This is a genomic window from Pseudomonas oryzagri, from assembly GCF_020831405.1.
In the GTDB taxonomy this organism is placed as follows: domain Bacteria; phylum Pseudomonadota; class Gammaproteobacteria; order Pseudomonadales; family Pseudomonadaceae; genus Geopseudomonas; species Geopseudomonas oryzagri.
Genome location: NZ_JAJHPU010000003.1, coordinates 53,550 through 166,544, shown reverse-complemented (window position 1 = coordinate 166,544; position 112,995 = coordinate 53,550). Strand labels below are relative to the sequence as shown.

The 112,995-nt window shown below is 66.9% G+C and carries 101 protein-coding genes, 1 tRNA gene and 1 pseudogene (1 of these 103 cut by a window edge); 38 read left to right on the top strand and 65 right to left on the bottom strand.

All coding sequences use genetic code 11. The features are described 5' to 3' along the window. Positions 1-78, bottom strand: the 5' end (the start) of a protein-coding gene (locus LMJ29_RS01570; RefSeq protein WP_229603309.1) for a DUF5064 family protein. Its footprint begins 288 nt before the window's first position; 78 of the gene's 366 nt are visible here — the first part of the coding sequence; it begins with the start codon at positions 76-78; its stop codon lies beyond the left edge, outside the window. A 72-nt stretch (positions 79-150) separates the two neighbouring features. Next, positions 151-477, bottom strand: a complete 327-nt coding sequence (locus LMJ29_RS01565) for a DUF2288 domain-containing protein (RefSeq protein ID WP_229603306.1) — start codon at positions 475-477, stop codon at positions 151-153. 220 nt (positions 478-697) lie between these two features. On the opposite strand from LMJ29_RS01565, the gene LMJ29_RS01560 reads away from it, so the two are divergent. From LMJ29_RS01560 to LMJ29_RS01540, 5 genes are all read left to right on the top strand, one after another. Further along, positions 698-1,819, top strand: a complete 1,122-nt coding sequence (locus tag LMJ29_RS01560; RefSeq protein WP_229603303.1) for a branched-chain amino acid ABC transporter substrate-binding protein — start codon at positions 698-700, stop codon at positions 1,817-1,819. A gap of 220 nt (positions 1,820-2,039) precedes the next feature. After that, the gene (livH, locus tag LMJ29_RS01555) at positions 2,040-2,963 is read left to right on the top strand and encodes a high-affinity branched-chain amino acid ABC transporter permease LivH (protein ID WP_229603300.1); all 924 of its coding nucleotides are present in this window, start codon (positions 2,040-2,042) and stop codon (positions 2,961-2,963) included. Further along, a complete protein-coding gene (locus LMJ29_RS01550) occupies positions 2,960-4,231 on the top strand; it encodes a high-affinity branched-chain amino acid ABC transporter permease LivM (protein ID WP_264758721.1) in 1,272 nt (423 codons plus the stop codon). Before livH ends, LMJ29_RS01550 begins: the two co-directional genes overlap by 4 nt. Further along, on the top strand, positions 4,228-4,995 hold the full coding sequence (livG, locus tag LMJ29_RS01545; RefSeq protein ID WP_229603298.1) for a high-affinity branched-chain amino acid ABC transporter ATP-binding protein LivG: 768 nt from the start codon (positions 4,228-4,230) through the stop codon (positions 4,993-4,995). Before LMJ29_RS01550 ends, livG begins: the two co-directional genes overlap by 4 nt. Positions 4,996-4,998: 3 nt before the next feature. Beyond that, complete coding sequence (locus tag LMJ29_RS01540) at positions 4,999-5,700, top strand: ATP-binding cassette domain-containing protein (protein ID WP_229603295.1); 702 nt, start codon at positions 4,999-5,001, stop codon at positions 5,698-5,700. A gap of 179 nt (positions 5,701-5,879) precedes the next feature. On the opposite strand, the gene rpsA is transcribed toward LMJ29_RS01540, so the two are convergent. From rpsA to mtnA, 8 genes are all read right to left on the bottom strand, one after another. Then, the gene (rpsA, locus tag LMJ29_RS01535) at positions 5,880-7,556 is read right to left on the bottom strand and encodes a 30S ribosomal protein S1 (RefSeq protein ID WP_229603293.1); all 1,677 of its coding nucleotides are present in this window, start codon (positions 7,554-7,556) and stop codon (positions 5,880-5,882) included. 118 nt (positions 7,557-7,674) lie between these two features. Beyond that, positions 7,675-8,367: a (d)CMP kinase gene (cmk, locus tag LMJ29_RS01530; RefSeq protein WP_229603291.1), complete on the bottom strand. Its 693-nt coding sequence runs from the start codon at positions 8,365-8,367 to the stop codon at positions 7,675-7,677. Further along, positions 8,364-10,595: a bifunctional prephenate dehydrogenase/3-phosphoshikimate 1-carboxyvinyltransferase gene (locus LMJ29_RS01525; RefSeq protein ID WP_229603289.1), complete on the bottom strand. Its 2,232-nt coding sequence runs from the start codon at positions 10,593-10,595 to the stop codon at positions 8,364-8,366. The genes cmk and LMJ29_RS01525 overlap by 4 nt, the downstream gene beginning before the upstream one ends. Next, the gene (gene hisC / locus LMJ29_RS01520) at positions 10,588-11,700 is read right to left on the bottom strand and encodes a histidinol-phosphate transaminase (protein WP_229603287.1); all 1,113 of its coding nucleotides are present in this window, start codon (positions 11,698-11,700) and stop codon (positions 10,588-10,590) included. Before hisC ends, LMJ29_RS01525 begins: the two co-directional genes overlap by 8 nt. A gap of 66 nt (positions 11,701-11,766) precedes the next feature. After that, positions 11,767-12,876: a prephenate dehydratase gene (gene pheA / locus LMJ29_RS01515; protein WP_229603286.1), complete on the bottom strand. Its 1,110-nt coding sequence runs from the start codon at positions 12,874-12,876 to the stop codon at positions 11,767-11,769. Then, the gene (gene serC / locus LMJ29_RS01510; protein WP_229603284.1) at positions 12,876-13,961 is read right to left on the bottom strand and encodes a 3-phosphoserine/phosphohydroxythreonine transaminase; all 1,086 of its coding nucleotides are present in this window, start codon (positions 13,959-13,961) and stop codon (positions 12,876-12,878) included. The genes pheA and serC overlap by 1 nt, the downstream gene beginning before the upstream one ends. 80 nt (positions 13,962-14,041) lie before the next feature. After that, entirely contained in the window at positions 14,042-16,777 is a 2,736-nt protein-coding gene (gene gyrA, locus LMJ29_RS01505) for a DNA gyrase subunit A (RefSeq protein WP_229603282.1), read from the bottom strand. 168 nt (positions 16,778-16,945) lie between these two features. Next, entirely contained in the window at positions 16,946-18,022 is a 1,077-nt protein-coding gene (gene mtnA / locus LMJ29_RS01500; RefSeq protein ID WP_229603281.1) for an S-methyl-5-thioribose-1-phosphate isomerase, read from the bottom strand. A 133-nt stretch (positions 18,023-18,155) separates the two neighbouring features. On the opposite strand from mtnA, the gene LMJ29_RS01495 reads away from it, so the two are divergent. From LMJ29_RS01495 to LMJ29_RS01470, 6 genes are all read left to right on the top strand, one after another. Then, complete coding sequence (locus LMJ29_RS01495; RefSeq protein ID WP_229603279.1) at positions 18,156-19,481, top strand: TRZ/ATZ family hydrolase; 1,326 nt, start codon at positions 18,156-18,158, stop codon at positions 19,479-19,481. 219 nt (positions 19,482-19,700) lie between these two features. Continuing rightward, a complete protein-coding gene (ubiG, locus tag LMJ29_RS01490) occupies positions 19,701-20,399 on the top strand; it encodes a bifunctional 2-polyprenyl-6-hydroxyphenol methylase/3-demethylubiquinol 3-O-methyltransferase UbiG (protein ID WP_229603277.1) in 699 nt (232 codons plus the stop codon). A 5-nt stretch (positions 20,400-20,404) separates the two neighbouring features. After that, positions 20,405-21,076, top strand: a complete 672-nt coding sequence (mupP, locus tag LMJ29_RS01485) for an N-acetylmuramic acid 6-phosphate phosphatase MupP (RefSeq protein WP_229603275.1) — start codon at positions 20,405-20,407, stop codon at positions 21,074-21,076. A gap of 211 nt (positions 21,077-21,287) precedes the next feature. Then, entirely contained in the window at positions 21,288-22,028 is a 741-nt protein-coding gene (locus tag LMJ29_RS01480) for a YciK family oxidoreductase (RefSeq protein ID WP_229603272.1), read from the top strand. Between the two features lie 177 nt (positions 22,029-22,205). Next, on the top strand, positions 22,206-25,688 hold the full coding sequence (locus LMJ29_RS01475; RefSeq protein WP_229603270.1) for a PAS domain-containing hybrid sensor histidine kinase/response regulator: 3,483 nt from the start codon (positions 22,206-22,208) through the stop codon (positions 25,686-25,688). A 69-nt stretch (positions 25,689-25,757) separates the two neighbouring features. Beyond that, on the top strand, positions 25,758-27,014 hold the full coding sequence (locus LMJ29_RS01470; protein WP_229603269.1) for an MgtC/SapB family protein: 1,257 nt from the start codon (positions 25,758-25,760) through the stop codon (positions 27,012-27,014). A gap of 155 nt (positions 27,015-27,169) precedes the next feature. Here the strand turns inward: LMJ29_RS01470 and rmuC are convergent, their stop codons facing one another. The 10 genes from rmuC to oscA all read right to left on the bottom strand — a co-directional run bounded on the left by rmuC (position 27,170) and on the right by oscA (position 37,930). Then, positions 27,170-28,534, bottom strand: coding sequence for a DNA recombination protein RmuC (gene rmuC, locus LMJ29_RS01465; protein WP_229603376.1), 1,365 nt, complete (start codon positions 28,532-28,534; stop codon positions 27,170-27,172). 533 nt (positions 28,535-29,067) lie between these two features. Then, complete coding sequence (thrC, locus tag LMJ29_RS01460; protein ID WP_229603267.1) at positions 29,068-30,477, bottom strand: threonine synthase; 1,410 nt, start codon at positions 30,475-30,477, stop codon at positions 29,068-29,070. Positions 30,478-30,529: 52 nt separating this feature from the next. Continuing rightward, complete coding sequence (locus tag LMJ29_RS01455) at positions 30,530-31,834, bottom strand: homoserine dehydrogenase (protein WP_229603265.1); 1,305 nt, start codon at positions 31,832-31,834, stop codon at positions 30,530-30,532. 103 nt (positions 31,835-31,937) lie between these two features. Beyond that, a complete protein-coding gene (locus LMJ29_RS01450) occupies positions 31,938-32,678 on the bottom strand; it encodes a thioredoxin fold domain-containing protein (RefSeq protein ID WP_229603263.1) in 741 nt (246 codons plus the stop codon). Between the two features lie 96 nt (positions 32,679-32,774). Beyond that, the gene (gene xerD / locus LMJ29_RS01445; RefSeq protein ID WP_229603259.1) at positions 32,775-33,671 is read right to left on the bottom strand and encodes a site-specific tyrosine recombinase XerD; all 897 of its coding nucleotides are present in this window, start codon (positions 33,669-33,671) and stop codon (positions 32,775-32,777) included. 82 nt (positions 33,672-33,753) lie between these two features. Next, positions 33,754-34,746 carry a sulfate/molybdate ABC transporter ATP-binding protein gene (locus LMJ29_RS01440; protein WP_229603256.1) on the bottom strand — a complete coding sequence of 331 codons (993 nt, stop codon included), beginning with the start codon at positions 34,744-34,746 and terminating at the stop codon, positions 33,754-33,756. Between the two features lie 3 nt (positions 34,747-34,749). Further along, on the bottom strand, positions 34,750-35,613 hold the full coding sequence (gene cysW / locus LMJ29_RS01435) for a sulfate ABC transporter permease subunit CysW (RefSeq protein ID WP_229603253.1): 864 nt from the start codon (positions 35,611-35,613) through the stop codon (positions 34,750-34,752). A 10-nt stretch (positions 35,614-35,623) separates the two neighbouring features. After that, on the bottom strand, positions 35,624-36,442 hold the full coding sequence (cysT, locus tag LMJ29_RS01430) for a sulfate ABC transporter permease subunit CysT (protein WP_229603251.1): 819 nt from the start codon (positions 36,440-36,442) through the stop codon (positions 35,624-35,626). Positions 36,443-36,538: 96 nt separating this feature from the next. Next, complete coding sequence (locus LMJ29_RS01425; RefSeq protein WP_229603248.1) at positions 36,539-37,537, bottom strand: sulfate ABC transporter substrate-binding protein; 999 nt, start codon at positions 37,535-37,537, stop codon at positions 36,539-36,541. 207 nt (positions 37,538-37,744) lie between these two features. Then, positions 37,745-37,930: a sulfur starvation response protein OscA gene (gene oscA / locus LMJ29_RS01420; RefSeq protein WP_229603246.1), complete on the bottom strand. Its 186-nt coding sequence runs from the start codon at positions 37,928-37,930 to the stop codon at positions 37,745-37,747. 262 nt (positions 37,931-38,192) lie between these two features. Here oscA and LMJ29_RS01415 point away from each other — a divergent pair, with 262 nt between their 5' ends. Together LMJ29_RS01415 and LMJ29_RS01410 are read left to right on the top strand one after the other, a co-directional pair. Further along, positions 38,193-38,774, top strand: coding sequence for an alpha/beta hydrolase (locus LMJ29_RS01415; RefSeq protein ID WP_229603243.1), 582 nt, complete (start codon positions 38,193-38,195; stop codon positions 38,772-38,774). A 78-nt stretch (positions 38,775-38,852) separates the two neighbouring features. After that, positions 38,853-39,695 (top strand): sigma 54-interacting transcriptional regulator, encoded by an 843-nt coding sequence (locus tag LMJ29_RS01410; protein ID WP_229603241.1) that lies wholly within the window; start codon positions 38,853-38,855, stop codon positions 39,693-39,695. 66 nt (positions 39,696-39,761) lie between these two features. On the opposite strand, the gene LMJ29_RS01405 is transcribed toward LMJ29_RS01410, so the two are convergent. Then, positions 39,762-40,787 (bottom strand): extracellular solute-binding protein, encoded by a 1,026-nt coding sequence (locus tag LMJ29_RS01405; RefSeq protein WP_229603238.1) that lies wholly within the window; start codon positions 40,785-40,787, stop codon positions 39,762-39,764. A 401-nt stretch (positions 40,788-41,188) separates the two neighbouring features. On the opposite strand from LMJ29_RS01405, the gene LMJ29_RS01400 reads away from it, so the two are divergent. Continuing rightward, positions 41,189-42,517 carry an OprD family porin gene (locus LMJ29_RS01400; RefSeq protein WP_229603235.1) on the top strand — a complete coding sequence of 443 codons (1,329 nt, stop codon included), beginning with the start codon at positions 41,189-41,191 and terminating at the stop codon, positions 42,515-42,517. Between the two features lie 171 nt (positions 42,518-42,688). Here the strand turns inward: LMJ29_RS01400 and LMJ29_RS01395 are convergent, their stop codons facing one another. Continuing rightward, entirely contained in the window at positions 42,689-43,687 is a 999-nt protein-coding gene (locus LMJ29_RS01395) for a sulfate ABC transporter substrate-binding protein (protein ID WP_229603232.1), read from the bottom strand. A gap of 235 nt (positions 43,688-43,922) precedes the next feature. Here LMJ29_RS01395 and LMJ29_RS01390 point away from each other — a divergent pair, with 235 nt between their 5' ends. The 6 genes from LMJ29_RS01390 to LMJ29_RS01365 all read left to right on the top strand — a co-directional run bounded on the left by LMJ29_RS01390 (position 43,923) and on the right by LMJ29_RS01365 (position 48,989). Further along, entirely contained in the window at positions 43,923-44,561 is a 639-nt protein-coding gene (locus LMJ29_RS01390; protein ID WP_229603229.1) for a peroxiredoxin, read from the top strand. Between the two features lie 236 nt (positions 44,562-44,797). Then, complete coding sequence (locus LMJ29_RS01385) at positions 44,798-45,760, top strand: sulfonate ABC transporter substrate-binding protein (RefSeq protein ID WP_229603227.1); 963 nt, start codon at positions 44,798-44,800, stop codon at positions 45,758-45,760. Positions 45,761-45,865: 105 nt separating this feature from the next. Further along, positions 45,866-47,014, top strand: a complete 1,149-nt coding sequence (gene ssuD, locus LMJ29_RS01380) for an FMNH2-dependent alkanesulfonate monooxygenase (RefSeq protein WP_229603224.1) — start codon at positions 45,866-45,868, stop codon at positions 47,012-47,014. 102 nt (positions 47,015-47,116) lie between these two features. Continuing rightward, a complete protein-coding gene (gene ssuC, locus LMJ29_RS01375) occupies positions 47,117-47,908 on the top strand; it encodes an aliphatic sulfonate ABC transporter permease SsuC (protein ID WP_229603221.1) in 792 nt (263 codons plus the stop codon). Further along, entirely contained in the window at positions 47,905-48,702 is a 798-nt protein-coding gene (gene ssuB, locus LMJ29_RS01370) for an aliphatic sulfonates ABC transporter ATP-binding protein (protein WP_229603218.1), read from the top strand. Before ssuC ends, ssuB begins: the two co-directional genes overlap by 4 nt. 71 nt (positions 48,703-48,773) lie before the next feature. Further along, positions 48,774-48,989 (top strand): TOBE domain-containing protein, encoded by a 216-nt coding sequence (locus LMJ29_RS01365; RefSeq protein ID WP_229603216.1) that lies wholly within the window; start codon positions 48,774-48,776, stop codon positions 48,987-48,989. A 65-nt stretch (positions 48,990-49,054) separates the two neighbouring features. Here LMJ29_RS01365 and rplS read toward each other — a convergent pair whose 3' ends face one another. The 5 genes from rplS to ffh form a co-directional block, all read right to left on the bottom strand. Then, a complete protein-coding gene (gene rplS, locus LMJ29_RS01360) occupies positions 49,055-49,411 on the bottom strand; it encodes a 50S ribosomal protein L19 (protein ID WP_229603213.1) in 357 nt (118 codons plus the stop codon). 42 nt (positions 49,412-49,453) lie between these two features. Then, positions 49,454-50,197, bottom strand: coding sequence for a tRNA (guanosine(37)-N1)-methyltransferase TrmD (trmD, locus tag LMJ29_RS01355; RefSeq protein WP_229603211.1), 744 nt, complete (start codon positions 50,195-50,197; stop codon positions 49,454-49,456). Positions 50,198-50,200: 3 nt separating this feature from the next. Then, positions 50,201-50,737 (bottom strand): ribosome maturation factor RimM, encoded by a 537-nt coding sequence (gene rimM / locus LMJ29_RS01350; RefSeq protein ID WP_229603209.1) that lies wholly within the window; start codon positions 50,735-50,737, stop codon positions 50,201-50,203. A gap of 10 nt (positions 50,738-50,747) precedes the next feature. After that, positions 50,748-50,993, bottom strand: a complete 246-nt coding sequence (rpsP, locus tag LMJ29_RS01345) for a 30S ribosomal protein S16 (RefSeq protein ID WP_090213609.1) — start codon at positions 50,991-50,993, stop codon at positions 50,748-50,750. 229 nt (positions 50,994-51,222) lie between these two features. After that, positions 51,223-52,596, bottom strand: coding sequence for a signal recognition particle protein (gene ffh, locus LMJ29_RS01340; RefSeq protein ID WP_229603208.1), 1,374 nt, complete (start codon positions 52,594-52,596; stop codon positions 51,223-51,225). Between the two features lie 143 nt (positions 52,597-52,739). Here ffh and LMJ29_RS01335 point away from each other — a divergent pair, with 143 nt between their 5' ends. Next, on the top strand, positions 52,740-53,537 hold the full coding sequence (locus LMJ29_RS01335) for a cytochrome C assembly family protein (protein ID WP_229603205.1): 798 nt from the start codon (positions 52,740-52,742) through the stop codon (positions 53,535-53,537). Between the two features lie 160 nt (positions 53,538-53,697). Continuing rightward, positions 53,698-54,411: pseudogene (locus LMJ29_RS01330) on the top strand (transporter associated domain-containing protein); the annotation flags it as partial. 73 nt (positions 54,412-54,484) lie between these two features. On the opposite strand, the gene purT reads toward LMJ29_RS01330, so the two are convergent. Genes purT through LMJ29_RS01310 form a run of 4 tightly spaced genes read right to left on the bottom strand, consistent with a single transcriptional unit; the run spans position 54,485 to position 57,021 of the window. Continuing rightward, positions 54,485-55,666 carry a formate-dependent phosphoribosylglycinamide formyltransferase gene (gene purT / locus LMJ29_RS01325; RefSeq protein ID WP_229603202.1) on the bottom strand — a complete coding sequence of 394 codons (1,182 nt, stop codon included), beginning with the start codon at positions 55,664-55,666 and terminating at the stop codon, positions 54,485-54,487. Between the two features lie 10 nt (positions 55,667-55,676). Continuing rightward, positions 55,677-55,874: a DUF1289 domain-containing protein gene (locus tag LMJ29_RS01320; protein WP_229603199.1), complete on the bottom strand. Its 198-nt coding sequence runs from the start codon at positions 55,872-55,874 to the stop codon at positions 55,677-55,679. Further along, complete coding sequence (locus tag LMJ29_RS01315; protein ID WP_229603196.1) at positions 55,874-56,398, bottom strand: gamma carbonic anhydrase family protein; 525 nt, start codon at positions 56,396-56,398, stop codon at positions 55,874-55,876. Before LMJ29_RS01315 ends, LMJ29_RS01320 begins: the two co-directional genes overlap by 1 nt. Positions 56,399-56,418: 20 nt before the next feature. After that, positions 56,419-57,021, bottom strand: a complete 603-nt coding sequence (locus tag LMJ29_RS01310; protein ID WP_229603193.1) for a CoA pyrophosphatase — start codon at positions 57,019-57,021, stop codon at positions 56,419-56,421. Between the two features lie 258 nt (positions 57,022-57,279). Here LMJ29_RS01310 and LMJ29_RS01305 point away from each other — a divergent pair, with 258 nt between their 5' ends. Then, positions 57,280-57,786: a L,D-transpeptidase family protein gene (locus tag LMJ29_RS01305; protein WP_229603190.1), complete on the top strand. Its 507-nt coding sequence runs from the start codon at positions 57,280-57,282 to the stop codon at positions 57,784-57,786. Positions 57,787-57,861: 75 nt separating this feature from the next. On the opposite strand, the gene LMJ29_RS01300 is transcribed toward LMJ29_RS01305, so the two are convergent. Together LMJ29_RS01300 and purL are read right to left on the bottom strand one after the other, a co-directional pair. After that, positions 57,862-58,179 (bottom strand): Nif3-like dinuclear metal center hexameric protein, encoded by a 318-nt coding sequence (locus LMJ29_RS01300; protein WP_229603187.1) that lies wholly within the window; start codon positions 58,177-58,179, stop codon positions 57,862-57,864. Positions 58,180-58,409: 230 nt separating this feature from the next. Then, the gene (purL, locus tag LMJ29_RS01295) at positions 58,410-62,306 is read right to left on the bottom strand and encodes a phosphoribosylformylglycinamidine synthase (RefSeq protein ID WP_229603184.1); all 3,897 of its coding nucleotides are present in this window, start codon (positions 62,304-62,306) and stop codon (positions 58,410-58,412) included. A 156-nt stretch (positions 62,307-62,462) separates the two neighbouring features. On the opposite strand from purL, the gene mltF reads away from it, so the two are divergent. After that, positions 62,463-63,917, top strand: a complete 1,455-nt coding sequence (gene mltF, locus LMJ29_RS01290; protein WP_229603181.1) for a membrane-bound lytic murein transglycosylase MltF — start codon at positions 62,463-62,465, stop codon at positions 63,915-63,917. A 105-nt stretch (positions 63,918-64,022) separates the two neighbouring features. Here mltF and LMJ29_RS01285 read toward each other — a convergent pair whose 3' ends face one another. The 4 genes from LMJ29_RS01285 to LMJ29_RS01270 all read right to left on the bottom strand — a co-directional run bounded on the left by LMJ29_RS01285 (position 64,023) and on the right by LMJ29_RS01270 (position 68,013). Beyond that, complete coding sequence (locus tag LMJ29_RS01285; RefSeq protein WP_229603178.1) at positions 64,023-64,391, bottom strand: 2Fe-2S iron-sulfur cluster-binding protein; 369 nt, start codon at positions 64,389-64,391, stop codon at positions 64,023-64,025. A 169-nt stretch (positions 64,392-64,560) separates the two neighbouring features. Then, positions 64,561-65,043 (bottom strand): tRNA adenosine(34) deaminase TadA, encoded by a 483-nt coding sequence (gene tadA / locus LMJ29_RS01280; protein ID WP_229603177.1) that lies wholly within the window; start codon positions 65,041-65,043, stop codon positions 64,561-64,563. A 187-nt stretch (positions 65,044-65,230) separates the two neighbouring features. Further along, positions 65,231-66,601: a multicopper oxidase family protein gene (locus tag LMJ29_RS01275; protein WP_229603174.1), complete on the bottom strand. Its 1,371-nt coding sequence runs from the start codon at positions 66,599-66,601 to the stop codon at positions 65,231-65,233. 140 nt (positions 66,602-66,741) lie between these two features. Next, positions 66,742-68,013: a DUF445 domain-containing protein gene (locus LMJ29_RS01270; protein ID WP_229603171.1), complete on the bottom strand. Its 1,272-nt coding sequence runs from the start codon at positions 68,011-68,013 to the stop codon at positions 66,742-66,744. Between the two features lie 308 nt (positions 68,014-68,321). Here LMJ29_RS01270 and LMJ29_RS01265 point away from each other — a divergent pair, with 308 nt between their 5' ends. Further along, a complete protein-coding gene (locus tag LMJ29_RS01265; RefSeq protein ID WP_229603168.1) occupies positions 68,322-68,792 on the top strand; it encodes a NifB/NifX family molybdenum-iron cluster-binding protein in 471 nt (156 codons plus the stop codon). Further along, positions 68,780-69,064 carry a hypothetical protein gene (locus tag LMJ29_RS01260; RefSeq protein WP_229603166.1) on the top strand — a complete coding sequence of 95 codons (285 nt, stop codon included), beginning with the start codon at positions 68,780-68,782 and terminating at the stop codon, positions 69,062-69,064. The genes LMJ29_RS01265 and LMJ29_RS01260 overlap by 13 nt, the downstream gene beginning before the upstream one ends. 72 nt (positions 69,065-69,136) lie before the next feature. Here the strand turns inward: LMJ29_RS01260 and guaA are convergent, their stop codons facing one another. The 6 genes from guaA to LMJ29_RS01230 all read right to left on the bottom strand — a co-directional run bounded on the left by guaA (position 69,137) and on the right by LMJ29_RS01230 (position 74,678). Beyond that, positions 69,137-70,717: a glutamine-hydrolyzing GMP synthase gene (gene guaA / locus LMJ29_RS01255; protein ID WP_229603164.1), complete on the bottom strand. Its 1,581-nt coding sequence runs from the start codon at positions 70,715-70,717 to the stop codon at positions 69,137-69,139. A 96-nt stretch (positions 70,718-70,813) separates the two neighbouring features. Next, positions 70,814-72,283 carry an IMP dehydrogenase gene (gene guaB / locus LMJ29_RS01250; RefSeq protein ID WP_229603162.1) on the bottom strand — a complete coding sequence of 490 codons (1,470 nt, stop codon included), beginning with the start codon at positions 72,281-72,283 and terminating at the stop codon, positions 70,814-70,816. 62 nt (positions 72,284-72,345) lie between these two features. Further along, the gene (locus LMJ29_RS01245) at positions 72,346-72,669 is read right to left on the bottom strand and encodes a ribbon-helix-helix domain-containing protein (protein ID WP_229603160.1); all 324 of its coding nucleotides are present in this window, start codon (positions 72,667-72,669) and stop codon (positions 72,346-72,348) included. Positions 72,670-72,921: 252 nt separating this feature from the next. Next, positions 72,922-73,503, bottom strand: coding sequence for a DJ-1/PfpI family protein (locus tag LMJ29_RS01240; RefSeq protein ID WP_229603158.1), 582 nt, complete (start codon positions 73,501-73,503; stop codon positions 72,922-72,924). An 88-nt stretch (positions 73,504-73,591) separates the two neighbouring features. Next, positions 73,592-74,140 carry a sugar ABC transporter ATPase gene (locus LMJ29_RS01235; RefSeq protein WP_229603156.1) on the bottom strand — a complete coding sequence of 183 codons (549 nt, stop codon included), beginning with the start codon at positions 74,138-74,140 and terminating at the stop codon, positions 73,592-73,594. Between the two features lie 55 nt (positions 74,141-74,195). Beyond that, entirely contained in the window at positions 74,196-74,678 is a 483-nt protein-coding gene (locus LMJ29_RS01230; RefSeq protein WP_229603155.1) for a multidrug/biocide efflux PACE transporter, read from the bottom strand. Positions 74,679-74,765: 87 nt separating this feature from the next. Here LMJ29_RS01230 and LMJ29_RS01225 point away from each other — a divergent pair, with 87 nt between their 5' ends. Together LMJ29_RS01225 and xseA are read left to right on the top strand one after the other, a co-directional pair. Next, on the top strand, positions 74,766-75,656 hold the full coding sequence (locus LMJ29_RS01225; protein ID WP_229603153.1) for a LysR family transcriptional regulator: 891 nt from the start codon (positions 74,766-74,768) through the stop codon (positions 75,654-75,656). Between the two features lie 43 nt (positions 75,657-75,699). Beyond that, positions 75,700-77,079: an exodeoxyribonuclease VII large subunit gene (xseA, locus tag LMJ29_RS01220; RefSeq protein ID WP_229603150.1), complete on the top strand. Its 1,380-nt coding sequence runs from the start codon at positions 75,700-75,702 to the stop codon at positions 77,077-77,079. Positions 77,080-77,248: 169 nt separating this feature from the next. Here xseA and LMJ29_RS01215 read toward each other — a convergent pair whose 3' ends face one another. Together LMJ29_RS01215 and LMJ29_RS01210 are read right to left on the bottom strand one after the other, a co-directional pair. After that, positions 77,249-79,636, bottom strand: coding sequence for a PepSY domain-containing protein (locus LMJ29_RS01215; protein ID WP_229603147.1), 2,388 nt, complete (start codon positions 79,634-79,636; stop codon positions 77,249-77,251). A gap of 214 nt (positions 79,637-79,850) precedes the next feature. Continuing rightward, entirely contained in the window at positions 79,851-82,118 is a 2,268-nt protein-coding gene (locus LMJ29_RS01210) for a TonB-dependent receptor (protein WP_229603144.1), read from the bottom strand. Between the two features lie 183 nt (positions 82,119-82,301). Between LMJ29_RS01210 and LMJ29_RS01205 the strand changes: the two genes are divergently transcribed. After that, entirely contained in the window at positions 82,302-82,982 is a 681-nt protein-coding gene (locus tag LMJ29_RS01205) for a Fe2+-dependent dioxygenase (protein ID WP_229603141.1), read from the top strand. 8 nt (positions 82,983-82,990) lie between these two features. After that, complete coding sequence (locus LMJ29_RS01200; RefSeq protein WP_229603139.1) at positions 82,991-83,761, top strand: tetratricopeptide repeat protein; 771 nt, start codon at positions 82,991-82,993, stop codon at positions 83,759-83,761. A 67-nt stretch (positions 83,762-83,828) separates the two neighbouring features. Here LMJ29_RS01200 and LMJ29_RS01195 read toward each other — a convergent pair whose 3' ends face one another. Further along, complete coding sequence (locus LMJ29_RS01195; protein ID WP_229603136.1) at positions 83,829-84,995, bottom strand: type III PLP-dependent enzyme; 1,167 nt, start codon at positions 84,993-84,995, stop codon at positions 83,829-83,831. A gap of 377 nt (positions 84,996-85,372) precedes the next feature. Here LMJ29_RS01195 and LMJ29_RS01190 point away from each other — a divergent pair, with 377 nt between their 5' ends. Both LMJ29_RS01190 and LMJ29_RS01185 read left to right on the top strand, forming a co-directional pair. Further along, complete coding sequence (locus tag LMJ29_RS01190) at positions 85,373-86,956, top strand: peptide chain release factor 3 (protein ID WP_229603134.1); 1,584 nt, start codon at positions 85,373-85,375, stop codon at positions 86,954-86,956. A gap of 57 nt (positions 86,957-87,013) precedes the next feature. Next, entirely contained in the window at positions 87,014-87,793 is a 780-nt protein-coding gene (locus LMJ29_RS01185) for a TatD family hydrolase (RefSeq protein ID WP_229603133.1), read from the top strand. Positions 87,794-87,795: 2 nt separating this feature from the next. On the opposite strand, the gene ampE is transcribed toward LMJ29_RS01185, so the two are convergent. The 3 genes from ampE to LMJ29_RS01170 form a co-directional block, all read right to left on the bottom strand. After that, positions 87,796-88,623 carry a regulatory signaling modulator protein AmpE gene (ampE, locus tag LMJ29_RS01180; protein ID WP_229603132.1) on the bottom strand — a complete coding sequence of 276 codons (828 nt, stop codon included), beginning with the start codon at positions 88,621-88,623 and terminating at the stop codon, positions 87,796-87,798. Further along, a complete protein-coding gene (gene ampD, locus LMJ29_RS01175; protein ID WP_229603131.1) occupies positions 88,620-89,180 on the bottom strand; it encodes a 1,6-anhydro-N-acetylmuramyl-L-alanine amidase AmpD in 561 nt (186 codons plus the stop codon). Before ampD ends, ampE begins: the two co-directional genes overlap by 4 nt. Positions 89,181-89,245: 65 nt before the next feature. Then, the gene (locus LMJ29_RS01170) at positions 89,246-91,702 is read right to left on the bottom strand and encodes a DUF1631 family protein (protein ID WP_229603130.1); all 2,457 of its coding nucleotides are present in this window, start codon (positions 91,700-91,702) and stop codon (positions 89,246-89,248) included. A 240-nt stretch (positions 91,703-91,942) separates the two neighbouring features. Between LMJ29_RS01170 and nadC the strand changes: the two genes are divergently transcribed. Next, on the top strand, positions 91,943-92,791 hold the full coding sequence (gene nadC / locus LMJ29_RS01165; protein WP_229603128.1) for a carboxylating nicotinate-nucleotide diphosphorylase: 849 nt from the start codon (positions 91,943-91,945) through the stop codon (positions 92,789-92,791). A 73-nt stretch (positions 92,792-92,864) separates the two neighbouring features. Here nadC and LMJ29_RS01160 read toward each other — a convergent pair. The 8 genes from LMJ29_RS01160 to LMJ29_RS01125 form a co-directional block, all read right to left on the bottom strand. Beyond that, positions 92,865-92,940 (bottom strand) — tRNA-Thr (locus tag LMJ29_RS01160). Positions 92,941-92,965: 25 nt separating this feature from the next. Then, positions 92,966-94,069 carry a glycine oxidase ThiO gene (gene thiO / locus LMJ29_RS01155; protein ID WP_229603126.1) on the bottom strand — a complete coding sequence of 368 codons (1,104 nt, stop codon included), beginning with the start codon at positions 94,067-94,069 and terminating at the stop codon, positions 92,966-92,968. A 136-nt stretch (positions 94,070-94,205) separates the two neighbouring features. Beyond that, positions 94,206-94,757 (bottom strand): GspH/FimT family pseudopilin, encoded by a 552-nt coding sequence (locus tag LMJ29_RS01150; protein WP_229603124.1) that lies wholly within the window; start codon positions 94,755-94,757, stop codon positions 94,206-94,208. Continuing rightward, on the bottom strand, positions 94,754-97,900 hold the full coding sequence (locus LMJ29_RS01145) for a pilus assembly protein (RefSeq protein WP_229603122.1): 3,147 nt from the start codon (positions 97,898-97,900) through the stop codon (positions 94,754-94,756). Before LMJ29_RS01145 ends, LMJ29_RS01150 begins: the two co-directional genes overlap by 4 nt. A 23-nt stretch (positions 97,901-97,923) precedes the next feature. Further along, on the bottom strand, positions 97,924-98,421 hold the full coding sequence (locus LMJ29_RS01140) for a PilX N-terminal domain-containing pilus assembly protein (RefSeq protein ID WP_229603119.1): 498 nt from the start codon (positions 98,419-98,421) through the stop codon (positions 97,924-97,926). After that, positions 98,418-99,572, bottom strand: a complete 1,155-nt coding sequence (locus tag LMJ29_RS01135; protein ID WP_229603116.1) for a PilW family protein — start codon at positions 99,570-99,572, stop codon at positions 98,418-98,420. The genes LMJ29_RS01140 and LMJ29_RS01135 overlap by 4 nt, the downstream gene beginning before the upstream one ends. Before the next feature lie 26 nt (positions 99,573-99,598). Next, positions 99,599-100,174, bottom strand: coding sequence for a type IV pilus modification protein PilV (gene pilV, locus LMJ29_RS01130; protein WP_229603114.1), 576 nt, complete (start codon positions 100,172-100,174; stop codon positions 99,599-99,601). Between the two features lie 2 nt (positions 100,175-100,176). After that, the gene (locus LMJ29_RS01125) at positions 100,177-100,569 is read right to left on the bottom strand and encodes a type IV pilin protein (RefSeq protein ID WP_319942205.1); all 393 of its coding nucleotides are present in this window, start codon (positions 100,567-100,569) and stop codon (positions 100,177-100,179) included. 345 nt (positions 100,570-100,914) lie between these two features. Between LMJ29_RS01125 and LMJ29_RS01120 the strand changes: the two genes are divergently transcribed. Further along, positions 100,915-101,439 carry a GspH/FimT family pseudopilin gene (locus LMJ29_RS01120; protein WP_229603110.1) on the top strand — a complete coding sequence of 175 codons (525 nt, stop codon included), beginning with the start codon at positions 100,915-100,917 and terminating at the stop codon, positions 101,437-101,439. A 9-nt stretch (positions 101,440-101,448) separates the two neighbouring features. Here the strand turns inward: LMJ29_RS01120 and ispH are convergent, their stop codons facing one another. From ispH to murJ, 6 genes are all read right to left on the bottom strand, one after another. Continuing rightward, positions 101,449-102,396, bottom strand: a complete 948-nt coding sequence (gene ispH, locus LMJ29_RS01115) for a 4-hydroxy-3-methylbut-2-enyl diphosphate reductase (RefSeq protein WP_229603108.1) — start codon at positions 102,394-102,396, stop codon at positions 101,449-101,451. A gap of 169 nt (positions 102,397-102,565) precedes the next feature. Next, a complete protein-coding gene (gene fkpB, locus LMJ29_RS01110) occupies positions 102,566-103,003 on the bottom strand; it encodes an FKBP-type peptidyl-prolyl cis-trans isomerase (protein WP_229603106.1) in 438 nt (145 codons plus the stop codon). Next, positions 102,996-103,508, bottom strand: a complete 513-nt coding sequence (gene lspA / locus LMJ29_RS01105) for a signal peptidase II (RefSeq protein ID WP_229603104.1) — start codon at positions 103,506-103,508, stop codon at positions 102,996-102,998. Before lspA ends, fkpB begins: the two co-directional genes overlap by 8 nt. Next, positions 103,501-106,347 carry an isoleucine--tRNA ligase gene (ileS, locus tag LMJ29_RS01100; RefSeq protein WP_229603102.1) on the bottom strand — a complete coding sequence of 949 codons (2,847 nt, stop codon included), beginning with the start codon at positions 106,345-106,347 and terminating at the stop codon, positions 103,501-103,503. Before ileS ends, lspA begins: the two co-directional genes overlap by 8 nt. After that, complete coding sequence (gene ribF / locus LMJ29_RS01095) at positions 106,344-107,291, bottom strand: bifunctional riboflavin kinase/FAD synthetase (RefSeq protein WP_229603100.1); 948 nt, start codon at positions 107,289-107,291, stop codon at positions 106,344-106,346. The genes ileS and ribF overlap by 4 nt, the downstream gene beginning before the upstream one ends. 84 nt (positions 107,292-107,375) lie before the next feature. Continuing rightward, a complete protein-coding gene (gene murJ, locus LMJ29_RS01090) occupies positions 107,376-108,923 on the bottom strand; it encodes a murein biosynthesis integral membrane protein MurJ (RefSeq protein WP_229603097.1) in 1,548 nt (515 codons plus the stop codon). Between the two features lie 160 nt (positions 108,924-109,083). On the opposite strand from murJ, the gene rpsT reads away from it, so the two are divergent. Further along, positions 109,084-109,353, top strand: a complete 270-nt coding sequence (gene rpsT / locus LMJ29_RS01085; protein WP_090211787.1) for a 30S ribosomal protein S20 — start codon at positions 109,084-109,086, stop codon at positions 109,351-109,353. Between the two features lie 90 nt (positions 109,354-109,443). Here the strand turns inward: rpsT and LMJ29_RS01080 are convergent, their stop codons facing one another. Next, on the bottom strand, positions 109,444-110,646 hold the full coding sequence (locus LMJ29_RS01080; RefSeq protein ID WP_229603095.1) for a multidrug effflux MFS transporter: 1,203 nt from the start codon (positions 110,644-110,646) through the stop codon (positions 109,444-109,446). A 147-nt stretch (positions 110,647-110,793) separates the two neighbouring features. Between LMJ29_RS01080 and LMJ29_RS01075 the strand changes: the two genes are divergently transcribed. Together LMJ29_RS01075 and LMJ29_RS01070 are read left to right on the top strand one after the other, a co-directional pair. Beyond that, positions 110,794-111,429, top strand: coding sequence for a TetR family transcriptional regulator (locus tag LMJ29_RS01075; RefSeq protein ID WP_229603093.1), 636 nt, complete (start codon positions 110,794-110,796; stop codon positions 111,427-111,429). 80 nt (positions 111,430-111,509) lie between these two features. Then, complete coding sequence (locus tag LMJ29_RS01070; protein ID WP_229603091.1) at positions 111,510-111,701, top strand: hypothetical protein; 192 nt, start codon at positions 111,510-111,512, stop codon at positions 111,699-111,701. Positions 111,702-111,710: 9 nt separating this feature from the next. On the opposite strand, the gene LMJ29_RS01065 is transcribed toward LMJ29_RS01070, so the two are convergent. Continuing rightward, positions 111,711-112,211, bottom strand: a complete 501-nt coding sequence (locus LMJ29_RS01065) for an LEA type 2 family protein (protein ID WP_377656075.1) — start codon at positions 112,209-112,211, stop codon at positions 111,711-111,713. A 312-nt stretch (positions 112,212-112,523) separates the two neighbouring features. On the opposite strand from LMJ29_RS01065, the gene LMJ29_RS01060 reads away from it, so the two are divergent. After that, complete coding sequence (locus LMJ29_RS01060) at positions 112,524-112,973, top strand: bacteriohemerythrin (protein ID WP_229603089.1); 450 nt, start codon at positions 112,524-112,526, stop codon at positions 112,971-112,973. The last annotated feature ends 22 nt before the right edge of the window (positions 112,974-112,995 follow it).

Below are 112,995 nucleotides of genomic sequence, written 5' to 3'. Positions count from 1 at the left end.
ATGAATATCGACGCTGTAGGCCGGCAGGCCTAGCGCCGCGACGGGGTTGGAGACGTGTACGTGACCGGGCTCGAACATGGCTGCACTCCTTGGGTCGGAAACTGCAGGAAGTCTAGTCCGGCTTTTCCGGAGCGTCCGCCCGACGCTGGATCAATGCAGCGCCGGCGCCACCGTGCGCTCCTGAACCAGCACCCAGGGTGCCACCACCACCGCCCACAGCTGCGGATCGCGGGCCAGGTAGTCCTCGGCATCCAGCACTTCCAGCTTGCGCAACTCGCCGCTGGCCAGCCACTGGGTAATGGTGCGCTTGTCGTCCTCGGCCAAGGCCGCGGCCACGCCGACGAGGTCCAGGGTTCCTTCCACACGCAGCACCGCACCGCGGGCAAAGAAGGGTTGCAACTCCTGCCAGGAAATCGCCGCGGTTTCGCCGAGCAGCTTGGAATAGAGAGTGCTAGGTTCTGAAGTAGGGCCAGACATGGGTGTCACCTTCGATCGGGGGCGCCATGATAACGCCCGGCCGGTCGCAGGCAAGCCTACGGAGTCGGCTGTCGTACAGCGCAATATGTCGGGACGCTCCGGGGTGCTGGCTTTTTGCGTTATGACACGGCAATTTAGGCGCGGGATCAGAAGCTTGTGGCAGATTGGCGGCTGAGCCCCGGTCTGCACCACATAAAACGAAGACAACAGTGGAGCATTTATGAGCAAACTCTCAGGGAAGCTTTCCCGCCTGTTCGCCGGCATCGCACTGGCGGGCCTCGCCAGCCACGGCCTGGCGGCCGACCCCATCAAGATCGCCATCGCCGGCCCGGTCACCGGTCCGGTGGCGCAGTACGGCGACATGCAGTTCATCGGTGCGGAAATGGCGGTCGAGCAGATCAACAAGGCCGGCGGCGTCAATGGCCAGCAGCTCGAAAGCGTTCGCTACGACGACGCCTGCGATCCCAAGCAGGCCGTGGCGGTAGCCAACAAGATCGTCAACGACGGTATCGTCTTCGTGGTCGGTCACCTCTGCTCAAGCTCCACCCAGCCGGCGTCCGACATCTATGAGGACGAGGGCATCCTGATGATCAGCCCCGCCGCCACCAGTCCGGACATCACCGCCCGCGGCTACCAGATGATCTTCCGCACCATCGGCCTGGACAGCCTGCAGGGCCCCACCGCCGGCAAGTTCATCGTCGAGAAGATCAAGCCCAAGAACGTCGCGGTGATCCACGACAAGCAGCAGTACGGCGAAGGCATCGCCACCGCGGTCAAGCAGACCCTGGACCAGGCCGGCGTCAAGGTCTCGCTGTTCGAAGGCATCAACAGCGGCGACAAGGACTTCTCCTCGCTGATCGCCAAGCTCAAGCAGGCCGGCGTCGACTTCGTCTACTACGGCGGCTACCACCCCGAGCTGGGCCTGCTGCTGCGCCAGAGCGCCGAGAAGGGCCTGAAGGTCCGCTTCATGGGCCCGGAAGGCGTCGGCAACTCGGAAATTTCCGCCATCGCCGGCCCGGCCTCCGAAGGCATGCTGGTCACCCTGCCCAAGTCCTTCGACCAGGATCCCAAGAACCAGGCGCTGGTCGAGGCGTTCAAGGCCAAGAAGCAGGACCCGTCCGGTCCCTTCGTGTTCCCCGCCTACGCCGCCGTGCAGGTGATCGCCGAGAGCATCGACAAGACCGACAGCACCGATCCGGTGAAGGTCGCCGAGGCCCTGCGCAGCAACACCTTCGAAACCCCCACCGGGGCCCTCGCCTTCGACGAGAAGGGCGATCTGAAGGACTTCAGCTTCGTGGTCTACGAGTGGCACGCCGACGGCACCAAAACCGAGGTCAAGTGATGAAACCGTCCGGCCGGGCATCCGCCCGGCCGCGACATGAACACGCAGCGCTGGCGGCGGATCCCGCCGGCGGCTGCAGGATTCGATCGCTGCGCCAGCGGGCATCCGTCCCGAACGACCTGGTGCAGGCACAGCTCCGGAAGCAGGGATCACCGGATCGGCATATGGCCGAGGCTTGCGCGCACCCGTCACCCCCGCAGCGATCCCCAGGAGAGGCGTCATGCCCGAGCTCTACCACTACCTGCAACAACTGGTGAACGGCCTAACGGTCGGTAGCACCTATGCCCTGATCGCCATCGGCTACACCATGGTCTACGGCATCATCGGCATGATCAACTTCGCCCACGGCGAGGTGTACATGATCGGTTCCTACGTGGCCTTCATCGTCATCGCCGGTCTCAGCCTGATGGGGCTGGATAGCCTGCCGCTGGTGATGATCGCCGCCTTCGCCGCCACCATCATCGTCACCAGCGCCTACGGCTACAGCATCGAGCGGGTCGCCTACCGCCCGCTGCGCGCCAGCAACCGGCTGATTCCGCTGATCTCGGCGATCGGCATGTCGATCTTCCTGCAGAACCAGGTGCTGCTGGCCCAGGACTCCAAGGACAAGGCGATCCCCAACCTGCTGCCGGGCAACTTCGTGCTCGGCGAGAGCACCATGAACGGCGTGGTGATCTCCTACATGCAGGTGCTGATCTTCATCGTCACCCTGGCGACCATGCTCGGCCTGACCCTGTTCATCTCCCGCTCGCGCCTCGGCCGCGCCTGCCGCGCCTGCGCCGAGGACCTGAAGATGACCAACCTGCTGGGCATCGACAGCAACCGCATCATCGCCCTGACCTTCGTCATCGGCGCCGCGCTGGCCGCGGTGGCGGCGGTGCTGCTCGGCATGCAGTACGGCGTGATCAACCCGCACATCGGCTTCCTCGCCGGCCTCAAGGCGTTCACCGCCGCGGTGCTCGGCGGCATCGGCAGCATCCCCGGCGCCATGCTCGGCGGCCTGCTGCTCGGCGTGGCCGAAGCATTTGGCGCCGATGTCTTCGGCGACCAGTACAAGGACGTGGTGGCCTTCGGCCTGCTGGTCCTGGTGCTGCTGTTCCGTCCGACCGGCATCCTCGGCCGCCCGGAGGTGGAAAAGGTATGAGCAGCTCGACTATCGGCAAGAATCTCAAGACCGCCCTGTTCAGCGCCCTGCTGGTGCTGGCGGTGGCCTATCCGGTGCTCGGCCTGAAGCTGACCACCGTCGGCATCCGGGTCGAGGTGCACGGTGCCAGCCCGCTCGTCCTGTGGACCATCGCCGCCGCCGCCGTGGCCATGTTCGTCTGGCAGCTGACCCGCGAGCGCGTCGCCTCGGCCTGCTCGGGTATCCCGGGCCTGCCCAGCCTGCCGCGCAGCACCAGCAACTTCCTCACCCTGCCCTCGACCCAACGCTGGGCGATTCTGGCGCTGATCGTGATTGGTCTGGCCTGGCCGTTCTTCGGCTCGCGCGGCGCGGTGGATATCGCCACGCTGATCCTGATCTACGTGTTGCTCGGCCTCGGCCTGAACATCGTGGTCGGCCTGGCCGGCCTGCTCGATCTGGGCTATGTCGGCTTCTACGCGGTCGGCGCCTACAGCTACGCCCTGCTCTCGCACTACTTCGGCCTGAGCTTCTGGCAGTGCCTGCCGATCGCCGGTGCCATGGCTGCGCTGTTCGGCTTCCTGCTCGGCTTCCCGGTGCTGCGCCTGCGCGGCGACTACCTCGCCATCGTCACCCTGGGCTTCGGCGAGATCATCCGCATCCTGCTGCGCAACATGACCTGGCTGACCGGCGGCCCCAACGGCATCAGCGGCATCGACAAGCCGACGCTGTTCGGCCTGACCTTCGAGCGCCGCGCCGCGGAGGGCATGCAGACCTTCCACGAGTTCTTCGGCATCGCCTACAACTCCAACCACAAGGTGATCTTCCTCTACCTGGTCGCCCTGCTGCTGGTGCTGCTGGCCCTGTTCGTGATCAACCGCCTGCTGCGCATGCCGCTGGGCCGCGCCTGGGAGGCGCTGCGCGAAGACGAGATCGCCTGTCGCGCGCTGGGCCTCAACCCGACGCTGATCAAGCTGTCGGCCTTCACCCTCGGCGCCTGCTTCGCCGGCTTCGCCGGCAGCTTCTTCGCCGCGCGCCAGGGCCTGGTCAGTCCCGAGTCGTTCACCTTCATCGAGTCGGCGATCATCCTCGCCATCGTGGTGCTCGGCGGCATGGGCTCGCAGCTCGGCGTGATCCTCGCCGCGGTGGTGATGATCCTGCTGCCCGAGCTTGCCCGTGAATTCAACGAATACCGCATGCTGATGTTCGGCGCCCTGATGGTGCTGATGATGATCTGGCGTCCGCAAGGACTGCTGCCGATGCAGCGCCCGCATCTGGAGGTGCGTCGATGAGCCGTTCCCTGCTTGAGGTCCGCGACCTGTCCATGCGCTTCGGCGGCCTGCTGGCGGTCAACGGCGTCCGCCTCGACGTCCAGGAGAAACAGGTGGTGTCGATGATCGGCCCCAACGGCGCCGGCAAGACCACGGTATTCAACTGCCTGACCGGCTTCTACCAGCCCACCGGCGGCAGCATCCAGCTGCGCGGCGAGCCGATCCACGGCCTGGCCGGCCACCAGATCGCCCGCAAGGGCGTGGTGCGCACCTTCCAGAACGTTCGCCTGTTCAAGGACATGACCGCGGTGGAGAACCTGCTGGTGGCCCAGCATCGCCACCTCAACACCAGCTTCCTCTCCGGCCTGCTGAAGACGCCGGCGTTCCGCCGCAGCGAGCAGGACGCCATGGAGTTCGCCGCCCACTGGCTGGATCGCGTCGACCTGCTCGATGTGGCCAATCGCCCGGCCGGCACCCTGGCCTACGGCCAGCAGCGCCGCCTGGAGATCGCCCGCTGCATGATGACCCGCCCGCAACTGTTGATGCTCGACGAGCCGGCCGCCGGCCTCAACCCGCGCGAGACCGAGGAGCTCAAGCAGCTGATCGGCATGCTGCGTACCGAGCATGGCGTCACCGTGCTGCTGATCGAGCACGACATGCACCTGGTGATGAGCATTTCCGACCACATCTACGTGATCAACCAGGGCACCCCCCTGGCGGACGGCACGCCGGAGCAGATCCGCAGCAACCCGGACGTGATCAAGGCCTATCTGGGGGAGGCCTGAGCCATGCTGAGATTCGACAACGTCTCCACCTTCTACGGCAAGATCCAGGCCCTGCACGGGGTCAGCCTCGAGGTGCAGAAGGGCGAGATCGTCACCCTGATCGGCGCCAACGGCGCCGGCAAGTCCACCCTGCTGATGACCCTGTGCGGTTCGCCGCGCGCCGCCTCCGGCAGCATCCGCTACCTCGGCGAGGAACTGGTCGGCCAGCACTCCTGCGACATCATGCGCAAGAGCATCGCCATCGTCCCCGAGGGCCGGCGGGTGTTCGCCCGCCTGACGGTGGAGGAGAACCTCGCCATGGGCGGCTTCTTCACCGACAAGGATGACTACCAGGTCCAGATGGACAGGGTGCTCGGCCTGTTCCCGCGCCTCAAGGAACGCTATGCCCAGCGCGCCGGCACCATGTCCGGCGGCGAGCAACAGATGCTCGCCATCGGCCGCGCGCTGATGAGCAAGCCGCGCCTGCTGCTGCTCGACGAACCGTCGCTGGGTCTGGCGCCGATCATCATCCAGCAGATCTTCGAGATCATCGAACAGTTGCGCGCCGACGGCGTCACCGTGTTCCTGGTCGAGCAGAACGCCAACCAGGCGCTCAAGCTGGCCGACCGCGGCTACGTGCTGGAGAACGGGCGGATCGTCCTGCAGGACAGTGGCGAAGCGCTGCTGGCCAACCCGGAAGTGCGCAAGGCCTACCTGGGCGGCTGACAGCCACTCCTACAGCATCAAGGCTCCCACGCTGTCGCGCGGGGGCCTTTTTCATGCGCATACTGCGACCGTCGGATGCAGACACCCTGCCGCCAGGGGCAACGCCACCAGCCCGGACGGCAAATCGCGGGCATGAAAAAGGGCGACCGAAGTCGCCCTTTTTCTCGATCAAGCAGAACTTAGTTCTGGTTGCTCATCTGAGCCTTGATCAGGTCGCCGATGGTGGTCGGACCGGCGCTCACGTCTTGCTTGCGCAGTTCCTTCATGGCTTCCTTCTCGTCGTCGACGTCCTTGGACTTGATCGACAGGCTGATCACGCGGCTCTTGCGATCGATGCTGATGATCTTGGCTTCGACTTCGTCGCCTTCCTTCAGCACGTTGCGCGCGTCTTCAACGCGGTCACGGCTGATTTCGGAAGCCTTCAGCACGCCTTCCACTTCGTTGGCCAGGGTGATGACGGCGCCCTTGGCGTCGACTTCCTTGACGGTGCCACGGACGATGGCGCCCTTCTCGTTCAGGCCGGCGTAGCTGGAGAACGGATCGTCTTCCAGTTGCTTGATGCCCAGGGAGATGCGCTCGCGCTCCGGATCCACGGACAGGATCACGGTGTCCAGCTCGTCGCCCTTCTTGAAGCGACGCACGGCTTCTTCACCCGGCTCGTTCCAGGAGATGTCGGACAGGTGAACCAGACCGTCGATGCCGCCGTCCAGACCGATGAAGATACCGAAGTCGGTGATCGACTTGATGGTACCGGAGATGCGGTCGCCCTTGTTGAAGTGGCCGGAGAACTCTTCCCACGGGTTCGGCTTGCACTGCTTGATGCCCAGGGAGATACGACGACGCTCTTCGTCGATGTCCAGAACCATGACTTCCACTTCGTCGCCGACCTGAACGACCTTGGACGGGTGGATGTTCTTGTTGGTCCAGTCCATTTCGGACACGTGCACCAGACCCTCGACGCCTTCTTCCAGCTCGGCGAAGCAGCCGTAGTCGGTGAGGTTGGTGACGCGAGCCTGAACGCGGGTGCCTTCCGGGTAACGGGCCTTGATGGCGACCCACGGATCTTCGCCCAGCTGCTTCAGACCCAGGGAGACGCGGTTGCGCTCGCGGTCGAACTTCAGCACCTTGACATCGATCTCGTCGCCAACGTTGACGATCTCGGACGGATGCTTGATGCGCTTCCAGGCCATGTCGGTGATGTGCAGCAGACCATCGACGCCGCCCAGGTCAACGAACGCACCGTAGTCGGTGAGGTTCTTGACGATACCTTTGACCTGCTGGCCTTCCTGCAGGGATTCCAGCAGGGCTTCGCGCTCGGCGCTGTTCTCGGCTTCCAGCACGCTGCGACGGGAAACGACAACGTTGTTGCGCTTCTGGTCCAGCTTGATGACCTTGAACTCGAGTTCCTTGTTTTCCAGGTGGGCGGTGTCGCGCACCGGACGCACGTCGACCAGGGAACCCGGCAGGAAGGCGCGGATGCCGTTGATGTCGACGGTGAAGCCACCCTTGACCTTGCCGTTGATGATGCCCTTGACCACTTCTTCGGCAGAGAACGCGGCTTCCAGAACCAGCCAGGACTCGGCGCGCTTGGCCTTCTCGCGGGACAGCTTGGTCTCGCCGAAGCCATCTTCCACGGCGTCCAGCGCAACGTGGACTTCGTCACCGACCTTGATGGTCAGCTCGCCCTGCTCGTTGTAGAACTGCTCGACCGGGATGACGCCCTCGGACTTGAGGCCGGCATGCACGGTAACCCAGTCACCGTCGATGTCGACCACGATGCCGGTGATGATGGCACCCGGCTGCATGTCGAGGGATTTCAGGCTTTCTTCAAAAAGTTCTGCAAAGCTTTCGCTCATGTTCATACCTGTTGATCAAGGGCACAGGAAATGTGCCCGATCCGCACCCCAGCCGGCACGGGTTCGTTTGTCATAGAGAGGCGGCGGAATTGGACTGGTTTCCGTCCGCCTCGCTGGGTCATCCGGCCAGATCGCGCGCGGCGATTTCGGCAAGGATGCGCTCCAGTACCTGCTCGATCGAGAGCTCGGTGGAGTCCAGCAGAACGGCGTCTTGCGCCGGTTTCAGCGGAGCCACGGCACGCTGCGTATCGCGCTCGTCGCGCGCACGGATCTCTTCCAGCAGACTGCACAGATTAGCATCCGGCACCTTGTCCTTCAACTGCAGGTAGCGGCGGCGGGCGCGTTCCTCGGCGCTGGCGGTGAGGAATATCTTCAACGGCGCGTCGGGAAATACCACCGTGCCCATGTCACGGCCGTCGGCGATCAGCCCCGGCGCCGCGCGAAAATCGCGCTGGCGCTGCAGCAGCGCCCTGCGCACCGCGGGCAGCGCGGCGACCTGCGAGGCGCCGGCACCAGCCTGTTCGGTACGCAGCTCGTCGCCGACTTCCTCGCCTTCCAGCAGGATGCGCTGGCCGTGCAGGCCTTCCGCGGCGGCGACGAACTGCACGTCGAGGTTGGCGGCCAGGGTCTGCAGCGCCGCCTCGTTGTCCAGGGCGATGCCGTGGCGACCGGCGGCCAGCGCCAGCAGGCGGTACAGCGCGCCGGAATCCAGCAAATGCCAGCCGAGCTGGCGGGCCAGGCGGCTGCACACCGTGCCCTTGCCCGAGCCGCTCGGCCCGTCGATGGCGACGACCGGAGGCAGGGCGGTCATTGCTCGCCTTCCCGGGCCACGCGCACCCCGACTTCGGCGCACAGGGCGAGGAAGTTGGGGAAGGAGGTGGCCACGTTGGCGCAGTCGTGGATGCGGATCGGTGCAGTGGCGCGCAGCGAAGCGACGCTGAACGACATGGCGATGCGATGGTCGCCGTGCGCCCACACCTCGCCGCCACCGATCGGGCCGCCGTCGATGACGATGCCGTCCGGGGTCGGCTCGGCCTTGACGCCGCAGGCCTGGAGACCGTCGGCCATCACCTGGATGCGGTCGGACTCCTTGACCCGCAGCTCCTCGGCGCCGCGCAGCACGGTGCGCCCCTCGGCGCAGGCGGCGGCGACGAACAGCACCGGGAACTCGTCGATGGCCAGCGGCACCAGGTGCTCGGGGATCTCGATGCCTTTCAGCTTCGCCGAACGCACGCGGATATCGGCGACCGGCTCGCCGCCGACTTCGCGCAGATTTTCGAGGGTCAGATCACCGCCCATCAGCTTGAGGATATCGATCACGCCGGTGCGGGTCGGGTTGATGCCGACATGCTCGAGCAGCAGCTCGGAGCCTTCGGCGATGCTCGCCGCGACCAGGAAGAAGGCCGCCGAGGAGATGTCCGCTGGCACCTCGATGTGGGTGGCGGTCAGTTTATGGCCGCTCTGCACCTTGGCAGTCGAACCCTCGACGCTGACCGGGTAGCCGAAGCCACGCAGCATGCGCTCGGTGTGGTCGCGGGTCGGCGCCGGCTCGGTGACCGAGGTCTCGCCGGCCGCGTACAGGCCGGCGAGCAGCAGGCAGGACTTGACCTGGGCGCTGGCGATCGGCATGTCGTAGTGCATGCCGGCCAGGCGCTGGCCGCCCTTGATGGTCAGCGGCGGACGACCTTCCGGACCGGTCTCGATGACCGCGCCCATCTCGCGCAGCGGCTTGGCCACGCGGTTCATCGGCCGCTTGGACAGCGACGGGTCGCCGGTCAGCACGGTGTCGAACGGCTGGGCGGCGAGCAGGCCGGAGAGCAGGCGCATCGAGGTGCCGGAGTTGCCCATGTACAGCGGGCCGGCCGGCGCCTTGAGGCCGTGCAGGCCGACGCCGTGCACGGTGACGCGGCCGTGGTGCGGGCCCTCGATGACCACGCCCATGTCGCGGAACGCCTGGATGGTGGCCAGGGCGTCCTCGCCCTCGAGGAAGCCTTCCACCTCGGTGGTGCCCTCGGCCAGCGAGCCGAGCATGATCGAGCGGTGGGAGACCGACTTGTCGCCCGGGACGCGAATCCGTCCACTCAGGCTGCCGCCCGGTTGGGCCAGGAAGATCAGATCGTTGGAATGCATGGCGTCCACATAGGCCCGTTGGGCCAGGATTTTGCTGAAATGCTCGCGGGCGACGCGGGCGCGGGTGAACACGCCCAGCAGGTGATGCCCGTCCCCTTGGTCGATCGCCTCGCGCAGCACGTCGAGGTCGCTGCGGAAGCGATCGAGGATACGCAACACCGCCTCGCGGTTGGCGAGGAAGATGTCGTGCCACATCACCGGGTCGCTGCCGGCGATGCGGGTGAAATCGCGGAATCCGCCAGCAGCGTAGCGGAAGATCTCCAGGTTCTCGCTCTGGTGGGCCAACGAGTCGACCAGACCGAAGGCCAACAGGTGCGGCAGGTGGCTGGTGGCGGCGAGCACCTCGTCGTGATGCTCGACGCTCATGTGCTCGACGTCGGCGTCCAGCGCGCGCCACAGGCGGTCGACCAGCGCCAGCGCCGCCGGTTCGGTCTCGGCCAGCGGGGTGAGGATCACCTTGTGGCGGCGATACAGCTTGCCGTTGGCCGCCTCCACGCCACTCTTCTCCGAGCCGGCGATCGGGTGGCCCGGCACGAAGCGCGCCACCTGCGGGCCGAAGGCGTGACGCGCGGCGCGCACCACGTTGCCCTTGGCGCTGCCGACGTCGGTGACCACCGCATCGCCCAGATCGAAGGAGGCCAGTTGGGCCAGCACCTTCTCCATGGCGATGATCGGTACCGCCAGCATGATCACCTCGGCGCCGACGCAGGCGGCGGCCAGCTCGCTCTCGCAGCGGTCGACCACGCCGAGCTGCACCGCCAGACGGCGCGACTCGGCGTCGAGGTCGACACCGACCACCTCGCGGCACAGCCCCTGCTGGCGCAGGCCCTTGGCGAAGGAGCCGCCGATCAGGCCGAGGCCGACCACCACCAGGCGGCCGACGATGGGCTCAGCCTTGCGTTCAGCCACGATCGAGCACCTGGGCGAGCGCTTCGAGGAAGCGCGCGTTCTCCGCCTGGGTGCCGATCGACACGCGCAGGAAGGTCGGCATGCCGTAGCCGGCCACCGGACGGACGATCACGCCGCGCTCCAGCAGGCCCTGGTTGATCGGCGCAGCATCCGTGGCGAAGTCGACGGCGAGGAAGTTGCCCTTGCTGGGAATCCACTTCAGACCCAGCTCGCGCAGGCCGGTTTCCAGCTGGGCCATGCCGGCGGCGTTGACCCGACGGCCTTCGGCCAGGTAGTCGGCGTCGTCCAGCGCCGCGCAGGCGGCGACCAGGGCCAGGCTGTTGACGTTGAACGGCTGGCGCACGCGATTGAGCACGTCGGCGATCTGCGCCGAGGAGGCCGCGTAGCCGACGCGCAGGCCGGCCAGGCCGTAGGCCTTGCACAGGGTGCGGGTGACGATCAGGTTCGGATAGCGCGCGAGGTATTCGAGGCCATTGGGCAGTTCGCCGCCCTCGGCGAACTCGATGTAGGCCTCGTCGAGCACCACCAGCACGTTCGCCGGCACGCGGGACAGGAAGGACTCCAGCGCGTCCGGGCCGAACCAGGTGCCGGTCGGGTTGTTCGGGTTGGCGACGAACACCACGCGGGTATTGGCGTCGATGGCCGCCAGCATGGCCTCGAGGTCATGACCATGGTCCCTGGCCGGCACGGCGCGCCCTTCGGCGCCGACCGCCTGGGTGGAGATCGGGTAGACGGCGAAGGCGTACTGGCTGAACACCGCGTTCAGCCCCGGCGCCAGCCAGGCGCGGGCGATCAGGTCGAGCACGTCGTTGGAGCCGTTGCCCAGGGTGATCTGCGCAGGCGTCAGGCCGAAGCGCTCGCTCAACTTGGTCTTGAGCTGGTAGCCGCTGCCATCCGGATAACGGGTGATGTCGCCCAGCTCGGCGCGGATCGCCTCCAGCGCCTTGGGCGAAGGGCCCAGCGGGTTCTCGTTGCTGGCCAGCTTGACGATGCCGGCCGGGTCGAGGTTCAGCTCGCGGGCCAGTTCGTCGACCGGCTTGCCCGGCACGTAGGGGGAGAGTTTCTGCACACCCGGCACGGCCAGGGCGAGGAAGTCACAGCTCATCGGTTTGCCTCCGGCAAGGATCGCCGGCCACGGGGCAAGGGCGACCCGGGCCGGCGCAGACGCGTTTTACAGTACCGCCTTGGGATAGGAGCCGAGCACCTTCACGGCCACGGTGTCCTGACGGATCTTCTCGAGCACGGCCTTGACCAGCGGATCGTGCTGGTGGCCGACGAAGTCGATGAAGAACACGTAGGTCCACTTGCCGCTGCGCGAGGGACGGGTCTCGATGCGGGTCAGGTCGATGCCGTTCTGGTGGAACGGCGCCAGCAGGTCGTGCAGCGCCCCCGGCTTGTTGTTGGTGGAGACGATGATCGAGGTCTTGTCGTCGCCGGTCGGCGGCACTTCCTGGTTGCCGATGATCAAAAAGCGCGTGGAGTTGTCCGGGCGATCCTCGATCTTCTCGTGCAGCCGGGCCAGGCCGTACAGCTGGGCGGCCATGTCGCCGGCGATCGCCGCGCTGTTCCACTCGCTCTTCACGCGCTTGGCGGCGTCGGCGTTGCTGGATACCGCGACGCGCTCGACGTTCGGGTAGTGGGCGTCCAGCCACTTGCGGCACTGGGCCAGCGACTGGGCGTGCGAGTAGATGCGCGAGATCTTGTCGGTCTTGGTGTTTTCGCCGACCAGCAGGTGGTGGTGGATACGCAGCTCCACCTCGCCGCAGATCACCAGGTCGTGCTCCAAGAAGCTGTCGAGGGTGTGGTTGACCGCGCCCTCGGTGGAGTTTTCCACCGGCACCACGCCGAAGTTGACCGCGCCGGCGACCACCTCGCGGAACACCTCGTCGATCGCCGCCATCGGCTGGCTGATCACCGCGTGGCCGAAGTGCTTGAGCGCGGCGGCCTGGGTGAAGGTGCCCTCCGGACCCAGGTAGGCGACCTTGAGCGGCTGCTCGAGGGCCAGGCAGGACGACATGATCTCGCGGAACAGCCGCGCCACTTCCTCGTTGTGCAGCGGGCCCTGGTTCAGCTCCATGATGTGCTTGAGCACCCAGGCCTCGCGCTCGGGACGGTAGTAGACCGGCTTCTCGCCGGGCTGCAGCGCCGCGGTCTTGACCCGCGCCACTTCCTCGGCGCAGCGCGCGCGCTCGCTGATCAGCTCGAGGATGCGCTCGTCAAGGCTGTCGATGCGCAGGCGCAGGGCCTGCAGCTGCTCCTTGTCGGAGGTTACATCCGTCATCAGCCGTGCTCCTTCTCGAACTCGGCCATGTAGGCGACCAGCGCCTGTACCGCGTCGAGGCCGACGGCGTTGTAGATCGAGGCGCGCATGCCGCCGACCGAACGGTGGCCCTTGAGATTGAGCAGACCGCGCGCTTCGGCGCCGGCGAGGAAGGGCTTGTCGAGCTTCTCGTCGGCCAGGCGGAACGGCACGTTCATCCACGAGCGGGCGTTGTGGGCGATCGGGTTGGTGTAGAAGTCGCTGGCGTCGATGGCGCCGTACAGCAGCTCCTGCTTGGCGCGATTGCGGCGCTCCATCTCCTCGAGACCGCCCTGCTCCTTGACCCATGCGAAGACCAGGCCGGACAGGTACCAGGAGAAGGTCGCCGGGGTGTTGTACATCGAGCCGTTGTCGGCGGCGACCTTGTAGTCGAGCATGGTCGGGCAGATCGAGCGGGCGCGGCCGAGCAGGTCCTCGCGGATGATCGCCACCACCAGGCCGCTCGGGCCGATGTTCTTCTGCGCGCCGGCGTAGATCATGCCGAACTGCGACACGTCGAGCGGGCGGGACAGGATGTCCGAGGACATGTCCACCACCAGCGGTACGTCGCCGGTCTGCGGCACCCAGTCGAACTGCAGACCGCCGATGGTCTCGTTGCTGCAGTAGTGGACGTAGGCGGCGTCCTTGGAGAGCTGCCAGTCGTTCTGCCCGGGGATGGCGAAGAAGTCGTAGGCCTTGGCGCTGGCGGCGACGTTGACGTTGCCGAAGCGGCGCGCTTCCTCGATGGCCTTCTTCGACCAGATGCCGGTCTCGACGTAGTCGGCGACGCCGTCTTCGGACAGCAGGTTGAGCGGGATCTGGGCGAACTGCTGGCTGGCGCCGCCCTGCATGAACAGCACCTTGTAGTTCGACGGAATGCTCAGCAGATCGCGCAGGTCCTGCTCGGCCTTCTCGGCGATGGCGACGTACTCGTCGCTGCGGTGACTCATCTCCATCACCGACAGGCCCTTGCCCTGCCAGTCGAGGAGTTCGGCCTGGGCGCGTTCGAGCACCGCGGTGGGAAGCGCGGCCGGGCCGGCGCAGAAGTTGTAGGCTCGCTTGCTCACGTCTGTCTCTCTCGTTCACCGATGGCCGGGGCGGGTAGCCGCCGGCCTGCTGTCAATCCACGGGGCGGCTGCGCCGCCGCTCACTCCTCGCTGCCGACCGCTTCGGCCGCCACGCGCTCTTCCTCGTCCTCGCCCGGCTCCTCGCCGTTGCCCGAAGGCTCCTGCACCCGCTCCAGGCCGACCAGGGTCTCGTCGTCGGCCAGCTTGATCAGGATCACGCCCTGGGTGTTACGGCCCGCGCCTCGGACTTCGTCGACCCGGGTACGCACCAGGGTGCCCTGGTCGGAGATCAGCATGATCTCCTCGCCGTCCTGCACCTGGATGGCGCCGACCAGCTTGCCGTTGCGCTCGTTGATGACCATGGCGATCACGCCCTGGCCGCCACGCCCGCGACGCGGGTAGTCATCCAGAGGCGTGCGCTTGCCGTAGCCGCGCTCGGAGGCGCTGAGGATCTGCGCACCGGCCTCGGGGATCAGCATGGAGATCAGCTGCTGGCCGTCGCCCAGCTTCATGCCGCGCACGCCACGGGCGGTACGGCCCATGGTGCGCACATGCTTCTCCTTGAAGCGGATCACCTTGCCGGCGTCGGAGAACAGCATGACCTCCTTGGCGCCGTCGGTGATGGCCGCGGCGATCAGGGTGTCGCCCTCCTCCAGCTTCAAGGCGATCAGGCCGGCGCTGCGCGGCTTGCTGAACTGCACCAGCGGGGTCTTCTTCACCGTGCCGAAGGCGGTGGCCATGAAGATGTAGGCGCCGGTCGGCTCGTCCTGGCCGTCGTCGCCGTTCTCGGCATCGCTGTCCTCGGCGGCTTCCGCCTCGACCAGCTCGCCTTCGAGCACCAGGCCTTCGCTGTCGTCCAGCTCCTCGTCGGCGCCGGCACTCTGCTGCAGGGCTTCCAGGTCGACCTGCAGCATCGCGGTGATGCGCTCGCCCTCGACCAGCGGCAGCAGGTTGACCAGCGGACGGCCGCGCGCGGTGCGCGAGGCCTCGGGAATCTCGAAGGTGCGCAGCCAGTAGACCTTGCCCTTGCTGGAGAACAGCAGCAGGGTGGCGTGGCTGTTGGCGACCAGCAGGTGCTCGACGTAGTCCTCGTCCTTCACCCCGGTGGCCGACTTGCCCTTGCCGCCGCGGCGCTGCGCCTGGTAGGCGTCCAGCGGCTGGCTCTTCGCGTAGCCGCCGTGGGAAATGGTCACCACGCGCTCTTCCTCGGGAATCAGGTCGGCGAGGGTGAGGTCTTCCTGGCTGGCGCGGATCTCGGTGCGGCGGGCGTCGCCGAACTCGGCCTTGACCTTCTCCAGCTCCTCGCGGATCACTTCCAGCAGGCGCTCGGGGCTGGTCAGGATGCGGATCAGCTCGCCGATCTGGACGAGGATCTCCTGGTACTCGGCGAGCAGCTTCTCGTGCTCCAGGCCGGTCAGGCGGTGCAGGCGCAGTTCGAGGATCGCCTGGGCCTGCTCGGGGGACAGGTGATACTTGCCGTCGCGCAGTCCGTACTGCGGATCGAGGTCCTCGGGACGGCAGGCGTCGGCGCCGGCGCGCTCGACCATGGCTTCCACGGCGCTGGACTCCCAGGCGGTGGCGACCAGGCGTTCCTTGGCCTCGGCCGGGGTCGGCGACTGCTTGATCAGCTCGATCACCGGGTCGATGTTGGACAGCGCGACCGCCTGGCCTTCGAGGATGTGGCCGCGCTCGCGGGCCTTGCGCAGCTCGAACACGGTGCGCCGGGTCACCACCTCGCGGCGGTGGCGGACGAACACCTCGAGCATGTCCTTGAGGTTCAGCGTACGCGGCTGGCCGTCGACCAGCGCCACCACGTTGATGCCGAACACGCTCTGCATCTGGGTCTGCGCGTAGAGGTTGTTGAGCACCACCTCGCCGACTTCGCCGCGGCGCAGCTCGATGACCACGCGCATGCCGTCCTTGTCGGACTCGTCGCGCAGTTCACTGATGCCCTCGAGCTTCTTCTCCTTGACCAGCTCGGCGATCTTCTCGATCAGCCGCGCCTTGTTCAGCTGGTAGGGCAGCTCGGTGATGACGATCTGCTGGCGGCCGCCGCCCTTCTCCATGTCCTCGATCTCGGCGCGGGCACGGATGTAGATGCGCCCGCGGCCGGTGCGATAGGCCTCGATGATGCCGGCGCGGCCGTTGATGATCCCCGCGGTCGGGAAGTCCGGGCCGGGGATGTACTGCATCAGCTCGTCGACGGAGAGCTCGGGGTTGTCGATCAGCGCTAGGCAGCCGTCGATCACCTCGGTGAGGTTGTGCGGCGGGATGTTGGTGGCCATGCCCACGGCGATGCCGCTGGAGCCGTTGACCAGCAGGTTGGGGATCTTGGTCGGCATGACCGCCGGGATCTGCTCGGTGCCGTCGTAGTTGGGCACCCAGTCGACGGTTTCCTTGTCGAGGTCGGCCAGTAGCTCGTGGGCCAGCTTGGCCATGCGCACTTCGGTGTATCGCATGGCCGCCGCGTTGTCGCCGTCCACCGAACCGAAGTTGCCCTGGCCGTCGACCAGCATGTAGCGCAGCGAGAACGGCTGGGCCATGCGCACGATGGTGTCGTATACCGCGGTGTCGCCGTGCGGGTGGTACTTACCGATCACGTCACCGACCACACGGGCAGACTTCTTGTACGGCTTGTTCCAGTCGTTGCCCAGCTCGCTCATGGCGAACAGCACACGCCGGTGCACGGGCTTCAGGCCGTCGCGCGCATCCGGCAGGGCCCGCCCGACGATCACGCTCATCGCATAGTCGAGGTAGGACTGCTTCAGCTCGTCTTCGATATTGACCGGGAGAATTTCTTTGGCCAGTTCGCCCATGAGAAGCCTGGTTCCTTTGTTCTAGGCAGGTGCCAGCAGGGTGGCATCGCGTGCAATCTGGAAGGCCCTCGCAGGGGCCTCTTTAAACCGCCGGAGCTTACCACAACCACCCGCACCGGCACATGCGACCTGGCGCCCACGCCGCGGCGCGGGCGGTGGCGCGCCGCCTCAGTGCAGGCGCTTGCGGCACATCAGCTTGGCCATCTTTTCGGCGTCCGGACGCTCGACCACGCCCTTCTCGGTGACGATGGCGTCGATCAGGTCGGCCGGGGTCACGTCGAACACCGGGTTGAACGCCTCCACCTCGGCCGCCACGCGCTTGCCGCCCACCTCCAGCAGCTCGCGGCCGTCGCGCTCCTCGATGGGGATGTCGTCGCCGCTCTCCAGGCTCATGTCGATGGTCGAGCTGGGCGCCACCACCATGAAACGCACGCCGTGGTGCATGGCGTTGACCGCCAGCTGGTAGGTGCCGATCTTGTTGGCCACGTCGCCGTTGGCGGTGATGCGGTCGGCGCCGACGATCACCCAGCTGACGCCCTCGGTCTTCATCAGGTGGGCGGCGGTGGCATCGGCGATCAGGCTCACCGGCACGTTGTCGCCGGCCAGCTCCCAGGCGGTCAGTCGCGCGCCCTGCAGCCAGGGACGGGTCTCGTCGGCGTATACCCGGGTGACCAGCCCGGCGACATGGGCCGCGCGGATCACCCCCAGCGCGGTGCCGAAGCCGCCGGTGGCCAGCGCGCCGGTATTGCAGTGGGTCAGCAGTTTCTGCGGCTTGCCGTCGTGCTTGCGGATCAGCTCGACACCGAGCTGGGCCATGGTCAGGTTGGCTTCGCGATCGCTGTCGTGGATCGCCACCGCCTCGGCTTCCAGCGCGGCGAGCACGTCGTCGCCGTCGCGCAGGCGGTTGAGGCGCTCGCGCATGCGCTCCAGCGCCCAGAACAGGTTGACCGCGGTGGGCCGCGAGGCGGCCAGCACGCCAAAGTCCTCCTCCAGCGCCGCTCGCCAGTCGCCGCCGGCGGCCAGCCGGGCACGCGCGCCGAGTACCACGCCGTAGGCGGCGGCGATGCCGATGGCCGGCGCACCGCGCACCACCATCTGGCGGATCGCCTCGGCCACTCCGGCGGCGCTGTCGTAGCGCTGCCAGGTTTCCTCGAACGGCAGCACGCGCTGATCGAGCAGGAGCAGGGCGCCATCGCGCCAGTCGATTGCCTTGACCTTTTCCGCCGCCAGCAGTTGCTCGCGCATGGGTGGGACTCCTCGCCGATTTCTGAAAAAGCCGCCGAGTATACCCCTTCGCGCGCCCCGCAGCCGCTTCAAGACGGCCCCGCCAGTCGCTACACTCGCAGGCCGTTCAGCCGCCGCACCGGAAGCCCGCGCCATGTCCAGCACCCCCGCCCCCCTGGATCTTCTCCTGCTCCCCGAATGGATCGTTCCGGTGGAGCCGGCCGGAGTGGTGCTGCGCGAACATGCCCTGGGCATCCGCGACGGACGCATCGCCCTGCTCGCCCCGCGCGAGCTGGCGCTGGCCATCCCGGCCACCGAACGCCGCGAACTGCCCGGCACGCTGCTCGCCCCCGGCCTGGTCAACGCCCACGGCCACGCGGCGATGAGCCTGTTCCGCGGCCTGGCCGACGACCTGCCGCTGATGACCTGGCTGCAGGAACACATCTGGCCGGCCGAGGCCAACTGGGTCAGCGAAGACTTCGTGCGCGACGGCACCGAGCTGGCGCTCGCCGAGCAGATCAAGGGCGGCATCACCGCCTTCTCCGACATGTACTTCTTCCCGCAGATCGCCAGCGAGGTGGCGCACCGCGCCGGCGTGCGCGCGCAGATCACCATCCCGGTGCTGAATTTCCCGGTGCCCGGCGCCCACGACACCGACGAGGCGCTGCGCCGCGGCCTGGAACTGTTCAACGACCTGCGCCTGCACCCGCGCATCCGCGTGGCCTTCGGCCCGCACGCGCCCTACACGGTCAGCGACGACCGCCTGGAGCGGGTGCGCGTGCTGGCCGAGCAGCTCGACGCCGGCATCCACATGCACGTCCACGAGACCGCCTTCGAGGTCCAGCAGGCGCTGGAGCAGAGCGGCGAGCGGCCGCTGGCCCGCCTGGCGCGCCTCGGCCTGCTCGGCCCGCGCTTCCAGGCCGTGCACATGACCCAGATCGACGACGCCGACCTCGAGCTGCTGGTGCAGTACAACGCCAGCGTGATCCACTGCCCGGAGTCCAACCTCAAGCTGGCCAGCGGCTTCTGCCCGGTGGAGCGCCTGTGGCAGGCCGGTGTCAACGTCGCCATCGGCACCGACGGCGCGGCGAGCAACAACGACCTCGACCTGCTCGGCGAGACGCGCACCGCCGCCCTGCTGGCCAAGGCGGTGGCCGGCTCGGCCACCGCGCTGGATGCCCACCGCGCCCTGCGCATGGCCACCCTCAACGGCGCCCGGGCGCTGGGCATCGCCGATCAGTGCGGCTCGCTGGAGATCGGCAAGAGCGCCGACCTGGTGGCCTTCGACCTTTCCGGCCTGGCCCAGCAGCCGGTCTACGACCCGGTCTCCCAACTGGTCTACGCCTGCTCGCGCGACTGCGTGAAGCACGTCTGGGTCGGCGGCAAGGCGCTGCTCGCCGACGGTCGCCTGACTCGCTTCGACGAGGCGGAGCTGGGTGCCAAGGCGCGCGCCTGGGGCCAGCGAATCGCCGGGGCCTGAAACGCCGCCGGAGCGCAGGGCGGGCAACTCGCGCAGCGATTGCCCACCACACCCCCCACATCCGCCCAGCGGCGAGGCTCGCTGCGCGAGTCTTCTACCCTGCGGCTCCGCGACTCCGCCCATCGCCGCCCGGCGCGACACGCCGGCCGCCCCCAAGCGGCGCGAAAACTGGCAAGATAGGCAGTTGAAGCAAACTGTCTGGCCCCACGGAAGCGCCCCATGAGCAACGTCGACCACGCCGAAATCGCCAAATTCGAGGCCCTCGCCCATCGCTGGTGGGACCGCGAGAGCGAGTTCAAGCCGCTGCACGAGATCAACCCGCTGCGCGTCAACTGGATCGACGAGCGCGTCGGCCTGGCCGGCAAGCGGGTGCTCGACGTCGGCTGCGGCGGCGGCATCCTCAGCGAGTCCATGGCGCTGCGCGGCGCCCAGGTGACCGCCATCGACATGGGCGAGGCGCCGCTGGCGGTGGCGCGCCTGCACCAGCTGGAGTCCGGCGTGCAGGTCGACTACCGGCAGAGCACCGCCGAGGCGCTGGCTGCCGAGCTGCCCGGCCAGTTCGACGTGGTCACCTGCCTGGAAATGCTCGAGCACGTGCCCGACCCGGCCTCGGTGATCCAGGCTTGCCAGCGCCTGGTCAAGCCCGGCGGCCAGGTGTTCTTCTCGACCATCAACCGCAATCCCAAGGCCTACCTGCTGGCCATCGTCGGCGCCGAGTACCTGCTCAAGCTGCTGCCGCGCGGCACCCACGACTTCCGCAAATTCATCCGCCCCTCCGAGCTGGGCGCCTGGTGCCGCGACGCCGGCCTCGCGGTCGAGGACATCGTCGGCATGACCTACAACCCGCTGAGCAAGACCTACAAGCTGGGCCAGGACGTGGACGTCAACTACATGATCCAGACCCGGCGCGAGGCGTGAGCGGCATGCGGCTGAGAGCGGTTCTGTTCGACATGGATGGCACGCTGGTCGACAGCGCGCCGGACTTCATCGCCATCTGTCAGGCCATGCGCGAGATGCGCGGCCTGCCGCCGCTGGAGCCTGCGCGCATCCGCGACCAGGTGTCGGGCGGCGCGCGCGCCATGGTCGCCTGCACCTTCGCCCTCGATCCCGAGCACCCCGACTTCGAGCCGCTGCGCCTGGAGTTCCTCGAGCGCTACCAGGAGCACTGCGCGGTGCTGACCCGGCCGTTCGACGGCATCCCCGAGCTGCTCGACGATCTCGAGCGCGCTCGCCTGCGCTGGGGCGTGGCCACCAACAAGCCGCTGCGCTACGCCGAACCGATCATGCAGCGCCTGCAGCTCGCCGAGCGCGCCGCAGTGCTGATCTGCCCCGACCACGTGCAGCGCAGCAAACCCGACCCGGAGATGCTCCTGCTGGCCTGCGAGCAGCTCGCCCTCGACCCGCGCGAGGTGCTCTACGTCGGCGACGACGCCCGCGACATCGAGGCCGGCCGCGCCGCCGACATGCGCACCGTGGCGGTGCGCTACGGCTACATCCACCCCGACGACAACCCCGGTCACTGGGGCGCCGACTTGGTGGTCGACCATCCGGGCGAGCTGCGCGCACTGCTGGACCGCGCGCTGTGCGGCTGCTGAGCCATTCGGCGCGTTCGACTTCCGGCGCATGGCGGCCACCCCAACCCTGCGCCACACTCGGACACCACTGTAGGGTGGATTAGCGCAGCGTAACCCACCCTTGCCGCGCAGGCGGCACCTGCCGGTGCCGATGGCGGGTTACGCCGCAAGCGGCCCGCCCGCCCTGCGCCCGGCCCCGGTTTCGCGATTTCGATTCAACGAGGCTTTTCCCATGTTCCAATATTCCGCCCGCCCCGACCTGCTCAAGGATCGGGTGATCCTGATCACCGGCGCCGGTCGCGGCATCGGCGCCGCCGCCGCGCGCAGCTTCGCCGCCCACGGCGCCACGGTGATCCTGCTCGGCAAGACCATCGAGCACCTCGAAGAGGTCTACGACCAGATCGAGAGTGCCGGCGGCCCGCAGCCGGCGATCTTCCCGTTCAACCTGGAAACCGCCCAGCCGCACCAGTACGACGACCTGGCCGCCACCATCGAGCGCGAGTTCGGCCGCCTCGACGGCCTGCTGCACAACGCCGCGATCCTCGGCCCGCGCACCCCGCTCGAGCAGTACTCCGGGGAAAACTTCATGCGCGTCATGCAGGTCAACGTCAACGCGGTGTTCATGCTCACCAGCGTGCTGCTGCCGCTGCTCAAGCTGTCCAAGGACGCCTCGGTGCTGTTCACCTCGAGCAGCGTCGGTCGCAAGGGCCGCGCCTACTGGGGCGGCTATGCGGTCTCCAAGTTCGCCAACGAGGGGCTGATGCAGGTGCTCGCCGACGAGGTCGACGGCACCAGCGCGGTGCGCGCCAACAGCGTCAACCCCGGCGCCACCCGCACCGGCATGCGCGCCCAGGCCTACCCGGGCGAGAACCCGGTGAGCAACCCGACGCCGGAGGAGATCATGCCGGTCTACCTGTACCTGATGGGCCCGGACAGCGCCGGGGTCAACGGCCAGGCCTTCGACGCCCAGTAAGCTGCACCCTGCGGCCGGCCGCGCGCCGGCCGCCGCTTTTCCTGCCCTGCTCCATCGCTGGCGACCCCGCGCCAGAGCCCTCCCCGCCGCCCCGCGACCTTGGTCGCAAATCACTGACGGCGCGGCCCATTGCTGCCAAACTCTGGCCATCCCGAACCACCGGAGTTGTCCGTTTCCATGTCGCTGTCCAGTGGGCTGATCACCACGGTCGCCCTTCTCTATATGGCCGCCCTGTTCGCCATCGCCTTCTACGGCGACCGCCGGCCGAACCGAGGCACGCCGCGCCCGCACCTGCGCGCCTGGGTCTACAGCCTGTCGCTGGCGGTGTATTGCACCAGTTGGACCTTCTTCGGCTCGGTCGGCCAGGCCGCCGGCAACCTCTGGTCGTTCGTGCCGATCTACCTCGGACCGATCCTGCTGCTGCTGTTCATGCCACAGCTGTTGGCCAAGATGATCCTGATCAGCAAGCAGGAGAACATCACCTCGATCGCCGACTTCATCGCCGCGCGCTACGGCAAGTCGCAGCCGCTGGCCATCGTGGTGACCCTGATCTGCCTGGTCGGCGTGCTGCCGTACATCGCCCTGCAGCTCAAGGGCATCGTTCTCGGCGTCAACCTGCTCACCGGCGCCAAGGCCGACGCCAACGGCGTCGGCGCCCAGGATACGGCGCTGGTGGTGTCGCTGATCCTCGCCCTGTTCACCATCCTGTTCGGCACCCGCAACCTCGACGCCACCGAGCACCACCGCGGCATGGTGATGGCGGTGGCCTTCGAGTCGCTGGTCAAGCTGCTGGCCTTCATGGCGGTCGGCGTCTTCGTCTGCTGGAGCCTGTTCGACGGCGTCGGCGACCTGCTGGCGAAGGCGCAGAGCGCGCCGCGCCTGGAGAACTACTGGCAGCAGTCGCTCGACTGGCCCTCGCTGGTGGTGCAGACCGGCGTGGCGATGATGGCGATCGTCTGCCTGCCGCGGCAGTTCCACGTCACCGTGGTGGAGAACATCGAGCCGCGCGACCTCAACCTGGCGCGCTGGATATTCCCGCTGTACCTGCTGCTCGCCGCCCTGTTCGTGGTGCCCATCGCCCTCGCCGGCCAGTTGCTGCTGCCGCCCGGCGTCGAGCCGGACTCCTTCGTGATCAGCCTGCCGCTGGCCGAGGCGCATCCGGCGCTGGCCCTGCTGGCCTTCATCGGCGGCGCCTCGGCGGCCACCGGCATGGTGATCGTCGCCTCGGTGGCGCTGTCGACGATGATCTCCAACGACATGCTGCTGCCCTGGCTGCTGCGCCGGCACAGCGCCGAACGTCCCTTCGAGGAGTTCCGCCACTGGCTGCTGTCGGTGCGGCGCATCGCCATCATCGCCCTGCTGCTGCTGGCCTACGTGATCTACCGGCTGATCGTGCCCAGCATCAGCCTGGCCAACATCGGCCAGATCGCCTTCGCCGCGGTCACCCAGCTCGGCCCGGCGATGTTCGGCGCGCTGTACTGGAAGCAGGCCAACAGCCGCGGCGTGTTCGCCGGCCTCGCGGTCGGCGGGTTGCTGTGGTTCTACACCCTGCTGCTGCCGCTGCTGGCCGAAGGCATGGGCTGGTCGCTGCCGCAGCTGCCCGGCCACCGCTGGCTGGTGGAGAATCCGCTGGGCCTGCCGATGGACCCGCAGACCAAGGGCACCCTGCTGTCGCTGGTCAGCAACTTCCTGGTGTTCGCCCTGGTGTCCTGGCTGTCGCGCACCCGCGTGTCGGAACACTGGCAGGCCAGCCGCTTCGTCGGCCAGGAATCCTCGGTACGACCGAGTCCGCGCATGCTGCTGGCGGTGCAGGTGCAGGATCTCTTGATGCTGGCGGCGCGCTTCGTCGGCGAGGAGCGTGCGCGGCAGAGCTTCATCCGCTTCGCCTACCGCCAGGGCAAGGGTTTCAGTCCCAACCAGACCGCCAGCGGCGAGTGGATCGCCCACACCGAACGCCTGCTCGCCGGCGTGCTCGGCGCCTCCTCGGCGCGCGCGGTGGTCAAGGCCGCCATCGAAGGGCGCGAGATGCAGGTCGAGGACGTGGTGCGCATCGTCGACGAGGCCTCCGAGGTCCTGCAGTTCAACCGCGCCCTGCTGCAGGGGGCGATCGAGAACATCTCCCAGGGCATCAGCGTGGTCGACCAGTCGCTGCGCCTGGTGGCTTGGAACCGCCGCTACCTGGAGCTGTTCGAGTACCCCGAAGGCCTGATCGGCATCGGCCGGCCGATCGCCGACATCATCCGCTACAACGCCGAGCGCGGCCTGTGCGGCAAGGGCGACGCGGACATCCACGTCGCCAAGCGCCTGTACTGGATGCGCCAGGGCACCGCGCACACCTCCGAGCGGGTGTTCCCCAACGGCCGGGTCATCGAGCTGGTCGGCAACCCGATGCCGGGCGGCGGTTTCGTCATGTCGTTCACCGACATCACCGCCCACCGCCAAGCCGAGGACGCGCTCAAGGAAGCCAACGAGAGCCTCGAGCGGCGGGTCGCCGAGCGGACCCGCGAGCTGTCGGCGCTCAACGAGCAGCTGTCCGAGGCCAAGGCACGCGCCGAGACCGCCAACCAGTCGAAGACGCGCTTCCTCGCCGCGGTCAGCCACGACCTGATGCAGCCGCTCAACGCCGCGCGGCTGTTCTCTGCCGCGCTGTCGCACCAGGAAGCGCTGCCCGGCGAGGCGCGCGACCTGGTGCAGCACCTCGACTCCTCGCTGCGCTCGGCCGAGGACCTGATCACCGACCTGCTGGACATCTCGCGCCTGGAAAGCGGCCGCTTCACTCCGGAGCGCAGCGCGTTCACCCTCGACACCCTGTACGACGCCCTCGGCGTCGAGTTCCGCGCGCTGGCCCAGGAACAGGGCATCGACCTGCGCATCCGCGCCAGCAAGCAGCGCATCGACAGCGACCCCAAGCTGCTGCGCCGGGTTCTGCAGAATTTCCTGACCAATGCCTTCCGCTACGCCAAGGGCAAGGTCCTGCTCGGCGTGCGCCGCGACGGCCGCCATCTGCGCCTGGAGGTGTGGGACCGCGGCCCGGGCATCCCGGCCGACAAGCTCAAGGTGATCTTCGAGGAGTTCAAGCGCCTGGACAGCCACCAGACCCGCGCCGAAAAGGGCCTCGGTCTCGGCCTGGCCATCGCCGACGGCCTCTGCCAGGTGCTCCAGCACCAGATCGAGGTGCGCTCCTGGCCCGGCAAGGGCAGCGTGTTCAGCGTGCGCGTGCCGCTGGCCCGCGGCCGCGCCGTGCCGCAGCCGCGCCCGCAGGTGGCGGACGCCGCCGCGCAGCCGCTCAACGGCGCCCAGGTCTGGTGCGTGGACAACGAGGACAGCATCCTCACCGGCATGCGCAGCCTGCTGAGCCGCTGGGGCTGCCAGGTGGCGACCGCGCGTTCGCGCGCCGAGTGCGAGCAGTTGCTCGCCAGCGGCGACCAGCCCGAGCTGGTGCTCGCCGACTACCATCTGGACGACGGCGAGACGGGCCTGGCGCTGATGGGCTGGCTGCGCGCCCACCTCGGCCAGCCGGTGCCCGGCGTGGTGATCAGCGCCGACGGCCGGGTCGAACTGATCGCCGAGGTGCACGCCGCCGGCCTCGACTATCTGAGCAAGCCGGTCAAGCCGGCGGCGCTGCGCGCCCTGCTCAGCCGCCACCTGAAGCTGCGCTGAACCACCAGGCGGGGAAAACTACCCCGCCTGGCGGGTTGGACTGGACTCACGACTGCCAAAGGACTGCCCATGACGCCCGATCTCGACGTCCTGCTCGACCTGGCGACCGCCCTGGTCATCGGCCTGCTGATCGGCACCGAGCGGGGCTGGAGCGCACGCGACGGCGTCGACGAGCGCATGGCCGCCGGGGTGCGCACCTACGGCCTGGTCGGCCTGCTCGGCGGCCTCGCCGCCCTGCTCGCCGATCATCTCGGCGCCCTGGCCTGGGGCGCCGTGCTGCTCGCCCTGGCGATTCTCAGCACCGCCGCCTACGTGATCGGCCTGCGCACCAAATCCGACCAGGGCCTGACCAGCGAGATCGCCCTGCTGCTGACCTTCCTGCTCGGCAGCCTGGCCCTGGCCCACGACCGCCTGCTGGCGGCCGGCTGCGCGGTGGTGGTGGCCCTCCTGCTGCGCCTCAAGGAACCGCTGCACGCGGCGCTCAGGCAGCTGTCGGCCGACGAACTGGGCGGTGCGCTCAAGCTGCTGTTCATCTCCGTGGTCCTGCTGCCGGCGCTGCCCGACCGCGGCTACGGCCCCTGGGAGGTGTTCAACCCCTACGCCACCTGGTGGATGGTGGTGCTGATCGCCGCCCTGGGTTTTGCGGCCTATGTGGCCATGCGCCTGGTCGGCACCCGCCACGGCCTGCTGCTGACCGCCCTGCTCGGCGGCCTGGTGTCGTCCACGGCGGTCACCCTGACCCTCGCCCGCCTGCACGGCAAGCGCGAGCTGCACGCCCTGCTGGCCGCGGGCCTGCTGGCCACCTCGGCGCTGATGTTCCCGCGCGTACTGCTCGAGGTGACGGCGGTCAACCTGCAGCTGCTGCCGCACCTGCTCTGGCCGCTCGGCGCCGCCGCGCTGGTCTACGCCGGCGGCGCGCTGTACTGGTGGCAGCGCGCCAAGGCCGGCGAACTGACCGCGCAGGCCGAGCCGCCGCTGAAGAACCCCTTCGAACTGGGACCGGCGCTGCGTTTCGCGGTGCTGCTGGCGGCGATCCTCCTGCTGGTGGAGGCCGGCCGCCGCGAACTGGGCGATATCGGCGTCTATCTGGTCGCCCTGCTTTCCGGCCTCACCGACGTCGACGCCATCACCCTGTCGCTGTCGCGCAGCGCCCTCGGCGAACTGGACCCACAGGTGGCGGTGCGCGGCATCGCCCTGGCGGTGATCAGCAACAGTCTGATCAAGGGCGTGCTGATCGCCATGCTCGGCGGCACGCGCCTGGCGTTGCTGACCCTGCCGATCATGGCCGGCGGCCTGGCGCTGGGCCTGGCGCTGGTGCTGATCTGATTACCGGCGGTGAAAACGTCGCGAGCGAAGATCAGGCAAGGCCTCGGCGGCCCCGCGACAGACGGCGAGGGCGCGGAGTTGATTGAGTGTAAATAAGCGGTCCGAGCCGGGCCGCAACGCAGCATGACCGCGCGCAGCAGCTTTCACGGCGCCTGTCAGGCAGGATCCTCGTCCAGCGCCAATGGCAGGCTGGCCGAGCGCGCCAGCCAGTCGGCCGGCAGGCTCTTGCTGGCGCGGGCGCCGAGCAGCTTGAGCTGCTCGCTGCGCGAGATCAGGTCGCCGCGCCCGGCGGTGAGTTTGTTGCGCGCGCTGGCGTAGGCCTTGTCGAGCTGCTGCAGGCGAGTGCCGATCTCGTCGAGGTCCTGCACGAACAGCACGAACTTGTCGTACAGCGCCCCGGCGCGCTCGGCGATCTCCTTGGCATTGAGGTTCTGCCGCTCCTGGCGCCACAGACTGTCGATCACCCGCAGGGTGGCCAGCAAGGTGGTCGGGCTGACGATCACGATGTTCTGCGCGAAGGAATCCTGGAATAGCGTCGGCTCGGCCTGCAACGCGGCGGCGAAGGCGCCTTCCAGCGGTACGAACAACAGCACGAAATCCAGGCTGTGCAGACCTTCCAGGCACTGGTAATCCTTGGCCGACAGGCCCTTGAGATGGCTGCGCAGCGACTGCACGTGCTGGCGCAGCGCCTGCTGGCGCGCCGCCTCGTCCTCGGCGGCGACGTACTGCTGGTAGGCGGTCAGGCTGACCTTGGCGTCCACCACCACCTGGCGCTCGCCGGGCAGGCGCACCAGCACGTCCGGCTGGAAGCGCTCGCCACCGGCGCCGCGCAGGCTGACCTGGGTGTCGTACTCGCGGCCCTTCTCCAGCCCGGCGTGCTCCAGCACCCGCTCAAGCACCAGTTCCCCCCAGTTGCCTTGGGTCTTCTGGCCCTTGAGCGCGCGGGTCAGGTTGGTCGCCTCCTCGCCCAGGCGCTGGTTGAGCTGCTGCAGACGTTCCAGCTCCTTGCCCAGCGAGAAGCGCTCGCGCGCCTCCTGTTGATAACTCTGCTCGACCCGCTGCTCGAAGCTGTGGATACGCTCGCGCAGGGGATCTAGCAGCTGCGCCAGGCGCTGCTGACTGCTCTCGGCGAAGCGCTGCTCGCGCTCCTCGAAGATCTTCGCCGCCAGTTCGGCGAATTGCGCACGCAGCTCGTCGCGCGCCGCCTGCACCTCCTGCAGACGCTGCTGGTGGCCCTGCTGCTGCTCGCGCAGGGCGCTGGCCAGCGCCGCGCGCTCGGCGGCCAGGTCACGCAGCTCCTCTTCGCGCTGCAGGCGCTCCTGCTGCCACTGCTGCGCCGCCGCCAGGGCCTGCTGGCGCTCGGCCCCGAGCAGCTGGCTCTCGCGACGCAGGGCGGCGTTGTCGCCCTGCAGACTCAATAGCAGGCGCTGCTGGCCCTGCAGCTCGATCCTGGCCTGTTCGAGGCGCGCGGCGAGTTCGCCACGCGCCTGCTCGCTGGCCGCCAGGCGTTCGGCCAGCACTCCCGTCTGCTGCAGGGCCTGGCCCCGCAGCTGCTGCAGGCGCCAGATCAGGACAGCCGCCGGCACAGCGGCGGCGACAAGGCCGAGCAACAGGCTGGACAACTCCAGGGCCATGAACGAACTCCATAGGTGATGCCTGCGAGTATAACCGTCGCCAGGGTGCGGACGTCTGCCATGCGGCTCGCCGCGTTCAATCCACAATTCCTGTGGATAACTGGGTGGACAAATTCCGGACAGATTGTCCGGCGCCCTGCGCCGCATGGCCCGCAGACAATCCGGTTATTTTTTAACCAGATTTTTATGCTTGTTTTTCAACGAATTAGTGTTTTCCAGCAGGACCGCGCAGACGCACCAGCCGTGCGCAGCAGAGTGTCCGCCAACGCCACAGTTCTGTGCACAAGCTCACAGCTGCCGCAGCGGCCGGCACTGCCATGACGCGCGCTGCGCCAGCACTGCGCCACTATGCGGCGCACAAACGAAGAGGCCGGTTGCTTGCGCAACCGGCCTCCGCCGAATGACCCGCCGCCGGCGCCTTACAGCGGCTTGCCGCGGTTACCGTGCTGGCTGACGAAGTCCTGCACCGCCTTCAGATCGTTGGCCAGGACGGTGCAGCGCTCCTCGCGCTGGAACAGATCGGCCAGGTGCGCCGGCAGCTCCGGCGCCTTGCCGACGCCGGCCTTCTCGACCGCCTCGGGGAACTTGACCGGGTGCGCGGTGCCGAGGATCACCATCGGCAGGGCCAGGCTGCGGCGGCACTCGCGGGCGGCCTTGACGCCGATCGCGGTGTGCGGGTCGAGCAGGTAGCCGGTCTCGCCGTGCACTTGGGCGATGGTCGCGCAGGTCGCCTCGTCATCCACCGCCAGCGAGTCGAACAGGCGACGCGCCTCGGTCCAGCGGTCGTCCTCGACCGACAGCTTGCCGGTGGCCTTGAAGCTGTCCAGCAGTGCGGCGACGGCAGCGCCGTTGCGGCCGTGCAGGTCGAACAGCAGGCGCTCGAAGTTGGAGGAGACCATGATGTCCATCGACGGCGACAGCGACGGGTGCAGGGTGTCCTTGTCGTAGCTGTTGCCGGACATGAAGCGGTGCAGGATGTCGTTGCGGTTGGTGGCGACGATCAGCTGGTTGATCGGCAGGCCCATGTTGCGCGCCAGGTAGCCGGCGAAGATGTCGCCGAAGTTGCCGGTCGGCACCGAGAACGCTACCGAGCGGTGCGGCGCGCCGAGCTGCAGGGCGGCGTGGAAGTAGTAGACGATCTGGGCCATGATCCGCGCCCAGTTGATCGAGTTCACCGCCACCAGACGGGTGCCCTTGAGGAAGCCCTGGTCGGCGAAGCTGGCCTTGACCATCTCCTGGCAGTCGTCGAAGTTGCCTTCGATGGCGATGTTGTGGATGTTGTCGCCGAGGATGGTGGTCATCTGCCGGCGCTGCACCTCGGACACGCGGTTGTGCGGGTGCATGATGAAGATGTCGACGTTGTCGCAGGCCTTGCAGCCTTCGATGGCGGCCGAGCCGGTATCGCCGGAGGTGGCGCCCATGATCACCACGCGCTCGCCACGCTTGGAGAGCACATGGTCGAGCAGGCGGCCGAGCAGTTGCAGGGCGAAGTCCTTGAACGCCAAGGTCGGCCCCTGGAACAGCTCGAGCACCCACTCGTTGGCGCCCAGCTGGGTCAGCGGGGCGACCGCCTTGTGGGCGAACACGCCGTAGGTCTCTTCCAGAATCCGCTTGAAGTCGGCGTCGGTAATCGAGCCGGCGACGAACGGACGCATCACCCGGAAGGCCAGCTCGTGGTACGGCAGGCCGGCCCAGGAGGCGATTTCCTCGACGGTGAAGCGCGGCAGGTTCTCCGGCACGTAGAGGCCGCCGTCGCTGGCGAGGCCAGCGAGCAGGACGTCTTCGAAGTTGAGGGCCGGGGCCAGGCCGCGGGTACTGATGTAGCGCATGGGAAAAACCTTCGGTGCAGGCTGCCGGCGCGGGCCGGCAGCCGTTGACGGATTAGTTGAGCGACTCGACGCGGATGCGCACGACCTGGCCGGCGACGCCCTCGAGGGCCTCCAGCGCGGCGATGGCGTCGTCGATCTGCGCTTCGCGCACGCGGTGGGTGACCAGGATCATCGGCACCAGGCCGTCGTGTTCCTCGGCTTCCTTCTGCATGATCGACTCGATGTTGATGCCGCGCTCGGAGAGGATGCTCGCCACCTGGGCCAGCACGCCGGGGTGGTCCTTGGCCTGGATGCGGAGGTAGTAGGCGCTCTCGCAGTCCTCGATCGGCAGGATCGGGTGGTCGGACAGCGCGTCCGGCTGGAAGGCCAGGTGCGGCACCCGGTTCTCCGGGTCGGTGGTCAGTGCGCGGACCACGTCGACCACGTCGGCCACCACCGCCGAGGCGGTCGGCTCCATGCCGGCGCCGGCGCCGTAGTACAGGGTGCTGCCCACGGCGTCGCCGTTGACCATCACCGCGTTCATCACGCCGTTGACGTTGGCGATCAGGCGGTCGGCGGGGATCAGGGTCGGGTGCACGCGCAGCTCGATGCCGGCCTCGGTACGGCGGGCGACACCCAGGTGCTTGATGCGATAGCCCAGCGCCTCGGCGTAGTTGACGTCGGCGGTGGTCAGCTTGGTGATGCCCTCGGTGTAGGCCTTGTCGAACTGCAGCGGAATACCGAAGGCGATGGAGGCGAGGATGGTCAGCTTGTGCGCGGCGTCGATGCCTTCGACGTCGAAGGTCGGGTCGGCCTCGGCGTAGCCGAGTGCCTGGGCTTCCTTGAGCACGTCCTCGAAGGCACGGCCCTTCTCGCGCATCTCGGTGAGGATGAAGTTGCCGGTGCCGTTGATGATGCCGGCCAGCCAGTTGATGCGGTTGCCGGCCAGGCCCTCGCGGATCGCCTTGATCACCGGGATGCCGCCGGCCACCGCGGCCTCGAAGGCGACGATGACGCCCTTCTCGCGGGCCTTGGCGAAGATCTCGTTGCCGTGCACGGCGATCAGCGCCTTGTTGGCGGTGACCACGTGCTTGCCGTTCTCGATGGCCTTGAGCACCAGCTCGCGGGCCACGGTGTAGCCACCGATCAGCTCGATGACGATGTCGATTTCCGGGTTGGCGACCACCTCGAACACGTCACCGGTGATGGGGGTACCGGTGGTATCGCATTGCGGGTTGGCGTCACGCGCGGCAATCTGGGCCACTTCGATGCCGCGCCCGGCACGGCGGGCAATCTCCTCGGCATTGCGTTTGAGCACATTGAAGGTACCGCCACCGACGGTTCCCAACCCACAGATACCTACTTTCACCGGTTTCACGCTCAGATTTCCCCATCTTCACTACGCAGAACGGCCGGGAATCCCGGCCGATTAAAAGATCCGCACATTACGAACTGGTGGATTGTTAGTCAATCCGCCCGCCTCACTTGCCCTCGGCAGCCAAGGCGGCCTGCGCCAGCTGCGGCGCCGGCTGGTAGCCCGGGATCATCTGGCCATCGGCCAGCACGATGGCCGGGGTGCCGCGCACGCCGATCATCTGGCCCAGCTCGTATTGCTTGGCCACCGGGTTGTCGCACTTGGCCGCCGGCACTTCCTCGCGCTTCTTGGCCAGGTTCATCGCCGCCTGGCGATCCTTGGCGCACCACACGCTGACGAGGGTGTTGTAGCCGTGGCTGTCGATGCCCTGGCGCGGGAAGGCCACGTAACGCACTTCGACGCCGCGGCGGTTGAGTTCGGCGACCTCGCTGTGCAGCTTCTGGCAATAGCCGCAGTCGGTGTCGGTGAACACGGTGATATGGGTCTTCTTGGCGGCCTTGGCGTCGGCGGGGAACACCACCATTTCGGCGGCGGGGATGGCGTTGATCGCCTTGGCCACGCCCTTGCTCTCGGCCTGCTCGGTGAGGTTGACGGCCTTGCCGTCCTTGACCTGGAACAGGAAGCCTTGGAGGACGAACTGGGCGTCGGTGCTGGTGTACAGCAGGCGGCCGCCCTTGAGCTGGACCTGGTAGAGCCCGGGCATCGGGCTCTCGCTGATCGCCTCGATCGGCAGGTCGGGCTGCAGCGACTTCAGGGTCTGGCGGATGGCCTCGTCCGGCTCGGCGGCGAGGGCAACGGCGCTGGCCAGACCAAGGACGGCGGCAGCGAGGAAACGGGGCAGGCGCATGGGAACTCCTTGCAGCGGCAGCGACTGTAAATAAGAAAGCCTAACACATCCCCCAAGCCCCCTCGCTGTGCCGTCCCGCACGCTGCCGAACGGCGCTCAACCGCGGGGATCGTGCTCGGCCGGCAGCGCCTGCAGACGGGCACGCGCTATATGAGTGTAGATCTGCGTGGTGGAGAGGTCGCGGTGGCCGAGCAGCATCTGCACCACGCGCAGGTCGGCGCCGTGGTTGAGCAGGTGGGTGGCGAAGGCATGGCGCAGGGTGTGCGGCGACAGCGGCTGGTCGATGCTGGCGCTGCGCGCGTGCAGCTTGATGCGGTGCCAGAAGGTCTGCCGGGTCATCTGCTCGCCGCGCAGGCTGGGAAACAGCACGTCGCTCGGCCGGCCGATCAGCAACTCGTCGCGGGCCTGGCGCAGGTAGCGCTGCAGCCAGACGATGGCTTCCTCGCCGAGCGGTACCAGGCGCTCGCGGGCGTCCTCGCCGGACACGCGCACCACGCCCTGGCGCAGGTTGACCTGCTCGAGACTCAGCGCTACCAGCTCGCTGACCCGCAGGCCGCAGGCGTAGAGCACCTCGAGCATGGCGCGGTCGCGCAGACCGAGCGGCTCGCCGGTCTCCGGTGCGGCGAGCAGGGCCTCGACCTCGGCCTCGCTGAGGGTGTGCGGCACCGCCCGCGCCTGGCGCGGCAGGTGGATCGACAGGGTGGGATCCTCGGCGACCCAGCCCCCAAACTGGCAGAAATGGTAGAAGCCGCGCAGGCAGGACATCAGCCGCGCGGTGGAGCGCGCGTGGTAGCCATTGTCCAGGCGCCAGTCGAGGTACTCGCGGATCAACTCGCGATCGACCCGCTCGAGATCGAAGCCGCGCTCGACAAGCCAGTGACGGAACAGCGCGAGGTCGGTGCCATAGGCCTCCCGGGTATGGCGGGACAGGCCCTTCTCCAGCCAGAGGGATTCGAGGAAGCGGTCGATCAGCGGATGGGCGGGTGCGGACATGACGAACGAAACGGTGCCGGACGGACGGCCAGTCTGGCACGTCCGTCCGTTCAGCGACCAGCCCTCGGGCCGGCCGCGCCGATCAGCCCGCCACGCGCTGCGGCAGGGTCGGCAGCGGATGGAAGTACAGGCGCTCGCCGCGCGCCAGGCCGACCAGGCTGGCGTGGCTCTTCACCACCTCGGCCTCGATCAGCTCGTCCTGGCCGTCGACCCGCAGGGTCACCCGGGTGATGGCGCCGAGCGGGCGGATGTCGCGCACCTCGGCGCTGCGGTGGTCGGCCAAAGGCTCGCGCGACAGCGACACTTCGTGGGGACGGAACAGGATGTGGTGCTCGTCGCCCAGATGCAGGCGGTTGGAATCGCCGAGGAAGTGATAGACGAAGTCGCTGGCCGGCTGTTCGTAGACTTCGCCGGGCGCGCCGATCTGCTCGATCACGCCGCGGTTCATCACCACGATGCGGTCGGCGACCTCCATCGCCTCCTCCTGATCGTGGGTGACGAACACCGAGGTCAGGTTGATCTCCTCGTGCAGGCGCGCCAGCCAGCGGCGCAGCTCCTTGCGCACCTTGGCGTCCAGCGCGCCGAACGGCTCGTCGAGGAGCAGGATCTTCGGCTCCACCGCCAGGGCGCGAGCCAGGGCGATGCGCTGGCGCTGGCCGCCGGAGAGCTGCTCCGGGTAGCGGTCGGCCAGCCAGTCGAGCTGCACCATGCTGAGCAGCTCATGGACCTTGGCGGCGATCTGCTCCTCGCTCGGCCGCTCGGCCTTGGGCTTCATGCGCAGGCCGAAAGCGACGTTGTCGAACACCGTCATGTGGCGGAACAGCGCGTAGTGCTGGAACACGAAACCGACGTTGCGATCGCGCACGTCGTGGCCGGAGACGTCCTCGCCGTGGAAGGCAATGCTGCCGGCGTCCGGCGTTTCCAGGCCGGCGATGATGCGCAGCAGGGTGGTCTTGCCGCAGCCGGAGGGCCCGAGCAGGGCTACCAGCTCGCCGCTGTGGATGTCCAGGTTGATGTCGTTGAGGGCCTGGAAGGCGCCGAAGCGCTTGCTGACGTTGCGGATTTCGATGGACATGGCTTATTCCTCGGCAGCATTCGACTTGAGGCGGGTCAGACGGCTTTCGCTCCACTGCTTGAGCAGCAGGATGCACAGCGCCAGAGCCAGCAGCAGGCTGGCGACGCTGAAGGCGGCGACGTGGTTGTACTCGTTGTAGAGGATCTCGACGTGCAGCGGCAGGGTGTTGGTGACGCCGCGGATATGCCCGGAGACCACCGACACCGCGCCGAACTCGCCCATCGCCCGCGCGGTGCACAGCACCACGCCGTAGATCAGGCCCCATTTGATGTTGGGCAGGGTGACGTGCCAGAACATCTGCCAGCCGCTGGCGCCGAGCAGGCGCGCGGCCTCCTCCTCCTGGCTGCCCTGCTCCTGCATCAGCGGGATCAGCTCGCGGGCGACGAAAGGCACGGTGACGAACACGGTGGCCAGCACGATGCCGGGCACGGCGAAGATGATCTGGATGTCGCGGTCCTGCAGCCATGGGCCGAAGAAGCCCTGGGCGCCGAACAACAGCACGTAGATCAGACCGGCGATCACCGGCGACACCGAGAACGGCAGGTCGATCAGGGTGACCAGCAGGCTCTTGCCGCGGAACTCGTACTTGCTCACGCACCAGGCGGCGGCCAGGCCGAACACCACGTTGAGTGGCACGGAGATGGCCACGGCGATCAGGGTGAGCTTGAGCGCGGACAGCGCATCGGGCTCGATGAGCGCGGTGAAAAAGGTGCCCAGGCCCTGCTTGAGCGCCTCGCTCAGCACGATATACAGCGGCAGCAGCAGCAACAGGGCGAAGGCCAGCCAGGCGGCGGCGATCAGCAGGGTGCGGCCGAGGGCGTGGCCGCGACGGGCCGCGCTGATGGCGGCCAGGGTAACGGTGGACATGCTCGGCTCCTCAGCGCTTCTCGATGCGACGCTGCAACAGGTTGATCAGCAGCAGCAGGACGAAGGACACCACCAGCATCAGCACGCCGATGCTGGTCGCGCCGCGGTAGTCGTACTGGTCGAGCTTGACCATGATCAAGAGCGGCAGGATCTCGGTCTTCATCGGCATGTTGCCGGCGATGAAGATCACCGAGCCGTACTCGCCGATGCCGCGGGCGAAGGCCAGGGCGAAGCCGGTCAGCCAGGCCGGCAGCACCGCCGGCACCAGCACGTAGCGGAACACCTGCCAGGGCTTGGCGCCCAGGCAGGCGGCGGCCTCCTCGACCTCGCGCGGGATGTCCTCGAGCACCGGCTGCAGGGTGCGCACCACGAACGGCAGGGTCACGAAGGTCAGCGCCAGGGTGATGCCCAGCGGGGTGTAGGCGATCTTGAAGCCGAGCGCCTGGGCCCACTGGCCGACCAGGCCGGCCGGCGCGTAGAGCGCGGTCAGGGCGATACCGGCTACCGCGGTGGGCAGGGCGAACGGCAGATCGATCATCGCGTCGATGATCTTGCGCCCGGGGAAGCGATAGCGCACCAGCACCCAGGCCAGCAGCGTACCGACTATGCCATTGAGCAGCGCGGCGAACAGGGCGGTGGTGAAACTGAGCTGCAGGGCGGCGACCACCCGCGGCGCGGAGACGATGGCCCAGAACTGCGCCCAGCTGAGCTGGGCAGCGTGGGCGAACATGGCACCCAGGGGAATCAGCACCAACAGGCTGAGGTACACCAGGGTGTAGCCCAGCGTCAGCCCGAAGCCGGGTATGACGGGGGAAGTGCGGCGGGACATAGGTTCCTCGCATGGTTCGTGGCCCGGAGACCATCCGGGTTGGCTCAGGCACAAGCCCCCGGCGCGCACGCCGGGGGCTCATTCAGCGGGAGACGATCACTTGGCCTGGTAGATCTGATCGAACACCCCGCCATCGTTGAAGAACTTCGGTTGTGCGCTCTTCCAGCCGCCGAAATCCTTGTCGATGGTCACCAGCTTGAGCGCCGGGAACTGCTTGGCGAACTCGGCGGCGACCTTCTCGCTGCGCGGCCGGTAGAAGTTCTTCGCCGCGATGCGCTGGCCTTCCTCGCTGTACAGATAGTTCAGGTAGGCGTTGGCCAGTTCACGAGTGCCCTTCTTGTCGACGTTCTTGTCGACCACCGCCACCGGCGGCTCGGCGAGGATCGACAGGCTCGGTGCAACGATTTCGAACTGATCGCCGCCCTGCTCCTTGAGGGCGAGGAACGCCTCGTTCTCCCAGGCCAGCAGCACATCGCCGATATGGTTGTTGACGAAGGTGATGGTCGAGCCGCGCGCGCCGGTGTCGAGGACCGGGACGTTCTTGTACAGCTGCTCGACGAAGGCCTGGGCCTTGTCATCGCTGCCGTACTTCTGTTGAGCGTAGGCCCAGGCGGCGAGGAAGTTCCAGCGCGCGCCGCCGGAGGTCTTCGGGTTCGGGGTGATCACTTCCACGCCCGGCTTGACCAGGTCGTCCCAGTCCTTGATCTGCTTGGGGTTGCCCTTGCGCACCAGGAACACGATGGTCGAGGTGTAGGGGGTGCTGGCCTGCGGCAAGCGCTTCTGCCAGTCCTCGGGAATCAGCTTGCCGAGCTTGTTCAACTCGTCGATGTCGCCGGCCAGGGCCAGGGTCACCACGTCGGCCTTGAGACCGTCGATCACCGCGCGGGCCTGCTTGCCCGAGCCGCCGTGGGACTGCTGGATGGTCACCGGCTCATGCCCCTGGGCCTGCCAGTGCTTGTTGAAGGCGGCGTTGTACTCCTGGTACAGCTCGCGGGTCGGGTCGTAGGAAACATTGAGCAGGGAGGTCTGCGCCTGGACAGCGGCACTCAGGGAAAGACCGGCCAGAGCGGCCAGGGCGAAACGACGAATGGACATGCGGTTGCTCCTTGTACGTGCCGGCTGTGGCACGTCGAACGAAAGGGAAAGGCGGAAAACGGTCGGGTTCGGCTTCAGCGACACATTCGCCAGCAACAGCGGCGGAAGGTTTGGGCTCGGGTGCTCATGTGCGTGCTCATGTTCTGTTCTTGTCGATGTCAGGCTCATGCTCACGCCCTCCGGTAGTCCAGTCGGGCCTGGGCGCAATCAGGGTTGCTTGCTGCCGCTCGGCGGCTGCAGACGGAATTTTTCCTTGCGCTCGATCTGGACCACCTGGCCGTTATGCACGGTGATTTCCACAGCGCCGAAACGCAGGCCATGCAGGGCATTGTGGATCTCGCGCAACAGGCTGGCTTCGTCCTGACCGGCAACGCTACGTAGGGTGGCGCTCATGCTGATGCTCCTTCGGGATGAGGCCTCCTCGGATCGAGAGGCGGCTGGAAGAATCTTAGGCGGAGTCGGAATATTCTTAAAAATACTGTTTAAGAATTTTGTTAGTCTTTTTTTGAATAAAAGAGATCGCCTCGCCTGCCTACTTATGCGGGCAACGCCTGTTCACAAAAAAAGGAATAAACAAATGAACTTTTATTACTTAACAACCAGATAAGGCCTTCCTACACTGCAGCAATCCACCCCACCTCGCGAGGACCGCCCCATGCGCCGTCACGCCGTCCACTATCTGATCCTGCCGGGCTGGCAGGGCTCGCCCGCCGAGCACTGGCAGAGCCACTGGCAGCGCGTGCTGCCCGACGCCAGCCGGGTCGAGCAGGACGACTGGCTGCAGCCCGGCCGCGAAGCCTGGGTCGCCCGCCTGGACGAGCAGATCGCCGCCGCTCCCGGTCGGCTGGTGCTGGTGGCCCACAGCCTGGGCTGCATCACCCTCGCCCACTGGGCCGCGCAGGCCGCCCCGGCGCTGCTGGCCAAGGTGCGCGGCGCCCTGCTGGTGGCGCCGGCGGATGTCGAGCGCGCCGGCTGTCCCGAGGCATTGCACAACTTCGCCCCCATCCCGCGCCGGCTGCTGCCGTTCCCCAGCCTGCTGGTCGGCTCGGACAACGACCCGGCCGCCACGCCGACGCGGGCCCTGGAAATGGCCCGCGACTGGGGCGCCGAGCCGGTGATCCTGCCCGGCGCCGGTCATATCAACGTCAAGTCAGGCCACTGTCAGTGGGAACAGGGCTTCGCCCACCTGTACCGCCTGCAGAACCTGATCGAGCAACACACCCGCCGCCTGGCCTGAGCCTATTCATGAACAGCCCCGCGGCGGCAACCCATTCCTTCTGAACGACCGGGGCCAGGCTCCGGTCCGGAGCCTGGCATGAGCCCGCACAACCCCCTTATCCAGCCGATCCTCACCTTCGCCGACGCCGAGCGCAGCCCGCTGAGCATTCGCGCCAAGGCGCTGGTGTTCGTCGACCCGCGCTCGCAGCGTCTGCATGCCGAGGTCGAGCAACTCGCGCCCGGCTACCAGCCGGTGCTGATTCGCGGCGAGAGCGGCACCGGCAAGGAGCTGCTGGCCCGCCACATCCATCGCGCCAGCGGCCGGGCCGGCCTGTTCGTCGCCGTCAGTTGCTCCAGCCTCAGCGCGCAGCACGCCGAGGCCGAACTGTTCGGCCATGCCCCCGGCGTGCCCAACAGCTCGGCGAGCAGCCGCGCCGGCTGGTTCGGCTCCGCCCATGGCGGCACCCTGTACCTCGACGAGATCGGCGACCTGCCGCTGAAACTGCAGGGCAAGCTGCTGCGCGCCCTGGAAACCCGCGAGGTGCTGCGCGTGGGCGCGCGCGAGGCCAATCCGGTGGACGTGCGCCTGGTCGCCGCCACCAGCTTCGACCTGGGCCGCGCGGTGGCGGTCGGCAAGTTCGACCAGCGCCTGTTCGACTACCTCGACCAAGGCCAGCTGACGCTGCCGCCGCTGCGCGAGCGGCCGGCGGATATCCTGCCGCTGGCCGGCTACTTCCTCGGCGTGCACGCCCAGCGCCTCGGCCTGCCCGCCGCGGAGTTCTCCGCCGCCGCCCAGCAACTGCTGGAACGCTACAGCTGGCCGGGCAATACTCGCGAGCTGGAGAGCGTGATCCACCATGCCCTGCTGGTCTGCGCCGAGCGGATCGAACCGCAGCACCTCAGCCTGCCACTGGCCGTGACGGGCGAAGGCGCGCCCTGACCGCGGCCCGCCCGGCGGACAAAAGAAAAGGCAGCACGGCCTGACCGTGCTGCCTTTTTTGTCGCCTCAGCGCTGGATCATCGACCAGGAGGCATCCACCGCGCTCTTCTGCACCGCGCTCAGCGCTTCGAGGTAGTAGAAGCTGCGCCGCTGGTCGCCGCTCACCACCAGCTCCCGGCGGTCATGGGCCAGCTTCGCCATCTCCGGCGCGTCCGGGCGGATGACCGGATAGAACAGCGTCTCGCGGGAGTTGCGGGTGTTCGCCGCGGCACTGGCCAGGAAGTCGATGAAGCGGTAGGCGCCCTCGACGTTGCGGGCGTTACTCGGAATCGCCATGGTATCGATGAAGGTCAGCGAGCCTTCGTGGGGGGTGACGAACTGCAGCGGCGCCCCCGCTTCGCTGGCCTTGAGCACGTGCCCGCTCCAGGCCATCGCCAGGCACAGGCGGCCGGTGGCCAGCGGCGCGATGTAGGAAGCGTTGCCGAAACTGGCGGCACGGTCGCGCAGCACCGACAGCTCCTCGCCGGCCCGGTAGATCTGCCGCGAGGTACTGCGCGACAGCGGGCTGCCCTTGTAGTTGAGCAGCAGCGAAAGGGTTTCCTGGCGGGCATCGAGCAGCCCGATGCCGCACTTGGCCAGGCGCTCGCTGTACTTGTCATCGAACAGCAGGCTCCAGCTGTCGGTCGGCAACTCGCCGAGAGTGGCAGTGATCGCGTCGACATTCAGCGCCAGGCCGACGGTGCCCCACAGGTAGGGCACGGCATGGCTGTTCTCGGCGTCGAAGCTTCTGAGAATGGCCAGCAGGTCGGGGTTGACCTGGGCCAGGTTGGGCAGGCGGGCCGGGTCCAGCGCCTGCAGACGCCCCTCGGCGATCAGCGCCGGCAGCTGGTAGTGCGAGGGAAAGACCACGTCGTAGCGCACCCCGGCGAGCATCTCCTCGGCCGACGAATAGGTCGAATACTCGACGCGGATTCCCGTCTGCTTCTGGAAATCCTCGATCACACCCGGCGCCAGGCGCCCCTCCCAGCCATACAGGCGCACCACCTCCTGCGCTTGCGCCAGACCGGCACCCAGCAAAACGCCGGCAGTCAAAATTATCCTTTTCAACATAATTTCGCTCCAAACAAGGCTTTTTTATTCGCAGATGCCGGTTTTTACGCGCATGAATTCGCGCTCCGGCACGAAACACCTTATTCACAATAATTCATGTTGAAAAAGTTTTTAGTAATTAATAATTATAAGCATATGGTGAGACGCGTCGCCCCGACGTTCTCCCCTTCTCCATCGCGGCGCGCCGGGGCAGCCTCCATAAATTCAATTTTGGAATATAAGAATAAAAATTTATTCTTTTTAGAGTTATAAAAACTCCCTTACCCTCTCGCCACCGACAAGCGCATGTCATTTTCATGACTGCCGGCCCGTGACTGCCCATTCGACCACGAAACGCCCGCCCGGCCGGCTCATCCTGCATTCCAGCCTTGGAGTATCGAGCAATGAACAAGTCCACCCTGGCCCTGGCCATCGTGGCGGGCATCGTGGGTCTGCCGTCCGTGCAGCAGGCGTCCGCCGCAGGCTTCATCGAAGACAGCAAGGTCACCCTCGGCCTGCGCAACTTCTACTACGACCGCAACGACAAGAACACCGCCGACAACCGCAACGAGGCCAGCGAGTGGGGCCAGGGTTTCATCCTCAACTACACCTCCGGCTACACCCCCGGCACCATCGGCGTCGGCGTCGATGCCATCGGCCTGCTCGGCGTACGCCTGGACGGCGGCGGTGACGGCGACCTGACCGACAGCCGCAAGCCCGGCCAGCTGTTCCCGCTCGACAGCGACGGCAGCGCCGTGCACGAGTACAGCAAGGCCGGCGTGACCGCCAAGGCCAAACTGTCGAAGACCGAGCTGCGCATCGGCACCCTGCAGCCCAAGCTGCCGGTGGTCACCTTCAACGATGGCCGCCTGCTGCCGCAACTGTTCGAGGGCGGCCAGCTGACCTCCGCCGAGATCACCGACCTCACCCTCACCGCCGGCCAGCTGGAGCACACCAAGACGCGCAGCTCCACCGACGACGTCGGCCTGCGCATCGCCGGCTCCACCGCCGCCGCCGAATCGAACAAGTTCTACTACGCCGGCGGCGACTACAAGCTGACCAAGTCGCTGACCGCGCAGTACTACTTCGGCAACCTCGAGGACTACTACCAGCAGCACTTCGTCGGCCTGGTGCACACCTGGGCGCTGCCGGTCGGAGCCTTAAAGACCGACCTGCGCTACTTCGACAGCCGCTCCGACGGCAAGAACTCAAATGCCGCCGGGCGCGCCGAGGGCTACCGCAGCAGCGGCTTCTGGGTGACCGGCGATCCCGATCGCGGCGAGGTCGACAACCGGACCTGGAGCGCCCTGTTCACCTACACCCTGGGCGGCCACGCGCTGAGCGCCGGCTACCAGGAGGTGTCCGGCGACAGCGCCTTCCCGTTCCTCAACCAGGGCGACGGCTCCTCCACCTACCTGATCACCGACGTGCAGATCAACAAGTTCGCCAGCGCCGGCGAGCGCACCTGGCAGGCCGGCTACGCCTACGACTTCGCCGCCCTCGGCGTGCCGGGGCTCAAGGCCAGCGCGCTGTACCTGAGCGGCGATCATATCGACGCCGCCGGCGGCGACCAGCAGGAGTGGGAGCGCGACCTGCGCCTGGACTACGCCCTGCAGAGCGGCGCCCTCAAGGGCCTCACCTTCACCTGGCGCAACGCCTCGCTGCGCGGCGACGCGCAGACCGACCAGGACGAGAACCGCCTGATCGTCAGCTACAGCGTGCCGCTGCTGTAATGTACTCGCGGGCGGCAGGCACCTGCCGCCCTGCATCGGTGCCGGAAGCCCTGCGAGCCCTGTCGCAGGGCTTTTTGTCGTGCGCAGAAAAGCGCGCCTCGCAGCCACGCACAGACAGCAAAAAGCCCGGCCAGGGTTGCCCCCGCCGGGCTTTCAAGGCGTACGCCGGACTTACTGGGCGCCGTAGACCTGATCGAACACGCCACCGTCGTTGAAATGGGTCTTCTGGATCTGCGGCCAGTCGCCGAAGGTCTGCACCACGTCGAGCAGCTCCACCTGCGGGAAGCGATCGGCGAACTCCTTGAGGATCGCCGGATTGCGCGGCCGCAGGTAGTTGGCGGCGGCGATGCGCTGGCCTTCGTCGGACCACAGGTACTTCAGGTAGGCCTCGGCCTCGGCGCGGCTGCCCTTCTTGTCGACCACCTTGTCGACCACCGCCACCGGCGGCTCGGCCTGCGCCGACACGCTGGGGTAGACCACCTCGAAATTGCCGCGGCCGAACTCGCGGGCGATCATCTCCGCCTCGTTCTCGAAGGTCACCAGCACGTCGCCGATCTGGTTCTGCATGAAGGTGGTGGTGGCGGCGCGACCACCGGTGTCCAGCACCGGCGCCTGGCGGAACAGCTTGCCGACGAAGTCGCGGGCGGCCGCCTCGTCGCCGCCCTGCTTGAGCACATAACCCCAGGCCGACAGGTAGGTGTAGCGGCCGTTGCCCGAGGTCTTCGGGTTGGGCACCACCACCTGTACGCCGTCCTTGAGCAGGTCCGGCCAATCCTTGAGGCCCTTGGGGTTGCCCTTGCGCACAATGAACACGGTCGCCGAGGTGAAGGGCGCGCTGTGGTCCGGCAGCCGCGCGGCCCAGTCGGCCGGCACCAGCTGGCCGTGCTCGGCGAGGGCATTGATGTCGGTGGCCATGTTCATGGTGATCACGTCGGCCGGCAGGCCGTCGATCACCGCGCGCGCCTGCTTGCTCGAGCCACCGAAGGACATCTGGATCTGCACGGGCTCCTTGCCCTCGGCCTGCCAGTGCTTCTGGAAGGCGGCGTTGTAGTCCTTGTAGAAGTCGCGCATCACGTCGTAGGAGACGTTGAGCAGGGTGGCGGCCTGGCTGACGCCGGAGGCCAGCGCCACGCTGGCGGCCAGGAGGGAGGAGGTAAGCAGTCGCTTCATGGGCAATCCCTGGGTCTGGGCAGAAGAAGGCAGGACTATAGAAAATCCCGTTTATTCCATAAAAGAATATTTTGTTACTTGTTTATTTATCATAGGCATAAATCACTCGCCCCGCGGCAAGTGCCTTTATATTCTTTAAAAGAATAAATAAATTGAAATTTATTCTTTTTAATTCAACCCCATCCTGAGCATAGTGGTTCCCAACCAAGGACATTTCCTCCTGAGGAGCAGAACCATGAGCATCCGCCTCGGCGACATCGCCCCCGACTTCGAACAGGACTCCAGTGTCGGCCGCATCCGCTTCCACGAGTGGCTGGGCGACGGCTGGGGCGTGCTGTTCTCCCACCCGGCCGACTTCACGCCGGTGTGCACCACCGAGCTGGGCTTCACCGCCAAGCTCAAGGACGAGTTCGCCAAGCGCGGCGTCAAGGCCATCGCGCTGTCGGTCGACCCGGTCGACTCGCACCTGAAGTGGATCGCCGACATCGAGGAAACCCAGGACACCCGGGTCAATTTCCCGATCCTCGCCGACGCCGACCGCAAGGTTTCCGACCTCTACGACCTGATCCACCCGAACGCCAGCGACACCCTCACCGTGCGCTCGCTGTTCATTATCGACCCGCAGAAGAAGGTGCGCCTGATCATCACCTACCCGGCCAGCACCGGACGCAACTTCCACGAGATCCTGCGGGTGATCGACTCGCTGCAGCTGACCGACAACTACAAGGTCGCCACCCCGGCCAACTGGCAGGACGGCGACGAGGTGGTGATCGTGCCCTCGCTCAAGGACGAGGCCGAGATCCGTCAGCGCTTCCCGAAAGGCTACCGTGCGGTGAAGCCCTACCTGCGCCTCACCCCGCAACCCAATCGTTGAGTTGAACCCTTCAGCCATGTATGGGGTTTGGGCCTGAACGACAGAACAGGCCCTTTTTTATTCGCCGGCGACGCCGCGGCCACCGCCTCGTCGCTTCTCCTTCGGGTGAGCGTAGCCACGCAGCCCTTCCCTTGAACGGCCTCGCCACACGGCGCGGCTTCGGCACTGTCCTCACGCGGCCCGCCAACGGGCCGGCAGGCAGCCTTCCCCAACGACTTGCATACAAGGAGAGCGCCATGCGCACTACTTACCTGCGTCGAGGACTGGTCGCCCTGCTGGCTGCAGCGATCTCCTCCGCCACCCTCGCCGCCGAAGATGCCAACACCCTGCGCATCGGCTACCAGAAGTACGGCACCCTGGTGCTGCTCAAGGCCAAGGGGACCCTGGAGCAGCGCCTCGCCGCCCAGGGCGTCAAGGTGCAATGGACCGAGTTCCCCGGCGGCCCGCAGCTGCTCGAGGGGCTCAACGTCGGCTCGGTCGACTTCGGCGTGACCGGCGAGACGCCGCCGGTATTCGCCCAGGCCGCCGGCGCCGACCTGCGCTACGTCGCCTACGAGCCGCCGGCGCCGACCGGCGAGGCGATCCTGGTACCCAAGGATTCGGCCATCAACAACGTGGCGGAGCTGAAGGGCAAGAAGGTCGCCCTCAACAAGGGCTCCAACGTGCACTACCTGCTGGTGCGCGCCCTGGAGGACGCTGGCCTGTCGATCACCGACATCACCCCGGTGTACCTGCCGCCGGCCGACGCGCGCGCCGCCTTCGAGCGCGGCAGCGTCGATGCCTGGGTGATCTGGGATCCCTTCCAGGCCGCCGCCGAGCAGCAGCTGTCGGCGCGTACCCTGCGCGACGGCAGCGGGCTGGTCGACAACCACCAGTTCTACCTGGCCAGCGGCAGCTACGCCCAGCAGCACCCGCAGGTGGTCGGCGCGCTGATCGAGGAAATCCGCGCCATCGGCGAAGAGGCCAAGGCCGATCCGGCCAAGGTCACCGCCCAGGTCGCGCCGCTGATCGGCCTGCCGGCGGAGATCACCCACAAGGCCGTCGCCCGCCAGGGCTACGGCGCCCAGCCGCTGACGCCCGAAGTGGTCGCCGCGCAGCAGAAGATCGCCGACACCTTCGCCGATCTGAAGCTGATTCCCAAGCGCCTGAGCATCAAGGACGTGGTCTGGACCCCGCCGGCCAAGGTCGCCCAGCAATAAGCCCCCGCGAGCGCGCCCTCGCGGGCCGCTCGCCCCCTACGCCGAATCATCGCGCGCATGAGCTACGCCCCACCGCCGGCGCGCCCAGTTTTCAGGAATACAGCGATGAGTCTGAACATCTTCTGGTTTCTCCCCACCCACGGCGATGGCCACTACCTGGGCACCGCCGAAGGCGCCCGCGCCGTCGACCACGGCTACCTGACCCAGGTTGCGCAGGCCGCCGACCGCCTGGGCTTCGGCGGCGTACTGATCCCCACCGGACGCTCCTGCGAGGACTCCTGGCTGGTCGCCGCCTCGCTGATCCCGGCCACCGAGCGCCTGAAGTTCCTGGTCGCCCTGCGCCCGGGAATCATCTCGCCGACCGTGGCCGCGCGTCAGGCGGCGACCCTGGATCGTCTTTCCAATGGCCGTGCACTGTTCAACCTGGTCACCGGCGGCGATCCGGACGAGCTGGCCGGCGATGGCCTGCACCTGTCGCACGCCGAGCGCTACGAAGCCGCCGACGAGTTCACCCGCGTCTGGAAGCGCGTGCTGTCCGGCGAGACCGTCGACCTCGACGGCAAGCACATCCAGGTCAAGGGCGCCAAGTTGCTCTACCCGCCGATCCAGCAGCCCTATCCGCCGCTGTACTTCGGCGGCTCCTCGGAGGCCGCCCACGAGCTGGCCGCCGAGCAGGTCGACCTGTACCTGACCTGGGGCGAGCCGCCGCAGGCGGTGGCCGAGAAGATCGCCGACGTGCGTGCGCGCGCCGCCAGGCATGGCCGTACCGTGAAGTTCGGCATCCGCCTGCACGTGATCGTGCGCGAGACCAATGAAGAGGCCTGGGCCGCCGCCGAGCGGCTGATCAGCCACCTGGACGACGACACCATCGCCAAGGCGCAGGCCTCGCTGGCGCGCTTCGACTCGGTCGGCCAGCAGCGCATGGCCGCCCTGCACGGCGGCAAGCGGGACAACCTGGAAGTGGCGCCGAACCTGTGGGCCGGGGTCGGCCTGGTGCGCGGCGGCGCCGGCACCGCCCTGGTCGGCGACGGCCCGACCGTGGCGGCGCGGGTAAAGGAGTACGCCGATCTCGGCATCGACACCTTCGTGTTCTCCGGCTATCCGCACCTGGAGGAGTCCTACCGGGTCGCCGAGCTGCTGTTCCCGCACCTGGACATCGCCCAGCCGCAGCGCCCCGAGAGCCGCGGCTATGTCAGCCCGTTCGGCGAGATGATCTCCAGCGACATCCTGCCCAAGGCCGCGGCACAGAGCTGAGGCCGCGAACCCCGCGCGCCGGAGCGCACCGTGGTGGCGAATTCACTCACCCACCACGGTGAGCCCAAGGCGAATGAATTCGCCCCTACACGAGTTGGCATCATGAGTACGCGCACTACCGAAAAACTCCTCCTGCGCCTGGCGCCCTGGGCCCTGCCGATCCTGCTGCTCGCGGTCTGGCAGCTGGCCGCCGGCAGCGGCTGGCTGTCCACCCGCATCCTGCCGGCGCCCAGCGCCGTGGTTATCGCGGGCTGGGATCTGCTCGGCAGCGGCGAATTGTGGCAACACCTGGCGATCAGCGGCTGGCGCGCCGGCATCGGCTTCGTCATCGGCGGCAGCCTGGGTCTGGCGCTGGGCTTCGTCACCGGCCTGTCGACCTGGGGCGAACGCCTGCTCGACAGCTCGGTGCAGATGATCCGCAACGTGCCGCACCTGGCGCTGATCCCGCTGGTGATCCTGTGGTTCGGCATCGACGAGAGCGCGAAGATCTTCCTGGTCGCCCTCGGCACCCTGTTCCCCATCTACCTCAACACCTACCACGGCATCCGCAGCGTCGACGCCGGCCTGGTGGAGATGGCGCGCAGCTACGGCCTGTCCGGTTTCGCCCTGTTCCGCCAGGTGATCCTGCCCGGCGCGCTGCCGTCGATCCTGGTCGGCGTGCGCTTCGCCCTCGGCTTTATGTGGCTGACGTTGATCGTCGCCGAAACCATCTCGGCCAACGCCGGCATCGGCTACCTGGCGATGAACGCCCGCGAGTTCCTGCAGACCGACGTGGTGGTGCTGGCGATCCTGCTCTATGCGGTGCTCGGCAAGCTGGCCGACCTCGCCGCCCGCAGCCTGGAACGCCTGTGGCTGCGCTGGCACCCGGCCTATCAGCAAGGAGGTGCGCAATGAGCGCCCAGGACCTCAAACGCGGCATCCCGCTGCACCTGCATGACGTGAGCAAGGCCTTCGGTGAGCGCACGGTGCTGCATGGCATCGACCTGCACATCCCCGCCGGCCAGTTCGTCGCCGTGGTCGGCCGCAGCGGCTGCGGCAAGAGCACCCTGCTGCGCCTGCTGGCCGGTCTGGACCATGCCAGTTCCGGCGAACTGCAGGCCGGTACCGCGCCCTTGGCCGCGGCCCGCGAGGACATCCGCCTGATGTTCCAGGACTCGCGTCTGCTGCCCTGGAAGCGGGTGATCGACAACGTCGGCCTGGGTCTTACCGGCGACTGGCGCGCCCAGGCCGAGCAAGCGCTGGCCGCGGTGGGCCTCGCCGAGCGCGCCGACGACTGGCCGGCGGCGCTGTCCGGCGGGCAGAAGCAGCGCGTCGCGCTGGCCCGCGCGCTGATCCACCGCCCGCGTCTGCTGCTGCTCGACGAGCCGCTCGGCGCGCTGGACGCGCTGACCCGCATCGAGATGCAGCAACTGATCGAGCGCCTGTGGCAGCAGCACGGCTTCACCGTGCTGCTGGTGACCCACGACGTCAACGAGGCGGTCGCGGTGGCCGACCGGGTGATCCTGATCGAGGACGGCCGCATCGGCCTCGACCTGCCGGTCGCCCTGCCCCGTCCCCGCCCGCGCGCCTCGGCGCTATTGGCCGCCCTGGAGGCCCAGGTACTCGAGCGTGTGCTGGCCCTGCCGCCGCAGGCCGAGACTGCCGAGCCCGTATCGCCACTGCCCACCCAGCTGCGCTGGGCCCTGTGAACCCCGCCCTCGCCCACCGGGGCGAGGGCTCGCCATCAGCGATTCATCCCTATCCGCGAAGGAGCAAGACCATGACCATCAAAGCCATCAACGTCCGCAACCAGTTCAAGGGCGTCGTCAAGGAAATCATCTACGGCGACGTGCTGTCGGAAATCGACGTACAGACCGCCTCCGGCATCGTCACCTCGACCATCACCACCCGCTCGGTCAAGGAGCTGGAGCTGCAGGTCGGCAGCGAGGTGATCGCCTTCGTCAAATCCACCGAGGTGTCCATCGCCAAACTGTGATTGGCAAACGACAGGCACAAAAAAAGCAGCCCGAGGGCTGCTTTTTTTGTGCAGGGAAGCAGGTCTTAGACCAGCTTCTCCTTGATGCGGGCGGCCTTGCCGGACAGCGCGCGGAGGTAGTACAGCTTGGCCTTGCGCACGTCGCCGCGGCGCTTGACGCTGATGCTGTCGACCAGCGGGCTGTAGGTCTGGAAGGTACGTTCCACGCCCACGCCGTTGGAGATCTTGCGCACGGTGAAGGCGCTGTTCAGGCCGCGGCTACGCTTGCCGATCACCACGCCTTCGAAGGCCTGCAGACGCTGACGGTCGCCTTCCTTCACTTTCACTTGAACGATCACGGTGTCGCCGGGGGCGAAGGCCGGGATCTCTTTGGTCATCTGTTCAGCTTCGATCTGCTGAATGATCAGGTTCTTGTTGCTCATGCTGTGCTCCACAGACAAGTCGCGGGACTTGCCATCGATACGTTAACTATCGTTCCGCTGGCGGATGTACTCCTCCAGCAGCTTTTTCTCTTCTCCAGAAAGCGAGCGACTATCCAGAAGATCGGCACGTCGTTCCCAGGTACGTCCCAGGGATTGCTGCAAACGCCAGCGCCGGATGTGTTCGTGGTTGCCGCTGAGCAGCACCGGCGGAACACTTTTGCCCTCGTACACCTCGGGTCGGGTGTAGTGCGGGCAATCGAGCAGGCCGTCCGTGAACGAGTCCTCCTCGGCGGAATCTGCATGCCCCAATGCTCCGGGCAGCAACCGCGTAACCGCATCGATCAGCACCATGGCCGGCAGCTCACCGCCGGACAGGACATAATCGCCAATCGACCATTCCTCATCCACGTGCGTCTCGATGAAACGCTCGTCGATGCCTTCGTAACGCCCGGCGATAAGGATCAACCGCTCCTCGTTCGCCAGTTCGCGGACCGCCGCCTGGTCAAGACGTCGTCCCTGCGGCGACAGGTAGATCACCTTCGCCACTCCGCCCGTGGCCGCCTTGGCGGATGCCAGGGCCAGCTCCAGCGGCTTGATCTTCATCACCATCCCCGGTCCACCGCCGAAGGGCCGGTCGTCCACCGTCTGGTGGCGGTCCTCGGTGTAGTCCCGCGGATTCCAGCAGTGCAGTTGCAGGAGTCCCTGCTTCACCGCGCGGCTGGTGATGCCGTACTCGCTGATGGCGCCGAACATCTCGGGGAACAGGCTGAGAACGTCTACCCGCATGGGTCAGAAATCCGCATCCCAGTCCACCCGCATCTCGCCGGCAGGCAGATCGATCTTCTGCACGCATTGCTCCGTATAGGGCAACAGGCGCTCGCGATCGTCCACGCTCCCCGCGCAGGGCTTCACCACCAGCACATCATTGGCGCCGGTTTCCAGCAAGTGATCGACCCGACCGAGCAGTTGCTCGTCCTGGTTGATGACCTTCAGACCTTCCAGCTGATACCAGTAGTATTCGTCATCCTGCAGTGCCGGCAGTTGACTGCGCGGAACACAGATGAGGAATCCGGCATAGCCGCGGGCCACGTCGCGATCGTCGAGTCCCTTGATCTTGACGGTCAGCGCCTTGCCTTGCAGGCGCCCGCTTGCCAGTTCGACCTGACGAACCTCGCCATCGCGCGTGAGCGTCCAGTGGCGGTAATCCAGCAGGTTATCCAGCGGATCGGTGTAGGAGTAGACCTTCACTTCCCCGCGGATGCCATGCACCGAAAATATTTTGCCGAGAACGACCAGATCCTCGGCGGGTGCCGGCGAATGTTGCATGATCAAGGACTCAGGCTTGCGCCGCTTCCTTGAGCAGTTGGGCAGCGCGCTCGGACGGCTGGGCGCCCTGGCTCAGCCAGTACTGGGCACGCTCGGCGTTCACGGAGAGACGCACTTCACCACCAGTGGCGACCGGATTGAAGAAACCGATGCGCTCGACGAAACGGCCGTCACGGGCGGAGCGGCTGTTGGTCACGGTCAGGTGGTAGAAAGGGCGCTTCTTGGAGCCGCCACGAGCAAGACGGATGGTTACCATTGAACTTCGTTCCTGTAGTAGGTGCTTGCAAAAGCTGTATGCACACTAGGGCCCACGGCCCGAAAGGCCGCACATTTTAAGGATTATCCGCGGTTTTGCAAATGTCTTTTTCCGCGCCGGCTCGCGCCGCCACGGTCCATTCGCACTCCGCAGTCATCCCCGCTTACTGCCCGCCGGAAGCGGGCGACGGCACGCGGCGGCCCCCAGTGCACCGCCGCGCGCCGGATTCTCACATCTTCGGCATGCCGCCCGGCATGAGGCTGCTCATGCCGCGCATCATCTTGGCCATGCCGCCCTTGGCGGTGACCTTCTTCATCATCTTCTGCATCTGCTTGTGCTGCTTGATCAGGCGGCCGACATCCTGCACCTGGGTGCCGGAACCCAGCGCGATGCGGCGCTTGCGCGAGCCGCTGATCATTTCCGGGTCGCGGCGCTCGGCGGGGGTCATCGAGTTGATGATCGCCTCCATCTGCCGGAACTGCTTCTCGGCGACGTTCTGCACGCCGCCCATCTGGCTGAGATTGACGCCGCCCAGCATCGGCAGCTTGTCCATCAGGCTGCCGAGGCCGCCCATGTTCTTCATCTGCTGCAGCTGGTCGCGGAAGTCCTCGAGATCGAAGCCCTTGCCCTTCTTCAGCTTCTGGGTGAGCTTGGCCGCCTTCTCGCGGTCCATGTTCTGCTCGGCCTGCTCGATCAGGCTGAGCACGTCACCCATGCCGAGGATGCGCGAGGCCACGCGGTCGGGATGGAACGGATCGAGCGCCTCGCTCTTCTCGCCCATGCCGAGGAACTTGATTGGCTTGCCGGTGATGGCGCGCACCGACAGCGCGGCGCCGCCGCGCGCGTCGCCGTCGACCTTGGTCAGCACCACGCCGGTCAGCGGCAGGGCGTCGTTGAAGGCCTTGGCGGTGTTGGCGGCGTCCTGGCCGGTCATGGCGTCGACTACGAACAGCGTCTCGACGGGGTTGATCGCGGCGTGGACCTGCTTGATCTCCTCCATCATCTCGGCATCGACGTGCAGACGGCCGGCGGTGTCGACGATCACCACGTCGATGAACTTGAGCTTGGCCTCGGCGATGGCGGCACGCGCGATGGCCACCGGCTGCTGGCTCAGATCCGAGGGGAAGAAGGTGACGCCCACCTCGCCCGCCAGGGTCTCCAGCTGCTTGATCGCCGCCGGGCGGTAGACGTCGGCGGACACCACCAGCACCGACTTCTTCTTGCGCTCCCTTAGGAAGCGCGCCAGCTTGCCGACCGTGGTGGTCTTGCCCGCGCCCTGCAGGCCGGCCATCAGGATTACCGCCGGCGGCGCGGCGTTCAGCGCCAGGTCCTCGTTGGCCGCGCCCATCAGCGCTTCCAGCTCGGCGCGGACGATCTTCACGAACGCCTGCCCCGGGGTCAGACTCTTCGACACTTCGGTGCCGACCGCACGTTCCTTGACCTTGTTGACGAAGTCCTTGACCACCGGCAGCGCGACGTCGGCCTCGAGCAGCGCCATGCGCACTTCGCGCAGGGTGTCCTTGATGTTGTCCTCGGTCAGCTTGGCGCGCCCGGTGACGTTGCGCAGCGTCTGCGACAGACGGTCGGTCAAATTCTCGAACATGCACGTTCCTTTGAAAGAGGGAGCTTGCGGCAAGTCGCGGATTATAGCCGAGTGCTCCGCGCGCCGACACCGCCCCCCAGGCTTTCGTGGATAGCCGGTCTGTGCCAAACTCGGCGACTTCGAGGCTTTCCCCACAAGGACTTATGACGCCTTTGCTGCCCAGCCTGGCGGCGGCCGGCCTGTATGCCGGCGCGACCATCTACCAGGCCCTGCTGCTTTCCCGTCGCGCGTTTCCGGACAAGCGCCTGCTCGTCCTTCTCGGCGCCCTGGCCCTGCTGGCCCACGTCATCGGCCTGCGCCTGCTGTTGCTGGACAACGGCGCGCTGCGACTCGACTTCTTCAACGCCTCCAGCCTGGTGACCGCCGCGGTGATCACCCTGACCCTGCTGGCCAGCCTGCGCATCCCGGTGGAGAACCTGCTGGTCCTGCTGTTCCCGCTGGGCAGCCTGACCACCCTGCTGGCCCTGCTGCCGGGCGGCACCACGCGACCGATCGTCGAGGAGCCGGGCATCCTCGCCCATATCCTGCTGTCGATCCTCGCCTACGGCCTGCTGACCATCGCCGTGCTGCAGTCCCTGCTCCTGCTGCTGCAGAACCATCAGCTCAAGCACAAGCACCCGTCGGGCATCATCCGCAACTTCCCGCCGCTGCAGACCATGGAGAGCCTGCTGTTCGGCTTCCTGTGGGGCGGCTGGAGCCTGCTGTCGCTGTCGCTGCTGTCCGGCTGGCTGTTCCTCGACGACCTGTTCGCCCAGCACCTGGTGCACAAGACCCTGCTCGCCTGTCTGGCCTGGGTAGTGTTCGGCGTGCTGCTGTGGGGCCGCCACCAGCTCGGCTGGCGCGGCGGCAAGGCGATCCGCTGGACCCTGGCAGGCTTCCTGCTGCTGATGCTGGCCTACTTCGGCAGCAAGCTGGTCCGCGAATTCATCCTGCACATCTGAGTCGGATGCCGACGCCGTGGACGACGACCAGCCCGGTCTGCTACGCCGCCTGTGGCGGCTACTGAGTCCTTTCCCGGCCACCCCGCCGCGCGCGCAGCGCGGCACGGCCGAACAGCGTACGCACGTCGCGGTCGAGGCCGATCCCGGCCAGCCGCAGCGCCGCGAGGAGATGCTGCAGGGCATCCTCGAGCTGGACAAGATCACCGTCAACGACATCATGGTGCCGCGTAGCGAAGTGCTCGGCATCGACCTCGAGAACACCCTCGAGCAGATCGTCAGCCAGTTGCGCAGCACCCCGCATACCCGCCTGCCGGTGTACCGCCACGATCTCAACCAGGTCGAGGGCGTGGTGCACATGCGGCGCATCGCCCGCCTGCTGACCCACAGTCCGCTGACCGTGGAGACGCTGCGCGGCGCCTGTGTGGAGCCGTACTTCGTACCGGAAAACACCCCGCTGTCGACCCAGCTGCTCAACTTCCAGCAGTGCCAGCGGCGCATGGCCCTGGTGGTCGACGAGTACGGCGAGGTGATCGGCCTGGTCACCCTGGAGGACATCCTCGAGGAGATCGTCGGCGAGTTCACCACCCAGCCGGGGCTGCGCGAGCCGGAAATCCACCCGCAGGAGGACGGCAGCTACCTGATCGACGGCAGCGCCAGCATCCGCGAGGTCAACCGCGAACTCGCCTGGCACCTGCCCAGCGACGGCCCGCGCACCATCGGCGGCCTGGTCACCGAGGCGCTCGAGCACATCCCCGACAGCAGCGTGTGCCTGAAGATCGGCCCCTACCGCCTGGAAATCCGCGAGGCGGCGGACAACCGGGTGAAGAGCGTGCGCATCTGGCGCAGCGAGCCCCGCGCAAGCGGGCCGCGCTGAGCGCCCGCGCAGCCGGAAATGAAAAGGCCGGCCCCCTGGCGGGTACCGGCCTTTGCCTGGCGCATGCCGACCCTTACAGCTCGACGGTCACCGCCGCCGCCGCGGCCAGCGCCTTGGTGCGCGCCGTCTCGATCGACCCATCGCGCGCCAGCGCCACACCCATGCGCCGCTGACCGCTGACCTCCGGCTTGCCGAACAGGCGCAGCGCGGTATCCGGCTCGGCCAGGGCCGCGCCGAGGTTGCCGAAGCGCACCGCATTCGACTCGCCCTCGACCAGGATCACCGCGGAGGCCGAGGGGCCGAACTGGCGGATGGCCGGGATCGGCAGACCGAGAATGGCCCGCGCGTGCAGGGCGAACTCGGAGAGGTCCTGGGAGATCAGGGTCACCAGGCCGGTGTCGTGCGGGCGCGGCGATACCTCGCTGAACCACACCTGGTCGCCCTTGATGAACAGTTCGACGCCGAACAGGCCGCGGCCGCCGAGCGCCTCGGTGACCGCGCTGGCGATGCGCTCGGACTCGGCCAGCGCCGCAGGGCTCATTGCCTGCGGCTGCCAGGACTCCTGGTAGTCGCCCTTCTCCTGGCGGTGACCGACCGGCGCACAGAAGGTAGTGCCGCCGACGTGGCGCACGGTGAGCAGGGTGATCTCGTAGTCGAAGTCGATGAAGCCTTCCACGATGACCCGGCCCTTGCCGGCGCGACCGCCCTCCTGGGCGTAGTCCCAGGCCTTGCGCACGTCGTCCGCGCCGCGCAGCAGGCTCTGGCCCTTGCCGGAGGAACTCATGATCGGCTTGACCACGCACGGGAAGCCCAGCTCGGCGACCGCCGCGGCGTAGTCCTCGAAGGTGTCGGCGAAGCGGTACGGCGAGGTCGGCAGGCCGAGTTCCTCGGCGGCCAGGCGGCGGATACCCTCGCGATTCATGGTCAGCTTGGCGGCGCGCGCGGTGGGCACCACGGTGAAGCCCTCGGCCTCCAGCTCGACCAGCGTATCGGTGGCGATCGCTTCGATCTCGGGAACGATGTAGTGCGGCTGTTCCTGCTCGATCACCGCGCGCAGGGCGGCACCGTCGAGCATGCTGATCACGTGGCTGCGATGCGCCACCTGCATGGCCGGGGCGTTGGCGTAGCGGTCGACGGCGATCACCTCGCAGCCCAGGCGCTGCAGCTCGATGACGACCTCCTTGCCCAGCTCGCCAGAGCCGCACAGGAGTACACGGGTCGCGCTCGGCGACAGCGGGGTTCCGATCATGGTCACGGAAGGTTCCTCAGAGGGGGTTCAACAGTCCTGCGGCCAGGGCGCGCTCGCGACAGCGCTCGAGCACGGCGCGGCGCTCGGCGTTGTCCATGCGGCCCCAGCGGGTGATTTCCGCGCCGCTGCGGTGGCAACCGACACAGATGTCGTCGTCGTTCAGCGCGCAGACATAGACGCAGGGCGAGGCGACCGGCTTTTCCTGCTCGACCATCAGTCGGCCTGCTCGGCGAGCTCGCGGGCGTAGCGGCGGGCGTTGTCGACGTAGTGGGCGGCATTGTTCTGCAGGCCGCGGATCTGCTCCTCGCTGAGCTGGCGCACCACCTTGCCGGGCACGCCCATCACCAGGCTGCCGTCGGGAATCTCGCGGCCTTCCGGGACCAGCGCACCGGCGCCGATCAGACAGTGCTTGCCGATCTTCGCGCCGTTGAGCACCACCGCGCCGATACCGACCAGGCTGTGGTCGCCGATGGTGCAGCCGTGCAGGGTGACCTTGTGGCCGATGGTCACGCCCTTGCCGATGGTCAGGGGCCAGCCCATGTCGGTGTGCAGCACGCTGCCGTCCTGCACATTGCTGCCCTCGCCGACGTGGATCAGCTCGTTGTCGCCACGCAGCACGGCGCCGAACCACACGCTGGCATCGGCGTCCAGGCGCACCTTGCCGATCAGGCTGGCGCCGGGGGCCACCCAGCTGTCGGGATGGGTTTCGACACGGGCATCGCCCAGGCGGTACTTCATCGGCAGGCTCCTTGGCACGCTCAACGGTAAGGGACGAAATGGGCCGGCGGCTCGCGCAGCTCGATGCCGGCGTCGTAGATCAGATTGACCAGCTCGACGATCATGATCGCGGTCAACCCCCAGATCTTGAAGCCGCCGTAGCGATAGCTCGGCACGTACCAGCTGTAGCCGAGGTAGTCGATGCGGTGGGTGATCTCGCGCGGATCCTCGCGGAAGAATTCCAGCGGCACGCTGAATACCGCATCGATCTCATCGCGGTTGGCCTGGAACTCGACACTGTCGGGAATGAAGCCGACGTAGGGGGTGACCTGAATGCCATGGCGGGAGATCTGCGTGCTCAGCGGGCCGACCACCTCGACCATACCGGGCGTGAGGCCGACCTCCTCGTGCGCCTCGCGCAGGGCGGTGATCACCAGCGACGGGTCCTCCGGATCGCGCCTGCCCCCCGGAAAGGCCACCTCGCCGCCATGCGTGGACAGCCCGCTGGCGCGCAGGGTCAGCACCAGCTGGGGTTCCGCGCTGCGGGTGATCGGCATCAGCACCGCGGCTTCGGGGAAGCGCTGTTCGCTGGGCAGGGGGCTGGGGCCGTGGGCCTGCACACGTTGGCGCAGCTCATCCAGCATGGGCTGTTCTCGTCATGGATTTATCACCAAATCATGGCATGAAACCGTCGGGGTGCCAAAGTCCCGGCGGCGACGTCGCCTTTCGCCGCCCCGACCTTCCCCCGACCCCGCGGCTGGCTTAAAATTCCCGGCACACTTACTGCCGGCCGTCGCTCCGGCCCGAAATCCGCACCAGCGTGACCCTCAGCCCAGCGGCACGCTGCATGAACAACCGGCCGCCGGGCTGACGGCCACCTGGTTTGCACTGGAATGCCTGTCATGCGCTGGTTGATCGTCTGTTGCTGTGCCCTCTTCGCCACCTTGAGCCAAGCCATGAGCACTCCGGTTCTGGATACCGCCTCGAAGGTCGACAAGGTGCTGGTGCTCAAGTCCGAGCGCAAGCTGCACCTGCTCAGCCGCGGCGAAATCCTCAGGAGCTACCGCGTCTCGCTGGGCAAGCAGCCCAACGGCCCCAAGCGCTACCAGGGCGACCGGCGCACCCCGGAGGGCTTCTACTGGATCGACTGGCGCAAGCCCAGCGACAAGTACAATCTGTCCATGCACATCTCCTACCCCAACGCGCGGGACCAGCACCTGGCCCAGGAAAAGGGCCTACCGGCGGGCGACATGATCATGATCCACGGCACGCCGCTGGACGAGGAATATCCCGAGTGGTACTTCCACACCCTCGACTGGACTGAGGGCTGCATCGCCATGCGCAACCGCGACATGCAGGAGGTGTGGAGCCTGGTGAAGGACGGCACGCTGATCGAAATCCGCCCCTGAGCTCGCCAGCGCAGACAAGCAAAAGGCGCCGCATCCACCGATGCGGCGCCTTTTTCGTTTCCGCCGGTCAGCGGCTCAGAACACCATGTCCGACAGCCGCCAGACGTCGAAGGCCGGCGTCTCGTAGGGATGGCTCTGCTTGAGCGCCTTGACCGCCGAGTGGATCAGCTCGTCAGCCACCACCATCTCGACCTTCCACTCCGCCACGCGCGCCAGTTCGCCCTGGGCGCCGACGTAGGGCTGGCTGCCCGGCAGCGGATGGAACTGGCCCTCGCCGAGAGTCTGCCAGCAGCAGCTGTCGTACTCGCCGATGCGCCCGGCGCCGGTGGCGAAAATGGCGGTCTTCACCGCCTCCAGATGAGTCTCGGGAACGAAGAAACACAACTTGTACATCGAAGTCTCCGGCACGCAGAAGTGGATCGGCAGCTATAGCCCTCTGGCCAGCTATCCTGCCACAACCGCTGACCGTCTGACGCCTCTTCCTTGACGCTTCGTCGGAGTTATCTGCCGACCGGCAGCGTTGCTCCGGATCGCAGACACAAAAAAAGGCGCCCGTCGGCAACGGGCGCCCCGCTTCCACCACCAGCCCACCGGCGCCACGCGCCGGCAGGCAGAGGGACGGATCAGTCGACCCAGACCCGTGCGTTGCGGAACATGCGCATCCAGCCGGCGTCTTCCTGCCACTCGTCCGGGCGCCAGGAGTTCTGCACGGCGCGGAACACCCGCTCCGGGTGCGGCATCATGATGGTGACGCGCCCATCGCGGGTGGTCAGGCCAGTGATGCCGCGCGGCGAACCGTTGGGGTTGGCCGGATAGGTCTCGGTGACCTTGCCGTGGTTGTCGACGAAGCGCAGCGCCACGCTGCCGGACAGGTCGGTCTGCAGCAGGGCTTCCTCGCTGGAGAACTCGGCATGCCCCTCGCCGTGGGCGATGGCGATCGGCAGGCGCGAACCGGCCATGCCCTGCAGGAAGATCGACGGCGACTCCTGCACCTGGACCATCGCCACGCGCGCCTCGAACTGCTCGGAGCGGTTGCGCACGAAACGCGGCCAGTGCTCGCTGCCCGGGATCAGCTCGCCCAGGTTGGAGAGCATCTGGCAGCCGTTGCACACGCCGAGGGCGAAACTGTCCTTGCGCGCGAAGAAGGCGCTGAAGTTGTCGCGGGCGCGGCCATTGAACAGGATCGACTTGGCCCAGCCGCCACCGGCGCCGAGCACGTCGCCGTAGGAGAAGCCGCCGCAGGCCACCAGGCCCTTGAAGTCCTCCAGACTGACACGACCGGCGATGACGTCGCTCATATGCACGTCCACCACGCTGAAGCCGGCGCGGTGGAAGGCGGCAGCCATCTCGGTCTGCCCGTTGACGCCCTGCTCGCGCAGGATCGCCATGCGCGGACGCACGCCCTTGGCGATATAGGGGGCGGCGATATCCTCATTGACGTCGAAGCCGAGCTTCACCGACAGGCCCGGGTTGCTCTCGTCGAGCAGGGCGTCGAACTCCTGCGCGGCGCACTGGGCGTTGTCGCGCAGGCTCTGGATGCGGTGGCTGGTCTCGCTCCAGATGCGTTGCAGAACGCGGCGCTCGGCGCTGTAGACGATCTCGTCGCCCAGGCTCAGGCGGATGTCGCCGCCGGCGAGCGGGCGGCCGATGACGCTGACGCAGTCGGCGAGGCCGGCAGCGGCGAAGCGCGCCAGTACCGCGGCACTGTCGGCGGCACGCACCTGCAGCACCGCACCCAGCTCCTCGCTGAACAGCGCGGCGCCCAGCGCCTCGCGGCTCGCGGCGATGGCGTCGAGACGCAGCTCCAGGCCGCAGTGGCCGGCGAAGGCCATCTCCACCACGCTGGCCAGCAGGCCGCCGTCGGAGCGGTCGTGGTAGGCCAGCAGGCGGCCTTCGCTATTGAGGGCCTGGATGGTGTCGAAGAACGCCTTCAGCTCGGCGGCGCTGTCGACGTCCGGCGCCTGGCGGCCGATCTGGCTGTAGACCTGGGCGATGATCGAGCCGCCGAGGCGGTTCTGGCCACGACCGAGGTCGACCAGCAGCAGTTCGCTGTCGCCCTTGTCGAGGCGCAGCTGCGGGGTCAGGGTGGCGCGCACGTCCTGCACCGGGGCGAAGCCGGAGACGATCAGCGACATCGGCGCGGTGACGCTCTTGTCCTCGCCGCCGTCCTGCCAGCGGGTCTTCATCGACATCGAGTCCTTGCCGACCGGGATGGTGATGCCCAGCGCCGGGCACAGCTCCATGCCGACCGCCTTGACGGTGTCGTACAGGCGGGCGTCCTCGCCCGGGTGGCCGGCGGCGGCCATCCAGTTGGCCGACAGCTTGATGTCGGAGATCTTGCCGATGCGCGCGGCGGCCAGGTTGGTGATGGTCTCGCCGACCGCCATGCGGCCCGACGCCGGAGCGTCGAGCAGGGCCAGCGGAGTACGCTCGCCCATCGCCATGGCCTCACCGGTGTAGACGTCGAAGGCGGTGGCGGTCACCGCGCAGTCGGCCACCGGTACCTGCCACGGGCCGACGAACTGGTCGCGGGCCACCAGGCCGGTGATCGAGCGGTCGCCGATGGTGATCAGGAAGCTCTTGGAAGCGACGGCCGGATGACGCAGCACGCGCTCGACTGCATCACTCAGCTCCAGCCCGGCGGCGCAGAAGTCGTCGCCCAGCTCGGCCTCGCGGCTCACCGAACGGTGCATGCGCGGCGGCTTGCCGAGCAGCACTTCGAGCGGCATATCCACCGGATTGTTGCCGAAATGGCTGTCGGCCACGGTGAGCTGGCGCTCCTCGGTGGCCTCGCCGACCACCGCGAACGGGCAGCGCTCGCGCTCGCAGATGGCCTTGAAGGTCTCCAGGTCGGCGGCGTCGACGCTGAGCACATAGCGCTCCTGCGACTCGTTGCACCAGATTTCCAGCGGGCTCATGCCCGGCTCGTCGTTGGGCACGTTGCGCAGTTCGAAGCGGCCACCGCGGCCGGCATCGTTGATCAGCTCCGGCAGGGCATTGGACAGGCCGCCGGCGCCGACGTCGTGGATGAACTTGATCGGGTTGTTGTCGCCCATCTGCCAGCAGCGGTCGATGACCTCCTGGCAGCGGCGTTCCATTTCCGGGTTCTCGCGCTGCACCGAGGCGAAGTCGAGGTCGGCCGAGCTGGCGCCGGTGGCCATCGACGAGGCGGCGCCGCCGCCCAGGCCGATCAGCATGGCCGGGCCGCCGAGCACGATCAGCTTGCCGCCGACCGAGATCTCGCCCTTCTGCACGTGCTCCTCGCGGATGTTGCCGAGGCCGCCGGCGAGCATGATCGGCTTGTGGTAGCCGCGCACTTCCTCGCCGCGCGGAGTGGCGACAGCCTGCTCGAAGGTGCGGAAGTAGCCGGTCAGGTTGGGACGACCGAACTCGTTGTTGAACGCGGCGCCGCCCAGCGGGCCCTCGATCATGATGTCCAGCGCGCTGACGATGCGCTCGGGCTTGCCGTAGGCCTTCTCCCAGGGCTGCTCGAAGCCGGGGATCTGCAGGTTGGAGACGGTGAAGCCGACCAGGCCGGCCTTGGGCTTGGAGCCGCGACCGGTGGCGCCCTCGTCGCGGATCTCGCCGCCGGAGCCGGTGGAGGCGCCGGGGAACGGGGCGATGGCGGTCGGGTGGTTGTGGGTCTCCACCTTCATCAGGATGTGCACCGGCTCCTGATGCGGCACGTACTCGTTGCTGCCCGGCTGCGGGAAGAAACGTCCGGCGACGAAGCCCTCGATCACCGAGGCGTTGTCCTTGTAGGCGGACAGCACGCCCTCGCGGTGCAGCTCGTAGGTGTTCTTGATCATGCCGAACAGCGACTTCTCCTGCGCCTGGCCGTCGATGTCCCAGCTGGCGTTGAAGATCTTGTGGCGGCAGTGCTCGGAGTTGGCCTGGGCGAACATCATCAGCTCGATGTCGTGGGGGTTGCGCCCCAGGTCATTGAAGCTCTTCACCAGGTAATCGATCTCGTCCTCGGCCAGGGCCAGGCCCAGGCTGACGTTGGCCTGCTCGAGGGCAGCGCGGCCGCCGCCAAGCACGTCGACCACGGTCAGCGGCTTGGGCTGGGCATGGCTGAACAGCGCCTCGGCTTCCTCCAGACGACCCAGCACCAGCTGGGTCATGCGATCGTGGAGCACGCCGGCGACCGCCTCGGCGTCGGCCGCCGACAGCTCGCCGGCCACGTAGTAGGCGATGCCGCGCTCCAGGCGCTGGAGCTTGCCCAGGCCACAGTTGTGGGCGATGTCGGTTGCCTTGCTCGACCACGGCGAGATGGTGCCGAAGCGCGGCACCACCAGGAACAGCCGGCCCTGCGGCTCCTGCACCGGTACGCTCGGACCGTACTGCAGCAGCCGCGCCAGCACCTGCTCCTCGTTGCTGTCGAGTGCGCTGGACACCTCGGCGAAATGGGCAAACTCGGCGTACAGGCCGGCTACCGCGGGGACCTTCTCGGTCAGTTGCTCGAGCAGTTTGCCGTGACGGAAAGCAGAAAGGGCGGGGGTGCCGCGCAGGATCAGCATTGTCGGAACAGCCTCTTGGGCAAGGGAGTGCGAAAGACCCGACATTCTAGCGCAAAGCGCCCAGCCCGGCACCCGCGGCCGTCGGCGCCGCAACCGCTCGTGCACTCCCCACCTTCGATATATGGCCGGCCGGCCGCCTTTGCGTATACTCCAGCCATGCACAACCTCAACGCACCCCGCCGGAGTCATAGTGCCTGGCTGCTGGTCACCGTTCTCCTCCTGCTGCTGAGTGCCTGTGGCGACGCGCCTACAGCCCTCGAGCGCGTGCAGGAGGACGGGGTGCTGCGCGTGATCACCCGCAACAGCCCGTCCACCTACTACCAGGACCGCAACGGCGAGACCGGCTTCGAATACGAGCTGGCCGAACGCTTCGCCAAGCACCTGGGCGTCAAGCTGCAGGTCGAGACCGCCAACAGCCTCGACGAGTTGTTCGCCCGCCTCAACAGCCCCAACGGCCCGCAGCTGGCCGCCGCCGGGCTGGTCGAAACCGCCCGCCGCGCGCCGATGGCGCGCTTCAGCCGCCCCTATCTGGACATCAGCCTGCAGGTCGTCTACCGCAACGGCCAGCCACGGCCGACCCAGCCCGAGCAACTGGTCGGCAAGCGCATCACCGTGGTCAAGGGCAGCATTCACGCCGAGCGTCTGGCCGAGCTCAAGCAGCGCCTGCCCGCGCTGCAGTACAGCGAGTCCGACGACGTCGAGGTGGTCGACCTGCTCGGCATGGTCGACGAGGGGAAAATCGACCTGACCCTGGTCGACTCCAACGAACTGGCGATGAACCAGTTCGGCTTCCCCAACGTGCGCGTCGCCTTCGACCTCGACAGCAACCAGCACCTGGCCTGGGCGCTGCCGGCCGGCGCCGACGACAGCCTGCTGCAGGCGGTCAACGCCTTCCTCGCCGAGGCCGAGCGCGACAAGACCCTGCAGCAGCTCAAGGAACGCTACTACGGACACATCGACGTGCTCGGCTACGTCGGCACCTACACCTTCGCCCGCCACCTGCAGCAGCGCCTGCCGCGCTACGAGCAGGAGTTCCGCAAGGCCGCCGAGACCCACAAGATCGACTGGCGCCTGCTCGCCGCCATCGGCTACCAGGAGTCGATGTGGCAGGCCGACGCCACCTCCAAGACCGGCGTGCGCGGCCTGATGATGCTCACCCAGCGCACCGCCCAGGCGGTGGGCGTGGCCAATCGCCTCGACCCGCGGCAGAGCATCCAGGGCGGCGCGCGCTACTTCATCCAGGTGCACGCCGAGTTGCCGGACAGCATCGAGGAGCCGGATCGCTCCTGGTTCGCGCTGGCCGCCTACAACATCGGCAGCGGCCATCTGGAGGACGCCCGCAAGCTCGCCCAGGCCGCCGGCCTGAATCCCAACAAGTGGCTGCACGTGAAGAAGATGCTGCCGCGGCTATCGCAGAAGCAGTGGTACACCAAGACCCGCTACGGCTACGCCCGCGGCGGCGAGCCGGTGCACTTCGTCAACAATATCCGCCGCTACTACGACATCCTCACCTGGGTCACCCAGCCGCAGCTGGAAGGCAGCCAGGTCGCCGACAGCGGCCTGCACCGTCCGGCGGTGGACAAGACGCCCAAGCCCGAACCGCAGCTGTAAGGTCGGCGCAGCGCCGAAGCGGTTGCCCCGCCCGGCAGGCGCCGGCGGGGCGCAGGACAGACCTCGTGGCCGCCCGCCACGAGGCCTGGGATAACGACCGCGCGGTCAGGCGCCGCCCGGCTCGCCGGTGAACTCGACCAGCAGGTCCTCGTCGGTGACTATGGTCTGGCAGGCCAACCGCCAGGTCGGCGGCAGATCCCTGACCTCAGCCCGCTCCAGCTCGCCCTTGGGCAGCTTGCCGACGGACTTGAGGACGTTCTTCTCCTTGTCGGTCAACATCACGCCCTTGATGCGCTCGCCATCGAGGTGGGTGACCTTGACCAGGCAGGAACCGCACTCGCCGTCCTGGCATTCGAACGGAATCTTGATGCGGTTTTCCTGGGCGACGCCGAGCAGGGTGTCGCGCCTGCCGGCAACCGCTTCGACTTTCTTGTTGTGGGGCATCAGAGGCGAGGAGAAATAGATGGTGGCCATGGGAAATCCCTTCTGTGGTTATGGGGGTACCGCGGCCGAAGCGGGTGCAATAACCATACCTTTAGAGTGGGATTGAGCGATGAGCCCTAGCCGGGGGCCGACTTGTCGTGATCGCCACATGCCCACGTCGCCTTGCCGACAATTGTGCGCAATGCAACAAGGCGGTGGCTCAGCCCTTCTGTCGACGCAGGCGGAAGAACTCGCTGAGGACCGCCCCGCATTCCGCCGCCAGCACGCCGCCCTCGACCAGCAGACGGTGGTTGAGGAAGGCCTGCTCGAAGAAGCGCCCGCGGCTCTCCACCACTCCGGCCTTGGGCTCGGTGGCGCCGTAGACCACCCGGGCGATGCGCGAATGGATGATCAGCCCGGCGCACATGCTGCACGGCTCCAGGGTGACGTAAAGGGTGCTGCCGACCAGGCGGTAGTTGGCCAGATTTCGCGCCGCGTCGCGGATCGCCACCATCTCGGCGTGGGCGCTGGGGTCGTGGGTGGAAATCGGGCAGTTGAAGCCGCGGCCGACGATCTCGCCGTCGACCACCAGCACGGCGCCCACCGGCACCTCGCCCCGTTCGGCGCCCTGGGCGGCGAGCGCCAGCGCCTCGCGCATGAAGCGCTCGTCCTGGCTGCGGTCGATGATCGTCGGTTTCTTCATGGCGGAACGGCTGCGGCAAAAGGAAAGCCCGCCAGTTTGGGCAAAGCCGGCGGCGAGTCAAGTCCGGGGCCCGTAGGGTAGAAGACTCGCGCAGCGATCTTCTACCGATGAACGCAGGCCAGCGCGTCGTCTGGCGGGCAATCGCTGCGCGAGTTGCCCATCCTGCACCGGACCTCGGCTCCCAGACCTAGACCACCGCGATGGCCGCCATCAGGCCGGTTTCCATATGGTCGACCACGTGGCAGTGGAACATCCAGGTGCCCGGATTGTCGGCCACCAGCGCCACCCGCGCGGTTTCCTGCTTGCCCAATAGATAGGTGTCGGTGAAGTACGGGGTGATCGGCCGGCGGTTGGAGTCGAGCACCTTGAAGCTCATGCCGTGCAGGTGGATCGGGTGCTGATACTGGCTGAGATTGCGCAGTTCGAGGATGTAGCTGCGGCCCTGGCGCAGGGTCGCGATGGGGCGCTCGGCGCAGCTCTTGTCCTTGATGTCCCAGGCCTGGCCGTTGACCTGCCAGAAGCTGTGCGCCGCGCCCTGCGCCAGGTTGGCCGACACCGCGCCGGTCCACTCGAAGTTGAAGCGCAGGGTCTCGGCCGCCGCCAGGTCGGGCTCGGCGATCGGGTTGGCCGGCAGCGCCGGCGGCCAGTCGCCGGCAGGCTCGGTGCTGGCCACGCTCTTCAGCGTCGCCAGGCGCAGCGGACCGTTGCGCAGCGGCAGTTCCATGCCGGCCGCCGGCACGCGCAGGGCCAGCTCGATGCGCATGCCCGGGCCCAGCCAGTACTCCTTGCCCAGCGGTTGCGGCGCCACCGGGTTGCCGTCCAGGGCATAGATGCGCGCCTCGGCCTGCGGCAGGTTGAGGCGGTAGGTCAGGGTATTGTCGAGGTTGAGGATGCGCAGGCGGACGACCTGCCCGGCCGGCAGTTCGAGGGTCGGCGCATGCACGCCGTTGACCGTCGACAGGCGCCCGGCGGTGCCACCGCGCGCCGCCTCGCGCGGCACGCTGAAGTCGGTGAAGGCGCCCTCCCCGTCGACGTGCCAGCTCTTCAGGCTCAGCGTGTGCTCGTGGCGGAAGCCGCTCGGCTCGCGCTCCTCGACGATCAGGGGGCCCACCAGGCCGCGGCCGAGCTGCTCGCCGCTCGCGGTGTGCGGGTGGTACCAGAAGCTGCCGGCGTCCTTGACCTGGAAGCGGTAGTCGAAGTACTCGCCCGGCAGGACGGGGAGCTGGGAGACGTAGGGCACGCCGTCCATCTCCAGCGGCAGGCGGATGCCGTGCCAGTGGATGGTGCTCGGCTCGGGCAGGTGGTTGACGAAGCGCACGCGCAGCCAGTCGCCCTGGCGGGCGCGCAGTTCCAGACCCGGCGCCTGGCCGCCGTAGGCCCAGGCGGTGGTCTTGTGGCCGGGCACCAGCTCGACGTCCAGCGGCGCGGCGATCAGCTCGTAGTCGTGGCTGGCCGCCTCGGCCGGGCGCCCCAGCCAGTAGCGCGCACCGCCGCCCGCCAGGCCGAGCACGCCGAGGCCGGCCAGACCGCCGAGAACTTGTCTGCGGGTGAAGGACATCGAAACCCCTCGCTTGGGAAAGATGGCGCGCGGCAGCGGCGTGACAGTTCGCCGCAAACGCAGATGACAGAGTTTCTCATTTTCCCCGGCAGAAGTGCGAGCCCCGCCTGCGACAGATCAGCGCCCCCGGGCCGGCGCGCTCAACCGGCCAGCAGGCGGGTCAGCGCGTGCAGCCCCAGGCCGACCATGCCGCCGACCAGGGTGCCGTTGATGCGGATGTACTGCAGGTCCTTGCCGACGTTGTGCTCCAGCAGGGCCACCAGCTCGTCGCTGTTCCAGCGCTCCACCCGCTCGGCGATGTAGCGACGGATGTCCTCGCGGTGACGCTCTACCAGCCTGGGCGCCACCTCGAGCAACTGGTCGTTGATCCAGCGGCGCATCGCCGCATCGCGGGCCAGCGCCTCGCCCAGGCGCTGGCAGAGGCGCACCAGGCGGCGGCGGATGGTCGAGTCGGCATCCGTCAGGTCGGCCTGCAGCCAGTCGACCAGATCGTCCCACAGCTCGCGCAGGTAGCCGCTCAGCGCCGGGTGGGCGAGCAGCTGCTCGCGGATCTGCTCGCCCTTGAGACGGAAGGCGGGGTCGTCCTTGAGCCGCGCGACGAAGCGCAGCAGGCAGGCGTCGAACTTGCCGCGCAGCTCGTGCTGCGGGTCGCGGCTGATCTCGCCGATCAGCTCGGAGACGCGGCGCACCAGCTTGTCCGCCGACCACTGGCCGGCCTTCTCGTCGAGCGGGATGTCCCTGCCGAACAGGCGAAAGCGCAGCGCGCTGAACTCGCTGGAGAGCCCTGCGGCGATGCGCTGCTGCACCGCCTCGTCCTGCAGCAGCGCATCGAGCTGGGCGAGCAGCTCGTCGAGCATGGCCTGGTGGCGGCGCTCGTAGGTCAGCATGTCGAGCAGCTGGCCGGCCAGGTGCGCCAGGTCCAGCTCGCGCAGCCGGCGGGTGGCGCTGCGCTGGATGAACTGGCGTACCCGCTCGTCGCGCAGGGCATGGAGGCCGTAGCGGGCCACGCCGACCAACTGGCGGCCGAGCGCCTCGGCGTTGGCCGGCAGACGCAGCCAGCCGGCCAGCCGCGCGGCGGCGTCGAAGGCCTCGAGCTTGGCCATCACCTGCGGGGTGGCGAGGAAATGGGTGCAGATGAAGTCGGCCAGATTGCGGCCCAGGCGCGCCTGCTTGCGCGGGATGATCGCCGTGTGCGGGATCGGCAGGCCGAGCGGGTGGCGGAACAGCGCGGTCACCGCGAACCAGTCGGCGATGGCGCCGACCATCGCCGCCTCGGCGAAGGCCGCGAGGTATCCCCAGCCCGGATGGCTCGGCAGCAGGTGGACGGCCAGCGCGTACAGCGCCGCGGCCAGCAGCAGAAGGCCGAGGGCGAGCGCCTTCATGCGGGCCAGGGGGGAACTCCATGTCGACATCGGACAGCTCCTGCGGAGCACGGCTCACTGCGCATCATAGCCGAGGACGGGTCCCGGCCGGCGCCCCGCGCCTTGGCCGAAACGCGACGAAGAGGCCGCCGATGCGTCGCCTGTCGCAGATCCGACAGCGGTACGGAGCCACGCGCCGGGACGGCAGGCCGCCGCGCCGCTGGTGGCGAGACGGCCGCGCCGGCGCGGCCTGCTTCTTGCACCGGCTTCTGGCACACATCGCCCCTGCGCCTGCGGCCTGCGCCAGCCCCGCCAGCCGCACCAGCACAGAACCCCACTGCCCTGATGAGGAGGCAAGCATGCGCCGACCGATCGAATCCGTAGCCCAGCTCTCCAGCGCCCCGGGCGAGCTGCTGGTAGCCTTCGCCTCCTCCGACGGCGAAATGGTCGACGAGCACTTCGGCTCGGCCGCCGCCTTCTACCTGTACAGGCTGAGCGCAGGTGCGGCCGAGTTCGTGGCCGAACAGCGCTTCGGCCAGGAAAAGAAGGACGGCAACGAGGACAAGCTCAAGCCCAAGCTGGCCTGGCTGGCCGGCTGCGACCTGGTGTACGTCGGCTCGATCGGCGGCTCGGCGACGCGCCAGCTGGTCGCCCTCGACATCGCGCCGATGCAGGTCGCCGAAGGTCCCGAGGTCACGGATCTGCTGGCCGAGCTGCAGCAGCAACTGGCCGGCACTCCGGAGCGCTGGCTGGACAACATCCTCAAGCGCAAGGCCCGGCGCAGCGCCGGCGGCTTCAGCGTGAACGCCATGGAGGAATGGGTGGAGTAAGCGCCGCCTGCCGCAGCATGGATGTCCTCAACCTGATCACCCAGCTCGAAGGCAAGCTCAAGGCCTGCCTGAGCCTGTCCGCCGCGCCGCAGGGCAGCGATGCCTGGAACCTCGAGGTGCGCCTGTTCTACGACGGCGCCCCGGCCGGCACCGCCACCTTCAACCTGCAGGGCTACACCCAGAACGAGGCCGAAGCCATCGTCCGCGACTTCCGCCGCAACGAGTTCCTGATGCAGGAGATCGACCAGTTGCTGTGGGGCGAAAGCGACTGACGGGCCACGCCACGGCCAGCGAGTGCGCCAGACGGCACAAGGGCAGCCGAAGCTGCCCTTGCGTTCACTGCATCATTCCCACTCGATGGTCGCCGGCGGCTTGCTCGACACGTCGTAGGTGACCCGCGAGATACCCTCGATCTCGTTGATGATGCGGTTGGAGACCTTCTCCAGCAGCTCGTAGGGCAGGTGCGCCCAGCGCGCGGTCATGAAGTCGATGGTTTCCACCGCACGCAGGGCGACCACCCAGGCGTAGCGACGGCCGTCACCGACCACGCCGACCGACTTGACCGGCTGGAACACCACGAAGGCCTGGCTGGTCTTGTGGTACCAGTCGAAGTTGCGCAGCTCCTCGATGAAGATGTGGTCGGCGCGACGCAGCAGGTCGGCGTACTCCTTCTTCACCTCGCCGAGGATGCGCACGCCCAGGCCCGGACCCGGGAACGGGTGGCGGTAGACCATGTCGTAGGGCAGGCCGAGTTCGAGGCCGATCTTGCGCACCTCGTCCTTGAACAGCTCGCGCAGCGGCTCGACCAGCTGGAACTGCATGTCCTCGGGCAGGCCGCCGACGTTGTGGTGCGACTTGATCACGTGGGCCTTGCCGGTCTTGGCGCCGGCCGACTCGATCACATCCGGGTAGATGGTGCCCTGGGCGAGGAAGTCGATGCCGGAAAGCTTGGTCGCCTCCTGATCGAACACCTCGATGAAGCTGCGGCCGATGATCTTGCGCTTCTGCTCCGGGTCGCTGACGCCGGCCAGGCGGCCGAGGAACAGCTCCTCGGCGTCGGCGCGGATCACCTTGACGCCCATGTTCTCGGCGAACATGGCCATCACCTGGTCGCCCTCGTGCAGGCGCAGCAGGCCGTTGTCGACGAACACGCAGGTCAGCTGGTCGCCGATGGCGCGGTGCAGCAGCGCGGCGACCACCGAGGAGTCGACGCCGCCGGACAGGCCGAGCACCACCTTGCGGTCACCGACCTGGGCGCGCACCTGGGAGATGGCGTCCTCGACGATGTTGGCCGGGGTCCACAGCGCCGCGCAGCCACAGATGTCGATGATGAAGCGCGACAGGATGCGCCCGCCCTGCTTGGTGTGGGTCACTTCCGGGTGGAACTGCACGCCGTAGTAGCAGCGGTTGTCGTCGCCGATGGCGGCGATCGGGCAGCTCGGGGTGCTGGCGACGATATGGAAGCCGGGCGCCAGCTGGGTCACCTTGTCGCCGTGGCTCATCCACACGTCGAGGCTCAGCAGGCCGTCGTCGTCCATGTGGTCCTCGATACCGTCGAGCAGGCGGCTCTTGCCGACCAGGTCGACGCGGGCGTAGCCGAACTCGCGCAGGTCCGAGCCCTGCACCTTGCCGCCGAGCTGCTCGGACATGGTCTGCATGCCGTAGCAAATGCCGAACAGCGGCACGCCCAGGTCGAACACCGCCTGCGGCGCGCGCGGGCTGTTCTCCGCGTGCACCGACTCCGGACCGCCGGCGAGGATGATGCCGCGCGGATCGAAGGCGCGGATCGCCTCGTCGGCCATATCGAACGGGTGGATCTCGCAGTACACGCCGATCTCGCGCACGCGGCGGGCGATCAGCTGGGTGTACTGGGAGCCGAAGTCGAGGATCAGGATCCGGTGAGCGTGAATGTCTTGATGGGCCATGGCCGTCTCTCTAGCGGAATGCACAAACGACTCGGGGCTGCTCCGTCTCTTTTCAACAGCAGCAGCCCCGTGTCGTCATCTCAAGCAAATGGGAAATCAGCCCACACGGTAGTTGGGCGCTTCCTTGGTGATCTGCACGTCGTGCACGTGCGACTCGGCCATGCCGGCGCCGGTGATGCGCACGAACTCCGGCTTGGTGCGCATCTCTTCGATGGTCGCGCAGCCGGTGTAGCCCATGGAGGCGCGCAGGCCGCCCATCAGCTGGTGGACGATGGCGGCCAGGGCGCCCTTGTACGGCACGCGACCTTCGATGCCTTCGGGCACCAACTTCTCGGCGCCGGCGGCGGAGTCCTGGAAGTAGCGGTCCGAGGAACCCTGGGCCTGGGCCATGGCGCCCAGCGAGCCCATGCCGCGGTAGGACTTGTAGGAACGGCCCTGGAACAGCTCGACCTCGCCCGGCGCCTCTTCGGTACCGGCGAACATCGAACCCATCATCACCGCGTTGGCGCCGGCGACGATGGCCTTGGACAGGTCGCCCGAGAAGCGGATGCCGCCGTCGGCGATCATCGGCACGCCGACCGCGGCCAGCGCGGCGGAGACGTTGGCGATGGCGCTGATCTGCGGTACGCCGACGCCGGCGACGATGCGGGTGGTGCAGATCGAGCCCGGGCCGATGCCGACCTTGACGGCGTCGGCGCCAGCCTCGACCAGCGCCAGGGCGGCCTCGGCGGTGGCGATGTTGCCGCCGATCACCTGCAGGTCGGGGAAGTTCTGCTTGACCCAGCGCACGCGGTCGATCACGCCCTTGGAGTGGCCGTGGGCGGTGTCGACCACCACCACGTCGACGCCGGCGGCGGCCAGCGCGGCGATGCGATCGCCGGTGTCGGCACCGGTGCCGACGGCGGCGCCGACGCGCAGGCGACCTTGGTCGTCCTTGGAGGCCAGCGGGTAGCTCTTGGCCTTCTCGATGTCACGGAAGGTGACCAGGCCGCGCAGGTGGAACTGCTGGTCGACCACCAGCATCTTCTCGATGCGGTGCTCGTACAGCTTGGCCTTGATCTCTTCCAGCGGAGTGCCTTCGAGAACGGTGATCAGGCGCTCCTTGGGCGTCATGATCGCCGCCACGGTGTCGCCGGCGTTGGGCTTCACGCGCAGGTCGCGGCCGGTGACGATGCCGACCAGCTCGCCGCCTGCCACCACCGGGAAGCCGGAGAAGCCGTATTCGCGCACACGGGCCAGCAGATCGATGATCTTGGTGTCCGGGGTCACGGTCACCGGATCGCGCACGATGGCGGTCTCGTGACGCTTGACCTTGCGCACCTCGGCCGCCTGCTGCTCGATGGTCATGTTCTTGTGGATGATGCCGATGCCACCTTCCTGGGCCATGGCGATGGCCAGGCGGGCTTCGGTAACGGTGTCCATGGCCGCGGAAACCAGCGGGATGTTCAGCTCGATGCCACGGGTCAGGCGGGTCTTGAGGGAAACATCCTTGGGCAGGACCTCGGAATAACCGGGGATGAGGAGAACGTCGTCGAAGGTCAGGGCTTCTTGGCTGATACGCAGCATGGCGGGGGCTCCCGGACGGGAAAAATGGAAGCGCGGCATTATACCCGGCGCGGGGCTTGCGCTCAACGCGGCTGGTCACCTTCGCGCAGCCGGCCGCCGACCAGCCTCAACTCGGCGACCGGTTCGCGGCGCTGGGCCAGGTAGCGGGTACAGCTGACGCGCAGAAAGGAGGCGAAGTTGACCACCTCGCCGCGGTAGTCCATGACCTCCTCGTACAGCTTGGCGATCAGCTGGTTGGTGGTCATGCCGTCGACCTCGGCGATCTCCTGGAGGATGTCCCAGAACTGGTTCTCCAGGCGCAGGGTGGTGACCACGCCGCGGATGCGCAGCGAGCGCGAACGCGATTCGTAGAGGATCGGATCGGCCTTGACGTACAGCTCGCACATGACGGTTTTCCCCTCTGGATATGGCATCGGCATCGCCGGGATGGTGGACAGGGCGGCGCTGTTGTCCACCCTACCCGCCAGCGGCGCAGCCTCCGCAGGGTGGAAAACTCGCGCTGCGATTTTCTAGCGGACGATCGTTGCCACGCTGCCGCGTGGGCACTCCGGCCGGGGCGCTGCCCGCCCCTTTCCTTCAGCCACGGACTCAGGGCTTCCGATCCAAGGCTTCCACGCCGAAGCGTGGAGCCCTCTCGATCACAGCTCGATGCGCGTGCCGAGCACCTTGAGGAAGGCCGCCAGCCAGGTCGGATGCGCCGGCCAGGCCGGGGCGCTGACCAGGTTGCCGTCGGTGTGCGCCTGGTCGACCGGAATCTCCACGTAGCGGCCGCCGGCCAGGCCGACCTCCGGCGCGCAGGCCGGATAGGCGCTGCACTCGCGGTCCTTGAGCACGCCGGCGGCAGCCAGCAGCTGGGCGCCGTGGCAGATCGCAGCGATCGGCTTGCCGGCCCGGGCGATGGCCTGCACCAGCTCGATCACCTGGCCGTTCAGGCGCAGGTACTCGGGGGCGCGGCCGCCCGGCACCACCAGGGCGTCGTAGTCCTCAGCGCGCACCGCGGCGAAGTCGAAGTTGAGGGCGAAGTTGTGCCCCGGCTTCTCGCTGTAGGTCTGGTCGCCCTCGAAGTCGTGGATCGCGGTGCGCACGCTCTGCCCGGCGGTCTTGCCCGGACATACCGCGTGCACGGTATGGCCGACCATCGACAGCGCCTGGAACGGCACCATCACTTCGTAGTCCTCGACGTAGTCGCCGACCAGCATGAGGATCTTCTTCGCAGCCATGGTTTTCTCCCTGTCAGGTGGTGAAGATCGCTGCAGTATCGACCATGGCGCGGCGCGCGGGTAACAGCCGCCTACTACAGGGCATGTCTCAGGGAGAGACCCGCACCAGCCGCACGGCAAAGCCGAGGCGCTCGGCGAAGGCGTCGAGGAAGTCCTGGCGCAACCCTGCCTCCGCCCAGCCGTTGAAGATAAAGCCCAGGTCGGAGAAGCCGCACGGCTGCAGGAACAGGAAGCCGTTGATGTCGTCCTCGAAGCCGCATTCGGGGCAGGTGAAGTTGTCGGTTTCCCCCGGCCACCACTCCTCCAGGCTCTCGAACAGCGGCTCGCCGATCTCCTGGCGGCACTGCGGACAACCGGCCTCCTCGCGAAAATCGCGAGTCGGCGTATAGATGCAGCGCCGGGTGACGATCTCCAGGCCGTTGTGCGGCTGGTCGAACGGCAACCGCTCGGGATGCAGGGCCACCCGCCGCGCACCGGGGGCGATGGCGTAGGCCATGCCGTTGCCGCCCTGCCCACAGGTGGTCGGCAGCGCCGCGACGATCTCGCGCCTGACCAGCCAGTTGAGCAGCTGGCGCGCCTTCGCCTCGTGGGCGGGGACGCTGGAGATCTGCGGGACGAGGATGATCTGTGCGGTCATGTAAGGCGGGCCGGTGACGATAAATGCCGGCAGCTTAGGGCCTGGACCGGGCAAATCAAGCCCGGCAATCGAACCGCTCGGCGGACGTCGCCGCGCCCGCCTGCCGGCGCAGCCAGCGCTCGCGCAGCGCATCCCAGCTCCAGTTGAACGCCACGGTGTAGGGCAGGAAGAAAAGGATCAGGCCGATATCGAGCAGCAGCGCCTCGAGCAGGCCGATCGCCAGCCACCAGGCCGCCAGCGGCACCAGCACGACGATCAGCCCCGCCTCGAACAGCGCCGCGTGGCACAGCCGCACCCACAGGTCGCGGCGGAAGCCGAGGCGCTCTTGGGCGCGGTCGAACAGCCAGTTGAACAGCATGTTCCAGAGCATGGCGACCAGCGAGAACATCAGGGTCAGCAGCCCCAGCTGGAGCAGCGGCTTGCCCAGCAGCAAGGCCAGCGCCGGCGCGCAGATCAGCAGGGCGAGCAGCTCGAAGACCAGCGCATGGCCGATGCGCTCGCCCAGCGAGCGGTGCAGGGAGTTGGCATTCGGGCTCATGGAGGGACCTCGCGATCGAAAACGTCTGCCGCTATCCTCATCGGTTATCCAGCCATCAACAAGCCAGCTGCCATCGGTGAAACCGATATGAATCTCTCCCTCGAAGCCCTCCAGGCCTTCGCCCACGCGGCCGCCAGCGGCTCGCTCAGTGCGGCCGCGCGGCGCCTGGGCAAGAGCCAGTCGACCGTCAGCGAGGCGGTCGCGCGCCTGGAGATCGACCTCGGCGTCGAACTGTTCCGCCGCGGTCCGCGCCGGCTCGAACTGACCGAGGCCGGCGCCAGCCTGCTGGCCCATGCCGAAGCGATGCTGGCCGCCGGCGACCGCCTGACGCGGCATGCCGCCCGCCTGGCGCAGGGCCAGGAAGCGCGCCTGACCCTGGCCCTGTCCGACGCCTACCAGCCGCGCCAGTACGAGGCGCGCCTGCTCGAACTCGACCAGCGTTTCCCCGATCTGGAGTTCGAATGCCTGATCGCCGAGCGCGCCGACGTGCTCGACCTGGTCAGCCAGGGCCGCGCCCAGCTCGGCCTGCTCGCCGCCCAGCCCACTTACCCGCCGGACATCGCCCACGCCGGCGTGGCGCGCAGCGCCGAGTTCGGCCTGTTCGTCGCCCGCGACCACCCGCTGGCCCACCTGCCGCGGATCGGCAACGAGGCGCTGGCGCGCTGGCGGGCGTTGCGCCTGAGCAGTGTCGCCGCCGACGCGACACCTGCCGGCGAGCTGCCGGGCAGCGACGGGCATAGCGGCGTGCGCTGCTGGTCGGCCCCCGACTATCTGCTGCTGCTGGAAATGGCCGCCCTCGGCTTCGGCTGGGCGGCGCTGCCGCGCCAGCTGGTCGCCGACTACGGCAACGGTCGCCTGCAGACACTGGCTGTCGACGGCTGGCCCCGCCAGGTGCCGGTGGACGCGGTGTGGTCGCGCCAGCGCGAACTGGGGCCGGTCGCCGCCTGGCTGCTCGACCGCCTGCTCGCCGACGATTGAACGCCTGTCGCTCCCGCCGCGCTGCCGGCTTATCATGCCGGCCATGATCACAGACCCGTTCCAACGGCTCGGCCTCGATCGCGAGGTGCTGACCGTCAGCCAACTCAACCAGCGCGCCCGCCACCTGCTCGAGGACGTGTTCCCGCAGGTGTGGGTCGCGGGCGAGATTTCCAACCTGGCGCGGCCCTCCTCGGGCCACGTCTACTTCACCCTCAAGGACGCCGCCGCCCAGGTGCGCTGCGCGCTGTTCCGCTCCAGCGCCGCGCGCGTGCGCCAGGCGCTGCGCGACGGCCTGGCGGTGCGGGTGCGCGGCAGGGTCTCGCTGTTCGAAGGCCGCGGCGACTACCAGATGATCCTCGACGCGGTGGAGCCGGCCGGCGACGGCGCGCTGCGCCTGGCCTTCGAGGCGCTCAAGGAGCGGCTGACCGCCGAGGGACTGTTCAGCACCGAGCGCAAGCGCGCGCTGCCGGCCCATCCGCGGCGCATCGGCATCGTCAGCTCGCCGAGCGGCGCGGTGATCCGCGACATCGTCAGCGTGTTCCGCCGTCGTGCGCCGCAGGTGGAGCTGACCCTGGTGCCCACCGCGGTGCAGGGCCGTGAGGCTACCGCGCAGATCGTCCGCGCCATCGAGCTGGCCGACCGCCAGGGCTTCGATGCGTTGATCGTCGCCCGTGGCGGCGGCTCGCTGGAGGATCTGTGGTGCTTCAACGAGGAGGCGGTGGCGCGCGCCATCGCTGGTTGCACCACGCCGGTGGTCAGTGCGGTGGGCCACGAGACCGACGTGACCATCGCCGACTTCGTCGCCGACGTGCGCGCGCCGACGCCCTCGGCCGCCGCCGAACTGCTCGCCCCCGACTCCAGCGACCTGCAGCGCCGTCTCGACGGCCTGCAGCGCCGTCTGCAATTGCGCATCCAGCACCTGCTGGCCGCCCGCCAGCTGCAGCTCGACGGCCTGCGCCGACGCCTGCGTCATCCCGGCGAGCGCCTGCGCCAGCAGGCCCAGCGCCTCGACGATCTGGAACTGCGCCTGCGCCGGGCGATGAACCAGCAGCTGCGCAGCGATCACCAGCGCCTGGCGCGCCTGGACACCCGTTTGGCCGCGCAGCATCCCGAGCGCCTGCTCGCGTTGCTGCGCCAGCGTATCGAGCACCTCGCCGAGCGCCTGCCGCGCGCCATGCACGGCGGCCTGCGCGAGCGCCGCCAGAAGCTCGAGGCCATCGCCCAGACCCTGCAGGTGGTCAGCCCGCTGGCCACCCTCGGCCGTGGCTACAGCATTCTCCTCGACCAGCGCGGCCACGCCGTGAGTCGCGCCGCCGACACCGCGCCGGGCCAGCGGCTGACCGCGAAGCTACATGAGGGGGAGCTGGCGCTGCGTGTCGAGGAGCAGGCACAAGAGCCGGGCACGCTGGAGCTGCCGTTGTAGGGAGGGTTAGCCGCTTGCGGCGTAACCCACCGTCGATGCCGCCAGGCATCGCGACTGCCGGCCTGCCGGCGGGTGGTGGGTTACGGCCGATGGCCTCACCCACCCTACGCCCCTCCAAGCTTCCGGTAGGTTGGGTTAGGCCATCGGCGGTCGCCCAACACACCAAGCTTCAGTACAGATCGCGCCGGTAGCGCCCGGCTTCCTGCAGCTCGTCCAGCGCCGCCGTACCGAGCAGCTCGCGCAGCACGGCCTCGACCCCCTCGCCCATGCCCTTGAGGCTGCCGCACACGTAGATGGCGGCGCCGGCGTCCAGCCAGGCGCGCAGCTCGTCGGCCGCCGCGCGCAGACGGTCCTGCACGTAGACCTTCTCGGCCTGGTCGCGGGAGAACGCCAGGTCGAGGCGCTGCAGATGGCCGCCGGCCTGCCAGGCCAGCAGCTCGTCGCGGCACAGGAAGTCGTGGGCGGCGGAGCGCTCGCCGAACAGCAGCCAGTTGCGCGGCTGGCCACGTCGGGCGCGCTCGCGCAGCAGGCTGCGCAGACTGGCCAGGCCGGTGCCGTTGCCGATCAGCAGCAGCGGCCGGTCGTCGTCCGCCAGCTGGAAGCCGGCGTTGCGGCGCAGGCGCAGCGATGCCGTGGTGCCCTCGGCCAGCTCATCGCACAGCCAGCCGGAACACAGCCCCAGGCTGCCGTCGGCCTGCCGGTGCAGGCGCACGATGATTTCCAGCACGCCGTCCTCGGCTAGCGAGGCGATCGAGTAGCTGCGCGGTTGCGCACCCGCCTGCGGCGGCAGGATGTCCACCAGGTCGCCGGCTTCCCAGCGCTGCCCGGCCGGCACGTCGAAGGCCAGACGCCAGACCGGCGCGGCGCTGCTGGTGGGGTTGAGGCACTGCTTGTCGCGCAGCGTCCAGGCGGCGAAGCCGTCCTGGCCGGCGGACTCGGCCTCGTGCTGCGGCGCGTGGCCGGTCAGCTCGCCGAGCAGGACGCGCCAGCGCTGCAGCGCCGAGTGGTCGCCGTTGTCCACCTCCACCGGGGAGAACAGACTGCGCGCGCCCTGGCCTTGCAGCCAGTCGTGCAACTGGCGGCCAAAACCGCAGAAGCGCTGGTACTGACGATCGCCCAGACCGAGCAGGGCGTATTCGAGATGGCGCAGGTCGAACTCGCCGGCCAGCACGCGGCGCACGAAGCCGCGCGCGCTGTCCGGCGCCTCGCCGTCGCCGAAGGTGCTGACCACGAACAGCGCGCGCTCGGCACCGCGCAGCGCCTGCGCGTCGAGCTGGGCCAGCGAGCGCACCTGCACGACGGCGCCGGCGGCCTGCAGCTGGCCGGCGGTCTGCCAGGCCAGCCGCTCGGCGAAGCCGTTCTGACTGGCGAAGCCGATCAGCCAGGGCCGGCCGCTGCCGTCCTGCCCGGTCAAGGCCAGGCGCCCGGCGCGGGCGGCGCGGCGCGAACGACGCCGATCCAGGTAGAGCTGCCAGCCGGTAATGAAGAACAGCGGCATGCACAGGCTGGCCAGCAGCATGAGGATGCGCCCGGGCTGGCCGAAGTAGTCGCCGGTGTGCAGCGGGTAGACGCTGGCCAGCAGCTGCTGCACGCCGCTCTTGTCGGCGTAGCGCTCGTGCTGCAAGACCTTGCCGCTGGCGGCCTCCAGGCTCACGCGGTTGAAGGCGCGCGAATGCTCGGCGGCCTCCGGCAGGTACATCACCTGCAGGGGCTGGCCGGCTCGCTCGGGCAGGCGCAGGTTGGCCAGCCGGTAGTCGTCGCGGACCTCCTGGCGGAAGGCCGTCCACAGATGGTCGATGCTCACCGGCGCGCGCGGCGCCTCGGCCTGTGCCTGCCTCTGCGGCGGCGGTCCGCGCCGTCCGCCCGGTCCGCCCTTCTGCGGCGCCGGCTCGCCGGCCAGGGCGTGCACGCCTTCGCGGTACCAGTCGTAGGACCAGTACAGCCCGGTCAGCGCCGCCAGCAGATAGGCGAGCAGCACCCAGGTGCCGGCCACCGCGTGCAGGTCCCAGAGGAAGCCGCGTCCCGTGCGCCGCCAGTCGAGGGTCAGCCAGGCGCGCCAGTTGCCGGCCTTGCGCGGCCAGCGCAGGTACAGGCCGGACAGGCAGAGGAACACCAGCGCCAGGGTCGCCGCGCCGGTGATCGGCTTGCCGGCGTCGCCGATGGCCAGCCAGCGGTGCAGCTGCATCATGAACTGGAAGAAGTCGGCGCCGCGCGCCGCACCGAGCACCTCGCCATTGTAGGGATCGGCGTAGAGGTTCTCGCCGCGCGGCCCGCCGCCGCTGACGTTGACCTTGACCGCCTCCAGCGCGTCGGCCGAGAAGCTCAGGCCGAGCACCTGGCGTTCGGGCAACTGCTCGCCGATACGCACCACCAGCGCATCCGGACTCAGCGGCCGGGCGCCGACCGCCGGCTCGACGCTCATCACCCCGGGATTGACCAGGCGCAGCAGCTCGTCCTGGTAGGACAGGCTGGCGCCGGTCACGCCCATCAGCGCCAGCACCAGCCCGGCGCTGATGCCCAGCAGCCAGTGCAGCTGGAAGAGGATTTTCTTGACCACCTGGGATCACCTGCTCGCTATGCCGCAACTGCGGCGCAATTGGATTGGGATGCGGTCGACAACCGCATCGCACCGCCGTCCCGGCGGTGCGAAACGATTTTATTCGAGAAACATTTGCAACAAACCGGTTTTACCCAACCTTTACCCGCCGCCGACACGCCGGCGGCGGACAGACAAAGGCCGCCCGCAGGCGGCCCTAGTCGGCGCACTTCGCTTAGAAGTGGAAGTTGGTGCTGAGCAGCGCGGTGCGCCCCGGCGCCACGTGGGCCATGTGGTTGGAGTAGACCTGGTCGAAGTAGCGCTCGTCGGTCAGGTTCTGCACGTTGAGCTGCAGGTCGAGGTTCTTGCTGACCTTGTAGGCCGCCATGGCGTCGTAGCGCCAGTAGGACGGCACCTCGATGGTGTTGGTGACGTCGCCGAAGCGCGAGTCCACGTAGTTGGCGCCACCACCGATGGTCAGGTTCGGGGTCAACATGTAGGTGGTCCAGAGGCTGAAGCTGTTCTCCGGGGTGCTCGGAATGTCGTTGCCATTGGCGCCGCCGACCACGTTGTTGACGTTGGCGTTGCCCGGGCGCGCGTCGACGTCCACGCGGCCGCTGTCGACCACTTCGCCGTCGAGGTAGGTGTAGCTGGCGAAGGCGTTCCACTTCGGCGTGATCTGGCCGCTGACGCCCACCTCGAAGCCGTCGACGCGGGTCTCGCCGATGTTGCTGGTGGTGCCGTCGGCCTCGAGCACGCGGGCGTTGGTCTTCTCGGTGCGGAAGATGGCGGCGTTCAGGCCCAGGCGCGCGTCGAAGAAGTCCCACTTGGTGCCGATTTCGTAGTTGCGGTTGCGCTCCGGCTCGAGGCTCTCGGTGGCCACGGCGACGTTGCTGCCGCCCTCGCCGGAGGTCTCGCCGACCGGGTTGCTGGAGGTCGACCAGGCGGCGTAGACGCTGCCGTTGGGCAGCGGGTTGAACACCAGACCCAGCTGGTAGTTCCAGAAGTGGCTCTTGTTCTCCAGGTCGGTCACGCCGTTGACGTTATTGGTGCCGCTGGCGACGGTCAGGCCGCTGGCCTCGGTCTCGAAGTCGTCGTAGCGCACGCCGGCGTTCAGCGACCACTGCTCGTTGAACTTGAGGGTGTCGAAGACGTAGGCGGACAGGCTGTCGGTATCGGTGTCGGTGAAGGCGTTGCTGTCGACCACGGTGCCGGTCCAGCTGCCGTTGTAGGCCGGATTGGCCAGGCTGGTGCAGTCGCCGGTGGCCACGTGGGCGGCGGAGCAGGTGGTGCCCGAGGTGCCCTGGGTGATGAAGTAGGCGCGGTTGTGCACCTCTTCGCGGCTGGCTTCCACGCCGGTCACCAGGGTGTGCTCGATGCTGCCGGTATTGAACAGCGCCTTCAGGTCGGTCTGGTTGATCCAGCCTTCGGAAGTGGAGTTGCGGCTCTTCGGCGAACGCGACACCAGGCCCTGCGACAGGTTGCCGGTACGCGAGTCGTTCGGCGTGGTGACGATGTAGTCGAGGGTGGTGCGCACCAGGCGGGTGGTGTTGGACAGGGTCAGGCTGTCGTTGAGATCGTGCTCGAGCTTGAAGGTACCGGAGTCGGTGGTGCTCTCGCGATAGTCGCGATCGCTCAGGCCGTAGAAGTTGCTCTTGTCGACGCTCACCGGCTCGCGCACCGAAGTGGCGGTGGTGGCGTCGGTCAGCGGCAGGCCGTAGTCCGGGACGTCGTCGGTTTCCAGGTGGTAGTACGAGAGGGTGGCGCGGGTCGGGGTGTCGAAGCCGAAGGTGATGCTCGGCGCCACGCCCCAGCGGCTGACGTCGACGCCGTCGCGGCCGGCGACGTTGGCGTCGTGCTTCATCAGGTTCAGGCGGCCGGCGACGTTGTCGCTGAACTGGTAGTTGCCGTCCAGGGTGGTGCGGTTGGTCTGGTCGGAACCGAAGGTCTGGCTGAGATCGAGGAAGGTGTCGCGCTTGGCGGTCTTGGTGATCAGGTTGAGGCTGCCGCCGGTGGAGCCGGCGCCGGTGTAGGCCGAACCCGGACCCTTGCTGACTTCCACCTGCTCGATGTTGAACATCTCGCGGGTCTGCGAGGCGACGTCGCGCAGACCGTCGATGAAGATGTCGCTCTCGGCGTTGAAGCCGCGGATGATCGGCCGGTCGCCGGCCGGGTTGCCACCCTCGCCGGCGCCGAAGGTGATGCCCGAGGTGGTGCGCAGGGCGTCGGTCAGGGTCAACGCACCGGTGTCCTTGATCACCTGCTGGGGAATCACGGTCACCGACTTGGGGGTTTCGCGCAGCGGCGCGGTGTACTTCTTCGACGCGGACTCGGCCTTGTAGCTCTCTTCTTCTTGGGCGTCGACCACGCTCACCGCATCCAGCTTGAGCGCCTCGCCTTCCTCGGCGTGGGCCCAGTTCACTGCGGAAAACGCCGTCACGGCGCCGATTGCCGAAGCCAGTACACGCGGCGCTGCGGCCGGCCGTTCGATGGTGCGCGTCATGATTTCCCCCTGCGGAAAGTCTGTTTGTGCTGTTATGGCACGCACTCTAAACGAGAAATATTCTTGATAGCAACAGAAAAGTAATGGCGGATGCACACTAGCCTCGCTTGCATTCGCCCGCTATCATCGGATGCGAATCACTTTCATTTAGTGTGTATTTGTCATTGGGCTGCGGAGGCCAGCATGCTGCTACATGTCCCCGGTGTGTTCACTCGCGACGAAGTGCGCCGTATTCGCCAGGCGCTGGACGAAGCCAATTGGCTGGACGGCAAACTGACCGCCGGTTATCAGTCGGCCAAGGCCAAGCACAACCTGCAGCTGGCCGAGGACGACCCGCTGGCCCGCGAGATCAGCGAGGCCATGCTGGCGCGCCTGTGGCAACACCCGCTGTTCATGTCCGCCGCGCTGCCCAACAAGGTGTTCCCGCCGCTGTTCAACTGCTACACCGCCGGCGGCCACTTCGACTTCCACGTCGACAACGCCGTGCGCCAGGTGCGCAACAGCGCCGAACGGGTGCGCACCGACCTGTCCTCGACGCTGTTCTTCAGCGATCCCGACGAGTACGACGGCGGCGAGCTGGTGATCGAGGACACCTACGGCAGCCAGCGGGTCAAGCTGCCGGCCGGCGACCTGGTGCTCTATCCCTCGACCAGCATCCACAAGGTGGAGCCGGTGACCCGCGGCGCACGCATCGCCTCGTTCTTCTGGACGCAGAGCCTGGTGCGCGAGGACGCCCAGCGCGCCCTGCTGTTCGAGATGGACCAGGCGATCCAGAGCCTGACCCGCGACGTGCCCGAGCATCCGGCGCTGGTGCGCCTGACCGGCAACTACCACAACCTGCTGCGCCGCTGGGTCGAAGTCTGAGTGCGTCGATGAGCCATATCCTGCAGCGTCGCGAGATCCTCGACGCCGAACAGCTGGCCCGCAACCTCGCCGATGACCCGCGCCAGGTGACGCGCTGGCTGCTGGTCGCCGCCGAGGCCGGCGAGGCGGAAGCCCAGGCCCTGCTCGGCCAGGCGCTGCTCGACGGCCGCGGCATCGCCCGCGACCCGGCGCTGGCGCGAACCTGGTTCGCCATCGCCGCCGGCCGCGGCCACGCCATGGCCGACAACATGCTCGGCCGCTGCCTCGAACACGGCTGGGGGGGCGCCGTCGACCTGGCGGCCGCCGCCCGCCACTACCGCGCGGCCGCCGAGCGCGGCCTCGACTGGGGCATGTACAACTACGCCAACCTGCTGGCCACCGGCCGCGGCCTGGCGACGGACGAGACCCGGGCGCTGGCCTGGTACCGGCGCGCCGCCGAGCTGGGCCATGCCAAGTCGATGAACCTGGTCGGCCGCTATCACGAGGAAGGCCGCGTGGTGCCTGCCGACGCGCAAACGGCGCTGGTCTGGTACCGGCGCTCGGCCGAGGCCGGCGACTTCCGCGGCCAGTTCAGCTACGCCACCGTGCTGCTCGGCCTGGGCCGCCTGGACGAGGCGCGCCACTGGCTGCTCGCCGCTCTCCAACTCGGCCACCTGAAGTTCCTGCGCAAGGCCGGCGAGGAGCTGCAGCGCGCCGCCCTCGTCCCGCTCGCCGACATCGCCGCCGCCTACGCGCAGCGCTGCGCCGAGCTGGAGGCCGCCGAGGGCGTGCCGGCGTAAAACCCGCCCGCAGAAACGCAAACGCCGCGACGAGTCGCGGCGTTTGGCGTGCGGATCAGCTACCGGATCAGCCCAGGAAGTAGGCCTTCAGCGGCGGGAAGCCGTTGAATTCCACCGCGCTGTAGCTGGTGGTATAGGCGCCGGTGGACAGCCAGTACAGGCGGTCGCCGCTGGCCAGGTTGAGCGGCAGGCCGTACTTGTAGCTCTCGTACATGATGTCGGCGCTGTCGCAGGTCGGACCGGCGATCACCACCTCTTCCATCTCGCCACGCTTCTCGGTCCAGATCGGGTACTTGATCGACTCGTCCATGGTCTCGATCAGGCCGGAGAACTTGCCCACGTCGGTGTACACCCAGCGCTCCACGGCGGTGCGCGACTTGCGCGCCACCAGCACCACTTCGCTGACCAGGATGCCGGCGTTGGCGATCAGCGAGCGGCCCGGCTCGAGGATGATTTCCGGCAGCTCGTCGCCGAAGTCTTCCTTGAGGAAGCGGATGATTTCCTCGGCGTAGGTTTCCAGGCTGTTGGTCTTGGTGATGTAGTTGGCCGGGAAGCCGCCACCCATGTTGATCATCTGCAGGGTGATGTTGTCTTCTTCCTTGAGGCGCTCGAAGATCACCTTGACCTTGGCGATGGCGGCGTCCCACACGTCGATGTCGCGCTGCTGGCTGCCGACGTGGAAGGACACGCCGTAGGGCACCAGGCCCAGCTGCTTGGCGAGGATCAGCAGGTCGAGGGCCATGTCCGGGTTGCAGCCGAACTTGCGCGACAGCGGCCAGTCGGCCGAGTCGGAACCCTCGGTGAGGATACGTACGTAGATCTTCGAACCCGGCGCGGCCTTGGCGATGTTGCGCAGGTCGGCTTCCGAGTCGGTGGCGAACAGGCGCACGCCCTTCTCGAAGAAGTAGCGCACGTCGCGGGCCTTCTTGATGGTGTTGCCGTAGCTGATGCGGTCGGCGCTGACGCCCTGGGCCAGCACCTTGTCCAGCTCGTAGATCGAGGCGATGTCGAAGTTGGAGCCCTTTTCCTTGAGCAGGTCGATGATCTCTACCGCCGGGTTGGCCTTGACCGCGTAGTAGGTCTTGGCGAACGGGAAGCAGTTGCCTAGCTCGTCATAGGCACGCGAGATGGTGGGCAGATCGATCATCACGAAGGGAGTTTCTTTCTGGTCGGCGAAGGCCTTCATCTTCTTGAAGGTGTCGCGATCGAAATAGTCTTCAACCTTGATGGACATGCTTGGGCTCCATAGGGCAATTCGGATGGCAAATGGAAAGGTGGTGGAGTGGCCGCAAGGACCGTGAACGCCTGATCAGTTTCCCCACTTTGGTTCGCCTACTTCCCAAGGCATGTCGCCGAAAGCAAAAAGGTCAACCGCGTCTCGTGATCGGGGGCGGGTTGACCTTGCTGTCTCGTCGTCAGTACTTGAGCCGGATGGATCGTTTCCAGCATGAGCGTTCGGGCGCGAACTTTAGGACCATGGGGGGGCAAGATCAACCAAAAATTTCCTCAATGCGGCCCCTTTCATCACCAGCGGCTTTTCCGGGGGGCGCATCCGCTATAATCGCCGCCTTTTCTGACAGACCGACTACTCGTCGACGGGTTCCCTTTCCGATGACCATTCAGGCCGCCGAAGTCGCGAAGCGCCGCACCTTCGCCATCATCTCCCACCCCGATGCGGGCAAGACCACCATCACCGAGAAGCTGCTGCTGATGGGCAAGGCCATCGCCGTGGCGGGCACCGTGAAGTCGCGCAAGTCCGACCGTCACGCCACCTCCGACTGGATGGAGATGGAGAAGCAGCGCGGCATCTCGATCACCACCTCGGTGATGCAGTTCCCCTACCGCGAGCACATGATCAACCTGCTCGACACCCCCGGCCACGAAGACTTCTCGGAAGACACCTACCGCACCCTGACCGCGGTGGACTCGGCGCTGATGGTCCTCGACGGCGGTAAAGGCGTCGAGCCGCGCACCATCGCCCTGATGGAAGTCTGCCGTCTGCGGGATACTCCTATTGTGAGCTTTATCAACAAGCTCGACCGCGACATCCGTGACCCGATCGAACTGCTCGACGAGATCGAGGCGGTGCTGAAGATCAAGGCAGCGCCGATCACCTGGCCGATCGGCTGCTACAAGGACTTCAAGGGCGTCTACCACCTGGCCGAAGACAAGGTCATCGTCTACCAGCCGGGCCACGGCCACGAGCGCATCGAGCAGATCGTCATCGACGGCCTCGACTCGGACGCCGCGCGCGCCCACCTGGGCGATATGTACGAGGACTTCCTCGAGCAGCTCGAGCTGGTGCAGGGCGCCTGTCACGAGTTCGACCGCGAGGCCTTCCTCAAGGGCCAGATGACCCCGGTGTTCTTCGGCACCGCGCTGGGCAACTTCGGCGTCGACCAGGTGCTCGACAGCATCGTCGACTGGGCACCGCAGCCGCTGTCGCGCGCCGCCCACGAGCGCGTGGTGGAGCCGACCGAGGAGAAGTTCTCCGGCTTCGTGTTCAAGATCCAGGCGAACATGGATCCCAAGCACCGCGACCGCATCGCCTTTATGCGTATTTGCTCGGGCAAGTACGAGAAGGGCATGAAGATGCGCCACGTGCGGATCAAGAAGGACCTGAAGATCGCCGACGCGCTGACCTTCTTCTCCAGCGAGCGCGAGATGCTCGAGGAGGCCTACGCCGGCGACATCATCGGCCTGCACAACCACGGCACCATCCAGATCGGCGACACCTTCAGCGAAGGCGAGGTGCTCGGTTTCACCGGCATCCCGCACTTCGCCCCGGAGCTGTTCCGCCGCGTGCGCCTGAAGGACCCGCTGAAGTCCAAGCAGCTGCGCCAGGGCCTGCAGGAGCTGGCCGAGGAAGGCGCGACCCAGGTGTTCTTCCCCGAGCGCAACAACGACATCATCCTCGGCGCGGTCGGCGTACTGCAGTTCGACGTGGTCGCCAGCCGCCTCAAGGAGGAATACAAGGTCGAGTGCGCCTACGAGGCGATCAACGTCTGGTCGGCGCGCTGGATCGAGTGCGGAGACGAGAAGAAGCTCAAGGAGTTCAAGGACAAGGCCTACGAGAACCTCGCCGTCGACGGCGGCGGCCACCTCACCTACCTGGCGCCGACCCGCGTCAACCTCGGCCTGATGGAAGAACGCTGGCCGGACGTCAAGTTCCGCGCCACCCGCGAGCATCACTGAGTCACCAGCGGGCGCCATCACGGCGCCCGCTACACTTCCGGCATCCCCGGAGGTTGCATGCGCCTGATCGACACCCACACCCACCTCGACTTCCCCGAGTTCGACGCCGACCGCGCCGCGGTGCTGGCGCGCAGCCGTGCGCTGGGGGTGGAGAGGCTGATAGTCCTCGGCGTCTACCAGACCAACTGGCAGCGCCTGTGGGACCTCGTGCAGGGCGAGGACGAGCTGTACGCCGCCTTCGGCCTGCATCCGGTCTATCTGGAGGAACACCGCCCGCAGCATCTCGTCGAGCTGCGCGGCTGGCTGGAGCGCCTCGCCGGCGAGGAGAAACTCTGCGCCCTCGGCGAGTTCGGCCTGGACTGGTACGTCGCGGACCTCGACCGCGAGCGTCAGCAGACGCTGTTCGAGGCTCAGCTGGCGCTGGCCTGCGAGTTCGAGTTGCCGGCGCTGCTGCACGTGCGCCGCGCCCATGCTCCGACCATCGCCACCCTCAAGCGCTTCCGCCCGCCGCGCGGCGGTATCGTGCACGCCTTCGCCGGCAGCGTCGAGGAAGCCCGGGAGTACCTCAAGCTGGGTTTCAAGCTGGGCTTGGGCGGCGCAGCCACCTGGCCGCAGGCCAATCGCCTGCGCAAGACGGTGGCGCAGTTGCCACTGGAGGCCGTGGTGCTGGAAACCGACGCCCCGGACATGGCGCCGAGCATGCACGCCAACGCGCGCAACAGCCCGGAGTATCTGGCGGAAATCTGCGCCGTGCTGGCCGAATTGCGCGGCGTGACGCCGGCGGAGCTGGCCGCGGCCAGCACCCGCAACGCCTGCGAGCTGTTCGGCTGGAGCTGAGTTCAGAGCAGCAGGATGCCCAGCGCCAGCGCGCTGTACCAGATCAGTCCGGCGCGCTGCAGCAGACTCCACAACTCGTCCAGAGTCTCCAGACCGCCCTCGCCGGCCGGCGTGTCGCCCGCCGCGCGACCGGCGTCGGCCACCAGCTGGGCGGCGCTGGCCGGGAAGTCGAGCAGACGCGGCCAGAGCACGCGATTGGCGCTGACGAAGTTGCCGGCCAGCGCCAGGCTGAGCGCCAGCAGGCGCGCCGGCAGCCAGTCCAGCACATGGCGCAGACGCACCGCATAGCGGCGCAGCTCCGCGCCCGCGGCATGCTCACCGAGCAGGGCCAGCAGACGGTAGGCCACCGCCGGCAGCGGACCGGCCAGCGCGTACCAGAAGATCACCGCGAAGAACCCCTCGTAGGCCTGCCAAAGCAGGAAGCCCTGCACTTGCCTGAGCAGCCCCGGCGCGTCCTCGGCCTGCACGCCGAGATCGCGCTGGGCCTCCAGGTAGGCCGCCTCGGTATCGCCGCGCTGCCAGCGGGTGCGAAACGGCGCCAGGCTGTGCTGCGGGTCGCTGCGCCCCAGGCTCCACAACACCAGGCCCACGTGCAGCGGCAGCAGCAACCAGCCGTAGGCCAGCGGCGCCAGACTCCAGAGCAGCAGGCCGAGCAGCGCCAGCGGTAGGCCGAGCACCAGTAGCAGCTGTACGGCGGGCTGTTCCTTGAACCGCGCACTGTGTTCGAGCCTGCCCAGAATGCGCCGGAACAGACCGTCGCGCTGCAGATGCACCCGCCAGCGGCAGAGCTTCTCCAGGGCGAGGATCAGCAGCAGTACCAGGAAGTTCATGCCGAAACCTCGGCCAGCAGCGCCGCCCGGTAACGCGTCCAGTCGAACGCCGGACCGGGGTCGGTCTTGCGCGCGGGGGCGATGTCACTGTGACCGCAGATACGCTCGGGGGTGATGGCGGGATAGACGCGCATCAGCTCGCGGGTCAGTTCGGCCAGGGTCTCGTACTGGGCGTCGCTGTAGGGCAGTTCGTCGGTGCCCTCCAGTTCGATGCCGAGGGAGAAATCGTTGCATTGCTCGCGTCCGGCGAAGCAGGACACCCCGGCATGCCAGGCCCGTTCGCCACAGGAGACGAACTGGGTCAGGCTGCCGTCGCGCGCGATCAGGAAATGCGCCGACACCTGCAGATGGGCGATGCCGGCGAAATACGGGTGGGCCTGCGGATCGAGGCGATTGAGGAACAGGTTCGCCACCTCGCCGGTGCCGAACTGCCCGGGCGGCAGGCTGATGTTGTGGATGACCAGCAGCGACACTTCGCCGGCCGGTCGGGCATTGCAATTGGGTGATGGACTGTGCAGCGCCTCGGCGCACCAGCCGGTGAGGGGGTCGATCTGCATGGACGGCTCCTTGAATACCGTCACTCTAGAGCAGCCCACAGGCTCCGCCAAGCACGACGCCGGCCTCAGGCGGTACGCATCTCGCGCAGGTTGCTGATGATCGCCCGCAGCGCCTGATCGAATGGCTGCGCGTTGTCCATCAGATGGGCGGCACCACTGGCGAAGGCCTGAGCCAGACCGTCACGGTCGTAGGTGGCAACCTTGGCGCCGGCGCGGTTGACGAAGATGAACTGGCCGCTGACACGGATGAAGGCCGCCATCTTGCAACGCTGCCGGCTGCCATCCCCGACGCAGAACTCGACCCAGCTACCCGCGCCCAGGCCGTCGACCAACGCCCAGTGCGATGCTTCGACCGCGATGACCTCTGCCTCTGGCGAAGCCTGGCTGACCGTCGCCTCCCCGCTCACGCTCAGCATCTCGACGACAGTCGGAGCCTCGCCCACCTGCACGCCCGCGGGCGAGACGAGGGGCGGCCGAGCTTCGACGGCATCGTTCGCTTGAACCGTCTGCTCGTCACGGGATACCTCGCTCGCGCCCGCCCCCCAGACGTCGCCTTGCCCATCCATCCCGGACGACGGGACCGCCGCAACGGCTGGCACTTCGCCGAATTCCAGCAGCGGTATCTCCGGCTCGGCAACGGCGGCGCCGGCGGCCTCCGGCGACTCCCCGGCAGACTCGAGGACAACCTGCTCTTCAGCCTGTACAGCATCGCGCGCATCGGACACTTCGCTCGGCGGGAGCGTCATCGCCGGCCCGCTCACACCCTCGCGGAAGTCGGCAAGCAGCTTGCGCTGCCACTGGGCCAGCGCCTCGAAGAAACGCCTCTGTTCGAAAGCGTCGCAGGTAACCTGCTCGAGCCCGCGCTTCAGGGCGTCGAGCAGTTCGCTGCGCCGCGGCCCCACCAACAGGCGGGCATCCTCCCTGTTGCGCAACGGCTGCATGCGCGCCAGCAGTTCGTCGAGGGTCGCGACAGCCTGCACCCACTCTTCGCCCCCCTCGCCCTCGCGCAGCAGGATCAATTGCAGAAGCGCACCCCAGCCCCGCTCCAGGCCCTGCACGATGGCTGCCGGCAAGGTCAGCGCCTGCAGGCGTTCGCTCAACAGGCGATCCACCTGCTGTCGCACCGTTTCGCGCAGCGCACGCGCCTCCTCCGCTTCGAGCAGACGCTGCTCGAGCAGTGCCGCGCGCTTGCGCTCGCTGGCAGTGAAGCGGCCGAAGTCTTCGAGCAGACGGTCGAACACCGACGGATCGTCGGTGAATTCCTCGCGCAGCCTTTTCGATACTTGATCGATCTTGCCGCGCAGACGGTCACGCTGCATGTCCGCCAGCTCTTCGCTGTCGCGAGCGGCAAGGGTCACCTCGTTGAGCAGCTGCCGGGCGGGATGGCTCTGCTCGGCGAACACGTTCTGATCGATGAGTGCCGCCTTGAGCAGCGGGACCTGCAACTCGCCGATCGGACCGCGCATGGGCTCGGGCAGCGTCGCGTCGCCCAGCACCTGCTCGAACAGCATCGACACCAGCGTGATCATTTCCTCGTCCAGCCGGCCGATCACCCGCGGACGAGGACTGTTGGCACTGGCACGTGCCAGCAGGGCATCCAGCTGCTGGCGCAAGCCGGTACCGCCGGCCGCGGCTGGCTGACGCTGCAGGATGGAAAGCAGACGGGTGAGGTCGCCCTGCGTGACCGGCAGCGCATCGGCAGGAACCGCCTGGACATTCGTCCTTACCTGCCCCAGCAGCTCGCGCAGTTCGCCGAGTTCGACCGGTGCTTCGGCATCCGGCCGGCTGGTGACGGCAGGCGCCACAGGCCGCTCGCGGCTGGCGGGACGCGAAGCCTTGAGCTGCAGGTCGGGGAGAATCCCAGCCGCCGTCATCTGGTCGTTGAGCGCCGAATACAGCTCAACGAGCGTCTTGACCAAGTGCTTCTCGAACAGCTTGAGCAACACCAGGCGTATCTGGATCTTCAGCTGCAGCGGACTCAAGGCACCCAGCATCAGCGTGCACAGGGTACGTGCCGAAAGCGGATTGTTGTCCTCCGTCACCGGCACGCCGACCAGCGCCTGCAGACGCTGCTGCAGCGGATTGAACTCGGTGCCGCTATCGCCGAGCGAACGCATCACCATCGTCTTGACCGCCACCGACTCCTCTAGCTCGTCGTGGCTCACCAGCGTAAGCAGACCGGCGGGCAGGACGTCCATGACGGCCTGGTTGTGATTGGAACCGATCTCGCGAAACGCCTTGTCCAGGCCGTCCAGCAACTCCTTCTCGATGCTCTCGCGCTTGAGTCGCAGGCTACGCATCGCGTCAAACAGCTCCTGCTGCTCCGTGCTGCTTGCGACACGCTGGCCCGCCTCGAACAGGCTGTCGTCCGCTGCATCGAATACGCGCTGCAGCCCCTGCTTGATAAAGTCCCGCGACGAGTCGCGCAGCGGCTGCAGACCGGCAGGCATGGAACGCTCCGCTGTCGGCGCGCGCATCGCGGCGCCTGCGTTCAACGGAATGACTTTCGCTCCACTGGACATGGCACTTTCCTTGGGCCGGCAACCGGGGGGCGGCGCGACTCTCTTGACCGGAACTTGGGCCGCGTTTCGGGCGGCGGCAGGCAACGGCGCGATTATAGGGAGAGCCGTTCGTCGATAACGCGGATGGATTCAAGGATCCTGCGGCAGATCACAGAAGCGATCCGCTTCTTTGCCATCCGCGAAAAAACCTGTCCGCAGCGAAACGCATATAATCCGCCGAAAACGTACAGGGAGCCTGTCATGCCCAACCTCCGCCTTGCCGACCTCGGCGCCGAAATCACCGCCAACGTGCGCGCCGCGCTTGCCGAGGATGTCGGCAGCGGCGACATCACCGCCCAGCTGATCCCCGCCGAGCGCGTGGCCCGCGCTCGGGTGATCACCCGCGAGGCCGCCACCATCTGCGGCACCGCCTGGGTCGACGAGGTGTTCCGCCAGCTCGATCCGCGCGTGCAGGTGCAATGGATGGTCGCCGAAGGCGAGCGCGTCATGCAGGACCAGACCCTGTTCACCCTCGAAGGCCCGGCGCGCGCCCTGCTCAGCGGCGAGCGCAGCGCGCTGAACTTCCTGCAGCTGCTTTCCGGAGTGGCCAGCCGCTGCCGCGAATACGCCGACCTCGTCGAGGGCACCGCCGTGAAGCTGCTCGACACCCGCAAGACCCTGCCCGGCCTGCGCCTGGCGCAAAAATACGCGGTCACCTGCGGTGGCTGCCACAACCACCGCATCGGCCTGTACGACGCCTTTCTGATCAAGGAAAACCATATCGCCGCCTGCGGCGGCATCGCCCAGGCCGTCGCCGCCGCCCAGCGAATCGCTCCCGGCCGACCGGTGGAGGTGGAGGTGGAGAGTCTCGAGGAGTTGCAGCAGGCACTGGACGCCGGCGCCGACATCATCATGCTCGACGAACTCGACCACGACGACATGCGCACCGCCGTCGCCCTCACCGCCGGCCGCGCCAAGCTGGAAGCCTCCGGCGGGATCAACCGCGACAACCTGCGCAGCTACGCGGAAACCGGCGTCGACTACATCTCCATCGGCACCCTGACCAAGGACGTCAAGGCCGTCGACCTGTCGATGCGCCTGAGCCTGTAACCACCCGCCTGGCGGCGAAAGCAAAACGGCCAGTCGCCCCGCGAAGGGCGACTGGCCGTTTTGTCTGAAGAAATGGTGCCGGTGAAAGGAATCGAACCCTCGACCTTCTCATTACGAATGAGCCGCTCTACCGACTGAGCTACACCGGCACATCAGAAAGTGGCGCGAAGGCTATCACTGAGCCCGGCGCAGACGCAAGGCGGGCGCGTAGGGCGCCGGGTCGACGATCGGCGCCTGCCCCAACAACAGATTGGTCAGCAGCTGGCAGGAAGCCGGCGCCAACACCAGGCCGTTGCGGAAATGCCCGCAGTTGAGCCACAGGCCGTCATGCCCGGGGACGGAACCAATGAAGGGGATGCCGTCCGGGGAGCCCGGGCGCAGACCGGCCCAGTGCTTGACCACCTCGGCCTCGGCCAGCGCCGGCAACAACTCGATGGCGGAGGCGCGCAGACTTTCCAATGCCTCGCTGGTCGGCCTCTTGTCGAAGCCCTCGTACTCCAGGGTACTGCCCACCAGGATATGGCCATCGCGGCGCGGAATCGCATAACGGCCGCCCGCCAGGACCATCGCTGGCAGGAAGTTGGCAGCGCATTTGAACAGGATCATCTGTCCCTTGACCGGCTCCACCGGCAGTTCGAGACCGAGGGTCTTGAGCAGTTCGCCGCTCCAAGCGCCCGCCGCCACCACCACGGCATCGGCATACAGTTCGCCTTGGGCGGTCCGCACACCGACGATACGCTCCCCCTCGCGCAGGAAAGCGAATACCTCACACTGCTCGCGGATGTCGACATTCGGCAGGCGCTCGAGCGCGGCCCTGAGCGCCTTGATCAGCCGGGGATTGCGCACGTTGGCAACGCCGGCCATATGGATCGCGTGCCGGTAACCCTGGCGCAGCACCGGCACCGCCGACTCGACTTCGGCCATCGGCACCGCACGCAGCGGTCGCCCTTCGCGCGCGGCCCACGCCAGCGCCTCAGCCTCGTCCTCCAGATCCAGCCAGTACAGGCCGGTGACATGCACCTCGGGATCGACGCCGCCCTCCTCGATCAGCTTGTCAGCCAGCCGCGGATAGAAATCCTGCGACCAGTGCGCCAGCGCGGTCACCGCCGGCCCATAGCGCCACGGATACAGCGGCGAAACGATCCCGCCGCCCGCCCAGGAAGCCTCGCTGCCGACAGCCGACTGGTCGAGCAGGGTGACCTTGCAGCCGGCCTGGGCCAGCAGCCGCGCCGACTGCAGACCGATGGCCCCGGCGCCGATAATGAGGATGTTGTGCATAAGGAATACAGCCAACTTGAGGATGGAGGCCCGCGCCGGGCGGAGAACGAACCCGGCAAGTCTATACCTCGATGGAGGTATTGCAGAGATTCCCGAGTGAAGGCTTGCAAAACCTATCCACAGGCGTCATCCCGGCTCAGGAGCAGGTTCCGCTGCTCCCTTTGTCGACTGTCGTCCGGCCAGTCGCACTGATGGTCACTTGGCGATCCTGGCTACCCACCGTAGGAGTGGCTCGACACACCTTCAACGTGGCCTGACCTGCCCCGACACCGGAAGGCTGGAAATCTACCTGGGTAGCCGTGGAGATAATCTTGTAGCCGGTGGAAGCTGCAGCTTCGCGATGAATCAGAGTGGTGCCCTGCAGTACTATCCAGCCCTGCTCCCAGCTTACCGATCCCGATGCACAAGTGCTGCCATCGGTGGAGACGCACATGCGCACCACCGCATTGCGCTTGATCGCTTCACTCCGTGCCAGCTGGGCACTGGCTACCAAGCTGTTGGCATAGGAGCGCAGGCTGCTGGAGAGTCTCATCTCCTGGAAGGACGGCACAGCGATGCCCAACAGTACAGCCAGGATTGCCACCGCTACCATCAGTTCGATCAGCGTGAAGCCGCGCTGGCTAGCCGCCAGCGCTCTCCAACCGATAGGGAGCACGACTCGGCCCAATGCCCGTGCTTGAGTCTTCATTGTTCAACGTTCCAGTAGACATGCCGCTTGGGCTGGGTCAGCGAACTGAAGCTCGGGTCTGCCTCATCACAATCCAAGGTACAAACGAAGGGCACCACCGTATCATCATCGAGCTGGACATTGCCGGATACCGGCGACGGCGAGAGGCCGCCACCCTCCAGCATTTCGTAGCGATCACCACCGTCGTAGCCACTGGCATCGCGGTAGGAGATCCGATAACTCTTGTTGGTCCCCAGATTGGTGCAGCTGCTACCTGCGGACGCTGACGGCGTATGGGTATTGAAGGTGCTATAACCGAACACTGTCACTGCCGAGGTCACCACCTGCTCATCGTTGGCCAGCTCCAGGTACCAGCCACGCGGATGGTTGGCTAGTTCGGTCGCGCTCGGCGTACCACTGCCGATACTCAGTAGCGAGCTCAGGCAGGCCGTACCATCACCGTCACAATCATCCACCGCCAGCCAGGCATCGTCACCGGGCTTGTCCGCAATATTGAAGAAATAGTTGGTTACGCTGGTCGCCGCGGTATAGCCAGCCAGGGGCTTCTCCCGATCGCCGGAGCCAATCTGCAAGTAGTAGACACCCTGTGAGAGCACTACTTCCGGGCCGAACATGAACTTCCGATTGGCCGAGCAACTGCTCATACCCGAGCAGCCCAGCGAGGCGATCTTGTCCATGCTCCAACTCGCCGGAGCCGCATCGCCGATGGTGATGCGGTAGATATTGCCACCCATGTCCGCTGCATAGGCATAGCGAGCCAGCCCATTGCTATCCGGCACCACGGTCACATCCGCTACCACCGGCCGATCGGTGTCGAAGCTTTTCAGGAGGTCGCCGTTATTGGCATCCAGCACATAGATTTTCTTGCCCTTGCTTGAACTCGTGCAGTTATTGTTGCTGGTACCGTTATCGATATCCTCACATCTGTCATAGCCGCCACCGATGATCAGCATCGGCTTGTTCAGAGTGGAGGCCCCCGAGGTAGCTTGATATCCCGCAGCCTTCAGCACGGTGGCCGATGACCAGGTCTGGCCGATATCGGCAAACCCCGACGTGCAATCGGTATCGTTGAGCAGGTTAGGACAGCCGACCTTCCACTTCAGCGAGGGACTGGCAGGGGTGGTCACGTCGAAGGCATAAAACGCGCGCCCGCCGCGCCGCATGCCGGCATAGATCAGGACCTTGTCACTGCCGCCTGCAGCCACCTGCCCCATGTAGGCAGTCACCGCACCGTCGACCCCATAGTCCTTGGGCGTGCCGCCGGTGCTTCCGAGATAGCTGACGGACCCGGTGTTGTCCCGCAAGCGCTTGATCTTGCCGTAGAACTCCGGCGGCAGGAACGCCCACATCTCCTCGCCGGCAGAATAGTTTCCGGAACTGGCACTGCGGTTACCGTTGATAGCGTGCAATAGCCCATCGTTACCGCCATAGAACACCACCACGTTGGGCGAGTTCTCGCTGCCGTAGTTGACCGCGACCGGCCGCGAGTGGACCACGTCGCCGTGCACTGACGGCCGCACTTCGTTGGTTACCGTATCGGTGTCCTCATCGTTCACATCCAGACCGCGCGCCCAATCGATCAACTTCGTCCGCTCTGTGCTATCCGCCGCCCCCAGCAAGGTACTGGTAATATCCGCATTGCCAGTATCGAACGACGTCAGGCTATCGCTACTCGAGTCGCACGAAGCAAAGGTCGGGCTGCAAGTCAGGACGTTTCGGGTCGTGTCGGGATGGCGCAGGCCATAACCCTGGCCGCCCTTTTCCACCACGGCGCCGTCTGGCGAATCGGAAACGTCGGAGTTGGCGATGGTCAAGCACTCGCCTTTGGGATTGAAAGTCCAGTAGCTATCGGTAGTCTCAGGAGTCCAGTAGCTGCGCGCACACTCGGTGATGAAGTTGGTCGAGGTGTTAATCGCGGCACTGCCATTGGCGTCCACCAGCTTTAGCTCGTCCCCCGAATAACCGAGTTTGTACTGCTTGAGGTTGCCGGCCCAGCGCGGCAGCGAGTTCGCATCCGGGCGGAACATGCCGATGAACACCTGGTTCAGGTACGTACCTTGAGCATTCACGCTGACCGGCAGACTCACCGAAGCGAAAGCGCTGTTTACCGACTGGATCTCGGAAAGGATGGAATTGAAGGCTGCGATGATCTCCGACGCGCTATTGGTCACCGCAAAATATTTGCCATCACTGACGCTCGCCATGCTTTTCAGAAGGGCCGAGTGCGCCGGCCCCTGACCAGTGCTGGCCGGGTTGACATCGATCGTGTAGGTGGTGATTGATGCCGGGAAGGTTGACTTGAGGAACTTGGCCCACTCGTTGGCAGTACTGGTGGTTTCGCCAGTCGGCGAAATCTCGATGCGTGCCGACTTGGCTATAGCCGTTGCGTTATCGTAACCGCCCTCATCCTGGTAGGCCTGGATCAGCATGCTGCGCGGCAGATCCGAGACGGCATCGCTGTCGTTGTTCGAAACCGAGCCGTTGCTGAGGAAGATGATGAAGTTGCGCTGGCAGCCGTCAAGGACCGGATTTGTATAAGTCGTGGCCGTCGCTCCTGCCAGGGCGTTGCCTGCCAAGGCGTACACGGCATTGGAGTTTGCATAGGCCGGGTTGCCAGCGGCATTGTTACCCGTGGTGGATAATACGTTGCCGGTATAGTCGCGCTTGACCTTGCCCACGCCGCCATAGGCGGTACCGCCATCGAAATAGCGGTAGGCCTCGGCCATTGCCATGCCGTATACCGGATTGTTGCCCTTGTCGTGGTTGCTGTTCAGATTCTGCACTAGGTTTACATATGCTGCCCTGTTGGTCTGATCCATCAGGCGCAGCGCAGCGCGGACATAACCGCCGTCTCGCGTGTCGTTCGGCGAACCGGTCTCACCGAACATCATCAGGCCGACGCGAAACTTGTCGAGTGGAAGTCCGCCGAGCACACTGACCAAGGCACTCTTCTCGTTGGTGAAGGGCTGCGGGTTGTTGCCACTCCCCCAGTTGGCGGTATTGTCCATGATAATCAATACGTTCGGCTTCATCGTGCTCCCTGTGGCGGGCGACACGAACAGGTCAACGTCTTCAGCCTGGGCCGAAAATTGCGTGGCCAGCGCAGCTGCAGCCACCAAAAACCGCAGAATTGTAGGTTTCATGATTTCCCCTGGAAATGGCCCAATCACAAGCACACGGCATTCTTTTGAATTTGGGAGAGCAGGACCCGCACCCCGGTCTTGACCGTCACCGACGCTCCGGTGACTGGATCGTCGACTGTTGCCTCGATATCCCACACCGTATTCCACTGAGAGTCCGGCGTGACGATCCCGGAGCGCACCCCACTCTCAAGACCTTCGACCGTTGCCGGCACCTCGACTGCCTCGGAACAGACCGGCTCGGCCATGGAAACGACATAATCGATCGCACCATCGTTGTTCATATCCACATTGATCGACTCGGCGGCTGGGTCGTCGGTAAACGGCGACTCCGACAGACGAGCGATAGCGATATTCGCCGCCGCCATGACCTCGTCACGAGCCTGCATATTGCCGACGGCCTTGAGGTTGGTCGAACTGAGGGTGAAGGCGCTGGCAACCAGCAAGGTGAAGAGCAGCAGCATGATCAGACCTACCACAAGAGTCGCCCCGCGCTGCCGAGGAGCAGTTAATTGCTTGATCATGGCGTCGCCCTTCTACTAGAAACATTGTTAAGACGTACCACGGTGGAAAAGACATGGCGTTTGAAGCCATCATTGGCAGCAGCGATCGTCTGTCCGCCCAAGGTGTAGGTTTTATTGTCCACATGGCCGGCTGTGCTGGCCGAGCTACGCACCAGCAGATGCAGCTTCACCGCCACCACGTTTACCAGCTTGTCGACTGGACAATCGGTAGAGCCGGTGCAATGGACAAATTCATCGGCTGCACCGTCGCCACGATTGACCGGGGTCGCCTTGGTCGTGCTATCAACCCAGGCGATCGCCGCGCTGTAGCGATTATCAGGATCGGCATCGCTTATGATGTCCGTCGCATTCGCGCTCACCCGATCCACGCCCAGTTCGACGCGGAAGCCCTCGACACCCTCGATTAGGGCAACCGGCGCTTGGGCGGTGACCGCACCACTCGCGAGATCGAACTCGGAGCGTACGAGGGTGGGAATGCCGTCGCCGCTCGTCACCGCATAATCGCGCACATAGTAGAGGTGCGAGACATACTTTCTTTTCGGCGCCAAGGTCGTGCAATCGCGTTCATGGAGGTTATGTCCACTTGTGGCCAGCACATATTCCGACGTATCGACAGTCGAGTCGTCGCAACGCGATGCCTGGAAATACAGCTTGGAATCGACTCCTGTCGAAACGCATCCCGTCGCTCCGGCCTCGCAGGTTTCGGCATGCCGGACAACCAGAATATCGGTATTGCTCTTTTGGTTGGTGATAACGCCGCTGCAGCCCGTGGGAACCGAGCTGTGTGTTTGAATCGCGATACCCAGACGATTGGTACGAACAGATGACGTCCAGGACGAGTAAGCCAGGCACGGCTGGGGAATTCCGGTGGGAATTGCCGTCGGCGTCGTACTCACAGTCCAGTCGTCAAAATCCGGAATGTAGCCACCCCAAAACCCGGCGTGCGCAATATCGTTTGCCAGCAATTGAATCGCGAGACGACCGTTCTCAGCCAGAACATTGGTCTTTGCCATCTCATCATTTGTGCGCGCTATATTGAGATATAATGTCAATATGGCAGCCATTATCAGTAGCCCCACTACGGATGCCACCATGAGTTCGATCAGACTAAAGCCGGCCTGGGCAAACTGTTTCGACGATGATTGACGCATGACGCGCCCCTTCCTCACCCGGTCACTCATAGATCAGCCACTCGCACAATAGTGGTCACTACTCGCCGGCACAGATCATTAATGCAGGCCGAGCCGCTGTTATATTGTCCGGAGCCACAGGCAACACTGGCGGGTGGAGCAGAAATCGGCCCCATTCCCTGCCAGGCAACAGTGACCATGTATTGGTTGTCGCCGATATCCTCGACACAGCCGCGCGCGCCTACCATGGCCCCGACCTGAGTCGAGCTTCCTCCACTGGCGATGCTTTCCGCTGCGCCCTGCAATGCCGTGCACCACTCACTTTGGTCGATATCCACTCTGACGGTGGAGCTAGTGGTGCAACTGGAGGTACCGACGCCAAGCGAGGAACTGGTTCCCGTTACATAGTCCGCTGCACTGCTTCGATTGGCCGCGATGCGGTTGGCCATATCGTTGAGTAACAACAGTGCTTGGGAACGCTGATAGGCCTCCATTTCGGACAGCTGCAGCCGCGACTGCAGGCCGGCGACCCCCAGCAGCCCAATGGAAAGAATGAGGAGGGTCACCATCACTTCGATCAGCGATACACCGCTCTGCCGGTGGGAATCAGGTGTGCGCCGCATACTTACCACTTCCCTGACGGAGTCTTGAGCCCTTCGCTGGTCAAGGCCAGATCGCCATCATTGGCTTGAGCGCCAATAGCGGTGAAATCGATGGTAAAAGTCGGCAAGGATCCCGTACCCAAGGTGATGTCGTAGCTGTAGCGGCTGCTGACATCGCTAGGCAACGCATAGCCGGCAGCTTCCAGCTGGGTCTTGCTCGCATAACTGCGATTGGCCAACAAGTACTGCTGCTGGCGGTTGGCGATATCCATCATCTCCGCCTGCGCTGCCGCACGATGGCCACGGAGGACATACTGCTGGTAGCTCGGCCAGGCAATGGCCGCCAGAATGCCGACGATTACCACGGTGATCATCAGCTCGATAAGGGTGAACCCACGCTGTCTGTTTCGTTCCACTGCGCCACCTTCCACGTATTTCGTTCGACTATGTTTGCTTGCCAGTCTGCCCCGGAGCTGGGCGGTCTCTTGCACTCAACTGCATTATCGCGGCTCACCCATCGTTGCGGTTGACCTGGGGCAGACGCACCTTCCAGCGTTGTGTCGCGGATGATTACATCCCTCTGGTGCAAAGGTGAGCACACAGTCGACAACTGGTGCATTTCCCGTATTGGCCGGCTAGCAGCTGTGAAGTAGCGCAAATTTCCGCGACACTCGGAAATGCGCTTGTGGGCGGAAGAAAGAAAGTTTGGTTAGCCTTCGCGCATTGCCCGCCGGACGCGGGATCTCTATAGGACAGCGCGCATGGATGCCTTGTCTGATCGCAATCGCGGCTTCACGCTGATCGAAGCCTTGGTGACGCTGGCGCTGCTCGCCATCCTCAGCGGCTTGGCCGGCCCGAGCCTGATTCAAATGGTGCACGCCCAGCAAGTGCGTGGCGCAAGCATCGATCTCGCCAGCGCATTTCTCCTCGCCCGCCAGGAGGCCATCACCCGCCAGCGAGCGGTGATCATTGCCAGGGTCGACGAAGACTGGGCGAACGGGTGGCAGGTCTTCGTCGATCAGGATGGTGACGGCATGCAGGGCAGCGGCGAGCTACAGCTGCTGGTCAGCGACAGCATCGCCAGCGGCGTGCGCATCGCCGGCAACACCCCAGTCAGCCGCTACGTACGCTATACGCCCAGTGGTGAAGCCAAGCTACTGACCGGTGCCTTCCAGGCCGGCACCATCACCCTGTGCCACAGCGACGGGCAGCAGGCAGTGCGCAAGCTGGTGCTCGCACCCAGCGGGCGCATGCGTACGGTCATTGAGGCAGCTGGGAGTTGCTGAGGAAGCTGCTCAATCCTCCTGCACCACCCGCAATTCCTTGGGCATGGAAAAGGTGACGTTCTCCGCCCGGCCATCCAGTTCGACCAGTTCAGCGGCGCCCCACTCGCGCAGGCGCGCAATTACGCCCTGCACCAGCACTTCCGGGGCGGAGGCGCCGGCGGTGATGCCGATCTTCTGCTTGCCGTCGAACCAAGTGCGCTGGAGATCTTCGGCGCCGTCGATCAGATATGCCGGGGTGTCCATGCGCTCGGCCAGCTCGCGCAGGCGGTTGGAGTTGGAACTGTTGGGACTACCGACCACCAATAGCAGATCGCAATCCTCAGCCAACTGTTTGACCGCGTCCTGGCGGTTCTGTGTGGCGTAGCAGATGTCGCTCTTGCGTGGTCCCTGGATGGCCGGGAAGCGGGCACGCAGGGCGTCGATCACCTTGGAGGTGTCGTCCATCGACAGGGTGGTCTGGGTGACGTAGGACAGAGCCTCCGGGTTACGCACCTCGAGCCCGGCGACATCCTCTTCGTCCTCGACCAGGTAGATGGCGCCGCCGTTGCGGGTGTCGTACTGGCCCATGGTGCCTTCCACTTCAGGGTGGCCGGCATGACCGATGAGGATGCACTCCTGGCCATCACGGCTATAGCGCGCCACTTCCAGATGAACCTTGGTGACCAGCGGGCAGGTGGCGTCGAACACCTTGAGACCGCGGCGCGCCGCCTCGTCGCGCACTGCCTGGGATACCCCATGGGCGCTGAAGATGACGATGACGTCGTCCGGCACCTGATCGAGCTCCTCGACGAAAATGGCACCACGCTCACGCAGGCCCTCGACCACGAACTTGTTGTGCACGACCTCGTGGCGCACGTAGATCGGCGGACCGAACACGTCGAGAGCACGATTGACGATCTCGATCGCACGATCGACACCGGCGCAGAAGCCACGGGGGTTGGCGAGGGTGATTTGCATGGCTGGTCTCGGCACGCGCATTGAAGGTTGAAGCAGGCGGAAAACCTGGCGGTCTTCCGGGATAACGGTGGATAACGCCGCGTGGTTATCAAACTACGATCCGGAGAGCTCACGGCCTCCGCTGGTGAGTTATGGCGCTACGCCGCTAACCCACCTTACAGGAAAGCAATCAGACCGGCTGCACGTCGACGATTTCCACGTCGAAGGTCAGGCGCTTGCCGGCCAGCGGGTGGTTGAAGTCGATGGTGACCTGGTCGGCGTTGAACTGCTTGACCACGCCCGGCAACTCGGCGTTGGCGGCATCGTTGAAGATGATCAGCAGGCCTTCGGATAGCTCCATGCCCTCGAAGTTACCACGCGGCATGATCTGCACGTTCTGCGGGTTCGGCTGACCAAAGCCGTGCTCCGGCTCGATGGCGATCGAGCGCTTGTCGCCGGCCTTGAGGCCGTAGAGTGCTTGCTCGAAACCGGGCAGCAGGTTGCCGTCGCCGACCTTGAAGGTGGCCGGCTGCTTGTCGAAGGTGCTGTCGACCACGTCGCCCGACTCGAGCTTGATGGCGAAGTGCAGGGTTACCTGGCGATCGGCACCGATGCGCTGTTCAGTCATTGCGGTCTCCGCTTTTCTCGGATTTGAACATGTCCAGGGCCAGCAACACGGCGCCGACGCTGATGGCGCAGTCGGCGACGTTGAAGGCCGGGAAATACCAGCGGTTCTGCCAATGAACCAGGATGAAGTCGATCACGTGACCGTAGGCCACGCGGTCGAACAGGTTGCCCAGCGCACCGCCCAGCACCAGCGCCAGGCCCAGCGCCAGCCAGCCCTGGCCGCGCCGCGGCAGGCGCTTGAGCCAGACCACCAGCACGGCGCTGACGCCGATGGCGATCAGTGCGAAAAGCCAGCGCTGCCAGCCGTCGTGGTCGGCGAGGAAGCTGAAGGCAGCGCCAGTGTTGTAGGCCAGCGTCCAGCTGAACAGATTGGGGATGACTTCGATCTGCTGGTACAGGCGCAGGCTGCTCTCGAAGTGCAGCTTGGTCAGCTGGTCGAGCACGAAGACGATCATGCTCAACCACAACCACGGCAGGGCGCCGAAGCGCCCGGCGGTCTCACGCATGCCGACGCACCTCACCGGTGCCACCGACGTTGTCCACACAGCGACCGCACAGTTCCGGATGCTCGGCGTGCGCACCGACGTCCTCGCGGAAGTGCCAGCAGCGGGTGCACTTGGCATGCGTCGACTTGAGCACGCGCAGCTTGAGACCGGCGACATCGCTGTCGACCGCCTCGACCGAAGCTTCGCCCAGCGGTGCCAGGGTGGCATAGGAAGTGATCAGCACAAAGCGCAGTTCGTCGCCCAGCTTGGCCAGCTTCGCGGCCAGCGTCTCCTCGGCGAACAGAGTGACCTCGGCCTGCAGGTTGCCGCCGATGGTCTTGGCATTGCGCTGGTTCTCCAGCTCCTTGTTGACCGCGGCCTTGACCGCCATCACCTCGGCCCAGAACTCGCGCCCCAGCTCTTCGCCGGCGTCCAGCTCGAACAGACCCTCGTACCAGGTATTGAGGAACACCGACTCGTTGCGCTCGCCCGGCAGGTACTGCCAGATTTCCTCGGCGGTGAAGGCGAGGATCGGCGCGATCCAGCGCACCAGGGCCTCGGCGATGTGGAACAGCGCGCTCTGGCAGGAGCGGCGCGCCACGCTGTCGGCATCGGTGGTGTACTGGCGGTCCTTGATGATGTCGAGATAGAAGCCGCCCAGCTCCTGCACGCAGAAGTTGTGCACGCGCGAGTAGACGTTCCAGAAGCGGAACTGCTCGTAGGCCTCGGTCAGCTCGCCCTGCAGCTGCGCAGCGGCGTCCACCGCCCAGCGATCCAGCGCCAGCATCTGCGAGGGCGGCAGCAGGTCGGTGGCCGGATCGAAGCCGCTCAGGTTGGAAAGCAGGAAGCGCATGGTGTTGCGGATCCGCCGGTAGGCGTCGGCGCTGCGCTGGAGAATCTGCTTGGATACCGCCATCTCGCCGGAATAGTCGGTGGAGGCCACCCACAGGCGCAGGATGTCGGCGCCCATGCTGTCGGTGATCTCCTGCGGGGCGATGACGTTGCCCAGCGACTTGGACATCTTGCGACCGTTCTCGTCCACGGTGAAGCCGTGGGTCAACAGGCCGCGGTACGGTGCGTGACCGTCGATGGCCGCGCCGGTCAGCAGCGACGAGTGGAACCAGCCGCGGTGCTGATCGGAACCTTCCAGATAGAGGTCGGCGCGCGGGCCCCGGTCATGACCCATCGGATGCGAGCCGCGCATCACGTGCCAGTGGGTGGTGCCGGAGTCGAACCACACGTCGAGGGTGTCGCTGATCTTGTCGTAGTCGGCGGCCTCGGCACCGAGCAGCTCGGCGGCGTCCAGCTTGAACCAGGCCTCGATGCCCTCCTGCTCGACGCGCTGGGCGACCTGTTCCATCAGCTCGACGGTGCGCGGGTGCAGCTCGCCGGTCGCCTTGTGCAGGAAGAAGGGGATCGGCACGCCCCAGTTGCGCTGGCGCGAGATGCACCAGTCGGGACGGTTGGCGATCATCGCGTGCAGGCGCGGCTTGCCCCAGCTGGGGTAGAACTCGGTCTGCTCGATGGCATTCAGCGCGCGCTCGCGCAGGGTGGCGCCCTGCTCCGGCTGCTTGCCGGACGCGGCCCGGTCCATACCGACGAACCATTGCGCGGTGGCACGGTAGATCAGCGGAGTCTTGTGGCGCCAGCAGTGCATGTAGCTGTGGCTGATGGCCTCATGCTTGAGCAGCGCACCGACCTCGCGCAGCTTGTCGACGATGTGCGGATTGGCCTTCCAGATGAACTGGCCGCCGAAGAACGGCAGGTCCTGTACATAGACGCCGTTGCTCTGCACCGGGTTGAGGATGTCGTCGTTGCTCATCCCGTACTGCTTGCAGGTACGGAAGTCGTCCTCGCCGTAGGCCGGCGCCGAGTGGACGATGCCGGTGCCGGCGCCCAGCTCGACATACTCGGCGAGGTAGACCGGCGAGAAGCGCTCGTAGAACGGATGGCGGAAACGAATGTTCTCCAAGTTCGCGCCCTGGGTACTGGCGATCGCCTCGCCCTCCAGGCCATAACGCTTGAGGCAGCTGTCCACCAGCTCGGCAGCCAGCAGCAGCAGCTTGTCGCCGACGTCGACCAGCACGTACTCGAATTCGGGATGGATGTTCAGCGCCTGGTTGGCCGGGATGGTCCACGGCGTGGTGGTCCAGATCACGATGGCGGCCGGCTTGGCCAGGCTCTGCAGACCGAAGGCGGCGGCCAGCTGGGCGGCGTCCTCGACGGCGAAGGCGACGTCGATGGCGTCGGACTTCTTGTCCTGGTATTCGACCTCCGCCTCGGCCAGCGCCGAGCCACAGTCGAAGCACCAGTTGACCGGCTTGAGACCCTTGAAGACGAAGCCGCCCTTGACCATCTCGGCCAGGGCGCGGATTTCGCCGGCCTCGTTGGCGAAGCTCATGGTCTTGTACGGATTGCTGAAGTCGCCCAGCACGCCAAGACGGATGAAGTCGGCCTTCTGGCCCTCGATCTGCTCGCTGGCGTAGCTGCGGCACAGCTCGCGGGTCTTGTCCGCCGGCAGGTTCTTGCCGTGGGTGACCTCGACCTTGTGCTCGATGGGCAGACCGTGGCAGTCCCAGCCCGGCACGTAGGGAGCGTCGAAACCGGCGAGGGTCTTGGAGCGGACGATGATGTCCTTGAGAACCTTGTTGACCGCGTGACCGATGTGGATGTTGCCGTTGGCGTAGGGCGGACCGTCGTGCAGGACGAATTTCGGACGGTTGGCGCCGAGGGCGCGCAGCTTGCCGTACAGGTCGATATCGTCCCAGTACTTGAGGGTTTCCGGCTCGCGCTGCGGCAGCCCGGCCTTCATCGGGAATGCCGTTTCCGGCAGGTTCAGGGTCGCTTTGTAGTCGGTCATTTCAGGTTCTCTAACGGTTGACCCTGCCAATGGGCACGGGCGGCGGCGATGTCCGCATCGATCGCCGACTTCAGTGCCTCCAGGGAGGCGAAACGCTGTTCGTCGCGCAGCTTGCGGTGGAACTGGGCCACCAGGCGCCGGCCATAGAGGTCACCGGCAAAGTCCAGCAGATGTACTTCGAGATGGGCGCGGCCATCGCCCTTGACGCTCGGCCGCGTGCCGATGTTGGCCACCCCGGGCCAGCGCCGGCCGTCCAGCTCGACGCTGACCAGATAGACGCCCTGCAGCGCCGGACGCAGACGGTTGAGCTGCAGGTTGGCGGTCGGCGTGCCCAGTTGGCGACCGAGCTTCTGGCCGTGCAGCACCCGGCCGCTGATCCGGTAGGGACGCCCGAGCAGGCGCTCGACTTCGGCGAAGTCGCCCGCGGCCAGCACCTCGCGCACTCGCGTGCTGCTGACCCGCTCGCCGTCCAGCTCGATGGTGGCGGCCGACTCCACGGTGAAGCCCTCGCGCGCGCCGGCCTCGACCAGCAGAGCGAAATCACCGGTGCGGCCCTTGCCGAAGCGGAAGTCGTCGCCCACTTCCAGATGCTCGACACCGAGGCCCTCGACCATGATCTGGTGGATGAACTGCTCGGCGGACAGCTCGCGCAGGCGACGGTTGAAGGTCAGGCACAGCACTCGATCGACGCCGGCCTCGCGCAGCAACTCAAGCTTCTCGCGCAGGCTGGTGAGGCGCGGCGGCGCGCTGTCAGGGGCGAAGAACTCGCGCGGCTGCGGCTCGAAGATCACCACGCAACTGGGCAGCCCGGCCTCGGCCGCGCGCTCGCGCAGACGCGCCAGAACCGCCTGGTGGCCCCGGTGAACGCCGTCGAAATTGCCGATGGTGGCAACACAGCCCCGGTGAGAGGGCCGCAGGTTATGAAGACCTCGGACCAGCTGCATAGCACGCGTCTTGTTTATAAAGTGGTCGATTATACCCATGCATTCGGGATCAGGCGTAGGCCCTGTTTGCCGCCGCACACCTGCTCAGTGACGCAGGTGACGCATGCGCAGCCCGAGCAGCACCATGGCGCCGGCGTAGGCACCGATACCGCCGCCCACCAGCAGGCACAGCTCCCAGGCGCGACGTTGCCAGCCCCAGGCGAACCACTCGACCGAGGGAGCATTCAGCCACCAGACCAGCGCCGCCATCGCGGCGCAGCCGGCGAGCAGGCGCAGACCGAACAGCCCCCAGCCCGGCCCGGGGCGGTACACGCCGGTCTTGTACAGCCCCCAGAACAGCAGCGCAGTGTTGAGCATCGACGACAGCGACGTGGCCAGCGCCAGGCCAACGTGCTGCAGCGGCCAGATCAGCACCAGGTTAAAGGCCATGTTCGCCAGCATGCAGTAGATGGCGATTCGCACCGGCGTCTTCAGGTCCTGGCGGGCGAAGAAGCCGGGCGCCAGCACCTTGATGAGCATGAAGGTGAGCACGCCCAGCGAATAGGCTTCCAGGGCGTTGGCCGACTGCACCACGTCGCGCTCGGTCATCTTGCCGTAGTGGAACAGGCTGGCGATCAGCGGCTCGGAAAGGATCGCCAAGGCCAGGGCCGCCGGCACGCCGACCAGCAGCACCATGCGCAGCGCCCAGTCGATGGTCGCCGAGAATGCCTTGGGATCGTCGCCGGCGTGCTGGCGTGACAGGCTGGGCAGAATCACCGTGCCGATGGCGATACCGAAGGCGCCCAGCGGCAGTTCCGACAGACGGTCGGCGTAGTACAGCCAGGACACACTGCCGGTCTGCAGGAACGAAGCCAGCACGGTGTCCAGCAGCAGGTTGATCTGGCTGACCGAAACGCCGAACAGCGCCGGCACCATCAGCCTCATGATCCGTTTCACCCCCTCGTCGTGGCGATTCGGCCGAGGGATGGGCAGCAGCTGGATGCGCGCCAGGAACGGCAACTGGAACAGCAGCTGGGCCAGGCCGGCGACGAACACGCCCCAGGCCAGGGCCATCACCGGCTGATCGAAATACGGGGTGAAAAACAGGGTGGCGCCGATCATGCACAGGTTGAGCAGCACCGGCGTGAAGGCCGGCACGGCGAAGCGCCCGTAGCTGTTGAGGATGCCGCCGCAGAAGGCGGTCAGCGAGATCAGCAGCAGATAGGGAAAGGTGATGGCCAACAGCTCGCCGGCCAGGGCGAGCTTTTCCGGTTCGCCCCGAAAGCCCGGGGCAAACAGCATGATCAGGTAGGGCGAGGTGACCACGCCGAGACCGGTGATCGCGGTGAGAGTCAGACCCAGGGTGCCGGCGACGCGATCGACCAGCTGCTTGACCTCGGCCAGGCTGCGCTGCGCCCGATACTCGGACAGCACCGGCACGAAGGCCTGGGCGAAGGCGCCCTCGGCGAAAAGGCGGCGCATGAAGTTGGGAATCTTGAAGGCGATGAAAAAGGCGTCCGCCGCCGGGCTTGAGCCGAAATAAGCCGCCACCACCATGTCGCGCACCATGCCCAGTACCCTGGAGAGCAGGGTCATCACGCTGACCACCGCGCTGGAACGCAACAAACCGCTTTTGGCCGACTCGCCGGACATGCTTTAATCCCCACCCCGCAAAGGTCGGCGAGTTTAAGCCAGCGCCAGCCCGTCCGACCAGCACCCCGCGGCCGCCAACGCCCCTTGACAATGCCAACCGGCATCGGCATGATTCGCGGCCTTATTTACTTGGTATCCCCAGTTTTCGAGGAGCTCGACGGTGGCCAACTCCCCCTCCGCCAAAAAACGTGCCAAACAGGCTGAGAAGCGCCGCAGCCACAACGCCAGCCTGCGCTCGATGGTGCGTACCTACATCAAGAACGTAGTCAAGGCTATCGACGCCAAAGACCTGGCCAAGGCTCAGACCGCCTACACCCTGGCTGTGCCGGTGATCGACCGTATGGCCGACAAGGGCATCATCCACAAGAACAAAGCTGCTCGTCACAAGAGCCGCCTGAACGGCCACATCAAGGCCCTCGCTCAGGCTTAAGCTTCTGTTCCGACAAAGAACCGGCTGCGGCCGGTTTTTTGTTGCCCGCAGAAAAGTCCCGCCCCTTGCCAGCGGGACCCCATCCCTCCCCTACTGCGCCTCCCTGCCCAGCGAGACGGCGGCATCCGCCCGGCAGCGCGCGGTACGCCAGGCGACCAGCGTCGCACCGGCGGCACAGACCAGCATGACCAGCGCCATCGGTCGCGCCGTGCCATCGTGCAACGCACCGACCAATGCTGCCGCCAGCGCGGCGATGCCGAACTGCAGGCTGCCGAGCAACGCCGAGGCGCTGCCGGCATGCGTGCCCTGTCCGGCCATCGCGCAGGCCGACGTGTTCGGCATCACCAGGCCGAGGGTCGCGATGCAAGCGAACAGCGGCGGCAGCAGCGGCCACAGCACCGCCGGCTGCAACGCGGCAACGACGAACAGCGCCAGCGCGGCACATAAATAGAAGGCCACCGCGCGCGGCACCCAGAAATCCGGCCCCCGCCGGCGCAGCAGGCGCGAATTGAACTGGGCCACCAGGATGAATCCGGCGGCGTTGCTGCCGAACAGCCAGCCGTACTGCTGCGCCGGCACACCGTAGAGGTCGATGAACACGAACGGCGAGCCGGCGATGTAGGCGAACATCGCGGCAATCGACAGACCGCCGGTCAGTGCATGACCGAGGAACACCCGATCGGCCAGCAGCAGCCGGTATTGCAGCAGGGCTCCCGCCAACGGCGCCGGAGGCGCGTCCTGCGGGCGGGTTTCCGGCAGATAGCGGCAGACCAGCAACAGACAGAGCGCGGCGAACAGCCCCAGGCTGACGAAGATCGCCTGCCAGCCCACATGCGCCAACAGCAGGCCGCCAGCGAAGGGAGCCAGGATCGGCGCCAGCCCCATCACCAGTACCAGGCGGGAGAACACCCGCGCCGAGGCGACGGGATCGCACAGATCGCGCACCACCGCCCTCGAAACCACCATCCCCGCACATCCACCCAACGCCTGCACGAAGCGCGCGACCACCAGCCATTCCAGACTCGGCGCCAGGCTGCAAGCCAGCGAGGCCAGGGCGAACAGGGCAATGCCGAACTGCAGGGGCCGGCGCCGACCGAAGCGGTCGGCCAGCGGGCCGTAGAGCAACTGGCCGGCGGCCAGGCCGACGAAATAGGCCGCCAGGCTGAGCTGCACATGCTCTACATCGGTAGCAAAGAAGCGAGCCAGCGCCGGAAAGGCCGGCAGGTAGAAGTCGATCGCCAGCGGCGCGAACGCCGTCAAGGCGCCAAGGATCAGCAGGATGGGCAGGGACATCGTCACTCCGCGGACAGGATCAGGCGCCGCCGGACGTGCGCCACTACGCCGTCATTTTTAGATACATTCACCCACGTTTGTAAATACGTCCGCGATAATTAGCCTGTCTGCTGCCTGCGACATTGCCCTCCGCTGCCGAGATTCCAGATGCGCCGCACCAAAGAAGAAGCCGAACAGACCCGCTGCGAACTGCTCGCCGCCGCCGAACGCCTGTTTCTCGAACAGGGCGTGGCCCATACCTCCCTCGAACAGATCGCCCGTGCCGCCGGGGTGACCCGCGGGGCGCTCTACTGGCACTTCGAGAACAAGGCACATCTGTTCCACGCCATGCTCGAACAGGTGCGCCTGCCCACCGAGCAACTGGTCGCCCAGCTGGCCGCCTCCAGCGTGCCCGATCCCCTGCTGACCCTGCGCGAGCTGTGCGTCCAGGCCATGACCAGCCTGGCGGAGAATCCGCAGAAGCGGCGGATCTTCACCATCCTCCTGCACCGCTGCGAATTCACCGACGAATTGCGCCATGCCCAGGAGCGCCACGAGGCCTTCGTCAATCAGTTCATCGAAGTGTGCACCCAACTGTTCGCCCAGGCGGACCGCCAGCAGCGGCTGCGGCCCGGGCAGTCGCCGCGCCTGGCCGCCCTCGCCCTGCACGGCCTGATCATCGGCATGTTCAGCGACTGGCTGCGCGATCCGCGGCTGTTCGATGCCAAGGACGACGCCCCGCTGATGATCGATGCCCTGCTGTGTGGCCTGGTGCGCGACTGGTCCTGCCCTGCCAGGCACTGAGCGAGGACTTTGCACGGGACGTTCGCACGACTGTAACCGGCGCAGGGTAAATAGCTGCCATCGATTCACGGAGCAGCGCCATGTCGACCCTCACCGAACTCGCCAAGCAGATCGCCGAGCTCTATCCGCTCAAGGACAAGACCGCCGGCAAGCGCTATCGCATCGTCAGCGAGCTCGCCGGCCTCACCGAACTGGAGGAAGTCAGCGGTCAGCCTCGCTACATCCCGACCCGGGCACTGCAGGACGACAGCGTCTGGGATCTCGCCGGCTGAGGTGCGACCTCAGCGCGGCGCTCTGCCGAGTGCACGAAGATCGAGCGTGCCGCTGTCGCTGAAGCGCCCGCTGCCCAAGGGCGCCCCGCCCAGCTTGCCGCGCAGCACATAGGGAAGGCGGTCCAGCCGTTCATGCTCCGCCAGCCCCAGCGCCTGATGCAGCGCCGCGAAGGCCGAGATGCTCACCGGCACCACCAGCAAGACCTCGCCAAACCCCGGCACGCTGCCATGCTGATCGCTGACCCCGCTGGCCAGCGCCCGCTCGTTGACCCGCAGCTCTACGGCCACTCCCTCGTAGGACAGCGCGCCATCGTTGGGATTCTGCAGGCGCAGCTTGAGAGCGAAGCGCATCTCCAGCCCCTCTCCCGGCAAGGGATCGGCACCGACCACATGGATATTGAGCGGGTCGCGCCCGCCCAAAGCGGCACAGCCCGTCAATGCAAGCAGCAGCAGGCCCGCCAGCAGCGGTCGCAGACAGCGGATGAGCAGCGGAACGGCGACGGCAGACATGACTCACTCCTCTCGGGCGGCGGACAAGCCCATGGCAGGCACAAGTATCACTCCCTCCTGGCCGCCCTGCCCGCAACCAGTGCACAGCGCAAGGCCGAGGCCACTCCAGACGACGCCACACCTGCACCCAAAATGGTCACACCCATGGTCTAGACTGACCCAGCGCAAACGAACCGCACATAGGCGCGCTCGACCAGGCTCGCCATGCCCGGAAAAAGACCACACGCGAACAAGTGGCATTCGATTTGCTTTTGCTTTGTCGTGCACTGTCAGGTTTCAGACAACACCACTAAGCCAGCACGAGGAAGAACCATGGCTATCGCAATCAGCTGGACTGCCGACTTCGAGACGGGTATCGACATCATTGACGAGCAACACAAGCGGATCTTCGAATATCTCAAGGAGATCGACCAGGCCATCGCCCAGCGCTCCGTCGAGCCGATCGAGAAGGTCATCCGTTCGCTCATCGACTATGCCATCTCCCACAATACCTTCGAGGAGAGCCTGATGGAGAAGGCGGGCTACCCGATGCTGCAGCCCCATCACGACGTGCATGAGCGCTTCAAGGAGCGCGCGCACGCCTACCTCACCCGCTTCGACAACGGCGAAGACCCGATCCGCCTGGCCCGCGAAGTGCGCGGCGACATCGGCCTGTGGCTGACCAACCACATCCGCTGCGAAGACAAACACTACGTCAACTACGTCAAGCGCGACCTGGAAGGCGGTTTCGTGGCGCGAATGATCAACAAATTCTTTGGCTGAAAGATGCAGGCGAGCGCCCACC

Bases quoted from the DNA above. Each gene is read 5' to 3' on its own strand.
- LMJ29_RS01565 (WP_229603306.1), bottom strand. From the start codon at position 477: ATGTCTGGCCCTACTTCAGAACCTAGCACTCTCTATTCCAAGCTGCTC.
- LMJ29_RS01560 (WP_229603303.1), top strand. From the start codon at position 698: ATGAGCAAACTCTCAGGGAAGCTTTCCCGCCTGTTCGCCGGCATCGCA.
- livH (WP_229603300.1), top strand. From the start codon at position 2,040: ATGCCCGAGCTCTACCACTACCTGCAACAACTGGTGAACGGCCTAACG.
- LMJ29_RS01550 (WP_264758721.1), top strand. From the start codon at position 2,960: ATGAGCAGCTCGACTATCGGCAAGAATCTCAAGACCGCCCTGTTCAGC.
- livG (WP_229603298.1), top strand. From the start codon at position 4,228: ATGAGCCGTTCCCTGCTTGAGGTCCGCGACCTGTCCATGCGCTTCGGC.
- LMJ29_RS01540 (WP_229603295.1), top strand. From the start codon at position 4,999: ATGCTGAGATTCGACAACGTCTCCACCTTCTACGGCAAGATCCAGGCC.
- rpsA (WP_229603293.1), bottom strand. From the start codon at position 7,556: ATGAGCGAAAGCTTTGCAGAACTTTTTGAAGAAAGCCTGAAATCCCTC.
- cmk (WP_229603291.1), bottom strand. From the start codon at position 8,367: ATGACCGCCCTGCCTCCGGTCGTCGCCATCGACGGGCCGAGCGGCTCG.
- hisC (WP_229603287.1), bottom strand. From the start codon at position 11,700: ATGAGCTGTGACTTCCTCGCCCTGGCCGTGCCGGGTGTGCAGAAACTC.
- pheA (WP_229603286.1), bottom strand. From the start codon at position 12,876: ATGACGGATGTAACCTCCGACAAGGAGCAGCTGCAGGCCCTGCGCCTG.
- gyrA (WP_229603282.1), bottom strand. From the start codon at position 16,777: ATGGGCGAACTGGCCAAAGAAATTCTCCCGGTCAATATCGAAGACGAG.
- mtnA (WP_229603281.1), bottom strand. From the start codon at position 18,022: ATGCGCGAGCAACTGCTGGCGGCGGAAAAGGTCAAGGCAATCGACTGG.
- LMJ29_RS01495 (WP_229603279.1), top strand. From the start codon at position 18,156: ATGTCCAGCACCCCCGCCCCCCTGGATCTTCTCCTGCTCCCCGAATGG.
- ubiG (WP_229603277.1), top strand. From the start codon at position 19,701: ATGAGCAACGTCGACCACGCCGAAATCGCCAAATTCGAGGCCCTCGCC.
- mupP (WP_229603275.1), top strand. From the start codon at position 20,405: ATGCGGCTGAGAGCGGTTCTGTTCGACATGGATGGCACGCTGGTCGAC.
- LMJ29_RS01480 (WP_229603272.1), top strand. From the start codon at position 21,288: ATGTTCCAATATTCCGCCCGCCCCGACCTGCTCAAGGATCGGGTGATC.
- LMJ29_RS01475 (WP_229603270.1), top strand. From the start codon at position 22,206: ATGTCGCTGTCCAGTGGGCTGATCACCACGGTCGCCCTTCTCTATATG.
- LMJ29_RS01470 (WP_229603269.1), top strand. From the start codon at position 25,758: ATGACGCCCGATCTCGACGTCCTGCTCGACCTGGCGACCGCCCTGGTC.
- thrC (WP_229603267.1), bottom strand. From the start codon at position 30,477: ATGCGCTACATCAGTACCCGCGGCCTGGCCCCGGCCCTCAACTTCGAA.
- LMJ29_RS01450 (WP_229603263.1), bottom strand. From the start codon at position 32,678: ATGCGCCTGCCCCGTTTCCTCGCTGCCGCCGTCCTTGGTCTGGCCAGC.
- xerD (WP_229603259.1), bottom strand. From the start codon at position 33,671: ATGTCCGCACCCGCCCATCCGCTGATCGACCGCTTCCTCGAATCCCTC.
- LMJ29_RS01440 (WP_229603256.1), bottom strand. From the start codon at position 34,746: ATGTCCATCGAAATCCGCAACGTCAGCAAGCGCTTCGGCGCCTTCCAG.
- cysW (WP_229603253.1), bottom strand. From the start codon at position 35,613: ATGTCCACCGTTACCCTGGCCGCCATCAGCGCGGCCCGTCGCGGCCAC.
- cysT (WP_229603251.1), bottom strand. From the start codon at position 36,442: ATGTCCCGCCGCACTTCCCCCGTCATACCCGGCTTCGGGCTGACGCTG.
- LMJ29_RS01425 (WP_229603248.1), bottom strand. From the start codon at position 37,537: ATGTCCATTCGTCGTTTCGCCCTGGCCGCTCTGGCCGGTCTTTCCCTG.
- oscA (WP_229603246.1), bottom strand. From the start codon at position 37,930: ATGAGCGCCACCCTACGTAGCGTTGCCGGTCAGGACGAAGCCAGCCTG.
- LMJ29_RS01415 (WP_229603243.1), top strand. From the start codon at position 38,193: ATGCGCCGTCACGCCGTCCACTATCTGATCCTGCCGGGCTGGCAGGGC.
- LMJ29_RS01410 (WP_229603241.1), top strand. From the start codon at position 38,853: ATGAGCCCGCACAACCCCCTTATCCAGCCGATCCTCACCTTCGCCGAC.
- LMJ29_RS01400 (WP_229603235.1), top strand. From the start codon at position 41,189: ATGAACAAGTCCACCCTGGCCCTGGCCATCGTGGCGGGCATCGTGGGT.
- LMJ29_RS01395 (WP_229603232.1), bottom strand. From the start codon at position 43,687: ATGAAGCGACTGCTTACCTCCTCCCTCCTGGCCGCCAGCGTGGCGCTG.
- LMJ29_RS01390 (WP_229603229.1), top strand. From the start codon at position 43,923: ATGAGCATCCGCCTCGGCGACATCGCCCCCGACTTCGAACAGGACTCC.
- LMJ29_RS01385 (WP_229603227.1), top strand. From the start codon at position 44,798: ATGCGCACTACTTACCTGCGTCGAGGACTGGTCGCCCTGCTGGCTGCA.
- ssuD (WP_229603224.1), top strand. From the start codon at position 45,866: ATGAGTCTGAACATCTTCTGGTTTCTCCCCACCCACGGCGATGGCCAC.
- ssuC (WP_229603221.1), top strand. From the start codon at position 47,117: ATGAGTACGCGCACTACCGAAAAACTCCTCCTGCGCCTGGCGCCCTGG.
- ssuB (WP_229603218.1), top strand. From the start codon at position 47,905: ATGAGCGCCCAGGACCTCAAACGCGGCATCCCGCTGCACCTGCATGAC.
- LMJ29_RS01365 (WP_229603216.1), top strand. From the start codon at position 48,774: ATGACCATCAAAGCCATCAACGTCCGCAACCAGTTCAAGGGCGTCGTC.
- rplS (WP_229603213.1), bottom strand. From the start codon at position 49,411: ATGAGCAACAAGAACCTGATCATTCAGCAGATCGAAGCTGAACAGATG.
- trmD (WP_229603211.1), bottom strand. From the start codon at position 50,197: ATGCGGGTAGACGTTCTCAGCCTGTTCCCCGAGATGTTCGGCGCCATC.
- rimM (WP_229603209.1), bottom strand. From the start codon at position 50,737: ATGCAACATTCGCCGGCACCCGCCGAGGATCTGGTCGTTCTCGGCAAA.
- rpsP (WP_090213609.1), bottom strand. From the start codon at position 50,993: ATGGTAACCATCCGTCTTGCTCGTGGCGGCTCCAAGAAGCGCCCTTTC.
- ffh (WP_229603208.1), bottom strand. From the start codon at position 52,596: ATGTTCGAGAATTTGACCGACCGTCTGTCGCAGACGCTGCGCAACGTC.
- LMJ29_RS01335 (WP_229603205.1), top strand. From the start codon at position 52,740: ATGACGCCTTTGCTGCCCAGCCTGGCGGCGGCCGGCCTGTATGCCGGC.
- LMJ29_RS01320 (WP_229603199.1), bottom strand. From the start codon at position 55,874: ATGGTCGAGCAGGAAAAGCCGGTCGCCTCGCCCTGCGTCTATGTCTGC.
- LMJ29_RS01315 (WP_229603196.1), bottom strand. From the start codon at position 56,398: ATGAAGTACCGCCTGGGCGATGCCCGTGTCGAAACCCATCCCGACAGC.
- LMJ29_RS01310 (WP_229603193.1), bottom strand. From the start codon at position 57,021: ATGCTGGATGAGCTGCGCCAACGTGTGCAGGCCCACGGCCCCAGCCCC.
- LMJ29_RS01305 (WP_229603190.1), top strand. From the start codon at position 57,280: ATGCGCTGGTTGATCGTCTGTTGCTGTGCCCTCTTCGCCACCTTGAGC.
- LMJ29_RS01300 (WP_229603187.1), bottom strand. From the start codon at position 58,179: ATGTACAAGTTGTGTTTCTTCGTTCCCGAGACTCATCTGGAGGCGGTG.
- purL (WP_229603184.1), bottom strand. From the start codon at position 62,306: ATGCTGATCCTGCGCGGCACCCCCGCCCTTTCTGCTTTCCGTCACGGC.
- mltF (WP_229603181.1), top strand. From the start codon at position 62,463: ATGCACAACCTCAACGCACCCCGCCGGAGTCATAGTGCCTGGCTGCTG.
- LMJ29_RS01285 (WP_229603178.1), bottom strand. From the start codon at position 64,391: ATGGCCACCATCTATTTCTCCTCGCCTCTGATGCCCCACAACAAGAAA.
- tadA (WP_229603177.1), bottom strand. From the start codon at position 65,043: ATGAAGAAACCGACGATCATCGACCGCAGCCAGGACGAGCGCTTCATG.
- LMJ29_RS01275 (WP_229603174.1), bottom strand. From the start codon at position 66,601: ATGTCCTTCACCCGCAGACAAGTTCTCGGCGGTCTGGCCGGCCTCGGC.
- LMJ29_RS01270 (WP_229603171.1), bottom strand. From the start codon at position 68,013: ATGTCGACATGGAGTTCCCCCCTGGCCCGCATGAAGGCGCTCGCCCTC.
- LMJ29_RS01265 (WP_229603168.1), top strand. From the start codon at position 68,322: ATGCGCCGACCGATCGAATCCGTAGCCCAGCTCTCCAGCGCCCCGGGC.
- LMJ29_RS01260 (WP_229603166.1), top strand. From the start codon at position 68,780: ATGGGTGGAGTAAGCGCCGCCTGCCGCAGCATGGATGTCCTCAACCTG.
- guaA (WP_229603164.1), bottom strand. From the start codon at position 70,717: ATGGCCCATCAAGACATTCACGCTCACCGGATCCTGATCCTCGACTTC.
- guaB (WP_229603162.1), bottom strand. From the start codon at position 72,283: ATGCTGCGTATCAGCCAAGAAGCCCTGACCTTCGACGACGTTCTCCTC.
- LMJ29_RS01245 (WP_229603160.1), bottom strand. From the start codon at position 72,669: ATGTGCGAGCTGTACGTCAAGGCCGATCCGATCCTCTACGAATCGCGT.
- LMJ29_RS01240 (WP_229603158.1), bottom strand. From the start codon at position 73,503: ATGGCTGCGAAGAAGATCCTCATGCTGGTCGGCGACTACGTCGAGGAC.
- LMJ29_RS01235 (WP_229603156.1), bottom strand. From the start codon at position 74,140: ATGACCGCACAGATCATCCTCGTCCCGCAGATCTCCAGCGTCCCCGCC.
- LMJ29_RS01230 (WP_229603155.1), bottom strand. From the start codon at position 74,678: ATGAGCCCGAATGCCAACTCCCTGCACCGCTCGCTGGGCGAGCGCATC.
- LMJ29_RS01225 (WP_229603153.1), top strand. From the start codon at position 74,766: ATGAATCTCTCCCTCGAAGCCCTCCAGGCCTTCGCCCACGCGGCCGCC.
- xseA (WP_229603150.1), top strand. From the start codon at position 75,700: ATGATCACAGACCCGTTCCAACGGCTCGGCCTCGATCGCGAGGTGCTG.
- LMJ29_RS01210 (WP_229603144.1), bottom strand. From the start codon at position 82,118: ATGACGCGCACCATCGAACGGCCGGCCGCAGCGCCGCGTGTACTGGCT.
- LMJ29_RS01205 (WP_229603141.1), top strand. From the start codon at position 82,302: ATGCTGCTACATGTCCCCGGTGTGTTCACTCGCGACGAAGTGCGCCGT.
- LMJ29_RS01200 (WP_229603139.1), top strand. From the start codon at position 82,991: ATGAGCCATATCCTGCAGCGTCGCGAGATCCTCGACGCCGAACAGCTG.
- LMJ29_RS01195 (WP_229603136.1), bottom strand. From the start codon at position 84,995: ATGTCCATCAAGGTTGAAGACTATTTCGATCGCGACACCTTCAAGAAG.
- LMJ29_RS01190 (WP_229603134.1), top strand. From the start codon at position 85,373: ATGACCATTCAGGCCGCCGAAGTCGCGAAGCGCCGCACCTTCGCCATC.
- LMJ29_RS01185 (WP_229603133.1), top strand. From the start codon at position 87,014: ATGCGCCTGATCGACACCCACACCCACCTCGACTTCCCCGAGTTCGAC.
- ampE (WP_229603132.1), bottom strand. From the start codon at position 88,623: ATGAACTTCCTGGTACTGCTGCTGATCCTCGCCCTGGAGAAGCTCTGC.
- ampD (WP_229603131.1), bottom strand. From the start codon at position 89,180: ATGCAGATCGACCCCCTCACCGGCTGGTGCGCCGAGGCGCTGCACAGT.
- LMJ29_RS01170 (WP_229603130.1), bottom strand. From the start codon at position 91,702: ATGTCCAGTGGAGCGAAAGTCATTCCGTTGAACGCAGGCGCCGCGATG.
- nadC (WP_229603128.1), top strand. From the start codon at position 91,943: ATGCCCAACCTCCGCCTTGCCGACCTCGGCGCCGAAATCACCGCCAAC.
- thiO (WP_229603126.1), bottom strand. From the start codon at position 94,069: ATGCACAACATCCTCATTATCGGCGCCGGGGCCATCGGTCTGCAGTCG.
- LMJ29_RS01150 (WP_229603124.1), bottom strand. From the start codon at position 94,757: ATGAAGACTCAAGCACGGGCATTGGGCCGAGTCGTGCTCCCTATCGGT.
- LMJ29_RS01145 (WP_229603122.1), bottom strand. From the start codon at position 97,900: ATGAAACCTACAATTCTGCGGTTTTTGGTGGCTGCAGCTGCGCTGGCC.
- LMJ29_RS01140 (WP_229603119.1), bottom strand. From the start codon at position 98,421: ATGATCAAGCAATTAACTGCTCCTCGGCAGCGCGGGGCGACTCTTGTG.
- LMJ29_RS01135 (WP_229603116.1), bottom strand. From the start codon at position 99,572: ATGCGTCAATCATCGTCGAAACAGTTTGCCCAGGCCGGCTTTAGTCTG.
- pilV (WP_229603114.1), bottom strand. From the start codon at position 100,174: ATGCGGCGCACACCTGATTCCCACCGGCAGAGCGGTGTATCGCTGATC.
- LMJ29_RS01120 (WP_229603110.1), top strand. From the start codon at position 100,915: ATGGATGCCTTGTCTGATCGCAATCGCGGCTTCACGCTGATCGAAGCC.
- ispH (WP_229603108.1), bottom strand. From the start codon at position 102,396: ATGCAAATCACCCTCGCCAACCCCCGTGGCTTCTGCGCCGGTGTCGAT.
- fkpB (WP_229603106.1), bottom strand. From the start codon at position 103,003: ATGACTGAACAGCGCATCGGTGCCGATCGCCAGGTAACCCTGCACTTC.
- lspA (WP_229603104.1), bottom strand. From the start codon at position 103,508: ATGCGTGAGACCGCCGGGCGCTTCGGCGCCCTGCCGTGGTTGTGGTTG.
- ileS (WP_229603102.1), bottom strand. From the start codon at position 106,347: ATGACCGACTACAAAGCGACCCTGAACCTGCCGGAAACGGCATTCCCG.
- ribF (WP_229603100.1), bottom strand. From the start codon at position 107,291: ATGCAGCTGGTCCGAGGTCTTCATAACCTGCGGCCCTCTCACCGGGGC.
- murJ (WP_229603097.1), bottom strand. From the start codon at position 108,923: ATGTCCGGCGAGTCGGCCAAAAGCGGTTTGTTGCGTTCCAGCGCGGTG.
- LMJ29_RS01080 (WP_229603095.1), bottom strand. From the start codon at position 110,646: ATGTCCCTGCCCATCCTGCTGATCCTTGGCGCCTTGACGGCGTTCGCG.
- LMJ29_RS01075 (WP_229603093.1), top strand. From the start codon at position 110,794: ATGCGCCGCACCAAAGAAGAAGCCGAACAGACCCGCTGCGAACTGCTC.
- LMJ29_RS01070 (WP_229603091.1), top strand. From the start codon at position 111,510: ATGTCGACCCTCACCGAACTCGCCAAGCAGATCGCCGAGCTCTATCCG.
- LMJ29_RS01065 (WP_377656075.1), bottom strand. From the start codon at position 112,211: ATGTCTGCCGTCGCCGTTCCGCTGCTCATCCGCTGTCTGCGACCGCTG.
- LMJ29_RS01060 (WP_229603089.1), top strand. From the start codon at position 112,524: ATGGCTATCGCAATCAGCTGGACTGCCGACTTCGAGACGGGTATCGAC.